105 protein-coding genes and 3 pseudogenes (2 of these 108 cut by a window edge) are annotated in these 112,338 nt (G+C 65.1%); 63 read left to right on the top strand and 45 right to left on the bottom strand.

What is annotated here, in order from left to right; genetic code table 11:
- From ACP7C5_RS14360 to ACP7C5_RS14330, 7 genes are all read left to right on the top strand, one after another.
- Positions 1-793: the 3' portion of an ABC transporter permease gene (locus ACP7C5_RS14360; RefSeq protein WP_426264767.1), read on the top strand. The gene continues 305 nt to the left of window position 1, outside the view; only the last 793 of its 1,098 coding nucleotides appear in the window; the start codon falls outside the window, past its left edge; its stop codon occupies positions 791-793.
- Positions 790-1,626 (top strand): ABC transporter ATP-binding protein, encoded by an 837-nt coding sequence (locus tag ACP7C5_RS14355; RefSeq protein ID WP_133187301.1) that lies wholly within the window; start codon positions 790-792, stop codon positions 1,624-1,626. The genes ACP7C5_RS14360 and ACP7C5_RS14355 overlap by 4 nt, the downstream gene beginning before the upstream one ends.
- Entirely contained in the window at positions 1,626-2,597 is a 972-nt protein-coding gene (locus ACP7C5_RS14350; RefSeq protein ID WP_189676833.1) for an MlaD family protein, read from the top strand. The genes ACP7C5_RS14355 and ACP7C5_RS14350 overlap by 1 nt, the downstream gene beginning before the upstream one ends.
- Positions 2,594-3,190: an ABC-type transport auxiliary lipoprotein family protein gene (locus tag ACP7C5_RS14345; protein WP_189676832.1), complete on the top strand. Its 597-nt coding sequence runs from the start codon at positions 2,594-2,596 to the stop codon at positions 3,188-3,190. Before ACP7C5_RS14350 ends, ACP7C5_RS14345 begins: the two co-directional genes overlap by 4 nt.
- A 51-nt stretch (positions 3,191-3,241) precedes the next feature.
- Complete coding sequence (locus tag ACP7C5_RS14340; RefSeq protein ID WP_140851976.1) at positions 3,242-3,592, top strand: DUF3147 family protein; 351 nt, start codon at positions 3,242-3,244, stop codon at positions 3,590-3,592.
- Positions 3,593-3,687: 95 nt separating this feature from the next.
- Positions 3,688-3,948: a hypothetical protein gene (locus ACP7C5_RS14335; protein ID WP_426264766.1), complete on the top strand. Its 261-nt coding sequence runs from the start codon at positions 3,688-3,690 to the stop codon at positions 3,946-3,948.
- 170 nt (positions 3,949-4,118) lie between these two features.
- Positions 4,119-5,093: a phosphatase PAP2 family protein gene (locus ACP7C5_RS14330; protein WP_426264765.1), complete on the top strand. Its 975-nt coding sequence runs from the start codon at positions 4,119-4,121 to the stop codon at positions 5,091-5,093.
- Here ACP7C5_RS14330 and ACP7C5_RS14325 read toward each other — a convergent pair.
- Positions 5,090-5,398 carry a hypothetical protein gene (locus ACP7C5_RS14325; RefSeq protein WP_133187291.1) on the bottom strand — a complete coding sequence of 103 codons (309 nt, stop codon included), beginning with the start codon at positions 5,396-5,398 and terminating at the stop codon, positions 5,090-5,092. The genes ACP7C5_RS14330 and ACP7C5_RS14325 overlap by 4 nt on opposite strands.
- A 188-nt stretch (positions 5,399-5,586) precedes the next feature.
- On the opposite strand from ACP7C5_RS14325, the gene ACP7C5_RS14320 reads away from it, so the two are divergent.
- Positions 5,587-6,981 carry an MFS transporter gene (locus ACP7C5_RS14320; RefSeq protein ID WP_426264764.1) on the top strand — a complete coding sequence of 465 codons (1,395 nt, stop codon included), beginning with the start codon at positions 5,587-5,589 and terminating at the stop codon, positions 6,979-6,981.
- Between the two features lie 118 nt (positions 6,982-7,099).
- Here the strand turns inward: ACP7C5_RS14320 and ACP7C5_RS14315 are convergent, their stop codons facing one another.
- Positions 7,100-8,836, bottom strand: a complete 1,737-nt coding sequence (locus ACP7C5_RS14315; RefSeq protein ID WP_426264763.1) for a DUF885 domain-containing protein — start codon at positions 8,834-8,836, stop codon at positions 7,100-7,102.
- A 119-nt stretch (positions 8,837-8,955) separates the two neighbouring features.
- On the opposite strand from ACP7C5_RS14315, the gene ACP7C5_RS14310 reads away from it, so the two are divergent.
- A complete protein-coding gene (locus tag ACP7C5_RS14310) occupies positions 8,956-9,780 on the top strand; it encodes an alpha/beta fold hydrolase (protein WP_426264762.1) in 825 nt (274 codons plus the stop codon).
- Between the two features lie 125 nt (positions 9,781-9,905).
- On the opposite strand, the gene ACP7C5_RS14305 is transcribed toward ACP7C5_RS14310, so the two are convergent.
- Both ACP7C5_RS14305 and eno read right to left on the bottom strand, forming a co-directional pair.
- Positions 9,906-10,193 carry an FtsB family cell division protein gene (locus ACP7C5_RS14305; RefSeq protein ID WP_133187283.1) on the bottom strand — a complete coding sequence of 96 codons (288 nt, stop codon included), beginning with the start codon at positions 10,191-10,193 and terminating at the stop codon, positions 9,906-9,908.
- Positions 10,194-10,277: 84 nt separating this feature from the next.
- Positions 10,278-11,555, bottom strand: coding sequence for a phosphopyruvate hydratase (gene eno / locus ACP7C5_RS14300; protein WP_189676826.1), 1,278 nt, complete (start codon positions 11,553-11,555; stop codon positions 10,278-10,280).
- A gap of 148 nt (positions 11,556-11,703) precedes the next feature.
- On the opposite strand from eno, the gene ACP7C5_RS14295 reads away from it, so the two are divergent.
- From ACP7C5_RS14295 to ACP7C5_RS14275, 5 genes are all read left to right on the top strand, one after another.
- Positions 11,704-12,183, top strand: coding sequence for a hypothetical protein (locus ACP7C5_RS14295; protein ID WP_133187279.1), 480 nt, complete (start codon positions 11,704-11,706; stop codon positions 12,181-12,183).
- A gap of 23 nt (positions 12,184-12,206) precedes the next feature.
- Entirely contained in the window at positions 12,207-12,569 is a 363-nt protein-coding gene (locus ACP7C5_RS14290) for a phage holin family protein (RefSeq protein WP_426264761.1), read from the top strand.
- Positions 12,566-12,862 carry a DUF3618 domain-containing protein gene (locus ACP7C5_RS14285; protein ID WP_322159699.1) on the top strand — a complete coding sequence of 99 codons (297 nt, stop codon included), beginning with the start codon at positions 12,566-12,568 and terminating at the stop codon, positions 12,860-12,862. Before ACP7C5_RS14290 ends, ACP7C5_RS14285 begins: the two co-directional genes overlap by 4 nt.
- 35 nt (positions 12,863-12,897) lie before the next feature.
- Entirely contained in the window at positions 12,898-13,359 is a 462-nt protein-coding gene (locus ACP7C5_RS14280; RefSeq protein WP_229839421.1) for a hypothetical protein, read from the top strand.
- A gap of 80 nt (positions 13,360-13,439) precedes the next feature.
- Positions 13,440-13,667 carry a DUF4170 domain-containing protein gene (locus ACP7C5_RS14275; protein WP_133187273.1) on the top strand — a complete coding sequence of 76 codons (228 nt, stop codon included), beginning with the start codon at positions 13,440-13,442 and terminating at the stop codon, positions 13,665-13,667.
- 139 nt (positions 13,668-13,806) lie between these two features.
- On the opposite strand, the gene greA is transcribed toward ACP7C5_RS14275, so the two are convergent.
- The 5 genes from greA to carA all read right to left on the bottom strand — a co-directional run bounded on the left by greA (position 13,807) and on the right by carA (position 20,181).
- Positions 13,807-14,283 carry a transcription elongation factor GreA gene (gene greA / locus ACP7C5_RS14270; RefSeq protein ID WP_133187271.1) on the bottom strand — a complete coding sequence of 159 codons (477 nt, stop codon included), beginning with the start codon at positions 14,281-14,283 and terminating at the stop codon, positions 13,807-13,809.
- An 82-nt stretch (positions 14,284-14,365) separates the two neighbouring features.
- Entirely contained in the window at positions 14,366-17,725 is a 3,360-nt protein-coding gene (gene carB / locus ACP7C5_RS14265) for a carbamoyl-phosphate synthase large subunit (RefSeq protein WP_426264760.1), read from the bottom strand.
- Position 17,726: 1 nt separating this feature from the next.
- Positions 17,727-18,089: a ribonuclease E inhibitor RraB gene (locus ACP7C5_RS14260; RefSeq protein WP_140851961.1), complete on the bottom strand. Its 363-nt coding sequence runs from the start codon at positions 18,087-18,089 to the stop codon at positions 17,727-17,729.
- A gap of 59 nt (positions 18,090-18,148) precedes the next feature.
- Positions 18,149-18,913, bottom strand: a complete 765-nt coding sequence (locus tag ACP7C5_RS14255; protein ID WP_426264759.1) for a hypothetical protein — start codon at positions 18,911-18,913, stop codon at positions 18,149-18,151.
- Positions 18,910-20,181, bottom strand: a complete 1,272-nt coding sequence (carA, locus tag ACP7C5_RS14250; RefSeq protein WP_426264758.1) for a glutamine-hydrolyzing carbamoyl-phosphate synthase small subunit — start codon at positions 20,179-20,181, stop codon at positions 18,910-18,912. The genes ACP7C5_RS14255 and carA overlap by 4 nt, the downstream gene beginning before the upstream one ends.
- Before the next feature lie 139 nt (positions 20,182-20,320).
- Here carA and ACP7C5_RS14245 point away from each other — a divergent pair, with 139 nt between their 5' ends.
- The 10 genes from ACP7C5_RS14245 to ACP7C5_RS14200 all read left to right on the top strand — a co-directional run bounded on the left by ACP7C5_RS14245 (position 20,321) and on the right by ACP7C5_RS14200 (position 31,278).
- Positions 20,321-20,773 carry a GatB/YqeY domain-containing protein gene (locus tag ACP7C5_RS14245; protein WP_133187261.1) on the top strand — a complete coding sequence of 151 codons (453 nt, stop codon included), beginning with the start codon at positions 20,321-20,323 and terminating at the stop codon, positions 20,771-20,773.
- A 103-nt stretch (positions 20,774-20,876) separates the two neighbouring features.
- Positions 20,877-21,302 carry a GIY-YIG nuclease family protein gene (locus ACP7C5_RS14240; RefSeq protein ID WP_426264757.1) on the top strand — a complete coding sequence of 142 codons (426 nt, stop codon included), beginning with the start codon at positions 20,877-20,879 and terminating at the stop codon, positions 21,300-21,302.
- Positions 21,299-23,173, top strand: a complete 1,875-nt coding sequence (gene dnaG, locus ACP7C5_RS14235; RefSeq protein ID WP_426264756.1) for a DNA primase — start codon at positions 21,299-21,301, stop codon at positions 23,171-23,173. Before ACP7C5_RS14240 ends, dnaG begins: the two co-directional genes overlap by 4 nt.
- The gene (rpoD, locus tag ACP7C5_RS14230; protein WP_133187255.1) at positions 23,173-25,200 is read left to right on the top strand and encodes an RNA polymerase sigma factor RpoD; all 2,028 of its coding nucleotides are present in this window, start codon (positions 23,173-23,175) and stop codon (positions 25,198-25,200) included. The genes dnaG and rpoD overlap by 1 nt, the downstream gene beginning before the upstream one ends.
- Positions 25,201-25,378: 178 nt before the next feature.
- Positions 25,379-26,272 carry a hypothetical protein gene (locus ACP7C5_RS14225; protein WP_426264755.1) on the top strand — a complete coding sequence of 298 codons (894 nt, stop codon included), beginning with the start codon at positions 25,379-25,381 and terminating at the stop codon, positions 26,270-26,272.
- A gap of 123 nt (positions 26,273-26,395) precedes the next feature.
- Positions 26,396-27,058, top strand: coding sequence for a DUF6975 family protein (locus tag ACP7C5_RS14220; RefSeq protein ID WP_426264754.1), 663 nt, complete (start codon positions 26,396-26,398; stop codon positions 27,056-27,058).
- Between the two features lie 72 nt (positions 27,059-27,130).
- Complete coding sequence (locus tag ACP7C5_RS14215; protein WP_133187249.1) at positions 27,131-27,985, top strand: AAA family ATPase; 855 nt, start codon at positions 27,131-27,133, stop codon at positions 27,983-27,985.
- Between the two features lie 99 nt (positions 27,986-28,084).
- A complete protein-coding gene (locus ACP7C5_RS14210) occupies positions 28,085-28,648 on the top strand; it encodes a CHAP domain-containing protein (protein WP_426264753.1) in 564 nt (187 codons plus the stop codon).
- Between the two features lie 59 nt (positions 28,649-28,707).
- Positions 28,708-30,090: a hypothetical protein gene (locus ACP7C5_RS14205; RefSeq protein WP_426264752.1), complete on the top strand. Its 1,383-nt coding sequence runs from the start codon at positions 28,708-28,710 to the stop codon at positions 30,088-30,090.
- A gap of 9 nt (positions 30,091-30,099) precedes the next feature.
- Positions 30,100-31,278, top strand: a complete 1,179-nt coding sequence (locus tag ACP7C5_RS14200; RefSeq protein WP_426264751.1) for a vWA domain-containing protein — start codon at positions 30,100-30,102, stop codon at positions 31,276-31,278.
- 6 nt (positions 31,279-31,284) lie between these two features.
- Here ACP7C5_RS14200 and ACP7C5_RS14195 read toward each other — a convergent pair whose 3' ends face one another.
- From ACP7C5_RS14195 to ACP7C5_RS14180, 4 genes are all read right to left on the bottom strand, one after another.
- Entirely contained in the window at positions 31,285-31,428 is a 144-nt protein-coding gene (locus tag ACP7C5_RS14195; protein WP_157134576.1) for a hypothetical protein, read from the bottom strand.
- A 154-nt stretch (positions 31,429-31,582) separates the two neighbouring features.
- Positions 31,583-32,779 (bottom strand): exo-beta-N-acetylmuramidase NamZ family protein, encoded by a 1,197-nt coding sequence (locus tag ACP7C5_RS14190; RefSeq protein ID WP_426264750.1) that lies wholly within the window; start codon positions 32,777-32,779, stop codon positions 31,583-31,585.
- Positions 32,780-32,918: 139 nt separating this feature from the next.
- Positions 32,919-33,494, bottom strand: coding sequence for a DOMON-like domain-containing protein (locus ACP7C5_RS14185; protein ID WP_426264749.1), 576 nt, complete (start codon positions 33,492-33,494; stop codon positions 32,919-32,921).
- Complete coding sequence (locus ACP7C5_RS14180; RefSeq protein ID WP_426264748.1) at positions 33,491-33,955, bottom strand: hypothetical protein; 465 nt, start codon at positions 33,953-33,955, stop codon at positions 33,491-33,493. The genes ACP7C5_RS14185 and ACP7C5_RS14180 overlap by 4 nt, the downstream gene beginning before the upstream one ends.
- A 158-nt stretch (positions 33,956-34,113) precedes the next feature.
- Between ACP7C5_RS14180 and rimO the strand changes: the two genes are divergently transcribed.
- The 3 genes from rimO to ACP7C5_RS14165 are packed head-to-tail and all read left to right on the top strand — an operon-like array spanning position 34,114 to position 37,265.
- Positions 34,114-35,445 carry a 30S ribosomal protein S12 methylthiotransferase RimO gene (rimO, locus tag ACP7C5_RS14175; RefSeq protein WP_426264747.1) on the top strand — a complete coding sequence of 444 codons (1,332 nt, stop codon included), beginning with the start codon at positions 34,114-34,116 and terminating at the stop codon, positions 35,443-35,445.
- Between the two features lie 45 nt (positions 35,446-35,490).
- Positions 35,491-36,882 carry a leucyl aminopeptidase family protein gene (locus ACP7C5_RS14170; RefSeq protein ID WP_426264746.1) on the top strand — a complete coding sequence of 464 codons (1,392 nt, stop codon included), beginning with the start codon at positions 35,491-35,493 and terminating at the stop codon, positions 36,880-36,882.
- On the top strand, positions 36,879-37,265 hold the full coding sequence (locus tag ACP7C5_RS14165; RefSeq protein WP_426264745.1) for a hypothetical protein: 387 nt from the start codon (positions 36,879-36,881) through the stop codon (positions 37,263-37,265). Before ACP7C5_RS14170 ends, ACP7C5_RS14165 begins: the two co-directional genes overlap by 4 nt.
- Before the next feature lie 113 nt (positions 37,266-37,378).
- On the opposite strand, the gene ACP7C5_RS14160 is transcribed toward ACP7C5_RS14165, so the two are convergent.
- Positions 37,379-37,804: a hypothetical protein gene (locus ACP7C5_RS14160; protein WP_322159728.1), complete on the bottom strand. Its 426-nt coding sequence runs from the start codon at positions 37,802-37,804 to the stop codon at positions 37,379-37,381.
- 416 nt (positions 37,805-38,220) lie between these two features.
- Here ACP7C5_RS14160 and ACP7C5_RS14155 point away from each other — a divergent pair, with 416 nt between their 5' ends.
- Complete coding sequence (locus tag ACP7C5_RS14155) at positions 38,221-38,703, top strand: hypothetical protein (RefSeq protein WP_426264744.1); 483 nt, start codon at positions 38,221-38,223, stop codon at positions 38,701-38,703.
- A gap of 189 nt (positions 38,704-38,892) precedes the next feature.
- On the opposite strand, the gene ACP7C5_RS14150 is transcribed toward ACP7C5_RS14155, so the two are convergent.
- Together ACP7C5_RS14150 and tpiA are read right to left on the bottom strand one after the other, a co-directional pair.
- Positions 38,893-39,492: a hypothetical protein gene (locus ACP7C5_RS14150; RefSeq protein WP_426264743.1), complete on the bottom strand. Its 600-nt coding sequence runs from the start codon at positions 39,490-39,492 to the stop codon at positions 38,893-38,895.
- A gap of 13 nt (positions 39,493-39,505) precedes the next feature.
- On the bottom strand, positions 39,506-40,243 hold the full coding sequence (tpiA, locus tag ACP7C5_RS14145; protein WP_426264742.1) for a triose-phosphate isomerase: 738 nt from the start codon (positions 40,241-40,243) through the stop codon (positions 39,506-39,508).
- 145 nt (positions 40,244-40,388) lie between these two features.
- On the opposite strand from tpiA, the gene ACP7C5_RS14140 reads away from it, so the two are divergent.
- Positions 40,389-42,347: a SurA N-terminal domain-containing protein gene (locus tag ACP7C5_RS14140; protein ID WP_426264741.1), complete on the top strand. Its 1,959-nt coding sequence runs from the start codon at positions 40,389-40,391 to the stop codon at positions 42,345-42,347.
- Entirely contained in the window at positions 42,331-43,854 is a 1,524-nt protein-coding gene (trpE, locus tag ACP7C5_RS14135) for an anthranilate synthase component I (protein ID WP_426264740.1), read from the top strand. Before ACP7C5_RS14140 ends, trpE begins: the two co-directional genes overlap by 17 nt.
- A 14-nt stretch (positions 43,855-43,868) precedes the next feature.
- On the opposite strand, the gene ACP7C5_RS14130 is transcribed toward trpE, so the two are convergent.
- Complete coding sequence (locus tag ACP7C5_RS14130; RefSeq protein ID WP_322159739.1) at positions 43,869-44,312, bottom strand: hypothetical protein; 444 nt, start codon at positions 44,310-44,312, stop codon at positions 43,869-43,871.
- Positions 44,313-44,422: 110 nt separating this feature from the next.
- On the opposite strand from ACP7C5_RS14130, the pseudogene ACP7C5_RS14125 reads away from it, so the two are divergent.
- The 3 genes and pseudogenes from ACP7C5_RS14125 to trpC form a co-directional block, all read left to right on the top strand.
- Positions 44,423-45,013: pseudogene (locus tag ACP7C5_RS14125) on the top strand (anthranilate synthase component II); the annotation flags it as partial.
- Between the two features lie 86 nt (positions 45,014-45,099).
- Positions 45,100-46,095, top strand: coding sequence for an anthranilate phosphoribosyltransferase (gene trpD, locus ACP7C5_RS14120; protein ID WP_426264739.1), 996 nt, complete (start codon positions 45,100-45,102; stop codon positions 46,093-46,095).
- Positions 46,092-46,880: an indole-3-glycerol phosphate synthase TrpC gene (trpC, locus tag ACP7C5_RS14115; protein WP_426264738.1), complete on the top strand. Its 789-nt coding sequence runs from the start codon at positions 46,092-46,094 to the stop codon at positions 46,878-46,880. Before trpD ends, trpC begins: the two co-directional genes overlap by 4 nt.
- Before the next feature lie 197 nt (positions 46,881-47,077).
- Here the strand turns inward: trpC and ACP7C5_RS14110 are convergent, their stop codons facing one another.
- Positions 47,078-49,426: a TonB-dependent receptor gene (locus ACP7C5_RS14110; protein WP_426264737.1), complete on the bottom strand. Its 2,349-nt coding sequence runs from the start codon at positions 49,424-49,426 to the stop codon at positions 47,078-47,080.
- Between the two features lie 343 nt (positions 49,427-49,769).
- Here ACP7C5_RS14110 and ACP7C5_RS14105 point away from each other — a divergent pair, with 343 nt between their 5' ends.
- The 3 genes from ACP7C5_RS14105 to lexA all read left to right on the top strand — a co-directional run bounded on the left by ACP7C5_RS14105 (position 49,770) and on the right by lexA (position 51,152).
- A complete protein-coding gene (locus tag ACP7C5_RS14105) occupies positions 49,770-50,105 on the top strand; it encodes a BLUF domain-containing protein (RefSeq protein ID WP_426264736.1) in 336 nt (111 codons plus the stop codon).
- Entirely contained in the window at positions 50,102-50,416 is a 315-nt protein-coding gene (locus ACP7C5_RS14100) for a hypothetical protein (RefSeq protein ID WP_426264735.1), read from the top strand. Before ACP7C5_RS14105 ends, ACP7C5_RS14100 begins: the two co-directional genes overlap by 4 nt.
- Before the next feature lie 70 nt (positions 50,417-50,486).
- Positions 50,487-51,152, top strand: a complete 666-nt coding sequence (gene lexA / locus ACP7C5_RS14095; protein WP_133187207.1) for a transcriptional repressor LexA — start codon at positions 50,487-50,489, stop codon at positions 51,150-51,152.
- A 60-nt stretch (positions 51,153-51,212) separates the two neighbouring features.
- Here lexA and ACP7C5_RS14090 read toward each other — a convergent pair whose 3' ends face one another.
- Together ACP7C5_RS14090 and ACP7C5_RS14085 are read right to left on the bottom strand one after the other, a co-directional pair.
- Positions 51,213-51,425, bottom strand: coding sequence for a DUF4287 domain-containing protein (locus ACP7C5_RS14090; RefSeq protein WP_426264734.1), 213 nt, complete (start codon positions 51,423-51,425; stop codon positions 51,213-51,215).
- A gap of 77 nt (positions 51,426-51,502) precedes the next feature.
- Positions 51,503-53,713: a ComEC/Rec2 family competence protein gene (locus ACP7C5_RS14085; RefSeq protein WP_426264847.1), complete on the bottom strand. Its 2,211-nt coding sequence runs from the start codon at positions 53,711-53,713 to the stop codon at positions 51,503-51,505.
- Between the two features lie 85 nt (positions 53,714-53,798).
- Here ACP7C5_RS14085 and gltX point away from each other — a divergent pair, with 85 nt between their 5' ends.
- From gltX to ACP7C5_RS14070, 3 genes are read left to right on the top strand one after another with little or no spacing between them, the layout of a single operon-like run.
- A complete protein-coding gene (gene gltX, locus ACP7C5_RS14080; RefSeq protein WP_426264733.1) occupies positions 53,799-55,253 on the top strand; it encodes a glutamate--tRNA ligase in 1,455 nt (484 codons plus the stop codon).
- Positions 55,254-55,271: 18 nt separating this feature from the next.
- Positions 55,272-56,558 carry a citrate synthase gene (locus ACP7C5_RS14075; RefSeq protein ID WP_189676791.1) on the top strand — a complete coding sequence of 429 codons (1,287 nt, stop codon included), beginning with the start codon at positions 55,272-55,274 and terminating at the stop codon, positions 56,556-56,558.
- Positions 56,555-56,749, top strand: coding sequence for a hypothetical protein (locus ACP7C5_RS14070; RefSeq protein ID WP_426264732.1), 195 nt, complete (start codon positions 56,555-56,557; stop codon positions 56,747-56,749). The genes ACP7C5_RS14075 and ACP7C5_RS14070 overlap by 4 nt, the downstream gene beginning before the upstream one ends.
- Before the next feature lie 118 nt (positions 56,750-56,867).
- Here ACP7C5_RS14070 and ACP7C5_RS14065 read toward each other — a convergent pair whose 3' ends face one another.
- The 4 genes from ACP7C5_RS14065 to ACP7C5_RS14050 are packed head-to-tail and all read right to left on the bottom strand — an operon-like array spanning position 56,868 to position 60,900.
- On the bottom strand, positions 56,868-58,253 hold the full coding sequence (locus tag ACP7C5_RS14065; protein WP_426264731.1) for a sensor histidine kinase: 1,386 nt from the start codon (positions 58,251-58,253) through the stop codon (positions 56,868-56,870).
- Positions 58,250-59,359, bottom strand: coding sequence for a DUF2336 domain-containing protein (locus tag ACP7C5_RS14060; RefSeq protein WP_426264730.1), 1,110 nt, complete (start codon positions 59,357-59,359; stop codon positions 58,250-58,252). The genes ACP7C5_RS14065 and ACP7C5_RS14060 overlap by 4 nt, the downstream gene beginning before the upstream one ends.
- Positions 59,360-59,395: 36 nt before the next feature.
- Positions 59,396-60,556, bottom strand: coding sequence for a hypothetical protein (locus ACP7C5_RS14055; protein WP_426264729.1), 1,161 nt, complete (start codon positions 60,554-60,556; stop codon positions 59,396-59,398).
- A 50-nt stretch (positions 60,557-60,606) separates the two neighbouring features.
- Positions 60,607-60,900, bottom strand: coding sequence for an Hpt domain-containing protein (locus tag ACP7C5_RS14050; protein WP_133187189.1), 294 nt, complete (start codon positions 60,898-60,900; stop codon positions 60,607-60,609).
- A gap of 82 nt (positions 60,901-60,982) precedes the next feature.
- Here ACP7C5_RS14050 and ACP7C5_RS14045 point away from each other — a divergent pair, with 82 nt between their 5' ends.
- Positions 60,983-63,310: a hypothetical protein gene (locus tag ACP7C5_RS14045; RefSeq protein ID WP_426264728.1), complete on the top strand. Its 2,328-nt coding sequence runs from the start codon at positions 60,983-60,985 to the stop codon at positions 63,308-63,310.
- Positions 63,311-63,319: 9 nt separating this feature from the next.
- On the opposite strand, the gene ACP7C5_RS14040 is transcribed toward ACP7C5_RS14045, so the two are convergent.
- The 7 genes from ACP7C5_RS14040 to ACP7C5_RS14010 form a co-directional block, all read right to left on the bottom strand.
- Positions 63,320-63,727, bottom strand: a complete 408-nt coding sequence (locus ACP7C5_RS14040) for an Hpt domain-containing protein (protein WP_189676784.1) — start codon at positions 63,725-63,727, stop codon at positions 63,320-63,322.
- Positions 63,728-63,872: 145 nt separating this feature from the next.
- Positions 63,873-65,273 (bottom strand): ribosome biogenesis GTPase Der, encoded by a 1,401-nt coding sequence (gene der / locus ACP7C5_RS14035; RefSeq protein ID WP_189676783.1) that lies wholly within the window; start codon positions 65,271-65,273, stop codon positions 63,873-63,875.
- Positions 65,274-65,335: 62 nt separating this feature from the next.
- Positions 65,336-66,703, bottom strand: a complete 1,368-nt coding sequence (locus ACP7C5_RS14030; RefSeq protein WP_189676782.1) for a PQQ-binding-like beta-propeller repeat protein — start codon at positions 66,701-66,703, stop codon at positions 65,336-65,338.
- On the bottom strand, positions 66,700-67,401 hold the full coding sequence (locus ACP7C5_RS14025; RefSeq protein WP_133187183.1) for a tetratricopeptide repeat protein: 702 nt from the start codon (positions 67,399-67,401) through the stop codon (positions 66,700-66,702). The genes ACP7C5_RS14030 and ACP7C5_RS14025 overlap by 4 nt, the downstream gene beginning before the upstream one ends.
- 89 nt (positions 67,402-67,490) lie before the next feature.
- Positions 67,491-68,366, bottom strand: coding sequence for a 3-methyl-2-oxobutanoate hydroxymethyltransferase (panB, locus tag ACP7C5_RS14020; RefSeq protein WP_133187181.1), 876 nt, complete (start codon positions 68,364-68,366; stop codon positions 67,491-67,493).
- 70 nt (positions 68,367-68,436) lie between these two features.
- Positions 68,437-68,718, bottom strand: coding sequence for a DUF427 domain-containing protein (locus tag ACP7C5_RS14015; RefSeq protein WP_426264727.1), 282 nt, complete (start codon positions 68,716-68,718; stop codon positions 68,437-68,439).
- 11 nt (positions 68,719-68,729) lie between these two features.
- On the bottom strand, positions 68,730-69,077 hold the full coding sequence (locus tag ACP7C5_RS14010) for an ArsC family reductase (protein WP_426264726.1): 348 nt from the start codon (positions 69,075-69,077) through the stop codon (positions 68,730-68,732).
- Positions 69,078-69,227: 150 nt separating this feature from the next.
- Between ACP7C5_RS14010 and ACP7C5_RS14005 the strand changes: the two genes are divergently transcribed.
- A complete protein-coding gene (locus tag ACP7C5_RS14005; protein WP_426264725.1) occupies positions 69,228-70,229 on the top strand; it encodes an NAD-dependent epimerase/dehydratase family protein in 1,002 nt (333 codons plus the stop codon).
- 15 nt (positions 70,230-70,244) lie between these two features.
- A pseudogene (locus ACP7C5_RS14000) lies at positions 70,245-70,372 on the top strand (IS3 family transposase); the annotation flags it as partial.
- Positions 70,373-70,518: 146 nt separating this feature from the next.
- On the opposite strand, the gene ACP7C5_RS13995 reads toward ACP7C5_RS14000, so the two are convergent.
- Genes ACP7C5_RS13995 through ACP7C5_RS13985 form a run of 3 tightly spaced genes read right to left on the bottom strand, consistent with a single transcriptional unit; the run spans position 70,519 to position 73,347 of the window.
- Positions 70,519-71,115 carry a LuxR C-terminal-related transcriptional regulator gene (locus ACP7C5_RS13995; protein ID WP_426264724.1) on the bottom strand — a complete coding sequence of 199 codons (597 nt, stop codon included), beginning with the start codon at positions 71,113-71,115 and terminating at the stop codon, positions 70,519-70,521.
- A 14-nt stretch (positions 71,116-71,129) separates the two neighbouring features.
- The gene (locus tag ACP7C5_RS13990; RefSeq protein WP_426264723.1) at positions 71,130-72,785 is read right to left on the bottom strand and encodes an ATP-binding protein; all 1,656 of its coding nucleotides are present in this window, start codon (positions 72,783-72,785) and stop codon (positions 71,130-71,132) included.
- A gap of 10 nt (positions 72,786-72,795) precedes the next feature.
- The gene (locus ACP7C5_RS13985; protein WP_165954446.1) at positions 72,796-73,347 is read right to left on the bottom strand and encodes a heme NO-binding domain-containing protein; all 552 of its coding nucleotides are present in this window, start codon (positions 73,345-73,347) and stop codon (positions 72,796-72,798) included.
- 340 nt (positions 73,348-73,687) lie between these two features.
- Here ACP7C5_RS13985 and ACP7C5_RS13980 point away from each other — a divergent pair, with 340 nt between their 5' ends.
- The 8 genes from ACP7C5_RS13980 to ACP7C5_RS13945 all read left to right on the top strand — a co-directional run bounded on the left by ACP7C5_RS13980 (position 73,688) and on the right by ACP7C5_RS13945 (position 78,898).
- The gene (locus ACP7C5_RS13980; RefSeq protein WP_165954445.1) at positions 73,688-74,005 is read left to right on the top strand and encodes a hypothetical protein; all 318 of its coding nucleotides are present in this window, start codon (positions 73,688-73,690) and stop codon (positions 74,003-74,005) included.
- A complete protein-coding gene (locus ACP7C5_RS13975) occupies positions 73,995-74,891 on the top strand; it encodes a CsgG/HfaB family protein (RefSeq protein ID WP_426264722.1) in 897 nt (298 codons plus the stop codon). The genes ACP7C5_RS13980 and ACP7C5_RS13975 overlap by 11 nt, the downstream gene beginning before the upstream one ends.
- Positions 74,888-75,781, top strand: a complete 894-nt coding sequence (locus ACP7C5_RS13970; protein WP_426264721.1) for a hypothetical protein — start codon at positions 74,888-74,890, stop codon at positions 75,779-75,781. Before ACP7C5_RS13975 ends, ACP7C5_RS13970 begins: the two co-directional genes overlap by 4 nt.
- Positions 75,782-75,793: 12 nt before the next feature.
- Positions 75,794-75,949, top strand: coding sequence for a hypothetical protein (locus ACP7C5_RS13965; RefSeq protein WP_426264720.1), 156 nt, complete (start codon positions 75,794-75,796; stop codon positions 75,947-75,949).
- A gap of 61 nt (positions 75,950-76,010) precedes the next feature.
- Positions 76,011-76,391, top strand: coding sequence for a response regulator (locus tag ACP7C5_RS13960; RefSeq protein WP_133187161.1), 381 nt, complete (start codon positions 76,011-76,013; stop codon positions 76,389-76,391).
- 28 nt (positions 76,392-76,419) lie between these two features.
- Positions 76,420-77,148: a YaiO family outer membrane beta-barrel protein gene (locus tag ACP7C5_RS13955; RefSeq protein WP_426264719.1), complete on the top strand. Its 729-nt coding sequence runs from the start codon at positions 76,420-76,422 to the stop codon at positions 77,146-77,148.
- Between the two features lie 14 nt (positions 77,149-77,162).
- Positions 77,163-77,507 (top strand): hypothetical protein, encoded by a 345-nt coding sequence (locus tag ACP7C5_RS13950; RefSeq protein ID WP_189676773.1) that lies wholly within the window; start codon positions 77,163-77,165, stop codon positions 77,505-77,507.
- Positions 77,504-78,898 (top strand): glycosyltransferase family 2 protein, encoded by a 1,395-nt coding sequence (locus tag ACP7C5_RS13945; RefSeq protein ID WP_426264718.1) that lies wholly within the window; start codon positions 77,504-77,506, stop codon positions 78,896-78,898. Before ACP7C5_RS13950 ends, ACP7C5_RS13945 begins: the two co-directional genes overlap by 4 nt.
- Before the next feature lie 938 nt (positions 78,899-79,836).
- On the opposite strand, the gene ACP7C5_RS13940 is transcribed toward ACP7C5_RS13945, so the two are convergent.
- Both ACP7C5_RS13940 and ACP7C5_RS13935 read right to left on the bottom strand, forming a co-directional pair.
- Positions 79,837-82,152, bottom strand: coding sequence for a putative bifunctional diguanylate cyclase/phosphodiesterase (locus ACP7C5_RS13940; protein ID WP_426264717.1), 2,316 nt, complete (start codon positions 82,150-82,152; stop codon positions 79,837-79,839).
- Positions 82,152-83,807 carry a ShlB/FhaC/HecB family hemolysin secretion/activation protein gene (locus tag ACP7C5_RS13935; protein ID WP_426264716.1) on the bottom strand — a complete coding sequence of 552 codons (1,656 nt, stop codon included), beginning with the start codon at positions 83,805-83,807 and terminating at the stop codon, positions 82,152-82,154. Before ACP7C5_RS13935 ends, ACP7C5_RS13940 begins: the two co-directional genes overlap by 1 nt.
- Before the next feature lie 151 nt (positions 83,808-83,958).
- Here ACP7C5_RS13935 and ACP7C5_RS13930 point away from each other — a divergent pair, with 151 nt between their 5' ends.
- A complete protein-coding gene (locus ACP7C5_RS13930) occupies positions 83,959-86,670 on the top strand; it encodes a FecR domain-containing protein (RefSeq protein WP_426264715.1) in 2,712 nt (903 codons plus the stop codon).
- A 189-nt stretch (positions 86,671-86,859) separates the two neighbouring features.
- On the top strand, positions 86,860-87,081 hold the full coding sequence (locus ACP7C5_RS13925; protein ID WP_426264714.1) for a DUF6894 family protein: 222 nt from the start codon (positions 86,860-86,862) through the stop codon (positions 87,079-87,081).
- A 272-nt stretch (positions 87,082-87,353) separates the two neighbouring features.
- Here ACP7C5_RS13925 and ACP7C5_RS13920 read toward each other — a convergent pair whose 3' ends face one another.
- Together ACP7C5_RS13920 and ACP7C5_RS13915 are read right to left on the bottom strand one after the other, a co-directional pair.
- Entirely contained in the window at positions 87,354-87,653 is a 300-nt protein-coding gene (locus tag ACP7C5_RS13920; protein WP_426264713.1) for a GNAT family N-acetyltransferase, read from the bottom strand.
- A complete protein-coding gene (locus ACP7C5_RS13915) occupies positions 87,650-87,991 on the bottom strand; it encodes a hypothetical protein (RefSeq protein WP_426264712.1) in 342 nt (113 codons plus the stop codon). The genes ACP7C5_RS13920 and ACP7C5_RS13915 overlap by 4 nt, the downstream gene beginning before the upstream one ends.
- 383 nt (positions 87,992-88,374) lie before the next feature.
- On the opposite strand from ACP7C5_RS13915, the gene ACP7C5_RS13910 reads away from it, so the two are divergent.
- Both ACP7C5_RS13910 and ACP7C5_RS13905 read left to right on the top strand, forming a co-directional pair.
- Entirely contained in the window at positions 88,375-89,166 is a 792-nt protein-coding gene (locus ACP7C5_RS13910; protein WP_426264711.1) for an RMD1 family protein, read from the top strand.
- Between the two features lie 317 nt (positions 89,167-89,483).
- Complete coding sequence (locus ACP7C5_RS13905; protein ID WP_426264710.1) at positions 89,484-90,677, top strand: sensor histidine kinase; 1,194 nt, start codon at positions 89,484-89,486, stop codon at positions 90,675-90,677.
- A gap of 452 nt (positions 90,678-91,129) precedes the next feature.
- Here ACP7C5_RS13905 and ACP7C5_RS13900 read toward each other — a convergent pair whose 3' ends face one another.
- Together ACP7C5_RS13900 and ACP7C5_RS13895 are read right to left on the bottom strand one after the other, a co-directional pair.
- Positions 91,130-92,158: an NAD(P)H-binding protein gene (locus ACP7C5_RS13900; RefSeq protein WP_426264846.1), complete on the bottom strand. Its 1,029-nt coding sequence runs from the start codon at positions 92,156-92,158 to the stop codon at positions 91,130-91,132.
- 733 nt (positions 92,159-92,891) lie between these two features.
- The gene (locus ACP7C5_RS13895; RefSeq protein ID WP_133189018.1) at positions 92,892-93,476 is read right to left on the bottom strand and encodes an SOUL family heme-binding protein; all 585 of its coding nucleotides are present in this window, start codon (positions 93,474-93,476) and stop codon (positions 92,892-92,894) included.
- A gap of 108 nt (positions 93,477-93,584) precedes the next feature.
- Here ACP7C5_RS13895 and ACP7C5_RS13890 point away from each other — a divergent pair, with 108 nt between their 5' ends.
- The 4 genes from ACP7C5_RS13890 (at position 93,585) to ACP7C5_RS13875 (ending at position 98,884) form a co-directional block, all read left to right on the top strand.
- The gene (locus ACP7C5_RS13890) at positions 93,585-93,791 is read left to right on the top strand and encodes a transposase (RefSeq protein WP_426264709.1); all 207 of its coding nucleotides are present in this window, start codon (positions 93,585-93,587) and stop codon (positions 93,789-93,791) included.
- Between the two features lie 244 nt (positions 93,792-94,035).
- Positions 94,036-94,446 carry a transposase gene (locus ACP7C5_RS13885; protein WP_426264708.1) on the top strand — a complete coding sequence of 137 codons (411 nt, stop codon included), beginning with the start codon at positions 94,036-94,038 and terminating at the stop codon, positions 94,444-94,446.
- A 327-nt stretch (positions 94,447-94,773) separates the two neighbouring features.
- The gene (locus ACP7C5_RS13880; RefSeq protein WP_426264707.1) at positions 94,774-97,806 is read left to right on the top strand and encodes a TonB-dependent receptor domain-containing protein; all 3,033 of its coding nucleotides are present in this window, start codon (positions 94,774-94,776) and stop codon (positions 97,804-97,806) included.
- 190 nt (positions 97,807-97,996) lie between these two features.
- On the top strand, positions 97,997-98,884 hold the full coding sequence (locus ACP7C5_RS13875; protein WP_426264706.1) for an IS6 family transposase: 888 nt from the start codon (positions 97,997-97,999) through the stop codon (positions 98,882-98,884).
- 75 nt (positions 98,885-98,959) lie between these two features.
- Here the strand turns inward: ACP7C5_RS13875 and ACP7C5_RS13870 are convergent, their stop codons facing one another.
- Positions 98,960-101,158, bottom strand: coding sequence for a glycoside hydrolase family 3 N-terminal domain-containing protein (locus tag ACP7C5_RS13870; protein WP_426264845.1), 2,199 nt, complete (start codon positions 101,156-101,158; stop codon positions 98,960-98,962).
- Positions 101,159-101,539: 381 nt separating this feature from the next.
- Between ACP7C5_RS13870 and ACP7C5_RS13865 the strand changes: the two genes are divergently transcribed.
- Entirely contained in the window at positions 101,540-104,620 is a 3,081-nt protein-coding gene (locus tag ACP7C5_RS13865) for a TonB-dependent receptor plug domain-containing protein (RefSeq protein WP_426264705.1), read from the top strand.
- Positions 104,621-104,656: 36 nt separating this feature from the next.
- Here the strand turns inward: ACP7C5_RS13865 and ACP7C5_RS13860 are convergent, their stop codons facing one another.
- Complete coding sequence (locus tag ACP7C5_RS13860; RefSeq protein ID WP_426264704.1) at positions 104,657-106,102, bottom strand: glucoamylase family protein; 1,446 nt, start codon at positions 106,100-106,102, stop codon at positions 104,657-104,659.
- Here ACP7C5_RS13860 and ACP7C5_RS13855 point away from each other — a divergent pair.
- Together ACP7C5_RS13855 and ACP7C5_RS13850 are read left to right on the top strand one after the other, a co-directional pair.
- A pseudogene (locus ACP7C5_RS13855) lies at positions 105,996-106,832 on the top strand (MFS transporter); the annotation flags it as partial. The gene ACP7C5_RS13860 and the pseudogene ACP7C5_RS13855 sit on opposite strands and share 107 nt — an antisense overlap.
- Before the next feature lie 194 nt (positions 106,833-107,026).
- Positions 107,027-107,158, top strand: coding sequence for a hypothetical protein (locus tag ACP7C5_RS13850; RefSeq protein WP_426264703.1), 132 nt, complete (start codon positions 107,027-107,029; stop codon positions 107,156-107,158).
- Here the strand turns inward: ACP7C5_RS13850 and ACP7C5_RS13845 are convergent.
- Positions 107,142-109,370, bottom strand: a complete 2,229-nt coding sequence (locus ACP7C5_RS13845; protein ID WP_426264844.1) for a glycoside hydrolase family 3 N-terminal domain-containing protein — start codon at positions 109,368-109,370, stop codon at positions 107,142-107,144. The two genes, ACP7C5_RS13850 and ACP7C5_RS13845, sit on opposite strands and share 17 nt — an antisense overlap.
- Positions 109,371-109,549: 179 nt before the next feature.
- Here ACP7C5_RS13845 and ACP7C5_RS13840 point away from each other — a divergent pair, with 179 nt between their 5' ends.
- Positions 109,550-110,575: a LacI family DNA-binding transcriptional regulator gene (locus ACP7C5_RS13840; RefSeq protein WP_322163084.1), complete on the top strand. Its 1,026-nt coding sequence runs from the start codon at positions 109,550-109,552 to the stop codon at positions 110,573-110,575.
- 256 nt (positions 110,576-110,831) lie between these two features.
- Here ACP7C5_RS13840 and ACP7C5_RS13835 read toward each other — a convergent pair whose 3' ends face one another.
- Complete coding sequence (locus ACP7C5_RS13835) at positions 110,832-111,110, bottom strand: hypothetical protein (RefSeq protein WP_426264702.1); 279 nt, start codon at positions 111,108-111,110, stop codon at positions 110,832-110,834.
- A 615-nt stretch (positions 111,111-111,725) separates the two neighbouring features.
- On the opposite strand from ACP7C5_RS13835, the gene ACP7C5_RS13830 reads away from it, so the two are divergent.
- Positions 111,726-112,139 (top strand): hypothetical protein, encoded by a 414-nt coding sequence (locus ACP7C5_RS13830; protein ID WP_426264701.1) that lies wholly within the window; start codon positions 111,726-111,728, stop codon positions 112,137-112,139.
- Between the two features lie 3 nt (positions 112,140-112,142).
- On the opposite strand, the gene ACP7C5_RS13825 is transcribed toward ACP7C5_RS13830, so the two are convergent.
- A protein-coding gene (locus ACP7C5_RS13825) for a hypothetical protein (protein ID WP_426264700.1) crosses the window boundary here: on the bottom strand, positions 112,143-112,338 show its final stretch. 767 nt of this gene lie beyond the right edge of the window; 196 of the gene's 963 nt are visible here — the last part of the coding sequence; its start codon lies off the right edge, out of view; it ends in the stop codon at positions 112,143-112,145.

Here is a 112,338-nt window from a genome sequence, read left to right as displayed (position 1 = left end):
GATGGTCGGCGAGATCGGCGATGCCGTCGTGACGACCGGGCACACGCTGTACGGGTTGCTCGGGTTCCTGGGCGCGACGCTGATCGCCTTCTGGCACGTCGTGACGCATCCCAAGCGCTTCCGCTTCAACGCTGTCGTCCAGCGCTTCGAAGTCGTCGGCGTCAACGCGCTCGCGATTGTCGGGCTGATGAGCTTCCTGATCGGGATCGTCATTGCGCAGCAGGGCGCGGTGCAGCTGCAGCAGTTCGGCGCCGAATTCCTGACGATCAATCTGGTCGGGCGAATCACGCTGCGCGAGCTCGGCGTGCTGATGACCGCGATCATGGTCGCCGGTCGTTCGGGATCGGCGTTCGCCGCGCAGATCGGCACGATGAAGCTGACCGAGGAAGTCGATGCGATGCGCACGATCGGCGTCTCGCCGATGGAAGCGCTGGTCCTGCCGCGCGTGCTCGCGACCGTCATCATGATGCCGCTGCTCGGCATGTACGCGTCGATCGTGACGATCATCGGCGGCGGGCTGCTGTGCTGGATCACGCTCGGCATTCCGCCGGTGACCTTCTTTCAGCGGCTGCGCGAAGTCGTGCCGATCACCGACCTCTATGTCGGGCTGGTCAAGGCGCCGGTGTTCGGGCTGATCATCGCGGTCGCGGGCTGCTTCCAGGGGATGCTCGTCGAAAGCGACGCCGAACAGGTCGGTACGCGGACCACCGCCGCGGTCGTTCAGGCGATCTTCCTAGTGATCGTGATCGATGCGTTCTTCGCGGTCTTCTTCACTTCGATCGGCTGGATATGACGCAGACCGAACGCGACGGCAAAAAGCAGGGCGACGACGTCATCGTCGTGCGCGGCCTCAAGAACGGCTTTGGCGAGCAGATCGTCCATGACGGGCTCGATCTGAGCGTCAGGCGCGGCGAGATTTTCGGCGTGGTCGGCGGGTCGGGCACCGGCAAATCGGTGCTGATGCGTTCGATCATCGGGCTGCAGACCCCGATGGCGGGCGAAATCGAGGTGTTTGGCGAATCGACGATCGAGCGCGAGGAAACCGAGCTCACCAACCTGACCAAGCGCTGGGGCGTGCTGTTCCAGGGCGGTGCGCTGTTCTCGACGCTGACCGTTGCCGAGAACGTACAGGTGCCGCTGCGCGAATTCTATCCCGGGCTCGATCCGGCGCTGCTCGATGAAATCGCCGCCTATAAGGTCGTGATGACGGGCCTGCCCGCCGATGCCGGTCCCAAATTCCCGGCCGAACTGTCGGGCGGGATGCGCAAGCGCGCCGGGCTCGCCCGCGCGCTGGCGATGGACCCCGAACTGCTGTTCCTCGACGAGCCGACCGCGGGGCTCGATCCGATCGGCGCGGCGGCGTTCGACGAGTTGATCGCCTCGCTGCAGAAGACGCTCGGGCTGACGGTGTTTCTGATCACGCACGATCTCGACACGCTGTACGCGATTTGCGACCGCGTCGCGGTGCTTGCCGACAAGAAGGTGATCGCGGTCGGGACGATCGACGAATTGCTCGCACTGGACCATCCGTGGATCCAGGAATATTTCAAGGGACCGCGTGGTCGCGCCGCGACCGCGACGATCCAGCATAACAAAGACGTGGCGAAAGCTGAGGGCACAAGCTGATGGAAACCCGCTCGAACCATGTGCTGGTCGGCAGCGTCGTGCTGATCCTGCTCGCCGTCATGCTGCTGTTCCTCGTCTGGATCGCGCGCTGGGGCACCGCGACCGACAAGGAATATGACATCTTCTTCAAGCAGTCGGTCGACGGCCTGGCGAAGGGCTCGGCGGTCGCCTTCTCGGGCGTGCCGTCGGGGCAGGTCAAGGAAATCACGCTGTGGAAGCCCGATCCCCAGCTCGTCCGCGTGCGCATCAGCGTAAATCCCGACGTGCCGATCCTCGTCGGCACCACCGCCACGCTGCAGGGCAGCTTCACCGGCACGAGCACGGTGCAGCTCGACGGCGCGATCAAGGGTGCGCCGGCGATCGCCTGCCCGGTCGAGAACCCGCTGAGCGATTGCCCCAACGGGGTGCCCACGATTCCGACCAAGCCCGGTGGCCTCGGCGCGTTGCTGAGCTCGGCGCCGCAGCTGCTCGAGCGGATCTCGACGCTGACCGAGCGGCTGTCGGACATGCTGTCGGACAAAAACCAGCAGTCGATCGCGGGCATCCTCGCCAACACCAACAAGCTGACCGCGGCGCTCGCCGATCGCGGGCCCGAAATCGCCGCGACGCTCGCCGAGACGCGCACCGCGATCCAGAAGGCCGGTGCCGCCGCCGATCAGTTCGCAGTGCTCGCGCAGACCACCAATGGGATGCTCAAGGAGGATATCCATCCGATCATGGGCAACCTCAACAAGACGATCGCGTCGGCGCAGCACAGCATGGAAACGCTCGACGCCGCGATCGGCGATGCGCGGCCGGGGCTGCAGGCGTTCTCGAAGCAGACGATCCCCGAGGTCGGCCAGCTGGTCCACGATCTGCGCCAGATGTCGCAGGCGCTGACGTCGGTTGCCGAGAAGCTCGACCGCGGCGGCGCGACCTCGCTGATCGGCCAGCCGAAATTGCCTGATTACAAGCCCGGAAAGGGACAGTGACCATGATCCGCTCCAAGACGCTGCTGGCGCTCCTCGTCGCCGTCCCGCTCGCGGGCTGCATCAGCTTCGGCGCGAAGCCCCCGCCCTCGCTGCTGTCGCTGACCTCGGCAGTGAGCGTTCCCGCCGGGCAGACGCAATCCTCGGCGACCTCGCCGACGATCACGATCCTCGTCCCCGGCGCGGCGCAGGCAATTGCCGGCACGCGCGTGCCCGTCCAGGCGAGCGAGACGTCGATCGCCTATGTCACCAACGCGCAGTGGGTCGAGCCGCCAAACCGCATGTTCGTCCGGCTCCTGATCGATACCGTTCCGGCGCGGACCGGGCGGATCGTGCTCAGCAGCGCACAGTCCTTTTCCGACCCCGGCGCAGTCCTCTCGGGCGAATTGCGCAATTTCGGCGTCGATGCCGCGACCAACCAGGCCGTCGTGACCTTTGACGGGTCGCTGATCCGCACGAGCGGCAAAGTCGTCGAGAAGCGCCGCTTCGAAGCGCGCGTGCCGGTGACGGCGATCGCTGCGGCCCCCGTTGGCCAGGCGCTTAACACCGCGGCCAATCAAGTCGCCGCCGAGATCGCCGACTGGGTGGGCAAGTAACGCGTGCGGCGATCGCTGGCGTAAACCCGTCCAGCGTCGCATAACGCCGCAATGCTGTTTCTCACCCTAAAGGCGCTGATCTCGGGAATCCTGATCGCGCTCGCCTCGACGCTCGCCAAACGCTACCCGGGTTTCGGGGCGCTGATCGCGTCGCTGCCGCTCGTTTCGGTGCTCGGTATGTTGTGGCTGTGGGGGGAGAAGCCCGATGCCGGCAACATGGCGGCGCACGTCCAGGCGACGTTCTGGTTCATCCTGCCCTCGCTGCCGATGTTCCTCGTCATCCCCGCACTGCTGCGCGCCGGGATCGGCTTTTGGCCCGCGCTCGGGCTTGGTTGCGCGCTGACGATCGCGCTGTACTTCGCGATGCTGGCGCTCGCGCCGCGGCTCGGGATCGCGCTTTAACCTGTACCTAGCCAAACGGACGCATTCAGCAACCATCGCTACGGTGGCGCGTACTGTCCTGGTCTCGCCCGATCATCGGGCCGAAAGGACATTCCATGAAAATCACCCACCTCATCGCCGCCGGGCTCATGATCGCCGGTATCGGCGTCTCGACGACCGCTGCCTCGGCGCAGGGCCATCGCGACGACCGCCGCTACGAACAGCGCGGCGACCGCGGCTTCGGCCATCATGGCGACCGTGGCGACCGTGGCGACCGCAACTGGCGCGGTGACCGTGGCCGCCACAACGGCTGGAACACCCATCGTCGTTGCCGCACCGAATGGCGCCATCATCGCCGTATGACGGTCTGCCGCTAAGTTTGGTCGGGGGTGCTGCGTCTGCGGCGCCCCCGGCTCGTTCCGTCGTTCGTGACAGGATGTCATCTGGACGTCACATAGTCTTCACGCCATGGTGGGTATCGGCCCTTTCGTAGGGCCATCCATCAGGCGACGATCGGGAAAATCGTCTTCGCAAGCAGGCGTCTCCCGTGTCGATCCCAACCACTTCTCCCTTTGCAATCGCCGCACCGCTCCGGCTCGATGCGGTCCGCCAGCCTGGTTTGATTCCGGGTCGCTGGATCGCGCTGGGCTTTGCGCTGAGTGTGCTGTGCGTCGCCGCCTTGCTCTACGACGATGCGATGGTGATCGACCCATGGGCACCCAGCACGCTGCTGTTCGGTCTTGCCTTCGCGACGCTCGCCGCGATCCGCTTCCTCACGCGCAATCCGGCCACCAACGCGCACCGTATCGGGCGCGACCTCGCCGAGTCGGTCGGACTGTTCATGGGGGTCGGCCTGCTCGGCGCGGTCGCGACCTATCCGCTTTCCGCCGACACGCACGGCTCGGTCGACGCGGTGCTGCAGCGCATCGACCAGGCGCTCCATTTTGATTGGCTTGCGCTCTACCAACTCGTCGCTTCGCACCGCTCGCTGCAGATCCTCGGCACGGCGGCGTATCAAAGCATCTTCGTCACGCCTGCGCTGATCCTCGGCCATTACGCGGTGAGCGGCAATCGCGCCGCGGCGCGCCGATTCCTCGTCACCTTCTGGCTCGCCGCGGTGATCTCGCTGGTATTGTTTCGCTATATTCCGGCGTTCGGGCCGCTGGCGACGCTGTGGCACGGCCCCGTGCCGTATCTGCCCGAAAGCGGGTTGTACGAGGCCGACCTGCTGCCGGCGCTGCGCAACCACATGCTGCGCGAAGTCGATCTCGGTGCTCTTCGTGGATTGGTGTCGGCGCCGAGCTTCCACACCGTCAGCGCGGTGCTCTACATGGCGGCAGGATGGCGGATCGCGCGGTTGCGCTGGACCGTCGTCGTGCTGAACGGCGCGATGCTGCTATCGACGCCGATCGAGGGAACCCATTATCTTGCCGACATGATCGCCGGCGCCGCGGTCGCGATCACCGCGCTGGTGGCGGTCGGCGTGCTGCGCCGCACGATGGCGGCGCGGGCTCGCGCTTAGGCTTCGACCGCCATCAGCGCGGCGTCGCTATATTTCGGATCATTTGCCGCGAAAAGCGGGTTGGCGTCGAAATTGCGCTCGGTCAGGCCGACCCCGTTGAGGCCGGCAAGCTTGAACGTGCCGAGCTTGAGTTCCTTGGGCGGCTTGCCGTCCCGCTCGAGCACGACGCCGTCGACGAACAGATCGTCATGCCGGGTATAGATGATATGCGGCGCCAGCATGATATCGGTGCGGTTGTACGTTGCACGCAGGCAGCGCTTGCGGACGATCGCTTCAAATACGGTTGGGACGGGACCGTTAGACATGGCAAACTCGCCTGATTGAAGGAACGTGTGACAACGCTGTACCAAAAATGGTGCGCTGCAACAAGCAACGATCACGAAACCGAAAGTTTCCGCCGCCATGCACGATCTGACGCGCGGACGAAGGAACCGCGTCGTCGCGGATCGGTTCGCCTTGCTTCCCCCGGGCGCCAAACGTTAGGCAGAGCATCGTGACCGACGGACTCCCCCTCCCCCGCCGTTATCTGGCGATCGCCGCCATGTCGTTCGGTTCGGCGCTGGTCATCATCGATGGCGGCGTCGCCAATGTCGCGCTGCCGACGATCGCGCGCGACTTGCATGTCGACCAAAGCTCGGTCGTCGCGGTCGTCACGATCTACCAGGTCATGCTGGTGATGCTGATGCTGCCCTTTGCCGGTCTGGGCGAGCGCGTCGGCCTCAAGCGGATCTACCAGGGCGGGCAATTGGTCTTCACCGTCGCGACCTTGCTGTGCTTCTTTGCCAAGAGCCTGCCGTTCCTGCTGCTCGTCCGCGCCGTCCAGGCGATCGGCGCGGCGGGCGTGCTGAGCGTCGCCTCGGCGCTGATCCGGCAAATCTACCCCGCCAATCAACTCGGCCGCGGGCTCGGAATCAACTCGGTCGTCGTAACGAGCTCGGCGGCCGCTGCGCCGACGATCGGGGGGCTGGTGCTATCGGTCGCGCCGTGGCCGTGGGTGTTCGCCAGCGCGATCCCGTTCGCGATCGCCAGCCTAGCGCTCGGCAGCGCGATCCCCGCCCCCAGGCCCCGCGCGACGACCTTCGACGTGATTGGCGCGGTGATGTGCGCGGCGATGTTCGGACTGATCATCGGCGGGCTCGAGACGATGGTGCATGGCGACAGCCCGGTGGTGTCGGGCGCGATCGTGCTGCTCGGCATCGTCATCGGCTATTTCTTCGTGCGGCGCGAGAAAGGCGAGACCGACCCGATCCTGCCGATCGACCTGCTCGCGCGGCCGGTGCTGGCCTTGTCGGCGATCGGCGGGTTCACGGCCTTCACCGCGTCGATGACGCTGCTGATCTCGACGCCGTTCCGGCTGCATGCGCTGGGGTTCAGTGCGGCGGCTATCGGGGCGGCGATCGCGCCGTGGCCGCTGACCAACATGGTCGTCGCGCCGTTGTCGGGCTTCCTGTCGGATCGCATTCCGGCCGGGATCCTCGGCGGGATCGGGATGGTGGTGTCGATCTGCGCGCTGCTGCTGCTCGCGGGTCTGCCCGCCGATCCGAGCTATTTCGACGTGGCGTGGCGGATGGCGCTGTGCGGATCGGGGTTCGGGCTGTTCCTGCCGCCCAATGCACGGCTGGTGGTCGGCTCGGCCCCGCGCGAACGCGCCGCGGCGGCGGGCGGGCTGGTGTCGACGGTGCGGCTTGCCGGGCAGACGACGGGGGCAACCGTCGTCGCGCTGCTGCTCGCGCTCGGTGTCGGCGAAGGGTTCGTGCCGCCCTTGGTGTCGGTCGCACTGGCGGTGATTGCCGGGCTGTGCAGCGTCGCGCGATTGCGCCCGTCGATCCGCAATCCGCAGACGGCCGAAGTTGCCGACGAAGTGCCGACGCTCAAGCAGGCGCGCTGAACCGCGACCGCACCCCGGCGAAGGCCGGGGCCAGTAACGAAGGTGGCAATGGCAGGCGCTTCTCCATCGAGGACGGCCATCGCAATTGGGCCCCGGCCTTCGCCGGGGACCGCAGAGGTCAGAACACCGCCTTCCCGTCGCCCCCGAGCATCGCCTGGCGCACCAAGGGGATCGGCGGCCCGCCATAGCGCAGGAACTCGTCGTGGAACGCCTTCCAGCTTGCGCGGCCGCCATGCTGAGCGGTCCAGTCGGCGCGCAGCTTGCGGATCATCAGCTTGCCCATCGTGTAGTTGAGATAGGCCGGATCATACGTCCCCCGCGCCGACTGCTGCTTGGCATTGCCCGCGTCCTGATAGCATTGCTCCTGGAACATCTTCAGCGAGTCAGCTTGCGTCATCGTTCCGGTGTGCATCCCGATCGACGAGAGATAGCGGCAGTTGCGCAGCAGCGCGTTCGAGAGCTGGCCGATATGGGTTTCCGCATCGCCCTTATGGAGCCCGGCCTCCCACATCATTTCCTCGGAATAATGCGCCCAGCCCTCGGCAAAGGCATAACCGACGAACAACCGCCCGAAGATCGAGGGCGAGGCATTGGCATGGCGGAACTGCAGGAAATGCCCCGGCATCACTTCGTGCACCGTGGTGAACAACAAGTCCATCTTGCCGGGAATGAAGCCGTCCTGCTCGGCCTTGCTCCACGCCGGGTCTGGCGGAGAGATGTAATAGACCGAGGGGATACCCTTCTCGAACGGCCCGGGCGGGTCGATATACGCGCTGTTCTGGCGGTTATAGGGCGGGCTCTCCTCGACCAATGCCTGTTCCTGATCGGGGATCGTCACGATCTGATTGGCCGTCACGAACGCGCGCAGTTCGGGGATCTGCTTGCGCGCTTCGGCGACGGGGTCGTTATTGGCGGGCTTGTTGGCGTTCATCTTCGCCATGCACGCCGGGATCGTCGCGCCGGGAGCGTAGGTCGCACACGCCTCGGCGAGCGCCTTCTGGTTGCGCAGCAGATCGGCCTTGCCCGCCGCCTCGAGCGTGGCGAGCGGCACGTCGACGCCTTCGGTTAGCTTGACCATCCGCGAGAAGCGATCGGGCCCGAGCGCAAAGTCCTGCGTCGCGGTGGCACGCTGGCCTTCGACCCACGCACCGAGATCGTGCATCGCCTTCGACGCGGCGGCGGCGGCCTTGTCGAACTCCTCCTGCAGCGCCGGGCTCTTCACCTCGGCGAACGCCTTCTTGGCGTCGCCGGTGTAATAATCACCGAAGCCGTTGAACGCCGCGACGCCGAAATTGACGTAGCTCAGCGGCATCGGCGTCTTGAGGTTGGCCTTGATCTGCGCGGTCGCGTCGGGAATCTTGCGCAGGAAGGTGACCATCGCCCGCATCCGCGTCGGCGCATCGGTGTAATGGCGCGCGATATAGACGTTGGGGTCGAGCCCGGCGTTGACGTACCAGGCCGGGTTCTTGTGCGGGAAATCGGCATCCTCGAGCCAGAACAGTTTGCCCGAGGCGACCACCACCAGATAGTCGCGCTCGAACGCCTCGTCCTTGGTCAGCTTGGTCGCGTCGAACGCCTTGGCCTTGGCGATCGCCTCGCGGAAGAAATCGCCCTGCCGTTTGAGCCCGCCCGGCGTCCAGTCGCCCAGCCCGCCGTCGAAATCATGCCGTCCCTGATACACCGCATCGGCGGGCGAGATCTTGAACCAATCCTCGATGAAGGTGTCGCGGAAGCTCTTCCAATCGGTCGTCGGCAACGCGGCGAGCGGCGCCATCGTGCCCCGTGGCTCGGCCGACTGCGCCGAACACGACATCAACGCCAAACCCGCAATCCCCGCCAGCAAACCCTTGCGCATACCCATCCTTTGATTCGTTGGTCGCGCGAAGCTGGCAGCTTGTGGCCGATCGCGCCACCCCTGCGGAACGCCGAGCGTCTGCCATCGTTGAGCCTAGCGACATCTCAAGGAGCGCCCCGATGCCGTATATCAAGACTCGCGATGGTACCGATCTCTACGTCAAGGATTGGGGCAGCGGCCGCCCGGTCGTCCTGATCCACGGCTGGCCGCTGAGCTCGGACAGCTGGGACGCACAGGCGATGGCGCTTGCGGACGCCGGTTTCCGCGCGATCGCCTATGACCGCCGCGGCTTCGGGCGGTCGAGCCAGCCGTGGACCGGCTATGATTACGACACGTTGACCGACGATCTCGCCGAAGTGCTCGAGCAGACCGGCGCGACCGAGGATGCGACGCTGGTCGGCTTCTCGATGGGCGGCGGCGAAGTCGCGCGCTACATGACGCGCCACGAGGGCAAGGGCGTCGTCGCTGCGGGCCTGATCGCCTCGGTCGTGCCGTACATGCTCAAGACCGAGGACAATCCCCACGGCGTTCCCGAGGAGCAGCTCGCGAGCATCGGCGAAGGCATCAAGAAGGATCGCTACGGCTTCTTCCAGACTTTCCTTAAGCAGTTCCTCGGCATGGGCTTCATCTCGTCGCCGGTGAGTAGCGAGACCGTCGACTGGGCGTGGAGCCAGACTCACCTTGCCGGGCTCAAGCCGATCCTCGCCTGCGCGGAGTCGTTCGGCCACACCGACTTCCGTGGCGATCTGCCAGCGTTTCGCGTCCCGACGCTGATCGTCCACGGCACGAGCGACCAGACCGTTCCAATCGATGCGACCGGACGGCAGGCGGCCAAGGGTATCTCCGGCTCGCAGCTGGTCGAATATGACGGCGCGCCGCACGGCCTGACGATTACCGAGAGCGATCGCTTCACCAACGACCTGCTGACGTTCTTGGGGAAATAAGCGGCTGCGGTAGAAGAGAGCCCCTCCCCTTTAGGGGAGGGGTTGGGGTGGGGAAGTCGCGGGCGCCGCGGTCCGTGAGACACGGCCCCACCCCCAACCCCTCCCCTGAAGGGGAGGGGCTTAGATCACTTATCCAGGGGCACGATCACTTCGTCCTGATGCGCCACGCCGAGATCCTTGCGCGCAAGCTCATCAACCAGATCGGGATCGGCATGCCGCGGATCGAGCAGCTCGACGCGGTTCTTCAATTCGGTACGGTTGCGGTCGAGCATCGCGAGTTCGCGCTGCTTGACCGCCAACTGCCGCTCGATATCGCCATAGGCCAGCGCGCCGTTCGGCCCGAAGATCGCATACCCCCCGAAGAAGATACCGACGATCAGCAAAGCCGCCGGCGCAATCGCGCGGCGCAGCATCGGGCGGAGGGTTGAACGTTTCTTGACCACGGTCGCGACTCTGACTCATCGCGACTCGTGGATCAAGCCCGTATTTACCTCATGTTAAGCACGCAGGATGGAGCGACCGGCATAGACGCCAGCCCCCTCGAGCTCCTCCTCGATGCGGATCAGCTGGTTGTACTTTGCAAGCCGGTCGGAGCGCGCGAGGCTGCCCGTCTTGATCTGCCCGCAATTGGTCGCAACAGCCAGATCGGCGATTGTCGAGTCCTCGGTCTCGCCCGAGCGGTGCGACATGACGGCGGTATAGCCCGCTCGTTGCGCCATCGATACGGCTTCGAGCGTTTCGGTGAGCGTACCGATTTGGTTCACCTTGACCAGCAGCGAGTTCGCCGTGCGAGTCTCGATGCCCTGCTTCAAGCGCTTCGGATTGGTCACGAAAAGGTCGTCGCCGACCAGCTGGACCTTGTCGCCGACCATGTCGGTAAGTGCTTTCCAGCCCTCCCAATCGTCTTCGCCCATACCGTCCTCGATCGAAAAAATCGGGTAGCGGCGCGTCAGGTCGGCAAGATATTCGGCCATTTCGTGGCTGGAGAGGCTCTTGCCCTCGCCCGAAATCTCATACTTGCCGTTCTTGTAGAACTCGGTCGCGGCGCAATCGAGCGCCAGCATCACGTCGTCGCCCGGCGTGTAGCCCGCGGTTTCGATCGAGCGCAGGATGAATTCGATCGCTTCGTTGGTCGAGGCGATGTTGGGCGCAAAGCCGCCTTCATCGCCGACCGACGTCGCCAGACCCTTGTCGTGCAGCGCCTTCTTGAGCGTGTGGAAGATTTCCGACCCGCAGCGCACCGCCTCGATCATCGAGGTCGCGCCGACCGGCACGATCATGAATTCTTGGAAGTCGATCGGGTTGTCGGCATGCTCGCCGCCGTTGATGATGTTCATCATCGGCACCGGTAGGACATGCGCCGAAACACCACCGACATAACGATAGAGCGGCAGCGTACGCGCATCGGCCGCAGCCTTGGCGACCGCGAGGCTGACGCCGAGGATCGCGTTGGCGCCCAGGCGGCTCTTGTTCTCGGTGCCGTCGAGCTCGATCATCACCTGGTCGATTTCGCGCTGATCCTCGGCCTCGAGGCCCATCACCGCGTCGGCGATCTCGCCATTCACGCCGTCGATCGCGTCCTCGACGCCCTTGCCGCCCCAACGGCTCTTGTCGCCGTCGCGCTTCTCGACCGCTTCGTGTGCGCCGGTCGAGGCGCCCGACGGCACTGCGGCGCGGCCGAAGCTGCCATCCTCGAGCATCACATCGACTTCGACGGTCGGATTGCCGCGACTGTCGAGGATCGTGCGGGCATGAATGTCGATGATTGCGGTCACGGAACGATCCTTCTAACGATATGGACGAGCGGTTCGCGCGTGCCTCTACCGGCTATCACGCGCCGCGGCAATTCGCGTGGATCTGATGGAACCGGCGGATACGCTGACCGGTTATCTTGTTTCGATATTCCAACGAAGGGCGCTTGTCATGGCTACCACCTCCGATTCCACCACTGCACACGACCATCTCGACGCAGCCAAGGACGCCGCGAAGACCGCGACCGACGAGGCCGTCAAGGCGACCTCGACTGCGTCGCAGCTGCTGAAGGACAGCGCGAGCAAGATCGGCAAGGAAGCCGTCGATCGCGCGAAAAGCTATGCCGAGGACGGCAAGGCCCGCGCTGGCGGTGCGCTCGATGAAGTCGTCAAGATGATCAACGATGCCGCGGGCACGGTCGACGAAAAGCTCGGCGAGCAGTACGGCGCCTATGCCCGTACCGCCGCGACCAAGGTCTCGGATTTCTCCGAAGGCCTCAAGGCCAAGCAGCTCGACGATCTGATCGAGGACGCGCGTGACTTCGTCCAGAAGAGCCCGGCGGTCGCGATCGGCACCGCAGCGGCGGTCGGTTTCGTGCTCGTCCGCCTGTTGCAGGCCGGGCTCGCCGCCGATCGTGACGACAAGGCTTGAGCGCAAGCGTTTCGGGGGCACCGATGAAGGACATAGCTAGCTCGGGCGTGGTGGCGGACGAAGGGATCGCCACCCTGCTCTCCCGCGTCGTCGGCGACGCGCAGGACGTCGTGCGCAGTGAGATCGACCTGCAGAAGGCCAAGGTCGGCGCAAAGGTCGGCCAGGCCAAGAGCGGCGTCGTGCTGATCGTGGTCGCGCTGCTGCTCGCGAGCCTTGGCTCGACCGCGCTCGTCGTCGGCTTGCTGATGATCCTGACGCCGCTGATCGGGCCGGTCGCGGCAACCGCGATCGTGGCTGGCATTCCGCTCGCGCTCGCCGGCCTGCTCGGGTTCCTCGCGACCCGCCACTTCAAGCGGATCTTCGGATCTGCGGAGACGATCGCATGACCGGTCTCGATCCCAAAGTCGCGTTGGCCCAGGCCCGCGCGGATGCGGCACGCGCCCGACTGTCGACGACGGTCAGCGCGTTGCAGCACAAGGCCAGCCCGCAAGTGATGGCGCAGGATGTCGCCGACACGATCAAGGAGCGCGGCATGGAAGCGATGGCGGTCGCGGTCGATACCGCCAAGCGCCAGCCGGTGCCGGTCGGCGTCGGGCTCGGGCTGCTCGGCCTGTTCCTCGCGCGTGGACCGATTGCAAAGCTGATCCGTCGCGCAACCGCTTCAAAGACCGAGAGTTAATCGCTCGCCACCCCATGACACAGAGGATCCCAGCGATGAAAGATGCCCACCCCCACGCCACATCCTCGAGCAAGCCGACGAGCGTCGAGTCGGTACGCGCGAGTGCGAGCCATGCGCTCGACACGACGACCGCTTCGGTGCGCGATCTGACCGGCAAGGCCGCAAGCGGGATCGAAGCCAATCCGATGTCGGCGCTCGTCGGCGGGATCGCGCTCGGCGCGATCGTCGCGGCGTTCGTCCCGCGCACCGCGCAGGAGGCTCGCTTGCTCTCAACGGTCGGCCAGCGGCTGAGCAACACCGCATACGGCGCTGTCGATGCGGCGAAGGATACCGCGAAGTCCGAGCTCGGCGTGCTCGGCCTGTCGCGTGATTCAGCGCGCGATCAAGCCTCGCGTATCCTCGAGGGCGTGATCAAGGCGATCTCGACCGCAGCGCTCGCCGCGCTGACCGCCGCCAACGACACGTCGGCGGCCAAAAAGGCGCCAACGGGCGAATAATCCCGCCTCTACGGTTCCCGAAGGCGTGGTTCGCGACTAGGACGTCGCGAACCACGCCTTTTTATTTCGGGAAACCGCACATGAGCAAGCTCCACCTCGTCTTCGGCGGCCGCGTCGCTGATCCGCGCACGCTCGACTTCGACGATCTGTCGTCGATCGATATCGTCGGGGTGTTTCCGGATTATGCCAGCGCCGAAAAGGCCTGGCGCGCGGCCGCGCAGCGGACGGTCGACGACGCCGAGATGAAGTATGTCGTGGTGCATTTGCACCGCCTGCTGCAGCCGGATCTGCTTGCGCCGGGGGCGTGATTAAACTCCCTCTTCCGCTTGCGGGAGAGGGTGCCCGAGCGCAGCGAGGTCGGGTGAGGGCTGTATGCGAACAGCACTGCCCTCACCCCGCGCCGCCTTCGGCGTCTACCCCTCTCCCGCAAGCGGGAGAGGGAGATAATCAGATAAATTCGATCTTCGAGACGACGTAGTAGCGGTCGCCCGACGGCACCGTCACTTCGACCTCGTCCTCGAGCTTGCGCCCGATCAGCGCGCGGCCCAGCGGCGAATTGTACGAGATCCGACCGCCCTTGGCGTCGGCCTCGGTCTGGCCGACGATCTGATATTTGACCGGCTTGTCGTCCTCGTCGAGCAACGTCACGGTCGCGCCGAAGACCACCTTGTCGCCCGACAGATCCTTGGGATCGATGACCTGCGCACGCGCCAGCTTGTCCTCGATGTCGCTGATCGAAGCTTCGATCTGGCCCTGGCGCTCCTTGGCGGCGTGATATTCGGCGTTCTCCGAGAGATCGCCATGCGCACGCGCTTCCTCGATCGCGTCGACGATAGTCGGACGCTCCGCCTTAAGCCGTTTCAGATCCGCATTGAGCCGGTCATGACCCTCTTGCAGCATCGGCATCTTTTCGACGGTAGCCATCCCTCTTCGTCCTTCGTCTTCAAAATTCCCCGGTTGGCCGACCCGCCCTGGGCCCGCCCGCACGATGTTATGATGTGGGGAATTACTTGTGCGAGTGCGAATAATAGGATTGCAGCGGCCGTACTTCAAGGCTGCGTGTCGAAAGCGCGACGATTGCCTGTGCCGCCTCGACGCTTGCCGGCGCCGTGGTGAAGTACGGAATTTTCTGCGCGAGCGCCGAGCCGCGGATCGGCGAGCTGTCCTTGAGGCTCTGCCACCCCTCGGTGGTGTTGAAGATCAGGTCGATCCCGCCATCCTTGATCCGGTCGACGATGTGCGGCCGCCCCTGCGCCACCTTGTTGACGCGCTCGACCGTAACTCCGTTTTCGGTCAGGTAATCAGCGGTCCCGCCGGTCGCGACGATCGTGAAGCCATGCGCGAAGAGCGCGCGCACGCCCGGCAGGATCACCGGCTTGTCGCCGTCCTTGACGCTGACGAACAACGCGCCGCTCTTGGGCAGCACGGTCCCTGCCCCCAATTGCGACTTGGCGAAGGCGAGCGTGAAATCGGGATCGATTCCCATCACTTCGCCCGTGCTTTTCATTTCGGGTGACAGGACAGGATCGACACCGGGGAAGCGGTTGAACGGGAAGACGGCTTCCTTGACCGCGTAATAGTCGATGTGGCGGTCGATCTTGGGCAAGTCGGCGAGCTTCTCGCCCGCCATCACGCGCGCGGCGATCTTGGCGATCGGTGCGCCGATGGCTTTCGCGACGAACGGCACGGTGCGCGAAGCGCGCGGGTTGACCTCGATGAGATAGACGAGGCCGTCCTTGACCGCGAACTGGATGTTCATCAGCCCGACCACCGACAGCGCCTTGGCGAGCGCGACGGTCTGCCGCTCGATCTCGGCGATGATCTCAGGCGAGAGCGAGTAAGGCGGGATCGAGCAGGCGCTGTCCCCCGAATGGACGCCGGCTTCCTCGATATGCTGGAGCACGCCTGCGACGGTCACGTCGGTACCATCGGAGATCGCATCGACATCGACTTCGATCGCGTCGCGCAGATACTGGTCGATCAGCACGGGCGATTCGCCCGACACCTGCACCGCGGTCTGGATATATTCCTCGAGCTGCGGACGACCGTCGACGATCTCCATCGCGCGGCCGCCGAGCACGTAGCTCGGGCGCATCAGCACGGGATAGCCGATCCGCTCGGCAGCAACGATCGCCTCCTCGCGGCTGCGCGCGAGGCCGTTGGCGGGCTGGCGCAGGCCGAGCTTGTTGATGAGGGCGGCGAACCGCTCGCGGTCCTCGGCGAGATCGATCGCGTCGGGGCTGGTGCCGAGGATCGGGATCCCGGCATCCTGCAGCGCCTGTGCGAGGTTGAGCGGGGTCTGCCCGCCGAACTGGACGATCACGCCGTGGAGCGTCCCGTTCGACATCTCGACGTGCAGGATCTCGAGCACGTCTTCGGCGGTCAGCGGCTCGAAGTACAAGCGGTCGGAGGTATCATAGTCGGTCGACACCGTTTCTGGGTTGCAGTTGACCATGATCGTCTCATAGCCAGCGTCACCCAGCGCGAAGCAGGCGTGGCAGCAGCAATAGTCGAACTCGATCCCCTGCCCGATCCGGTTCGGACCGCCGCCGAGGATCACGACCTTCTTGCGGTCGGTCGGCTGGCTCTCGCATTCGGGCTCACCGAAGCTCGGGGCTTCGTAGGTCGAATACATATAGGGCGTCTTGGCGTCGAACTCGGCCGCGCAGGTGTCGATCCGCTTGAACACCGGGCGCACCCCAAGCTTGTGGCGCGCCGCGCGCACCTCGGCCTCGGTCGTGCCGCCAGTCATCATCTGGACGACGTCGTGGATCAGCCCACCGCGCGCGGTGCCGCGCTCGCGCAAATTCGCCGATTGCAGTGCGAGGAACGCCAGACGCTTGTCGCTGAAGCCCATCGCCTTCAGGCGGCGCATCCCCGCCGCATCGCGCGGCAAGCCATCGGTGCAGACCTCATTTTCGGCCGCGACGATCTCGGCGATGCGCTCGAGGAACCACGGGTCGTATTTGGCGAGCGCGTGCACCTCGGCAACCGAGAAACCCTCGCGCAGCGCCTGCGCCGCGACGAGCAGCCGGTCGGGCGTGGCGATCGACAGCGCCGCCTCGATCTCCTCGCGCGGCGCACCGGCGAGGCGGTCGACGATGTTGAAGCCGCTGAGCCCCGTCTCGAGCCCGCGGAGTGCCTTTTGCATCGATTCATGGATGTTGCGGCCGATCGCCATCACTTCGCCGACCGACTTCATCGCGGTCGACAGCACGGCTTCGGCGCCCTTGAACTTCTCGAACGCGAAGCGCGGGATCTTGGTGACGACGTAATCGATCGTCGGCTCGAACGACGCCGGCGTCGCGCCGGTAATGTCGTTGGTGATCTCGTCAAGCGTATAGCCGACCGCCAGCTTGGCGGCGACCTTGGCGATCGGGAAGCCCGTCGCCTTCGACGCCAGCGCCGAGGAGCGCGACACGCGCGGGTTCATCTCGATCACGATCAGGCGCCCGTCCTTGGGGTTGACCGCGAACTGGACGTTCGAGCCCCCGGTCTCGACGCCGATCTCGCGCAGGCACGCGATGCTCGCGTTGCGCATTATCTGATATTCCTTGTCGGTCAGCGTCAGCGCGGGCGCGACGGTGATCGAGTCGCCCGTATGGACGCCCATCGGATCGACATTCTCAATGGAACAAATGATGATGCAATTGTCGGCGCGGTCGCGCACGACTTCCATCTCATATTCCTTCCAGCCGATCAGCGATTCCTCGATCAGCACTTCGGTGGTTGGCGAAAGGTCGAGCCCGCTGCGCACGATGTTGAGGAATTCCTCGCGATTATAGGCGATGCCGCCGCCCGATCCGCCCATCGTGAAGCTCGGCCGGATGATCGCCGGCAGCCCGGTCCGCTCCAACCCGGCGAGCGCTTCCTCGACGGTGTGGGCGATCGCCGAGCGCGCGGATTCGAGACCGATCTTGGTCATCGCATCCTTGAACTTCAGCCGGTCCTCGGCCTTGTCGATCGCCTCGGCATCGGCACCGATCATCTCGACATTGTATTTCGCGAGCGTGCCGTCGTTGAACAAAGCGAGCGCGGTGTTGAGCGCGGTCTGCCCGCCCATCGTCGGCAGCAGCGCCATCACGTCGTTCGGGCGCGCGGCGACTTCCTTGGCGATGATCTTCGCCACGATCTCGGGCGTGATCGGCTCGATATAGGTCGCGCCCTCGGCCTCGCTCCAGCCGACCAGCTCGGGGTCGGTCATGATCGTCGCCGGGTTCGAATTGACCAGGACGATGCGATAGCCCTCCTCGCGCAGCGCCTTGATCGCCTGCGTGCCCGAATAATCGAACTCGCACGCCTGGCCGATGACGATCGGCCCCGCGCCGATGACGAGGATGGTATTGATGTCGGTGCGTTTTGGCATGTCAGCTAATCAGTCCGGTTTCGGCGGTGCAACCCCAGCCGTCATATTCCACGTCGTAGATCAGTTCGATCTGCAGGCAGCGCTTGGTCAGCGCACGGATCGCGGCTTCGTCCGAAGTCTGCTCGCAGCCGAGGAAGAGCGAGATTTCGCCCTCCTCATCCTCTTCGCGCTCGATCACTTCGAAGCCGAGTTCCTCGGCATCCTCCTCGAGCCGGTCGAGCGCGGGCTCGGACCCGCGGAAGCTCACGTCCACGGCGCGGACGATATCCGAGCGGTCGCCATTCTCGGCGAGGCTGGCGAGCACCTCCTTGTCGGCGCTCCATTCTTCTTCGAGCCGGGCGGGATCGACGTCTGGGAGGGTCATATGTATCCTTAAGAAACCCGAGTGAAGCACGAGCGGTACGCCACAAAATACATAGCTAATCAGCTCTTAAATATATGATCTAACAGGAGATCGAATAGCTTCTTTGCGGCTTCCGCAATGGCCTGATCCTTATAGTTGTGGATAATGCTGCTTAACATTCTTAATAACGTTTCTTGTATAAGGTAGACTCTCACGGAACCTGCCCGCAACAACTCTCGTCCAGCGGCGATTTGCGCTATGAACCGATCACGGAGATCCACGTCACCATTAATCGAGTTTTCAGATTTTAGGCGACCATACAGATCCTCAGCAGCATTATCTATTTCCTGCCTGGAGTTATCATTTATCGTAACGACGCGATCCGACGCAGGGATTATCACGCTCTGAAAATCTGCGGACACCACCTCGATTTCATCGAGCTGTGCCATCGAGAGACCAGCCACCACCCTATCAACCCACGATTTTCCGCCGTAACTGTAAGCTTTGATCGGCAAAAAGCTTGAGTTTGCTTCTTCGAAGACTGCGTCGTACTCAAGCGAGGTGCCTGGCCCCGGAAACATAGCGTCATCACCGAAATAACGAAGAGCATTCGCTCTAGATATCTCTATTAAGTCGCCCGCAAATGAACTGGGAAGGCGCTGAATTGCATCAAGAATTTGCAACCGGTCCAAAGCAGAATTCAGCAGAATTTCACTTACTTCCAGGTTGAATTTCTCCCGAATTCTCTCTTTGATATCCTCGATGAACGCGCCATTTGACCTCCCTGCCCCAGCAAAAGATTCCAGGATCAAAGCTGCAATATGATCTGCAAGATCATTATTCACACCAGCATCCCCACGAACTTCTCGAACAGATACAGACTGTCCTGCGGGCCGGGGCTCGCCTCGGGGTGATATTGCACGCTGAAGGCGGGGCGGTCGGTCAGCTCCAGGCCGGCGTTCGAGCCGTCGAACAGCGAGACGTGCGTCTCGCGCACGCTCGCCGGCAGGCTCGCACGCTCGACTGCGAAGCCGTGGTTCATCGAGGTGATCTCGACTGCGCCGTCGCTCAGGCGCTGCACCGGATGGTTGGCGCCGCGATGGCCCTGGAACATCTTGGTGGTGGTCGCGCCGACCGCGAGGCCGAGCAGCTGATGGCCGAGGCAAATGCCGAACAGCGGCTTGCCGGTTTCGAGCAGCTGACGGATCACGGGGACGGCATAGATGCCGGTCGCGGCGGGGTCGCCGGGGCCGTTCGACAGGAAGATGCCGTCGGGCTCGAGCGCCATCACTTCGTCGAAGGTCGCGCCGGCGGGAACGACCGAGACGTCGGCGCCGGCGGCGACGAGGTTGCGGAAAATGTTGCGCTTCGAGCCGTAGTCGATCGCGACGACGTGGGGGCGCTTGGGTGCAGGTTTCTCGACTTCGCTCGAAACGAACGGCTGGAGAGACATGCTCGCGTCCGCGTTGAGCGGCGCACTCTCTTCTCCGTTCGTGTCGAGCGAAGTCGAGACACCGCTCTCCCCGTACCCCGCGCCCAGATTCCACACGCCGCCGGCCCAGCCGTAATCCATCGCGGTCGTCACTTCGATCGCGAGGTCCATCCCCTCCAGCCCAGGCCACGCCTGCGCCATCGCCAGCAATGCCGGCACGTCGAACACGCCGTCCGCCGCATGCGCGATCACCGCGTTCGGCGCGCCGCCGCTACGGATCCGCCGCGTGAGAGCCCGCGTATCGACGCCCGACAGCCCGATCCGCCCGTGCTTGGCCATCCACGCATCGAGCCGCTCGACGCTGCGGAAGTTGCTCGGGCCCGTCACGTCCTCGCGCACGATCATGCCGAGCGCGTGGGGGTTGTCGGCCTCGATATCGTCGGCATTGGCGCCGACATTGCCGATGTGGGGAAAGGTGAAGGTGACCATCTGCCCGGCAAAGCTCGGATCGGTCATGATCTCCTGATAGCCCGTCATCGCGGTGTGGAAGCACACCTCGCCGACGGCCGCGCCTTCCGCGCCGAAGCCACGGCCCCACACGACCTCGCCGCTGGAGAGCACCAGCACGCCGGTGGCGCCTTCAGGAGCCTTGGACGCGGTCGTAGGATAGGCGTCGGCCATTGCGGCGGGCACTCCGTGTTAATTGTCGATGTCGCTAAGGGGCGGGAACTAGAAGTGCTCGGCCCCGAGGTCAATCTGATAAACGGGGCGTCGATCGGATAAACCCGCTAGGGTCTCCGCCACACGAAAAGGACCCGTAATGATTCGCGACGACATCAAGGCTGCCCTCATCACCGCGATGAAGGGCGGCGACAAGGCGACCACCGCCACCCTCCGCCTCGTCCAGAGCGCGATCAAGAATCGCGACATCGAGGCACGTACCGGCAAGGCGCCCGACGATGACGACGCGCTGGTGGTCGAAGTGCTGCAGAAGATGGTCAAGCAACGCCGCGAGTCGATCGAGATGTTCGTCAAGGGCGGGCGCCAGGAGCTCGCCGATGGCGAAGCGGCCGAGGTCGCGGTGATCGAGCGCTTCCTGCCGACGCAGATGGACGAAGCGGCGACTGCGGCGGCGATCGAGGCGATCAAGGCCGAGCTAGGGGCGACCGGCATGAAGGACATGGGCCGCGTGATGGCCGAGCTGAAGGCGCGCCATGCGACGACGCTGGATATGAGCAAGGCGAGTGCGGCGGTGAAGGCGGCGCTTTCGTAATCCTCGACGGGAGGACGCGCTCCTCCACCGTTCGTTTCGAGCGAAGTCGAGAAACCGGCGACGGCGCTCGACACGAACGGCACGATGCGCGCATTATGGGCGCATGGCGTTTTGGGCATACATACTCCGCTGCTCCGACGGCAAATTCTACACGGGTCACACCGACAATCTCGATCGCCGGATTGGCGAGCACCAGACCGGCGCACATTGTGAGTTCACTTCGCGGCGCATGCCGGTGGCATTGGTGTGGAGCGAATATTTCCCAAGCCGGATCGAAGCGCTCGAGGCCGAGCGGATGGTCGGCGGCTGGTCGCGCGCGAAGAAGGAGGCGTTGATCGCGGGAAATTGGTCCTTGGTGTCGCATTTCGCCCGCCCGCCGAAAGAGCGAACCGCCGCCCCAACAGACACCATTTGCTCCCCGTTTGTTTCGAGCGAAGTCGAGAAACCCGGCAGCAGCTCCGGTTTCTCCACTTCGCTCGAAACGAACGGATGGGCGGATGCTCCCTCAGTCGTAGAACCTCGCGTATGACCCTCTCCCCGCAATTCCTCGACGAACTCCGCGCGCGCACCCTGCTGTCGAGCTTGGTCGGCCAGACCACCAAGCTCCAGAAGGCCGGCCGCGAGTGGCGCGCGTGCTGCCCGTTCCACAACGAGAAGACCCCGTCGTTCTACGTTAACGACGACAAGGGCTTCTACCATTGCTTCGGCTGCTCGGCGCATGGCGACGCGATCCGCTGGATGACCGACCAGCGCGGCCTGCCCTTCATGGATGCCGTCAAGGAGCTCGCCCAAAACGCCGGGATGGAACTCCCGGCAATGGACCCGCGCGCCGCAGAGAAGGCCGAGGCCGCCAAGGGCCTACACGAGGCGTGCGCCGACGCCGCCAGCTGGTTCACCGACCAGCTCAACGGCCTCGCCGGCGCCACCGCACGCGACATCCTTACCAAGCGCGGCATCAAGCCCGAGACCGCGCGCGAATTCGGGCTCGGCTTCGCCCCCGATTCTCGTGGCGCCCTCAAGGGCGCGCTGAAGGACTATGGCGACCCGCTGCTGGTCGAGGCGGGCCTGCTCATCAAGGTGGAGGAAAAGACCCCGTACGACCGCTTCCGCGGCCGCCTGATGATCCCGATCCGCGACCCGCGCGGCCGCACCATCGCGTTCGGCGGGCGGATCATCGGCGATGGCGAGCCGAAATATCTCAACTCGCCCGAGACCCCGCTCTTCGACAAGGGCCGCACGCTCTACAATCTCGACAAGGCCGCCCCCGCCACGCGGAAGACCGGCCGCGTGCTGGTGGTCGAGGGCTATATGGACGTCATCGCGCTCGCCCAGGCGGGGTTCCGCGAGGCGGTCGCCCCGCTCGGCACCGCGCTGACCGAAGCGCAGCTCGAGCGGCTGTGGCGGCTCGCCGAGGTCCCGATCCTGTGCTTCGACGGCGACAGCGCGGGGCAGAAGGCCGCGATCCGCGCCGCGCACCGTGCCACTCCCCTGCTCCAGCCCGGCCGCAGCCTCGCCTTCGTCACGCTCCCGCCGGGCGTCGATCCCGACGATCTCGTCCGCACCAAGGGCCCCGGCGCGCTCGAGGCGCTGCTCGCCAAGCCCGAGCCGCTGGTCGACCGGCTGTGGGCGAGCGAATTCGCCGCCGAACCGCTCACCACCCCCGAACAGCGCGCCGGCCTCAAGCAACGCCTCACCGAGATCGCCAACACGATCGCCGATGCCAATGTGAAGTCGGAATATATCGCCGAATTCCGCCGCCGCACCGACGCGCTCAACGCCCGCCCGCCCCGCGCGCCGTTCGTGCCCCGCCCGCAAGGCGGCGGGCGCAAGGGCAATCAGCCGTGGAAACCCGCTCCGGGCCCGGTCGGCGACGGCGCCAAGGGCATCCACGCACGCGGCATGGACGGCGTGCTGACCAAGCCGGTGCTGATCGGCCTGCTCCGCCATCCGACCGAAATCGGGCGCCATATCGGTGAGCTCAGCCGCCTCACCATCACCGATCACCGCCTCTCGCACCTGCTCGATGCGATGATTGATGCAGCCGTTGAAGAACAGACGCTTGATAGTGAGCGCCTTCTTACCATATTGGCCACATCTGGATTTGATATAATCGCGCACGATCTGTTGCGGGCCGACCAACTCATGTGTTCGTTCACCCAAAGAGATGCCGAGCCCGCCAGGGCACGCGAGGAGCTCGATGAGGCGATCGCGATCCTGGTGGCGCGGCCTGAAGTGGACGCGGCTCTGGCCGAAGCGACGGCGATGATGCAGACCGATTATTCGGATGAGGCGTTCGAGCGGCAAGTGTCGCTCGTGAAGGAACAACAGGCTCTGGACGCGCGACTCGCCAATCTGGTGCAGTCGAACGAGGACGCCAGGGCTTTTGCTGAGGGCAGTTGATGGCGAAGACGGATATGGCGGATGTCGGTGAAACCACCGAGGGTAGCGATGCGCCGCTGATCGATTTGAACGATGCGTCGATCAAGAAGGTGATCGCCCGCGCCAAGAAGCGTGGCTACATCACCTACGAGCAGCTGAACGAAGCGCTCCCGCAGGGCGAGATGTCGTCCGACCAGATCGAGGACATCAGCGCCGCGCTGAGCGAAATGGGCATCAACATCGTCGAGAATGACGAGCAGGGCGAAGAAGGCGACGAGCAGCCCAAGCAGGACGACGAGGACGATGCCGAGACGGCCGAGCCGGGCGAAGATGCCGGCCCCGCGCTCGACGTCAAGAAGAAGGAAGTCATCGATCGTACCGACGATCCGGTGCGGATGTACCTGCGCGAGATGGGCGCGGTCGAATTGCTCAGCCGCGAGGGCGAAATCGCGATCGCCAAGCGGATCGAGGCCGGTCGCGACACGATGATCCTGGGTCTGTGCGAATCGCCGATCACCTTCAACGCGATCATCGATTGGTCGACCGCGCTCAACGAGGGCACGATGCAGCTGCGCGAGATCATGGATCTCGACGCAATGCTGTCTAAGGATCCCGCGCCTGAGGCGATGGCCGAAGCCGAAGAGGGCGACGGCGAGATTTCCGAGAAGAACGCCGGCCCGTCGTTCAAGGAAGAGGCCGAGCCCGAAGAGCCGTCGGTCGACGAGGACGAGGATGGCGAGCGCCGCACGCCGCGCGCGTCCGACGACGAGGAAGAGGACAACACGCTCAGCCTCGCGCAGATGGAAGAGCAGCTGAAACCCATCGCGCTCGAACGCTTCGCCAACATCACCGCGCTCTACAAGAAGTTCTCCAAGATCCAGCAGTCGCGGCTCGACGCGATGGCGGGCGGCGGCGAACTGTCGAGCGGCGACGAGAAGAAGTATCACAAGCTGCGCGAGGAGCTCACCGCCGAGGTCGAGAGCGTCCAGTTCCACAACGCCAAGATCGAATATCTGGTCGACCAGCTCTATGCCTTCAACCGGCGCCTGACCGCGCTGGGCGGCCAGATGCTGCGCCTTGCCGAGCGCCACAAGGTGCCGCGCAAGGACTTCCTCGATCGTTACATCGGCCACGAGCTCGACGAGCAGTTCCTCCCGTCGGTCGCCAAGATCGACAAGAAGTGGACCGCTTTTGTCACCAACGAGAGCGACGCCGCCGACCGTATCCGCACCGAGATTTCGGAGATTAGCCAGGCCACCGGCATGGCGCTCACCGAGTTCCGTCGCATCGTCAACATGGTCCAGAAGGGCGAGCGCGAGGCGCGGATCGCCAAGAAGGAGATGGTCGAGGCGAACCTGCGGCTCGTGATCTCGATCGCCAAGAAGTACACCAACCGTGGCCTGCAGTTCCTGGATCTCATCCAGGAGGGCAATATCGGCCTGATGAAGGCGGTCGATAAGTTCGAATATCGCCGCGGCTACAAATTCTCGACCTATGCGACGTGGTGGATCCGTCAGGCGATCACGCGCTCGATCGCCGATCAGGCGCGCACCATCCGCATCCCGGTGCACATGATCGAAACGATCAACAAGCTGGTCCGCACCAGCCGGCAGTTCCTCCACGAGCAGGGCCGCGAACCCACGCCCGAGGAAATGGCCGAGCGTCTGTCGATGCCGCTCGAGAAGGTCCGCAAGGTGATGAAGATCGCCAAGGAGCCGATCAGCCTCGAGACGCCGATCGGCGACGAGGAGGATTCGCATCTCGGCGATTTCATCGAGGACAAGAACGCGATCATCCCGGTCGATGCCGCGATCCAGGCGAACCTCAAGGAAACCGTCACGCGCGTGCTGGCGTCGCTCACCCCGCGCGAGGAGCGCGTGCTGCGCATGCGTTTCGGGATCGGCATGAACACCGACCACACGCTCGAGGAAGTCGGCCAGCAATTCTCGGTCACGCGCGAGCGTATTCGCCAGATCGAGGCGAAGGCGCTGCGCAAGCTCAAGCATCCGAGCCGCAGTCGCAAGATGCGGTCGTTCCTCGACCAGTAAGCCAGACGGCAGCGGTGGCCCGGCGCCACCGCTGCCGCTTTGCCGGGCGACCGCTCCGTCGCAATACCGTCAGATACGCGATTTGCGTACCGCCGACCCTCGCAAATCCGCCGCAAGATGGGTCCATTTCGGCGTGACCGTGTGACGGCGACGGCGACTTTTGCGTACGCCTTGCGCAATGTCGTCGCACCCCGCCCTCGCCGCTGACCAGCTCGTCACCGCCTCGGACCTCGTGCGCCATTTCGGCGCGTGGCAGGAGCGCGCCGCGCGTGCCCCGCTCTATGTCCTCCATCGCGGTCGCCCGCGCTTCGTGCTGACCTCGATCGAGACGATGGATGCGCTGTGCGCGGCGCAACCCTCGCTGCCTGCTCCAACGCCCATCGATGCGATCGCGGTGCTCGATGCGATCGGCGACTCGGTGCTCGTCGCCGATTCGTCTGGCGCGATCCTCGGCTCGAGCCGGGCGGCGCGTGCGTATTTCGGAGTTCTGGCGCGACCGGGCGCGCCCGTCGATGCGATCGTGCCGCCTGGCGTCCGCGCGACGCTTGCCGCGGCAATCCGCCACGTGATCGACCGCGGCATCGGCGAGCGGCTCGAAATCGCATCGGCGGCGCGCGCGCGGCGGAAGCTGTTGCTCGCGATCGAGCCGGCCGGTGGCGGCGTCGCGATCATCGCTCAAGACGCGACACGCGATCGCGACTCGCGCGCAGCGCACGCAACCAGCGCGGCGCTCGCCGTCGCCGGAATCGCGACCGTAACGCTCGATCCCGACGGCATGCTCGGCGAGCCGATCAGCGGGGCGTTCGGCGCGATGCTCGACCTCGCTTCTGCGGTGCCGTTCCAGCAGCGCTTCGCCGCTTTCTTCGCAGCGGACGAACGCCCCGCGTTCGAGGCGGCGCTCGCCGACGCGCTCGGCGGCAAGCCGACCGCCCCGCTCGACAGCGCTCTGCTCCGCGCCGCCCATCCGGCGCTTCGCGTCCGGATTGCGCTCGCGCCGATCCGCCGCGATGGCGCGATCGTCGGCGCGGTCGCGGTGATCATAGCCGCGTGTCAGATCAGCGATCTGGTTTAGGTACCCTTAACTGCCTCTAAACCAGCTCTTTACGCGGTTCGGTATATCCCTTTGTTGCACTCCTCGCAGCGAACAACGCCCGCGCCACTTCCGGCTCGGGGCAAGAGGGACAATACGGAGCTCATGGCGATCGCATCCAATCATTCCACGACAGCGGCAGACGCAGGCTGCATCGCGGCCCTGGCGATCGACGACGGCGTTGCCGGGCACACGCTGTTCCGGCGGTTGTCGACGCCTGGTGCTGCCGGACGCGACCTCGCCGATGCCGTGCACGCCTTGTGCTCGGTCCACGGCCGGCTCAACGATTTGTTCGACGAAGCCGCGCGGCACAGCGTGGCCGAGCTCGACAATCGCTGGATCGCCGCGGCCGCCGCGGGCTTCCAGCTCGAACGCGGCTATCTCGCGCATCTGACGGCCGCGGTCGGGCCACTGCCATCGACACCGGGCCAGGCCGAGAGCGACGCCGCCTTCGCCGCGATGCGCCATACCTTCGACATGCTCGCGCGGTCGGATCGCGCAGGCTGCTCGACCGGCGCGGCGCTCGCGCTGGTGATCGACTGGCACGCCTTCCGCGCAATCCTCGATGCGGCGGCGCGCCGGGCCGGCTCGACGATCGCCGCGACGCAGCTTCCCGACATCGCCGAAACCAAGACGATCGCCGATGGCCACGGCGCCAGCGCCGCAGTGCGCCGCGCGATGGCGTTCGGTGCGCAACAAACCTTCGCGCAGCATCGCGGCCTGTGCGACTTGATCGAGGCGCGCGCGATCGCGCGCGATCGGCTCTAGCCGCGGCTTGCACTGCGCCCCCGTTTCCCTCTATCGCCGTACCCGGTATTCAAATGAAACGGGATTGCAGCGATGAAGCGTTTCGAGGGCACACAGGGCTATGTCGCGACCGATGACCTCAAGGTCGCGGTCAACGCCGCTGTCACGCTGCGCCGTCCGCTGCTCGTCAAGGGCGAGCCCGGCACCGGCAAGACGGTGCTCGCGTATGAGATCGCCAAGGCACTGGGTGCCGAGCTGATCGAGTGGAACATCAAGTCGACCACCAAGGCCCAACAGGGCCTGTACGAATATGACGCCGTCGCGCGGCTACGCGACGGTCAGCTCGGCGACGAACGCGTCCATGACATCGCCAATTACATCCGCCGCGGAAAATTGTGGGAAGCCTTTACCCGCGACACGCCGCCGGTCCTGCTGATCGACGAGATCGACAAGGCCGACATCGAATTCCCCAACGATCTGTTGCAGGAACTCGATCGCATGGAATTCCATGTCTACGAGACCAAGGAGACGGTCCGCGCGGTCGAGCGCCCGATCGTCATCATCACCAGCAACAACGAGAAGGAACTGCCCGACGCATTCCTGCGCCGCTGCTTCTTCCACTATATCAAATTTCCCGACCGTGCGACGATGCAGGCGATCGTCGACGTCCACTTCCCCGGCATCCAGAAGATCCTCGTCAACCGCGCGATGGATATCTTCTACGACGTGCGCGACGTCCCCGGCCTCAAGAAGAAGCCGAGCACGAGCGAATTGCTCGACTGGCTCAAGCTGCTGCTCCACGAGGACATGCCGCTCGACGTCTTGCAGAACCGCGATCCGACCAAGGCGATCCCGCCGCTCCACGGCGCGCTGCTCAAGAACGAGCAGGACGTGATGCTGTTCGAACGCCTCGCCTTCATGGCCAAACGACAGCAGAACAAGGGCTGAGCGGTTGATCGCACGCGATCCGGTCGAACGATGGTAACCTCAGCTTAAACCCTTTCCCGTTACGCGGTCTTTGGGGGGCACCCGGTATCGGATGCCTGTATGCGTAACCTTTTTCCCTTGCTGTTCGCGGCCGCGCTGCTGCCGCTCGGTATGCCCGCAGGTGCGAAGACCTCGCTGCTCGACTATGTCGGCCAGTGCGTACCGTTCGCGCGCGCGGCCTCGGGCATCGCGATCTATGGCGACGCCTGGACCTGGTGGACGCAAGCCGCGGGACGGTATCAGCGCGGCGATATCCCCCGCCCTGGCGCGGTGATCGTGTTCGAACGCACGTCGCGGCTGCCGCTCGGCCATGTCGCGGTGATCAGTCGGGTGGTCGACAGCCATGTCGTGATGGTGACGCACGCCAATTGGTCGCGCCAGAACGGCGAACGCGGCCATGCCGAGCAGGACGTCACGCTCACCGACGTTTCGCCACGCGGCGACTGGAGCGCGGTCAAGGTGTGGTACCGCGACATGGATGGCCTGGGGAGCACGGTCTACCCGACCTACGGCTTCGTTTATGGCAGCACGCTCGATCATGGCAGCCGCGCCCAGCCCGCCCCCGAACTCACCGGACGCGATCCCGATTATGTCGGCGCGCTGATCGACTCGTACGTTCGGTAAAGCGTTAACCATCGCGCAACGTCGCGTCGCTAGACCCGCCGTATCGGGGGGCGTATCGGGTGCAGCGGCAATTTTCCTTCTTCCTTGCGGCGATCATGCTGCTTGGCCTCGGCCTGCGAACCGCCGCGGCGACGGGCGGGCTGTGGCTCGATGAAGCGTGGTCGGCCGAGCTCGCGCACATGGCGGGGACGCCGCTCGGGGTTTTCCTCAAGATCAATCACGACAACAATCACCATCTCAATTCGCTATGGTTGCAGTTCGTCGGCTTCGACGCGCCGCCATTGCTGCAGCGCGCGCTGTCGATCGTCGCTGGCACGCTGGCGATTCCCGTCGCCGCGGAGATCTTTCGTCGACGCAGCCACGGCATCGCGCTGATCGCAGCGCTGCTGTTCGCCGTCTCGCCGATGGTCGTGACGATGGGATCGGAAGCGCGCGGCTATGCGGGCATGTCGCTCGCCTTGCTCCTCGCGATCCTGCTCATCGATCGCTGGCTGGTCGACGAACGCGGCGAGCGTACGCGGATGCGGCTGGCCTTGTGCTTTGCGCTCGGCGCGCTGTCGCAACTGACGATGCTGTTCGGCTGCATTGCCCTGATCGGCTGGGTGTTCTTGACGCTGCACGCGCGACACGGCGTTGTCGTCGCCGCGAGGCGGGCGCTCGTCCTGTTCTTTCCAGCGGTGATCACGCTCGGCGTCGTGCTCGGCGTCCTCGCCGGGGCGGCCTTGGCCAGCCCGCTGGGATTTCAATTCGGCGATTACAAACCGTTCGAGCTTCTGCTCTTCCTCCACGCGATCGTCGAGATGCTCGGCTATACGATTGGCTGGCCGATCGTTTCGCTCTGGCTGATGCCCGCCGCGCTGATCCTGGTGGTTCTGGCGCGGCGTCTCGGCACCGACCGCGCGATTTTCTATACGCTCGCGATAGCGGCGTTTCCGGTGACCCTCGCCATCCTCCACGCCGGCAATCCCGGGCACCCGCGCTATTACCTGGTGGCAGCGCTTGCCTTGCTGTTGCTGATCGCCGAGGCCAGCGGAACGATGATCGCGCGGGGCGGGTGGCACCGCGGACTCGCTTTGCTCGCGCTGGCAGGAATAACCGCCGGCAGCCTGTGGCAGGATGTCGACCTCATCCGCAACCAGCGCGGAGACCCCACCCAAGCGATCATCGCGATGCGCGCGCGCGCGCCGCGCGGTGGCGTGGTGGTCATCGACCGCTGGATGGGACAAGCGATGCTCGAGGTTGCCGCAGCGCATCTGCACTACCCGATCACGGTCCTGGCCCCCGGGTGCAAGCCCGTCCGCTTCCTGTTCGTCGATCGGTTCAAGGGCGAGACCTTCCCGGTCGATCCGGTCCGATGCGGAGTACGCTATCGCGCCTTTGCGTCCGCGCGCGCGCATGGCCTGTCGGGATCCCACTGGACACTGTACGAGCGCCGGCCCTAGCATGGCGCCATGTTCCTAAATTTCCTCGACGAGCTCCGCGCCGCCGGCATCCCCGCCAGCCTCAAGGAGCATCTGCTCCTGCTCGAGGCGCTCGACGCCGAAGTGATCGACCGCACGCCCGAGGATTTCTATTATCTGTCGCGCGCCGTCTACGTGAAGGACGAGGGGCTGCTCGACAAGTTCGACCAGGTCTTCGCCAAGGTGTTCAAGGGCATCGCCACCACCTTCGGCCAGACCAGCGCCGATATCCCCGCCGACTGGCTGAAGGCCGTTGCCGAGAAATATCTCAGCGCTGAGGAAATGGCGAAGATCGAATCGCTCGGGTCGTGGGACGAGATCATGGAGACGCTCAAGAAGCGGCTCGACGAGCAGCACGAGCGCCACCAGGGCGGCAACAAGTGGATCGGCACCGGCGGTACCAGCCCGTACGGCAATAGCGGCTACAATCCCGAGGGCGTCCGTATCGGCGGCGAAAGCGTCCACAAGCGCGCGCTGAAGGTGTGGGACCAGCGCGACTTCAAGAACCTCGACAACACCAAGGAGCTCGGCACCCGCAACATCAAGATCGCGCTGCGCCGCTTGCGCAAGTTCGCGCGCGAGGGCGCGGCGGACGAGCTCGACATCGACGCGACGATCGCTGGCACCGCGCGCCAGGGCTGGCTCGACGTCGTCATGCGCGCCGAGCGGCGCAATGCGGTCAAGCTGCTGCTGTTCCTCGATGTCGGCGGATCGATGGACCCGTGGGTCAAGCTCTGCGAGGAGCTGTTCTCGGCCGCGACGACCGAGTTCAAGAACCTTGAATTCTTCTATTTCCACAATTGCCTGTACGAGGGCGTTTGGAAGGACAACACCCGCCGCTTTTCCGAACGGACGCCGATGTGGGACGTGCTCCACAAGTTCGGCCACGACTATAAGCTCGTGTTCGTCGGCGATGCCTCGATGAGCCCGTACGAAATCACGCATCCCGGCGGCTCGGTCGATCATTTCAACGAGGAATCGGGTGCGGTGTGGATGCATCGGCTGACCAACACCTACCCTGCGGCGGTGTGGCTCAACCCGATCCCCGAACAGCAATGGGGCTATTCGCAGAGCCTGCGCATCATCCGCGAGCTGATGACCGACCGGATGTACCCGCTGACGCTCGCCGGACTCGACGAGGCGATGCGCGAGTTGACGCGCAAGCGGTGAGCCGGGTCAGGCCGGCATCGCCTGGAGTTTCTGCAGATAGGTCTCGACGAGGACGAGGCGGCGCTGGCGGCCCTCCTCGGTAACGGCGCGCGCGGCGGCAAGGCGTTCGGCGACGACACGGCGCATGTAGAAGTGACGATCGGATTCCACGACGTTTCTCCGGCACACGATACGACCCCCCCGGGCCGGCAATCGATAGAATTGTCATGGAATACCGAGGGATGAAGCGCCACCTTTGAATCCCGTCACACCCCCGAGTCGTTGCGCAAGCGCGACGAAACGAGTGTCGTATCCGTCCTATCGCTCAATAGAGCAGGAAACGCGCCCGCGACTCGGCCCAATCGGCCTCGTCAGGCTGTGTCATCGCGTCCAAGTCGCGCGGCGTCGCTGCCGAGTCGTCGGTCCATTCGCGCAAGCCCGGGCCGCCGTTGATCACGTCGATCGGCAATTTCCCAAAGGCATATTCGTACGGAAAATCGCGCCACAGATCGTAATCGGGATACAGCCCACGGATCGCCTTGAACGCCAGCGACTGGACGCGCCACGGACGGAACGCGGCGTGATGATAGCCCGGACCCTCCGCATGGATGTGAACGCCGTTGCACAAGGTCTTCACATGCTTGTGGAAAGTCGGCTCGAACCAGATGTCGCGCAGCTGGCAGCCATCGAGCCATTCGGGCGCCAGCCGACGCATTTCGGCCACGACCGCGCGGGCGTCGATATCGGGGGCGCCGAACAGTTCGAGCGGACGCGTCGTGCCGCGGCCTTCGGACAGCGTCGTGCCCTCGAGCATCACCGTGCCGGGGTAAGCGCGCGCCATCATCGCGTTGGGGGCGTTGGGGCTGGGGTTGATCCACACGCGGTCGCTCGGCCAGCCGAAGCCCGGCGCCGAGTCGGGCTGCCAGCCCTCCATTTCGATGACGCGATAGTCGACGTCGAGTTTCAGCAGGTCGATGAACCAATGGCCGAGCTCGCCCATCGTCAGGCCGTGGCGCATCGGCATCGGCCCGGCGCCGACGAAGCTCTCCCAGCCGGGACGCAGCGTCAGCCCCTCGATCGGCCGGCCGATCGGGTTGGGGCGGTCGAGCACCCACACCGTCTTGCCGTGCTCGGCGGCGGCCTCGAGCACGTAGCGCAGCGTCGTGATGAAGGTGTAGATCCGCGTGCCGAGATCCTGCAGATCGATCAGCATCACGTCGAACGTGCCCATCGACTGCCCGGTCGGCTTGCGCACTTCGCCGTACAGGCTGAACACCGGCATGCCGTAGGTCGGATCGGTGAAGTCGGGCGATTCGATCATGTTGTCCTGCAGGTCGCCGCGCACGCCGTGCTGCGGGCCGAACATCGCGGTGACGTTCAGACCCTCGGCGATCAGCGCATCGACCGAATGCGTCAAATCGGCGGTGACCGAGGCAGGATGCGCGAGCAATGCAACGCGCTTGCCCTCGAGCGGGGCGCACAGCGCAGGGTCGGCGAGGAGGCGATCGATACCGAATTTCATGGGTCAAAGGTCTCGCTGGTTCGTCCGTTCCCCGGCGAAGGCCGGGGCCCAGTCGCGACCGCGATCGTTGGCGAGCGCTGCGTCGGCAAACCGCTGTTCCGCGACTGGGCCCCGGCCTTCGCCGGGGAACGAATTGGGGTCAAGGGTGGTCGGCGGCCGGGAGGGTCGCGATAAAGCAATCCCGGTTGTGGAAATCGGGCGGGCCGTCGGTGTGGGCGAGCGCCCAGAAGGATTTGGTCCCGTCGGTTTCCTCGATCACGGCGGTCAGCGCCATCTCGAGCGGCCCCCTGGGGAGATCGGAGAGCGATTGCTCGACTTCGACGAGATACGCCGAATTGTCGTCGCCACGGTCGACGCGCGGATCGACCGTGAGCGGCAGATCGTGCCCCCCCGCGCGATGCGCCGCAAAGCGGTACGCCGCCCAGCGAGTCGAGGGCGAATAGTTGAACTCGACATAGCCGGCATCGCCCGCCACGCCGAGGAACAGCTCGCAGCACGTCGTCTTCCAGAGATCGTCGGTGCGCGCCGCCGCGACCCAATCGGGCAAGGCGACATGGTCGTTGCCCTCGACCATGAAGGTCAGCAGCAGCGTGTCGCCATCCCTGATGACATCGACATCGACCGCTTCGACCGCGGTGGGCGGCAGATCGGGATGCGCGACCAACCGGTAGCGCGTCGCCTGCGGACGCGGGACCTCGGGGATAAATTCGCTCAACAGCGTCGCTCCTTCGTGTTCCATGCGGGGATCAGCCGCAACCGCCGCTTGCCCCAATAGCTCAGATCCATCGAGACGCGGACCGGCGCGCCCTTGCGCGTGTAGACGATCTGGTCGCCGCGCTCGCCATCGCCGGTGCTGCAGTTCTTCCAGCCCTGTTTCTCGAGCGCGTCGGTGATCTTGTAGACGGCATATTGGTCGTCCGCGTGCCACAGCGTCAGCTGGTCGAAACCGCCGCCGCCATCGTGGCCGACCAGATCGACCGCCGCTTCAAACGGCCCCGCGCTTTCGAACCTCACGTCGTGACGGCGGCAGCGCAGGCGCCCCCAATCGGGCTGGACGCAGTCGGTGAAGCCCGCGCGGCGCGCATCGCCGACGCTGCCGCTGACGGGCAGGCCGGCATAGCGAACCGTCGCCGGGGGCGGTCGGTCGGGGCTACACCCCGCAAGGAGGAGCAGCACGGCCAGCCAGGATGCGCGATGGGTCATGCGGTCGAGGGAATAAATGCGATCGCGCCACCGCGATAGCCAAGAATCGGCCGGCCAGATCACGCGCACGCAGCGCCGCGACGGCTAGCGCTGGAAAATTCGCGCGAACACGCCTATGTGCCGCCGTTCCCATGGCAACAACACTCCCCTCCCCGCCGAAGATCGGCATGGTCTCGCTCGGCTGTCCCAAGAATCTGGTCGATAGCGAGCGGATCCTGACCAAGCTGCGCTCCGATGGCTATGCCATGTCGCCCGATTATGCCGGGGCCGACGTCGTGCTCGTCAACACCTGCGGCTTCCTCGATTCGGCGAAGGAAGAGTCGCTCGAAGCGATCGGCGAAGCGATCGCCGAGAATGGCCGAGTCATCGTCACGGGCTGCATGGGCAAGGAAGCGGAGATGATCCGCGCCAAATTCCCCGGCATCCTCGCCGTCACCGGCGCGCATCAATATGAGGAAGTCGTCGGCGCAGTGCACGAAGCGGCACCGATGCCGCCGAGCGCGTTTCTCAACCTCGTTCCCGACAGCGGCCTCAAGCTCACCCCGCGCCACTACAGCTATCTGAAGATCAGCGAAGGCTGCAACCACCGCTGCAGCTTCTGCATCATCCCGTCCTTGCGCGGCGACCTCGTCAGCCGCCGCCCCGACGCGATCCTGCGCGAAGCCGAGAAGCTGATCGAAGCCGGCACCAAGGAATTGCTGGTCATCAGCCAGGACACCTCGGCCTACGGCGTCGACATCCGTCACCAGCCGCGGATGTGGCACGGCGAGGAAGTCCGCGCGCACATGACCGATCTGTCGCGCGAACTCGGCAAGCTCGGCGCCTGGGTGCGCCTCCACTACGTCTACCCGTACCCGCATGTCGACCAGGTCATCCCGCTGATGGCCGAGGGGCTGATCCTCCCGTATCTCGACATCCCGTTCCAGCACGCCAGCCGCAACGTGCTGAAACTGATGAAGCGCCCGGCGAACGAAACCAAGGTGCTCGAGCGCATCAAGACTTGGCGGACGATCGCGCCCGACATCGCGATCCGCTCGACCTTCGTCGTCGGCTTCCCCGGCGAGACCGAGGACGACTTCGCCTATCTGATGGACTGGCTCGAGGAAGCGCAGCTCGACCGCGTCGGCGCGTTCCGCTTCGAGCCGGTCGAAGGCGCCGCCGCCAACGACCTTCCCAACCACGTCCCCGAGGAAATAAAGGAAGAGCGCTACGCCCGCTTGATGGACCTCACCGCGCGCATCTCGGCCGACAAGCTCCAGGCCAAGGTCGGCCGCACGCTCGACGTCATCATCGACGCGGTCGATGAAGAGGGCGGCGCCACCGGCCGCTCGAAGGCCGACGCGCCCGAGATCGACGGCGAGGTCTTCCTGCGCGACGCCGGCCACCTCAAGCAGGGCGACATCGTGCCGGTCAGCATCGAGGATGCCGACGAACACGACCTATACGGCGTGCCGCTCGCGTAACCACGCGCGGGTTGCGCCCCGGCGCTGCGCTTCCGATAAAGGGGTATGACCTTCGACCCCGCAGCGTTGCTGCAACCCGATCGCGGCCAGCCCGCGCGCCTCATCCATGTCGTTCGCCCCGAGGCGTGGGAGGCGTGGCTCGGCGCGCAACCGCCGCGGATCCGCACCGTGGTCGCCGCCCACCGGCTGACCGGCAAGCCAGGCAACCGCGCCGTCCTGCCTGGCGAGAAGCCCGAGGATTGGGCGATGCTGCTCGTCTGCAACGAAAGCCTCGACTCGCCGTGGCGGATCGCCTCGCTCGGCGAGCAATTGCCCGAGGGGACGTATCGCCTCGCCGATGGCGAGCCCGGCGCGGCGATGCTCGGCTGGTGCCTCGCGCAGCATAAGTTTGATCGCTATCGCAGCGAGGAGACCCTGGTCGGCGCGCGCGTACTGCTCACCGGCGAGCCCGCGCGGATCGAGGAAACCGTTCGCCTCGCCCGCGCCACCGCCAAGGTGCGCGACCTCGTCAACACCGCCGCCGCCGATCTCGGCCCAGCCGAGCTCGAAGCCGAGGCGCAGCAGCTCGCCCAGGCGCACGGCGCGACCGTGGCCGTGACGAAGGGCGACGCACTCGAAAAGGGCTATCCGATGATCCACGCGGTCGGCCAGGCCGCCGCACGCGGGCGCGAGCCGCGGCTGATCGAGCTCGAATGGGGCAACCCCGCGCATCCCCGCATCGCGATCGTCGGCAAAGGCGTGTGCTTCGATTCGGGCGGGCTCGATATCAAGCCGTCGTCGGGCATGCGGCTGATGAAGAAGGACATGGGCGGCGCGGCGCACGCGCTCGCGCTTGCCGGACTGGTGATGGCGGCGCGGCTGCCGGTGCGGCTGCACTTGCTGATCCCCGCGGTCGAGAACAGCATTGCGGGCAACGCCTTCCGCCCGGGTGACGTGCTCCGCACGCGCAAGGGGCTGACGGTCGAGAACACCAACACCGATGCCGAAGGGCGGCTCGTGCTCGGCGACGCGCTGACGCGCGCGGTCGAGGAAAACCCAACGCTGATCCTCGATTTCGCGACGCTCACCGGCGCGGCGCGCGTCGCGCTCGGGCCCGATCTACCCGCGACCTTCGCCAATGACGAAACGCTGGCGGCGGCGTTGCTAGCCGCAGGGAGCGCGGTCGGCGATCCGCTGTGGCGGCTGCCGCTGTGGGACGGGTACGACGACATGCTGTCGTCGGACATCGCGGACCTGGTCAACGCCCCCGACGGCGGTTTCGCCGGATCGGTGACCGCCGCGCTGTTCCTGCGCCGCTTCGTGCCCGAGGGCACGCCCTGGGCGCATTTCGACACCTTCGCGTGGCGCCCGAGTTCGAAGCCCGGTCGCCCCAAGGGCGGCGAGGCGCTCGGCCTGCGCGCGGCCTGGGCGATGCTCAAGGGGCGCTTCCCGGCATGATCTACATCCTGATCAACCTCGTGCCGATCCTCGTCGCGACGCTGATCGGGCTCATGCTGGGGGCCGCCTATCACGTGGCGTTCGGGCGCGGGCGCGTGGCAGTCAGCGCGATCGTCGTGGCCGCACTCGGCCTGTTCTGGTTCGCCGCGATCCTCGCCGGCGCGCTGATCCTCGCGCCCCCCAAGGCGGCACCATGGATCATGGCGGTGGGGAGCGCAGTGGTGATCTGGGCGGGGTTCGTGCTGCCGGTGGTGGCGGTCACGCAGCGCTATCATGGCGTGGCGGCGCGGCGGATCATTGGCGACAGCCTGTTCTGGCTGGTGACGATGGTGGCGCAGGCAGTGGCGATGAAGCTGATCGGGCTGGTCCCGCCGCCGGTTTGATGTCGGCGAGCGGTTGAACGTCGATTATTGGTGGTAAGCGGACATTCCGCTCAAGGTGCTGTTATTAGTCCGGGCCACTCGTCCCGTGGTGGTGGTCAGCGAACATCCCAGCTTTACCGTGCCGGCTGCACGCTAGCGGCCTTCGGTGGTGCACGATCACCCTCGTAATACATGCTCATGCACAGGCATCCGATCGCCATGCCGATCAGGCCCATCGCGATCTGCACGTCCAGCTTGGTGCGGCGTAGGACAGGCCGGCGCTGGGTCAGTCCGTCGATCAGCCGAACGTTGGCACCGACCGACGTAATGGCGGCTAACCCAAAGAGGATCACTGACAGCCACACGACGCGCGACGCGTTCTGGAGCAAACTGCCGATCAACGTCACCGAGAGCCCTGCGCCGGCGATGCCGACCGTCGCCAGCTGATCGAAGATCTTCGATTGAAGCTCGTAAGGAAGGTCCGCCGATACGGACTCGGGCCGCTCCTCGATGAAGTCAGCGCCCGGCTTCAGCCGGAGTCTATAGAAGAAATCTAGCACGTGCCGCTCCCGATCAAGACCCAAAATCTCGCGGGTCGATAGTCGCAGGGTTGTTGCTCAAGGTCGATACCGAGCGTCCGCTGTCGGGATGGCCATCAGGCAAGCTGGACGTCCGGTTCTGGTCGATCTCCGCCTATCCCCTTTTGCGTCAGAACGCGGGCGTCGTCGCGTCGGGAACGGGGGTCGCGCTCGCGGAGCGCGGACGCGACGGATCGCGGCGGACAGCCTATCCCTGCTGGTGACGGTGATCGCGCAGGCACTGGCGAGGAAACTGATCCAACGGGTCCCGCCGGCGGCGGGATCGTCGCTACGGTGGGCGCACGGGTATCGCTGGCGCGCCCCGTCGAAATGGGCGAAGCTCGCGATCGAAAGGACCGTCGGAAAATGACTCGCAGTCGGGATCACGGCCCATGCTGATGGCGGCATCGCTCCTGCTCCAATTCTCGGTCGCGACGATGGGGTTGATCGCGCACCCATATACGACGCTCTCCGTCTATCCGTCGTCGCGACCGCGATCTGGACCGGAAACCGAGCAGGCGCATTGGGCGGTGCAGCCGACGGCGAAACAGATCGCAGCGATGCCAGCAGCGCATTTCACCGGCGGCGCGCGCGCCATGGTGTATTGCAAGGTCGCTGCGCGGGGGACGCTCAACGGCTGCACGATCGAAGCGGTCGAACCCCATCGTCAGGAGGTCCGGTCGTCCGCCCTTGGCGCGACCGCCCTCTACCGTCTGACCGCAGAGGACAGGCTGAAGGTGCGGCAGTCGAAGCAGCCCCCGTACGTTGCCTTGGTCCTGGTGTTTCCCGACAAGCGCGGGCGGCTGCCTACGGACTGCAACCCCGCCTTCGGGTGTGCGCCGTATATCATCGGCCCGCCGCGCGGAAAACCGCGCTCCTGACGTCGGTATCGGGTCACGATTTCCCATGACGCTGTCCTACATGTCGGCGGTTATGATATAGACTGTTCTGCTCTTTGACATCGTCGGACCGGCAGGACTGGATTGGCACGAAAACGGAAACGATCGCGACTGTAAACACCGCGTCTTGGGATCAATCGAGTCAACCGCCCGGCGCCGCGCCCCAAACGATCAGCCAGCGCCCCGCCCCTTCCGCCAGCGCGCCATAGCCGTGTCGTAACGGTCGCGCTCGGCAGCGAGCGCTGCGCTCAGCGCCTTGCCCTCGCGGTCGTGCTGCGCGTCGAGATCGCGCCGCTCGCGGTCGAGCGCGTGTTGGCGGGCGACGAGCTTGGCGTCGGCGGCGCGGTAGCTGCCTTCGAGATCGGCGAGCGCCTGCTCGGCGGCGGCAAGCGCTTCGCTCGAGGGCTTGGGCGGTGGTTCGGGTTTGGGCTCGGCTTTGCGCGGAGCCGACGCCACCCGCTTGGCCCCGCCCCGACGGACGTTGGCGCGCTCGGCCGGCACATCCTCCCCCGCCTTAGCCGCCCGCGCCGGTAGCGCCGGCAACGCCGCGATCTGCTCGGCGCTCGTCCCGCGCGAACGCTTGATCACCTCGCCCGGATGCGCCAGCGGCTCGGCCATCAATGCGGGATCGCTCACTTCCTGCGCGATCCCGCGCGCGAACAGATCGTGCTCGCTCCCCCACGCCGCAAGCGCGGCCTTGCGGCTCGGCGCTGCGACATAGGCGTCATGGAACCCGGCCGGCACGACGAAGACCTTGAGCTTCCGCGCCATGCCGAGGGTCCCGCTACGCCGCTTCGATGATCGGCACGAACTTCGCCGCGGTCAGGCTCGCGCCGCCGACCAGCGCGCCGTCGACATCCTCGGTCTCGAGGATCGCCGTCGCATTCGCCCCCGTCACCGACCCGCCATAGAGGATGCGGATCCCGTCGGCGGCATCGCCGACCAGCGTGCGCAGCTTGGCGCGAGCGATCGCATGGACTTCGCCGATCTCGTCGAGCGTCGGGGTGCGCCCCGTGCCGATCGCCCAGCGCGGTTCGTATGCCAGCGTCAGCCAGTCGCCCGTCGCGAGATCGGGGACCGATTTCTCGATCTGCGCCTGGACGACGCGCGCGGCACGGCCGGCGTCGCGCTCGGCATCGGTTTCGCCGACGCACAGGATCACGCCGAGCCCGTGGCGATGCGCCGCGCTCGCCTTGGCCCAGGCGTCCTGGCTCGTCTCGCCCTGGTCGGCGCGGCGTTCGCTATGCCCGACGATCGTGAAGCTTGCCCCCGCCTCGGCGAGCATCGCGGCGGACAGGCACCCGGTATGCGCGCCGCTTTCGGCGGCATGGACATCCTCGCCACCGAACGCGAAGCCCGGCACCAGCGCCACCGCAGGCGCGATCAGCGTCGCGGGCAGCGCGATCGACACGTCGACCCCGGGCGCCGCGCGCGCCGCCTCGGCGATCAGGACCAGTTCGGCCAAGGCGGCACGGTTGCCGTTCATCTTCCAGTTGCCTGCCACCAGCTTGCGTCGCGCCATCCTGCGTCTCTCCCGTTTTGATCGTTGCGCGACAGCGATACCGAAGCGTGCGCGCGGCACAAGTCCAACCGCCTGGGTTGATGCGACCTCGCCTGCCCCCTAAAGCAGCGGCACCACGCTCCAGACAGATTGGCCGTTTCCGACCATGCTCAGCTTTTTCCGCCGAATGATTGCCCACCGGTTCGGAGGCGCGATTGCGCTCGGCTTCGTCGCGTTGCTCGGCCTGGCATTCGTGCTGGGGGACCGCGCCGGCCTGTCGGGCAGCGCCAATCCTGTCGCCAAGGGCGATATCGTCGCCACCGTCGGCAAGAAGACGATCTCGGTCAGCGAGCTGCAGACTGCCGTTCAGCGCGACATGGACGGCTACCGCCAGCAGAACCCGACGCTCGACATGGCGCAGTTCGTCGCGGGCGGCGGGTTCGACGCGACGCTCGAGCGGCTGATCGATTCGACCGCCTATCGCCAGTATGCGCAGGCGCAGGGCATGGTCGTCGGCAAGCCCGCGGTCGATGCGGTGATCGCCGCGCAGCCTGGGCTTTCGGGGCTCGACGGCAAGTTCAGCCAGGAGAAGTATGAAGGCGTGCTGCGCCAGATCGGCATGACCGACGCCGACGTCCGGCTGCAGACCACCGACCAGATCCTCGTCAAGCAATTGTGGCAGTCGCCGCTCAAGGCCAACCAGGTCCCGCTCCAGCTCGCGCTCCCTTACGCCAGCCTGCTGCTCGAGAAGCGCGCCGGCACGATCGGCTTCATCCCGTCGCAGGCGGTGCCCGCCGGCGCCGTGCCGACCGATGCCGAGCTGAACACCTATTACACGCGCAACGCCTCGCGCTACCGCGTGCCCGAGCGCCGCGTCGTGCGCTATGCGCTCGTCAACACCGCCGCCGTTGCTGCCGCTGCGACGCCGACCGCAGCCGAGATCGCCGCTGCCTACCAGGCACAGTCGGGCAAATATGCCGCCGCCGATCTGCGCACGATCGTCCAGGTCGTCGTCGCCGACCAGACCGCGGCGAACGCGCTCGCCGCCAAGGTCCGCGCCGGTACCCCGATCGCACAGGCGGCAAAGGCCGCCGGGCTCGAGCCGGTGACGCTCACCGATACCACCAAGGCGGATTATGCCGCGCAGACCTCGCCGGCGATCGCGAACGCGGCGTTCGGTAGCAAGGCGGGCGACGTCGCAGGGCCGCTGCGCGCGCCGCTCGGCTTCATCGTGCTCAAGGTCGAGAGCCAGCGCGTTCGTGCCGCGACGACGCTCGCCGCCGCGACGCCAGAGCTGACCAAGACGCTCGCAACCCAGAAGACCGCCAAGCTGCTCACCGACAAGCGCAACGCGTTCGAGGATACGCTGTCGAAGACGAGCTTCGACGGGATCGTCGCGCAACAGAAGCTGGCCGTGCAGACGACGCCGGCGCTCCTCGCGAGCGGCCAGGATATCGCCAACCCAACCGCCAAGCCCGATCCTGCGATCGCGCCGATCCTCACCGCAGCGTTCGCCGCGCATGCCGGCGATTCGCCGCAGACGGTGCCGCTCGGCCAGGACGGCAGCTTCGCGCTGGTCACGCTCGACAAGATCGTGCCGGCCGCACCGCGCCCGCTCGCGCAGATCCGCGATCTCGTGATCCGCGACTTCGAGCTGGCGCGCGCGCAGAAGGCGGTCCGCCAGATCGCCGCGGGCGTCGTCGCCGCGGCCAATAAGGGCATGCCGCTGGCACAAGCCTTCGCCGCGACCAAGCTCAAGCTGCCGCCGCTCCGCCCGATCTCAGGTCCGCGTGCGCAGTTGCTCGCCGATCCGCGCGCGGTCTCGGCGCCGCTGCAGATGCTCTTCGCGATGCCGGCGAAGACGACCAAATTGCTCGAGGCGCCCAACAATGCCGGCTATCTGATCGTCCATCTCGACACGATCACGCCGGGCGACGCGAGCGCCAATCCCAAGGTCATCGCGGGAACGCAGAGCGATATCGGCAGCGTGATCGGCCGCGAATATGTCGCGCAGTTCGGCAAGGCGGTGCAGAACGCCGTCGGCACCAAGCGCAACACCTTGGCGATCGCCAAGCTCAAGGCGCAATTGATGGGCGGCGTGAGCGCAGATGACCAGCAGCCCTGATCGCGCCGACCGGGTCGCAGCCCGCGCCGCGTTGGCGGCGGGCAAGCCCGCACTGCTGTGGCAGCGGCAGGTCGCCGACACCGAGACGCCGGTCGCCGCCGCCCTCAAGCTGATCGAGCCCGGCCGCGGCGACTTCCTGCTCGAATCGGTCGAGGGTGGCGAGACGCGCGGGCGGCACAGCCTGATCGGGCTCGCCCCCGACCTGGTGTTCCGCGCGCACGGCGCAGAGGCCGCGATCAACGCCCACTGGCTGAGCGACCGCGACGCCTTCGCGCCATGCGACGCGCCGACGCTCGACGCTTTGCGCGCGCTCGTCGCGTCGTGCCGGATGGACGTGCCGGCCGAGCTGCCGCGCGCGCTCGCCTGCCTCGTCGGCTATTTCGGCTATGAGACGATCGGGCTGGTCGAGCGGCTCCCACGCCCAGCCAACGACGCGCTCGGCCTGCCCGACATGATGTTCGTGCGTCCGACGGTGATCCTGATCTTCGATCGGCTCGCCGATGCGCTGTTCCTCGTCGCGCCGGTCTGGCCCGATGCCAAGCGCACGCCCGAGGCGATCGTCGCCGAGGGCAGCGAGCGGATCGAGGCGACCGCCGCGCGGCTCGCCACCGCCCAGCTTCCCGCCCCCGTGCGCGCCCCCGCCGCGCAGGAGATCGCGCTGACGCCGACGCTCGCGCCGGGACGTTACGCCGAGATGGTCGCAGCGGCGAAGGACTATATCGTCGCGGGCGACATCTTCCAGGTGGTGCTCGCCCAGCGCTTCACCGCGCCGTTCACGCTGCCGCCGTTCGAGCTCTATCGCGCGCTGCGGCGGATCAACCCGTCGCCGTTCCTCTATCACCTCGACCTGCCCAGCTTCGCGCTGACCGGCTCGAGCCCCGAGATCCTCGTCCGCGTGCGCGACGGCGAAGTGACGATCCGCCCGATCGCGGGCACGCGCCCCCGCGGCAAGACCGCCGCCGAGGACGAAGCCAATCGCGTCGGCCTGCTCGCCGACCCCAAGGAGCGGGCCGAGCATCTGATGCTGCTCGATCTCGGTCGCAACGATGTCGGCCGCGTCGCCGAGTCGGGCAGCGTCACGGTCACCGCAAGCTACACCACCGAATTCTACAGCCATGTGATGCACATCGTGTCGAACGTCGTCGGCCGACTGTCGCCAGAGCATGACGCGATCGATGCGTTGCTCGCCGGCTTCCCCGCAGGCACCGTCAGCGGCGCGCCGAAGGTCCGCGCGTGCGAGATCATCGCCGAACTCGAGGACGCCGTGCGCGGGGCGTATGCCGGCGGCGTCGGCTATTTCTCGCCCGACGGTTCGATGGATTCGTGCATCGTGCTGCGGACCGCAGTGGTCAAGGACGGGATTATGCACGTCCAGGCCGGCGCCGGGATCGTCGCCGACAGCGTCGCCGAATACGAGCAACGCGAATGCGAGGCAAAGGCCGGTGCCTTGCTCGCCGCCGCGCGCGAGGCGATCGCGCGCGCGGCGGAGGTCAGTTTCGGGCAGTAATCAGCCGGCGGCGATCACGGGATCGCTGCCGCCTGGCGCTTGGCTTCGGCCTTTTCGGCGGCATATTGCTGCGCGCGCATCATCGCGCAGCCGGTCTGGCCGCCCGAACCCGTCGGCGAGCATGTGTCAGGCAAGCCTGCCGCACGACGGCCGACCTCATCGGCGACTGCGGCGCGATTGGCCCAGCTCTGGTTCTGCGCCGGGATCGGCTTGTCGTTGCGCAGTTCCTTCGGGATACGATACGGCTCGCCCTGGCGCGCGCACACCACGATCTCGGCATCGGGGTTGGTCGACTTGGGGCACGCCTGGTTCCCCGTCAGCGTGATCGAACGGATGCGCAGCGGGGGCTTGCCAGACTCGGCCTGCTTGGCGGCGGCGTCGTTCTGGTCCGCGGTCTGCGCGAAACTCGACATGGGTAGGACGGCCAGCGTCAAGGCGATGGCAAAGGGGCGCAGCATGGTGAAAAATCTCCTCGAGGATCAACAACGTCTGCCAGGCCAGCTTGATCCAAGCTGAACGCACACATTCGATCATTGTCGCTACACCACAAAAGCGGTAGCGGCGCGCTATGATCCGTGCACAGATCCTCGTCATCGACAATTATGACAGCTTCACCTGGAACCTCGTCCATTATCTGATGGAGCTTGGCGCCGAGGTGAAGGTCGTGCGCAATGACGCGATCACTGCGGCGGATGCGCTCGCGAGCAACGCCACCGGATTTCTCATTTCCCCCGGCCCAAAGACGCCGACCGAGGCGGGCGTGTCGCTCGATCTGGTTGCAGCGTGCGCCGACGCGGGACGGCCGCTGCTCGGCGTATGCCTCGGGCATCAGGCGATCGGCCAGCATTTCGGCGGCAGCGTGGTGCGCGGCGGGCTGATGCACGGCAAGACGTCGCCCGTGACGCATGACGGGTCGGGCGTGTTCGCCGGCCTCCCCTCGCCCTTCACCGCGACGCGCTATCATTCGTTGATCGTCGAGGATCTGCCCGATGCGCTGGTGGTGAATGCGCGCGCGGACGACGGCTCGGTGATGGGCGTACGCCACGTCACGCTGCCGATCCACGGCGTGCAGTTCCATCCCGAGAGCATCGCGACCGAGCATGGTCACGCATTGCTCGGCAATTTCCTGGCGGATGCGGGTATGATCCTCCCCTCCCGCTTGCGGGAGGGGCCGGGGGAGGGCCTGTTCGAGATGCACGGGACGGACTCCCCTCCCCTAACCCCTCCCGCAAGCGGGAGGGGAATTTGACGACCCTCGCCCTCCTCCCCGACCCGTCCTCCCCGCTGAGCCGGGAGTCCGCAGCGCAAGCGTTCGCCGACCTGCTCGACGGCCACGTCCCCGATGCGGCGATCGCGAGCTTCCTGATCGGGCTGACCGAACGCGGCGAGACCAGCATCGAAATCGCCGCGGCCGCACGCGCGCTGCGCGACCGGATGCTGCCGATCGCGGCCCCCGCCGGCGCGCTCGACGTTTGCGGCACCGGCGGAGACGGCCACCACACGCTCAACGTCTCGACCGCGGTGTCGATCGTCGTCGCGAGCACCGGCGTGCCCGTCGCCAAGCACGGCAACCGTGCGGCCTCCTCCAAGTCCGGCGCCGCCGATACGCTCGAGGCTTTGGGGCTCGACATGCACCGCGCCGGTCTCAACGCCGAGGCGAGCCTGAACGATATCGGCATCGCCTTCCTGTTCGCCGCCAACCACCACCCGGCGATGAAGCGCATCACCCCGATCCGCCAGAAGCTCGGTCGCCGCACGATCTTCAACCTGATGGGCCCGCTCGCCAATCCGGCGGGCGTCACACGCCAGCTGATCGGCATCGCCCGCCCCGATTATGCCGCGACCTACGCCGCCGCGCTCGAGCAACTCGGCACCGAAGCCGCGCTCGTCGTGTCGGGCGAGGAAGGCCTCGACGAACTGTCGAGCGCTGGCCCGAGCATCGCGGTCGCGGTCGGTACGATCGACCTCCCGCGCACGATCACGCCCGAGGATGCCGGCCTGCCGCGCCACCCGATCAGCGCGATCCGGGGCGGCGATGCCGTCCACAATGCCGCCGCCTTGCGCCGCCTGCTCACTGGCGAGACCGGTGCGTATCGCGATGCCGTCCTGCTCAACGCCGCCGCGGCGCTGATTGTCGCTGGCACCACGCACACCCTTCCCGAAGGCGTAGCCATCGCTGCCGAAGCGCTCGACAGCGGTTCGGCGAACGCCTTGCTCGATCGTTGGATCGCTTACTCATGACCGATATTCTCAACCGTATCCTCGAAACCAAGCGCGCCGACGTCGCCGCGCGCAAGGCGACCACCGCGCTGAGCGAACTCGACGCGCGGATCGCGGCCCAGTCACCACCGCGCGGCTTCCGCGCCGCGCTCGATGCGCGCGCAGCCGAGGGCGGCTACGCGCTGGTCGCCGAGATCAAGAAAGCGAGCCCGTCAAAGGGCCTGATCCGCGAGGATTTCGATCCGCCGGCGCATGCGCTCGCCTATCAGGCCGGCGGTGCCACGTGCCTGTCGGTGCTGACCGACGAAGCGTGGTTCCAGGGTTCGGACGGCTTCCTGACCGCAGCGCGCGGCGTGTGCGACCTGCCGGTGCTGCGCAAGGATTTCATGGTCGATCCGTGGCAGGTGCCCGAATCGCGTGGGCTCGGTGCCGACGCGATCCTGCTGATCATGTCGGCGCTCGATGACGTGACGCTCGCCGAGATCGAGGCGAGCGCGATCGAATGCGGGATGGACGTGCTCGTCGAAGTCCATTCGCAGGCCGAGATGGAGCGCGCGCTCAAGCTCAAGTCGCGGCTGATCGGCGTCAACAACCGAAACCTGCGCGACTTCACCGTCGATTTCGCGCGGACCTACGAGCTGGTGTCGAAGGCGCCCAAGGAATGCACCTTCGTCGCCGAAAGCGGCCTGACGACGCGCGCCGATCTCGATGCGATGGCCGAGCACGGCATTCGCTGCTTCCTGATCGGCGAGGCGCTGATGCGCCAGCAGGACGTCGAAGCCGCGACGCGCACGCTGGTCGGCTAGGCGGTCGGGCGACACCGCTTCGCCGGGCGGCCCCGGCTTAGACGTCTGACCAAACCTTCGTCATCCCCGCGAAAGCGGGGATCCCGCTGCCTTGCCCGGACACCAGCAGAAGAAGCGGGATCCTCGCCTTCGCGAGGATGACGGGGATGAGTCCGGATCGTAAGGGCGGGCCGCTACAGCGCCCCGCCCTCACCGCATCAGAACTTGCCGCTAAGCGTTACGCCGATGATCCGCGGGTCGTTGAATACCGCGGCATTATAGTTGTCGAGCACGCCCTTGAGGTTCTTCTCATTGGTCAGGTTGCGCACGAACACCGCCAGCTCATACTTGCTGTCGGGACCGGTATAGCCCGCCTTGAGCCCAGCCTCGAACGTGCCCTCCGACGTATATTCAACCGTCTTGTACGGCACGAAGCTGGTGTAGCCCTGCAACGTCACGTCGCCGCCGACGAACAGCTTGCCGCCATTGCCGAGCGGGAAGTCGTAGCGTGCGTTCGCGTCGAGCTGATACTTCGGCGCGTTGGGGAGCGCGTTGCCGTTGATCTGCGCGAGCGTGGCGGTCGTAACCCCTGCGGCGTTGCGGATCGCGATCGTCGGGTTGAGCACGGTGCAGGTCAGCGCCCCGTTGAGGAAGCACGCCGGGGTATAGACGCGCGTGTCGTTGATCTCGGTGTGCAGCACGCTGCCACCCAGACCCAGCGTGAAGTCGCGCACCGGGCGCCACGTCAGCTCGGCCTCGCCGCCCCACGCCTGCGCCTGGTTGGCGTTGAACAGCAGGCCGTTGTTGTTGGCATCGTTGCCGTTCAGCTGGATGTTGTGGACCTTGTAGTAGAAGCCCGTCGCGTTGAAGCGCAGCGTGTTGCCGAACAGGTTCGACTTGAAGCCTGCCTCGTACGACGTGATCGTCTCCGACCCCGCGGTCACGAATGCCGAGCTGAACACCGCGTTGCGGCCCTGGATCGTCGGCCCGCGGAAGCCGTGCGAGACGCGCGCGAACACGTTGACGTCGGGATCGACCGCATAGTTGAGGCTCGCTTCCCAGCTCGGCTGCGTGTCGGCGAGGCGGACGTTGGTCGCCGCGGTCGCCGGGAAGGTCGACACGCCCGCTGCGGTGCGCGGCGGGGTGACGAGGCGCGTCTTCTTCTCGTCATAGGTCACGCGCACGCCGCCGGTCAGCGTCAGCTTGGGGAGGATCTGATAGCTCGCCTGGCCGAAGCCCGCATACGACGTGTTGGTGTTGCGCAGCACGACGAAGTTGTTCGGGTTGGGATTGGTGCCGAACGAATTGTTGAGCAGGAAGAAGCCGCGCTGGTCGAACTCGGTCGTGTCGCGCGATTCGAAATAGATCCCGCCGATCTGCCACTTGAAGCGGCCCGTGCCGTTGCTCGCGAGGCGAACTTCCTCGCTCAGCTGGTCGAGATCGCGCACGCGGCCCTGGCTCTCGCCGTAGAACTTGCCGCCGGCGAAGTTGCTCGCAGCACCGCCATCGGTGTCACCACGGCTATAACCCTTGGTCGTCTCGTACGCGGTGATCGAGGTCAGCGTGACCGCGCCGAAATCGTTCTTCGCGTTGAACGAGCCGCCATAGGTCTTGTACGCCTGACGGTTACCGCCGCCCTCATCGAGCGCGACGCTCGCGCGCGGTGCCGCGCTGACGTCGTTGCTGCCGCGCAGGATCGCGCCGCGATGGAAGATCGTCGAGGTGCCCGAATAATCGCGCGCATGCGCCGAAACCAAGCCGGTGAAGCCGGTCTCGGGCGGGGTCAGCATCAGCTGGACGCGGATGTCCTTCTCTTCGAAGCCGCCGAGCTTGTCCTTGCCGCCGACGGTGCCGTCGTCGCTCGGGCCGGTATAGGTGTTGTCGATCCAGTTGTCGCGGCGCTGGTACAGGCCCGACACGCGGAAGCTCAGCACGTCCTTGACGATCGGACCGCCGACGCCGGCGTCGACGCTGACGGTGTTATACGTGCCATACGACGCGGTCGCGCGGCCGGTGAACTCGTTGGTCGGGCGGTTGGTGTCGAACTTGATGATGCCGGCCGTGGTGTTGCGGCCGAACAGCGTGCCCTGCGGCCCGCGCAGCACTTCGATCTGGTTGACGTCATAGACCGGGTTCGACTTGAGCACGACATGCTCGAGCACGACCTCGTCCTGGATGATCGACACCGGCTGCGATGCGCCGAGGTAGAAATCGATGTTGCCGAGACCGCGGATGTAGAAGCGCGGGAAGATCTTGCCGGTCGTCGTCTCGGCGTAGAGGCCGGGCACGCGGTTGGCGAGTTCGAGCAGCGTGTCGCTGCCGCCCGAGGTGTAGGTCCGCAGATCGGCACCCGACAGTACGCCGACCGACACGGGCACTTTCTGCAGATTTTCGCTGCGACGCTGCGCGGTGACGACGATGTCGCCGAGGCTGTCGCTCTCTGGCGCGGCCTCGACCGCGGCGACGGGCGCAGCGGCTTCCTGGGCGCTGGCCGAACCGATGCTGGCGATCGCGCCGAACGCGGTGCCGAGCAGAAGGAGCGCCTTGGCGGCGTGTGACTTGGACATGATGTTCCCCCGATAGATGAAATAGGCTGCCCACACCGTTCGCCGCAGCGGACTTGTTGTCCTGCGCGGCGACGCGTCCGCGCTCCTGCGTGGTGCGGTGTGACCCCGACCGCGCGGCTAGGTCGGGATTGTGACGCGATTATGACAGGTGTGCCGCCACATCTGCTTTGTCGGCTGGCTGTGGCTTTCGAGTTGCACCGGGGCCTGCACGACGCCGACCACGGCGCGATCGTCAGCGACAGTGCGCACCTGATTCAGGATACGATACCGATACACGATCCACCGCAACGACAGGCTGCCGACACCCCCCTAGCCCCGGCCCTCACGAGAAGGACACAAGGGCATGCGGCGAATCCTTTATGTCAGCGGGAACACCGTTTCGAGCGTCACGGCCGACCTCGCCGGCATCCTCGAACAATCACGGCATAATACCGCGCTCGACAGGATCACCGGGCTGCGATGGTCGGACGGTCGCAGCTTCCTGCAAGTGCTCGAGCGTTCGCGCATGAGCGTCATGGCGACGTTCGCCCGCATCCTCGCCGACCCGCGTCATCATGCGCCGATCGTCCTCCAGCACCGCCATATTCGCCCCCACGAATCCGGCGGCTGGACCATGGCGCACCCCACGTCGGCGCCGCGGCCGACGCGGATGACGCCCAGATCGGGCGGCTGCTCGTGAACGCAACCGAAGCGGTGCGCACGCACTTCCACACGCTGATTTCGGCAGGCCATAGCGCCGCGCTCGCGCTCCCGGTCAGCGCGATCGGCACCCCGCCGCCCGCCCCGACGCCCGATTACGGCACCCCGCCGCCGCGGCGCGTCGATCGCCGGATCGGCGAACCCTTCCATAATGTCGGGCTCGCGCTCGCCAGCGCGTTTCCCGTGGGGCTGCAAGGCACGAACATTCACCATGACGCATGCATCGAACTGCTCCGCGGCATCGCGGGGAGTGCGACCAGCGACTCGCAGGATACCTGCGCCGGACGGTGACAGCATCGCTTGACGGGCGATTTTTCGTTCCGTATAGGTTCGTCGTCTGTTCCGACGAAAGGGCCGCGCGATGCTTACCCGCAAGCAGCATGAGCTGATCTGCTTCATCAACGACCGGCTCGACGAGACCGGGGTATCGCCGTCCTTCGAGGAAATGAAGGAAGCGCTCGACCTCAAGTCGAAGTCGGGCGTCCATCGCTTGATCAGCGCGCTCGAGGAACGCCAGTTCATCCGCCGCCTGCCCAACCGCGCGCGGGCGCTCGAAGTGCTCAAGATGCCCGAGCGTGGAATCAAGACCCCGACCAAGGCGGCCCCCGCCGCCGCTTCGCGTGCAGCACCACAGCCTGCCAACGACGTGATCGAAATCCCGCTGCATGGCCGGATCGCGGCAGGCGTGCCGATCGAGGCGTTCGAGGGCGCATCGATGCTCTCGGTCCCCGCGGCTTTGCTCGGCAATGGCGAGCATTATGCGCTCGAGGTGTCAGGCGATTCGATGGTCGAGGCGGGCATCCTCGATGGCGACTATGCGCTGATCAAGCGCCAGGATGTCGCGCGCGACGGCGAGATTGTCGTGGCTTTGATCGAAGAGAGCGAGGCGACGCTCAAATTCTTCCGTCGCGAAGGTGCAATGGTGCGGCTCGATCCGGCCAACCGCGCCTACGATCCGCAGCGTTATGCCCCCGCCCAGGTGCGCGTGCAGGGCAAGCTCGCCGGGCTGTTACGCCGGTACGACTGAGCCACGGTCGGCGTGATCGACCGTCGCGCTTGATGGTCGCGCGGCGAGCGATCGAGCGGCTCAGTCTTTGTGCTCGGCAAGGGTGTGCGCGACGAGCGCGTTGGCGTGGCCGTGGCCCATGCCATGCTCGGTCTTCAGCATGGTGACGAGCGCCATGTGTTTTTCCGGCAAACGCTCGCGCACCATCGCCTGCCACTCTGCGATCGGACGGCCATAGGTCTTCTCGATCGATGGAAAGTACGATGCGGGCCCTTTGATCGCTTGGTCAGCCACGGCGTGCAGGCTCCGAGATGCGGGAACGTCCCGAGGATCTTCCGGTATTTGGGGGAAAGCCGCAAGGCCACCCCGCCCTATCGTTTCCCGTCCGTTACTGCTGCCCCAGCCCTCCCCGACAATCGAGCGCGCCAACGCATCCGGCCAACCCACCGCCGCCGACCAGCGTCGCCCTCCGGCGCCGCGATCCACGGATGCCGGTCGCCCGGATGGCGAACGGTCCGCACCGAATGCGATGCCAAAGCGATCGCAACGCCGCCGGTTTGCGCCAGCGTCTCGCGGTCGAGCCGCAGCCACTGCGGAACGCAATGGCGCGGCAAGCGCCGCTCGCTGATCACGATGTCGGCGCCGGCACACGCCGCGACGAGGTCGAGCGTCGGGACATGATACGCGCTGCGCGTCGCCAGGATGCGCCACTGTCGCCCTGCGACGGTCCGCGTCATCAGGCAGAGGTCGCGGCTGCAGCGCGCCTCGTGCTGCTCGGACATCAATACCGGGAGCGCAGCGATCCCGCCATTCTCGGCGAGCATGTCGGCGGTATAGTCCCCGGTCCGGTCGCGCAGCAAAGCGACGTCGCCCGCCGAGGTGCGGATCGCGACATGCCGACCGTCTCCGGTGACGATCAGATCGGGCGCCGGGGTCAGCAGCGCCCATGCCAAGCCGATCGCTAGCGGCAGCGCCCCCAGCCGCCGCCAGCGCGTGCGCCACAGGCCGATCCACAATCCGCCCACCACCATCAGCGCGTAAGCGGCGCCCGGCATTGCCGGCAGTGGCGCGACCGAGCCCGGGACCGCCGCAGTCATGTGCGCAATCCACAACAGCAGATCGAGCGAGCGAGCCGTCAGCCACCAGAACGGCAGCCCCGCGCCCACCGTATCGAACAGCAACGCCAACGCCTCGCACGGCATCGTCACGAACGTCGTCAGCGGGATCGCGACGATATTGGCGACCGCGCCGTAAATCCCGGCTTTGTGGAAGTGGAACAGCGCGATCGGCAGCAAAGCGAGCTCGACGACGATCCCGGTCAGCAGCAGCGACGCCAGTTCACGCGCGATCCGCGCCAGCCGCGTCTGCTCGCGCGGCCCGAACCACACGCGCAACCGGGGATGTTCGTTGAGCGAGACGATCGCCGCGACCGCCGCGAATGACAACTGAAAACTCGGCCCGGCGAGCGCCTCGGGGTACAGCAACAGCACCACGATCGCCCCCGCCGCGACCAGCCGCAGCGTCAGCGCCTGCCGGCCCAGCGCCAAAGCGACCAGCACGAGCAACGCCGCGACGCACGAGCGGATCGTCGGCACCTCGGCCCCGGTCAGCAGCGTGTAGCCGATCGCCGCGAGCGCCCCCGCACCCGCCGCGATCAACGGAACGCGCGTCTTCAGCGCGATCCACGGGCTGAGCGCGAGCAAGCGCCCGACCAGCAACATCACCGCGCCGACCGCCGCGGTGATATGCAGACCGCTCACCGACAGCAAATGCGCGAGCCCGGATCGGCGCATCGCCTCATTGTCGGCGAGCGGGATCCCGCCTTGATCCCCCGTCGCGAGCGATGCGGCGATGCCCCCCACCCCGCCCCCGCCAGCGCTCGCTTGGATGTGCTGCGACAGCCGCTGCCGCAGGCCGACGCCGCCTGTCCCACCGCCAGCGAGGATCGTGATCGGCGCAAAGCCACGCCCGGTCGCGCCGATCGCGTCGAACCAGGCGGTCCGCGCATAGTCATAGGCGCCGGGCACGCCGGGCGGCGGCGGCGGCATCAGCCGCGCCGAGAGCCGCAGCGTCGCACCCGGCACCAGTCCCACGGGAACGTCGGCATCGACGAGATTGACGCGGATATGCGCTGGCAGCGTCGGCAACGGCCGAACCGGCTCGCGCGTCGCGGGCACCGCCAGCACGTGCAGCGGGGCCAGCCGCAACCGCACCACATCGCGCGCCGCAAGCGGCTCGACCCGCTCGACTCGTGCGGTGAAGGTTGCGATCGTCGGTTCTGCGAGCACCACGTGCGCCACGCGCTCGGCGCGCCACCAGATCAGCCCAAGCCCGATCGCGACCGCAAACCCGCCAACCGCGACGACCCGCGCCGCACGCCCATGCAGCGCCAGCGCCACCCCGGCGAGCGCCACCGCGATCGCCACTAGACCAGCCGCTTCCCATGCCGCCGGATCGGGCAGCACGAACCACAGCGCGATCCCCGCGCCGAGCGCCACCGGCAACCACAGCGGCAATTGATCGCGCTCGGCCTCGAGCCAGCTCTCGAGTCGATCGCCGACGCCGAACCACCCCCGCGGCACGCCGATTTGAAGCGCAGGAAGGTGCGTGCTAGAGGCGCTCAAGGCTGATCCGGCCATCCAATCTCTAGTCTGGGAGCATGCGCGATTGAGCGCAATATCTGACCCCGCCGCGGCCCCCGCCGCCGGCGCATCCGACACCAAGGTCGTCACGCGGTTCGCGCCGTCGCCGACCGGGTTTCTGCACATTGGCGGGGCGCGCACCGCCTTGTTCAACTGGCTCTACGCGCGGCATCACGGCGGCCAGTTCCTGTTGCGGATCGAGGATACCGATCGCGCGCGCTCGACCCAGCCGGCGATCGACGCGATCCTCACCTCGCTGCGCTGGCTTGAGCTCGATTGGGACGGCACCGAAGTCTATCAATCGCAGCGCGCCGACCGCCATGCGCAGGTCGCGCACACGATGGTCGAGCATGGCCATGCCTATCGCTGCTATCTGACGCAGGACGAACTCGCCGCGATGCGCGCCGAGGCCGATGCCGCGAAGAAGCCGCTGCGCGTGCGCAGCCCGTATCGCGACGCCGACACCAGCGCCGAGACGCGCCCGTTCGTCGTCCGGCTCAAGGCCCCGCTCGATGGCGCGACGACGATCGAGGACAAGGTCCAGGGATCGGTTACGGTGCAGAATGCCGAGCTCGACGATCTCGTCCTGCTCCGCTCGGACGGTACGCCGACCTATATGCTCGCGGTCGTCGTCGACGATCACGACATGGGCGTGACGCACGTGATTCGCGGCGACGATCATCTCAACAACGCTTTCCGCCAATTGCCGATCATCCGCGCGATGCACGCGATCGAAGGCGGCTGGCCCGACCCGGTCTATGCGCACATCCCGCTGATCCACGGCTCGGACGGCGCCAAGCTGTCGAAGCGCCACGGCGCGGTCGGCGTCGAATATTATCGCGATGAACTGGGCGTGCTGCCCGAGGCGCTCGATAACTATCTGCTGCGTCTCGGTTGGGGGCATGGCGATGACGAACTCATCAGCCGCGACCAGGCAATCGAATGGTTCGATCTCGACGGCGTCGGCAAATCACCATCGCGGTTCGATCTCAAGAAGCTCGAGAACCTAAACGGTCAATATATCCGCCAGGCGGATGATGCGCGCCTTGCCGCGCTCATCACGCCGCAGCTCGGCTTCGAACCGACGGACCGTCAGGCAGACATACTTCGTCGCAGCATGGCATCGCTGAAGCCGCGTGCCGCCAACCTCAACGAGCTGGCCGCGGGAACGGCGTTCCTTTTCCACGTTCGACCGGTGGAAATGCACGCCGAAGCGACCGCGCTGTTAAGCCCAGATGCACGCGCTTTACTCGCCCGACTGCACGTCGCGCTTGACGCGACCGAAAGCTGGGATACGGAGACGCTCGAAGCTGCGGTCCGGCAGGTCGCCGAGGATGCAGGGGTCAAGTTGGGTCAAGTCGCGCAGCCGCTGCGCGCCGCACTGACCGGACGCAAGACCTCGCCCGGAATCTTCGACGTGCTCGATCTGCTCGGGCGCGACGAGAGCCTGGGGCGTATCGCCGACCAGATGGCCGCTTAAGATTTCGAAAGGACCACGATGACTGACTCCGTCAAGCTGAACGCCGCAGGCAAGGACCTCGATCTCAAGGTCCTGTCGGGCAGCGTCGGTCCCGATGTGATCGATATCCGCAAGCTCTATGCGCAAACGGGCATGTTCACCTACGACCCGGGCTTCACGTCGACCGCATCGTGCGACTCGGCGATCACTTACATCGATGGCGACGAGGGCGTGCTGCTCCACCGCGGCTATCCGATCGGCCAGCTCGCCGAGAAGTCGACCTTCATGGAGGTCTGCCACCTCCTCCTCAACGGCGAGCTGCCGACCAAGGACGAGCTCGACAAATTCAGCTACACGATCAGCCGCCACACGATGCTCCACGAGCAGCTCGCGACCTTCTATCGCGGCTTCCGTCGCGACGCGCATCCGATGGCGATCATGTGCGGCGTCGTCGGCGCGCTCTCGGCCTTCTACCAGGATTCGGCCGACATCACCGATCCGCAGCAGCGCATGATCGCGAGCCATCGCCTCATCGCCAAGATGCCGACGATCGCCGCGATGGCGTACAAATATTCGATCGGCCAGCCGTTCATGTCGCCGAAGAACAATCTCAGCTACACCGGCAACTTCCTGCAGATGACCTTCGGCGTTCCGGCCGAAGAGTATGTCGTGAACCCCGTCGTCGAAAAGGCGATGGACCGCATCTTCATCCTCCATGCCGATCACGAGCAGAACGCGTCGACCTCGACCGTCCGGCTTGCCGGCTCGTCGGGCGCCAATCCGTTCGCGTGCATCGCGGCCGGCATCGCTTGCCTGTGGGGCCCCGCGCATGGCGGCGCCAATGAAGCCGCGCTCAACATGCTGCGCGAGATCGGCACCGTCGACCGCATCCCCGAGTATATCGCGCGCGCCAAGGACAAGAACGATCCGTTCCGCCTGATGGGCTTCGGTCACCGCGTCTATAAGAACTACGATCCGCGCGCGACCGTGATGCAGCAGACCGTTCGCGAAGTGCTCGGCGAGCTCGGCGTGACCGATCCTGTGTTCGACGTCGCGATCGCGCTCGAGGAGATGGCGCTGAGCGATCCGTACTTCATCGAGAAGAAGCTGTTCCCGAACGTCGATTTCTATTCCGGCGTGATCCTCTCGGCGATCGGCTTCCCGACGACGATGTTCACCGCGCTGTTCGCGCTTGCCCGCACCGTCGGCTGGGTCGCGCAGTGGAACGAGATGATCTCGGATCCCGAGCAGAAGATCGGCCGTCCGCGCCAGCTCTACACCGGTCCCACGCAACGCGACTTCGTGCCGCTGGCTGACCGCACGTGAGCGGGGTCAAGGCGCTCGCCTTGGTGGCGGGCGTCTTGATCCTTGCGTTCGGCCTGCTGTTCGCAGGCCAGGGGGCCGGGCTGATCATGTGGCCGGCCTCGAGCTTCATGCTCAAACAGGGCAGCTGGGTGCTCTACGGCGCGATTGTCGCGCTCGCGGGCGCTGGTTTGATCTGGTGGGCGCGCCGCTGAGGCGCCTCCCCTATCGTCACCCCGGCCTCGTGCCGAGGCCCACTCGGATACGCGTACTGCCCGCGGAGAACGCGCGGCACGGTAGACCCGGGCACAAGGCCGGAGTGGCGTTTCCGCGCTACGCCGCCGGCAGCGTAAACACGAAGCGCGCACCCTGCCCCGGCGCCGAATCGACCGTGACATCGCCCCCCATCGCCCGCGCCAGCCGCCGCGCGATATAGAGGCCGAGCCCGCTGCCCCCGGCTTCGCGCGGATCGACGCGCTCGAACTTCTCGAAAATGCGCGCCTGGTCGTCGAGCGCGATACCCTTGCCCTGGTCGGCAACGATCACCGCGGCGATGCCACCCTCACGCTCGGCGCGGACCCACACCATCCCGTCGGTCGGCGAATAGCGCACCGCATTGCCGATCAGATTGACGAGAATTTGGAGCGCACGGCGGAATTCACCCGTCGCCGCAAGCGTCTCGCCAAACCCGGGCCGATCGACTCGCACACGTGCCTCGCTCGCGCGGACTTGCAGCAAGCCAGCGGCCCGACGCGCAACGTCGGCCAGATCGACAAACTCGTGCAGCACCGCGAAATCGGGTCGCTCGATCGCCTGGAGATCGACCAGATCGTCGACGAGCCCGCGCAGATGCCGCCCCGCACTCGCGATGTCGGCCGCGTAATCGGCATAATCCTGGCGCAGCGGCCCTTCGGACTGGTCGTAAATGCTGTCGGCATTGGCAATGATCCGGTCGAGCGGCAGCCGCAGCGCTTGATCGAGCCGCTCGGCAAACGCGCTGATCGTCGCGTCGGTGCTAGGCGTAGGTTCTGCCACCGGCGCATCGTCGAGCATCTCGACCGCGCCGACGAACCCGGCAAACGCCCCGCTCGCGTCGGTCCGCGGCGTCGCCGACAAGCGCACCGCGCGTGCCGAATCGCGGATCCGCGCGGGTTGATCGTCGAAGCGCTGCTGCAAGGCGAGCCCGCCGAGGATCGGGAACGCACCGCCATCGCTCTCGCCGAGAATGAACAGCCGCGTCAACGGCTGGCCAAGCATCGCGGCCGCATCGAAGCCGTAGCGGGGCCCAGCGGTGATCGACAGGAAGGTCAGCCGCAGCGCGCTGTCGGTTTCCCACAGCCAGTCGGCTTCGCTGCGCAGGAAATCGCTGGCGCGGTCATTGGCGATGTCGCCGGGATACCACGGCGCGCGCACACGCCAGCCGGTGATCGTCAGCCGCACCCCGTCGGGCGCCTTGCTCGGCCCGGTCTCGGGCTGTGCGCGCACCCAGAGTTCGAGGTCTTCGTCGCCGTCCGCCGCGACGATCCCGCGCGAGACGAGGATGCCGAGCCGCTGCGCCAGATGCACGAGCGTCGCGATCTGCGGCACTGCGAGCGGAAGCCCGATCGCCCCGCCCGCGCGTGCGTTCAGATCGTACAGCCGCTGGTCGGCCTCGACCAGCCGCCCATCGCGGTCGATCAGCCCGCGCACCGGCGGCAGCATCGGTTCGTTCACGTTCATCGTCCGCGCCCTAGCGCAACCAGCGCGGCGCGGTAATCGCGGTGGAGCAACAGCGGCGCGAGCGCCTGCCGCGCGAGCACCGGATCGATCGCGGCGATGACGTCGAGCCCGTCGGCGAAGCGATCGATATCGCGCGCCGGATCGGCCTCGCTCAATGCCAGACCGATTCGCGCAATCGATTGGCGGTCGAGCTCGAGTGCGCGCAGCAACAGCCACAAGCGGTCGGCGCCGGGATCGAGCACGATCTCGCGCGCGTCGTCGTAATCGATCCCCATCGCATGCGCGAGCAAGGCGATGAACAGAGCAAGCCGGCGGTCGGCGAGCGCTTCGACCAGCAGCCCGGCGAATTCGTCCGCCTGCGGATCGAGCGCGGCGGCAAGCCGCAGCGCGACCGCTTCGAGCCGCTCGCCCTCGTCATGCGCGGCGATGCTGCGCAACGCAGCCTCGGACAGCGCACGATCGAGCTGCGCCAGCGCATCGGGCGCGCCATCTCCAAAGCGTTCGCGCAGTACCGCCGCGACCCACCAGACCAAGCGGTGATGCAATTCCGCGGGCAATTCGGTCGACAAGGGCTGGCCGGGCGGCAGCGGGATGCGCCGCCGGCTTTCCGCCGAGAGCAACGCCATCGCGCCCGCCGCGACGACGCCATCGGCCGCGCCGACGAGCCGCGGCAACAAGCTTGCACGATCGGGATCCTCGGGCGCTTCGCTCGGCAAAGCGTCGGCGAGCAGATCCTGCCGCACACGCCCGAACAGTTCGCGCATCAGATCGGGATCGCGCATCAGCCCCGAGCCGATCAAGCGATCGCGCGTCGCGGGCGATTCGCGACCGAGCGCATCGGCCAGGTGCGGCACCGCGCGCGCCGCGAGCAGGCGCGCGGCATGGCCCCGCAGCGCGGCTTCCACGCCAAGCGCAAGATCATCGAGCACGCGCCCCATCGCGAGCCGCGTCCGGTCATCGAGCCGGGCATGATCGGAAAGATAGAAATCGTCGATCGCGCCGCGCAGCCGCGAATCGGCACGGCCATCCGCCGCCGCTGCCCGGGCAAGCAGCGCCATGGCACCCGCTTGGGCGCCGTCATCGATGTCGCGACGTTCGATCGACATGCGTCAAGCATCTAGGGGGTTGTCGTTAAAGCCAAGCTAAGGCTTTTGACGAAACCCCTCAATGGCAGCGGCAAGCGTCCCCGCCGCATAAAGCCCCGCCGCAGCCAGCGCGAGCAGCGGTTGCCCAAGCAGCAGGACGACGAACAGCACCGCGGGATAGGCCGCAGGGCTCGCCCACCAGCGCCGCTGCAACGCCGGATCGGCGGCCCGCTCGAGCAACGCCGCCGCAATCACCAACGCGACCGCGAGAATCGGTCCGGCCGGTCGCGCGGCGCCATAGCCGACCAGCAGCGCCGCAAGTGCAGCCATGCCCGGCTTGGCATGGTCGGCGAACTGCGCGAGCCCGCTCTCATCGCGCACCCACGCGATCGCTGAAGCTACCGTCGCTATCACGATCGCGAGGCAGGTGATGCCCATGCCGATCGCCGGATGCCCTGAAAGGATGGTGAAGAACCCGCCAATCGCCGCAACGCCACTCGCCGCGATCAGCCCGAGCGTCGGCACGGTGCGCGCCATCAGCGGCGGGAGCGCGAATCGCACGAGCGGCGCGAGCAGATAGCGGTCCGCCCAGCGCAACGGCTTGGCGACGAGCGCGGCGACCATTCCGTTGCCACGCCGCGCCAGCGCCTGTGCGCTCCGCTCGATGCTATGGTTGACCGCCATATGCGAATCGAGATGGACATGATCGGCACCGCCCTGCGCCGCGACGCGCAACAGCGTCGACTGGAAATCATAGTCGCGCGGCAGGGCGGCTACCTCGGCGACGCGCTTGCCGTCGAGCAACGCCAGGCCGGCCCAGGCGGTGTCCGCGCCGACGCGCTCGTAATGCGGATCGCCTTCGTTGGTGACGAGCAGGGTATCGTGCGGCATCAGCGCGATCGCCTGGACGACGTCGCCCGTCGTCACCACGCCGTCCGCTACGACGAGCACGCGCGCGAGCGGATGGAGCTTCTCGAGCGCCTCGGCCGCGGTGCGGACCGCATCGACCGAGACGCCGCGGCGCCCGATCCGGCTGATCGCACCAAGCAATTCGGGGGTCATGCGCGCAACGATCAGGATGATCTGCGTGGCGCCAGCCTCCGCGAGCAAGCGCGCCTGGAACTCGATCAGCGTCAATCCGCCGAACGGCAGCGTCGCGGCGAGCACACCCATCCGGTCATCGGCATCTTCGGTCGCAAAAATCAGTCCTGCCAGCATCGCAGGGCTGTTAAGGCCTTAGCGCGATTAAGGCAAAGCCCGAGAAATGCTCAGAGGCGCTCGACCGCGCGCCGCAGCCGGCGGAGCAGTGCGGCATCGTGCGCTTCCGCCTCGGCCGCCTCGGTCGCGATTGCCATCAGCCGCACCGCGCCGAAACTCGCGGCCAACCCGCGCAGCCGGAACGCAGCCTCGCGCCACGCCACGTCGCCGCGCGCGGCTTCGAGCACGGCGAGCCCGTGCTGAACGCTGTCGAGAAAGGCTGCGCGCAACTCGGCGATCAGCGCGGGCTCGTCGCCCACGGCTGCCGCCAACGTCGCATCGATTGCACCGGGATCATAGGCCATGCGCCCCGCATAGCGAACGACCGGTTAAGCCAAGGTTTCGCTATTCGCTTTGCGCGCGGCATAATCGTGGTAAACGTCGGGGATGAACGGGGGTTCGCGGATCATCGACTTGCGGCCAAACGGCGCCGCGCTCTCGGCCGAAGCGCGCGACGGCGTCGCTGCGGCTGAACCCCTGGCACGCCCCTATGAGGAACCGATCGAGCTGACCCACGTAATTGATGACGTGATCGAAGACACGATCGAAGACGAATCCGGGCGCCGTCCGTTTCCTTGGCCCGCTTTGCTCGGCACCGCTGCGTCGGTCGGCTGGGTCGGCGGCATGGTCGCCTTGTCGTGGACGAGCTTGCCCACGTTGACGCCCCCGGCGCTTGCCAGCTTCGTCGCCAGCCTGTGCGTGCCACCCGCCTTGATCGGGATCGTCTTCCAGCTCGCGATGCGCTCGAGCCGCGCCGAGGCAAAGCGCTTCGGCATGACCGCACGCGCGATGCGCGCCGAGGCCGCAAGCCTCGAGCGGACCGTCGCAGTGCTCGGCCGCAGCATCGACACGCACCGCGCCAACCTCGCCGAGCAAACCACCGCGCTGTTGGCGCTCGGCGATGGTGCCGCCGCGCGGCTCGCGAGCGTCGGCTCGGGGCTCGCCGCGCAAGTCGCGCACGCCGATGCGCATGCCGCAACGCTCGCGACCGCCGCCGACCAGGCGCATACGCGGCTCGAAGTGCTGCTCGCGCTCCTGCCGCGCGCGCATGGCGAGACCGATGCGCTCGCGCATTTGCTCAAGACCACCGGCGTCACCGCGAGCGAACATGCAGCGGCGCTCGACGCGCAGCTCACCGCGCTCGCCGAGCGCGGGCGCGAGGCCGATGCCGTCGCGAACGGCGCCGCGCAAAAGCTCGCGGCGCATATCACCCGGATGGAGGCCACAAGCGAGACCGCGGGCGCGCGGCTCGAACAGGTCACCGGCGACATGTCGCATGCGGTCGACGCGCTGCTCGGCCGCACCGCCGACGCGGTCGACGAAGCGCGCAAGGGCATTGCCGCCCAAGGCGACGCGATGCTCGCGATGCTCGGTACGAATCAGGCGGCGCTCGATCGCGCGGCGCATGACAGCGCCGAGGGTCTTGCCGCGCGCATTATCGACATCGAGCATTTGATCGAACAAGTCGTCGCGCGGCTCGGCGAGCAGCGCGAGCTCAGCCACGGAATCGTGCGCGATATCGATCAGGGCATTACGCATGTCAGCACGCAGTTCGACCAGCTCAACACGCAAGGCGTAGTCCGCGCGCAAGCGCTGGCAGCCTCGATCAGCGCGCTCGGCGGATCGGCCGATGCGATGACCGAAGCGCTCCGGAGCGGCGACACGATGGCGACCAACGCGATCGCGACGACCGAACGCTTGCTGCTGGCGCTCGATGCCGCCGCGCGCGAGATCGACGAGACGCTGCCCGACGCGCTGACCCGGCTCGACGCGCGCACCGCCGAGAGCCGGCGTATCGTCGCCTTGGCCAAGCCCGAACTGCTGGCGCTCGTCACCGCCGCCGAAAGCACGCACGACGCGATCGAGGCGATCGCCCACGTCATCGCCACGCAGCGCGACACCGTCGAGAAACTGGCTGGGACGCTGCTCGACACGCTCAGCGACAGCAAGCTTCGCGCCGATGCGCTCGGCCAGATGGTCGACGACACGATCGATCGCACACACCGCTTCGCCGAAGAGGCCGCGCCGCGACTGGTCGAGGCGCTGTTGCGCGTTCGCGATTCCGCCAGCGCCGCCGCCGACCGCGCGCGCGATACGCTCGCTAATGTCATACCCGCAGCGGCGGCCGCGCTCGAGGAACAAAGCACCGCGGCGATGGAACGCGCGACCGCCAGCGCGCTCGATCGCAAGATCGCGAGCATCGGCGACGCGGCCAACGTCGCAGCCGACGCGGCCGAACGCGTCGCCGAGCGCCTGACGCACCAGATGGCGGCGATCGCCGCATCGACCGCCATCGTCGAGACCCGGCTGGTCGAGGCGCGGCAGGAGCGCGACAAGGCCGATCAGGATACGCTGACGCGCCGCGTCTCGTTGCTGATCGAATCGCTCAACTCGGCCTCGATCGACATCGCCAAGGCGTTCTCGACCGACGTCTCGGACAGCGCCTGGTCAGCCTATCTCAAGGGCGATCGCGGCGTCTTCACGCGTCGCGCGGTGCGGCTGATCGATGCCGGTGAAGCGCGCGAGATCGCACGGCTGCATGACGAGGACCCGGCCTTCCGCGACCAGGTCAATCGCTACATCCATGATTTCGAAGCGATGCTGCGCGCGATCCTGTCGCAGCGCGACGGCTCGCCGCTCGGCGTGACCCTGCTGTCGTCGGACATGGGCAAATTGTACGTGGCGCTGGCGCAGGCAATCGAACGCCTGCGCTGAGCCGCGCCGTCAGACCGCGCGACGCCCAAAGGCTGGGCGACGTGCCACCAGCGGGTTCGACTCGCGCTCGAGCATCGCCAGCGTCGCATCGAACAGCGGGCGCAGCGCGACGATGTCGCTGAGCGCTTCCTCGGGCGTATCGCGGCTCTCGACGCAATCGCGCGCGATCGTCTCGATCCGCTCTGCCACAGCACCCAGTGGCCCTGCCCCGAACTGCAGCGCCTCGCCTTTAAGCGTATGCGCCGGGATCACCATCCCGGCGGCGCTGCCAGCGCGCATCGCGGCTTCGATCGCGGCGACCGACTTGACGCCGTCTTCGCGAAAATAGCCGAGGATCCGTACGAACCCGGCGCCCAGTTCGGCACGCGCACGCGCGAATGCGGTCCAGTCGACCAAATCCTTCTCTTCGACCGCCACTGCAACCTCCCACGGACCTACCGCTCCACTACCGTAATATTAGGCAGTTGAAGTAAACGAGTGGTTGATATCGAGCAGGAAACACCAAAATTGAGCGCAGAATAATGGTTCAATCAATAGTGTGGATAAAGACTTGACCGTTCGATTAGCGATCGAATGGGTTCTTCGGCGCCCGCAAGGTTAGCCGGACCGGAACGGCCCCAAAGCCCAGGTCGCGCCGGATACCGTTGATCAGATACCGCTGATAGCTCATCGGCAATTGATCGACTCGCGTGCCGAACAGCACGAAGCCTGGCGGCCGCGTCTTGGCCTGCGTCATGTAGCGCAGCTTGATCCGCTTGCCGCCGGGTGCGGGCGGCGGGTTGGCTTCGACCGCTTTCTCGAACCAGCGGTTGAGCTCGCCCGTGCCGACGCGGTGCGACCAGGTGTCGCGCGTCTCGAACGCGACCTTGAGCAACGTGTCGATGCCCTTGCCGGTGGCGCCCGACACGGTCAGCACGGGCATGCCCTTGATCTGGCTGAGCCCTTCCTCGAGCGCGCCGCGAATGCCGTTGAACAGGCTCGAGCCGTTCTCGGCGATATCCCATTTGTTGATCGCGACGATCAGCGCGCGGCCTTCCTGCAGCGCGGCGTCGGCAATGCGCAGATCCTGCGATTCGAGCCCACGCGTCGCGTCGAGCAGCAGCACGACGACTTCGGCGAAGTCGATCGCGTGGAGCGCGTCGGCAACCGACAGCTTCTCGAGCTTGTCTTGAACGTTAGCGCGCTTGCGCATGCCCGCGGTATCGATCAGCCTGACCTTGCGCGCATCCTCGCCATGTTCGCGCTCGGGGTCGTGCCAGATCCAGTCGACCGCGATCGAATCGCGCGTAATGCCCGCCTCGGGGCCAGTGATGAGGCGCTGCTCGCCGAGGATCTGGTTGATCAGCGTCGACTTGCCCGCGTTAGGCCGGCCGATGATCGCCAGCTTGAGCGGCGCGTCGGGGGCATATTCCTCGTCTTCGTCGAGGCCGTGCGGGATGTCTTCGCCAGCGGCGTTCTTCTCGGGCTCGATATAGGGAAGCAATGCGTCGAACAGTTCGACCAGCCCCTCGCCATGCTCGGCCGACAGCTCGACCGGATCGCCGAAGCCGAGCGACAGCGATTCGAGGATGCCGTCGGCCCCCGCCTTGCCCTCGGCCTTGTTGGCGACGAGGATCACCGGGGTCTTCGAGCCGCGCAGCCAGCGCGCAATCTCTTCGTCGAGCGGCACCAGCCCGACGCGCGAATCGAACATGAATAGTGCGACGTCGGCCTGCGCGACGGCGGCCTCGGTCTGCTGGCGCATCCGGCCGGGCAAGGACGCGGCGTCCTCGTCCTCATAGCCGGCGGTGTCGATGATACGGAAATTCAAGCCGACAAGCGTCGCATCGCCCTCACGGCGATCGCGCGTCACGCCGGGGCGATCGTCGACCAGAGCGAGCTTCTTGCCGACAAGGCGATTGAATAGCGTCGATTTGCCGACGTTCGGCCGGCCGATAATCGCGACCACGGGGGTTTTGGACATGCGCGCTCCTTACGGCACGCGCAACGTTTCGTCACCCCCGCCCGGTACTACCGGGTAACAGGTCAGCGATAGGCTGCGACGCGGCCTTTTTGATCGAGCACATAGAGCGTCGAATTCGACACGATCGGCGGCAGCGTGAACGGCGTCTTGTTCTCGATCACCGTACCGACCTTGCCGCTGTCGACCGAGGCCGAGACGATCTGCCCCGCCGAATTGGTCAGCACCAGACGCCCACCCGCCAGCACCGGGCCGAACCACGTCACCGGGTTGGCCTTTTTGCCTTCCTTGAGGGTGCCGTCCTTCTTGGTCTTCTCGCTCATGTAATGGCGCAGCTGGCTGATCCACCGCACCTTGCCCGTCGCACGCGCGAGGCAAACCAGCCGCGCATCGTCGGTGACGATGAACACCCACTCACCCGCGACCCACGGGGTCGAGATACCTGCGAAATTCTGCTCCCACAGCCGCTGGCCCGAATCGATCTCGATCGCGACCATGCGACCGCCCTGCCCGACCGCATAGACGATCCCGCGGTCGATCACCGGATCGGCATCGACATCGGCAAGCGACGAGACCGAGGTCGAGATCGTCGAGCGCGACAGCGCGTCCTGCCACAGCGTGCGGCCGTTTTCGTAGCGATAGGCGTTGAGTTCACCCGAGGAGAAGCCGGCGACGACCGTCCCCTGGCTGACCGCAGGCGCCGCGACGCCGAACACGCCCTGCGTCTCGACCGAACCCGACTGGTTCCACACCACCGTGCCATCGGCCTGCGACAGCGCGAACAGCTGATTGTCCTGGCTCAGCACATAGACCTGGCCGTTGGCGACGGTCGGCGCACCGCGCAGCGGCGAGCCCGGCTTGACGCGCCACAACACTTTGCCCGTCGCCGCCTCGAGCGCGACGACGTCGCCGAGGCCGTCGGTTGCGAACACCTTGCCCTCATCGAAGCTCACGCCGCCACCGAAGCGCGCGCCGCGCGCCTTCTTGTCGGCCTTGGCCTTCTCGGTCTTGGCGATGTCGGTCGCCCAGACCTTCGCGCCCGTGGTCGCGGAGAAAGCGTGGATCGTCGCATCGACGTCGATCGTATAAAGCCGCCCACCGGCGACGACGGGCGCCGCACCGAGCCGCTGGCGGTTGCTGCCGCCGTCGATCGCGGCGGTCCAGACGCGCGAAAGATTGGTGCCGAGGGCAACCTGGCCAAGCGCCTTCGACGGGTTGCCGCCCGGCTGCGCCCAGGATTCGTTCGCCGTGGCGGGCGGAACGAGCACTTCGACGCCAGCGATCGTCTTGTCGGCAACGACGTCGTTCTCGCTGGCGAGGATCGCGATCCGCTGACCAAGCACCGGGGTCTTCTTCTTGCCCTTGAACGCGGCGCAGCTGCTCAGCGCAACGGCGGAGACGGCGATCAGGAGATAGCGGTTGGTCATCTTCATTGCGATTTTTGTTCCTTAGACCCGGCCACAGCGTCGACGCCCAATATACCCGCCATCTGAACCGCACGTTGCCGGATCGTTTCGGGCATATCGGGGTTTTGCGCAATCTGTCCGTAGAGCGTCCCCGCCAGATCGCGCCGGCCCATCCGCAGATACGAGATCGCGACGAGCTCGCCCGCGCTGCCGAACCACGGATTGCCCTTGACCGCGATGCCGCGCAGCCGCGCGACGACGACGTCGGGCTTCACCGTATCGAACTCGGCGGTGGTCTGGCGGACGAGCGCGAGGTCGCGGAACGGCTGGCCGATCGACGTGTCGCTGGCGACCGCGCCGAACTTGGCGGCGGCACCGCGCAAATCCTTCTTCTGCAGCAGCGCGTCGCCCTGGCTCATCAGCGCGAGTGCGCGATAGCCCTCGCCGCGCGATTGGGCGAGCGCGGTCAGTTCGCCCTGCGCCGCATCGGGCTTGGCGGCGTTGAGATCGTCATACGCCTTGGAGAGCGCCGCGCCTTCATCGGCAGCGACACTTTGTTCGTGCGACTGCCACAGCAGCCAGCCGGCAAAACCGACGAGCGCGAGCACGATCACCGCGATCGCCGCGACGCCGTAACGCCGCGCCGCCTTCGCCATCTGATCGCGGCGCAGTTCCTCGTCGACTTCGCGCAGGAATGCGGCATCGGTATTCGGCGGCACGGCCAAGGGGGAACTCCATCGGATCAGGGCAGGAAGGCGCGGACCTTAGCCGCGCCGCCCGCCAAACAAAAGCGTTCAAAAAACGGGTGCGGACGCTAGTCCTTCGGGGCGTAGATCTGCTCCACGCCGGGGAAGGCCCGCGATCGCACGTCGGTGGCGTACTGGTCTACCGCGGCGGAAATACGGCCCGACAGATCGTCGAACTTCTTCACGAAGCGCGCGGTGCGTTCGAACATGCCGAGCATGTCCTCGGTGACGAGCACTTGCCCGTCGCACTGTGCCGAAGCACCGATGCCGATCGTCGGGCAGGCGATGCTGCGCGTGATCTGGATCGCAATCGGCTCGACCACGCCTTCGATCACCACCGCAAAGGCGCCGGCTTCCGCCACCGCCTTGGCATCGGCGACGATCTTGGCGGCCTCGGCAGCACTACGGCCGCGCGCGCCATAGCCGCCGAGCGCGTTGACCGCCTGCGGCGTGAGCCCGACATGCCCCATCACGGGGATCCCGCGCTCGGACAGGAAGGCGACGGTCGGCGCCATCGCCGTGCCGCCTTCCAGCTTCACCGCGGCGGCGCCGGTCTGCTTGAGCAACCACGCCGCGCTCTCGAACGCCTTTTCGGGGCTCGCCTCATAGCTGCCGAACGGCATGTCGATGACGACGACGCTGTGATAGCTCCCACGCACCACCGCCGCGCCGTGCGCGGCCATCATCTCGAGCGTCACGGGAATGGTTGAGGGGAGGCCGTAGATCACTTGGCCGAGACTGTCGCCGACGAGCAGCATATCGCAATGCGGATCGAGCAACTGCGCGGTGCGCACCGTATAGGCAGTGAGCATCACCAGCGGCTCGCCGCCGCCCTGCCCGTCCGCCTTGCGGGCGCGGATCGCCGGAACGGTGAGACGCTTCATCGGCGCCGGGGTTGGATTGGCGCGACTGGTCGCGGTGTCGATCGTGAAGGTCGTGGACATGGCCAAGGCGAATAGCGCCTCGCGCGATGCGACGCCAGCGCCCCGCATCGGGCGCCGGCGCGGCATCGTCTTACTTTACCTCGACGCCCTTCCAGAAGGCGAAGCGGTCCTTGATTTCGGCCGCCTTGGGCTTGGGATCGGGGTAGTACCAGGCGGCATCGGCGTTGCGCTTGCCGTCGACGACGATCGTCTTGTAGCTCGCTTCGCCCTTCCACGGGCAATGCGAATGCGTCGCGCTGTCCTCGAAATATTCGGCGACGATGCTATCGGCGGGGAAATAGTGATTGCCTTCGACGACGACGGTATGGTCGGACTGGGCGATGACGGTGTCGTTCCAGCGTGCAGTCGGCATGGCGGTCTCTCCTAGGCGGTTACAGCCGATAGATAGGTATCGGGCTTGAAGCCTGCCAGCAGCGTCTCGCCCTGCACGAGCACCGGGCGTTTGATCGTCGAGGGGTTGGCAAGCATCAGCGCGATCGCCTTTTCAGCGTCGAGATCGGTCTTGTCGGCGTCGGGCAGCTTGCGAAAGGTCGTCCCCGCCCGGTTGAGCAGTGTTTCCCAGCCGAGCCGATCGACCCACCCCCGCAGCTCGGCCTCGGGGACGCCGGCCATCTTATAATCGTGGAAATCGTACGCGACGTCGTGGTTGGCGAGCCAGATGCGCGCCTTCTTTACCGTGTCGCAATTAGGGATGCCGTACACCGTCGTCATGAAGCGTGCCTTCGTTGAGATTCAGGCACGCCAGAGTGCCGCGGGAGACGCCCGCGCGCAACGGCGATATGCCAGCGGCTGCGTGCAGGGATATCCGCAGTGCGTCGCGCCGTGTAGGGCGGAGCCGCTTGGCGGGGTAAGGGGATCGGCATGACGATAGTGGTGACCGGCGCGGCCGGCTTTATCGGCGCGCACGTCGCACGGCGGCTGTTGCAGGACGGCCGCGACGTGATCGGGATCGACAATTTCGAGCCCTATTACAGCGTCGACCTCAAGCACGATCGTCTCGCCTGGGTGCGCGAGGCCGAGGGCGACGCGCGCTTCGCGTTCCACGACGTCGACATCGCCGACGAAGACGCGCTCGAAGCGGCGCTTGCCGGGCATGAGATTACCGGGATCGTCCACCTCGCGGCGCAGGCCGGGGTGCGCTATTCGCTGACGCATCCGCGCAAATACATCCGCGCCAATGTCGCGGGGCATCTCAACATGCTCGAGATCGCGCGCGCGCAGCCGGGCGTGCACATGGTCTACGCCTCCTCCTCCTCGGTGTACGGCGCCAATACCTCGGTCCCCTTCCGCCTCGGGGACCGCGTCGATCACCCCGTCTCGCTCTACGCCGCCACCAAGCGCGCCGACGAGTTGATGAGCGAGACCTACGCCCATCTCTACCGCATGCCGCAGACGGGCCTGCGCTTCTTCACCGTCTATGGGCCGTGGGGGCGCCCCGACATGGCGGCGTGGCTGTTCACCGACGCGATCCTCAAGCACGAGCCGATCAAGGTGTTCAACGGCGGCGACATGATGCGCGACTTCACCTTCATCGACGATATCGTCCAGGGTGTGGTCGGCACGCTCGATCGCCCGCCGGCCGATGACGGCCTCGAAAAGCCCGGTGGCAGCTTCGTACCGCATGCGCGCTACAATATCGGCAACAGCCAGGCCGAGCGACTCGAGGATCTGATCACGACGATCGAGCAGGCCTGCGGCATCGCGGCGATTCGCGACTATCAGCCGATGCAGCCCGGCGACGTGCCGGCGACCTTCGCCGATATCAGCGCGATCGAACGCGACGTAGGGTTTCGCCCGGCGACCTCGATCAAGGACGGCATCCCGCGCTTCGTCGACTGGTTCCGCGCTTATAACGGCGTATGAGGCAAAGCGGGCGAGCCCGTAGCGCTGCTGCAGCACTGCGACCAGGCTGCTGCTACACCTGCGCGCAGGTCCAGCGACTGACGGTCGACAACGGCTTTACCCGCTCGATGAGGCGATCCGGCAACGTCTGGGACAATGCTGCGACGCCTGGCGAGGATCGCCCCTCGCCACATCCTTCGCAGCGCATCCGAGCCATCGTTCCCGAACAGACGTTTGCGAGTCCGCGCTCGAGCGAGCCATTACACAGAGCTCGAGAGCAAGCGATCGCGAGAGGGCCGTTCTCGAATGATCACAAAACGCCGGACTTCAGAGATTTGATGACGATTTCGGTCCGGTTTCGGGCATCGAGCTTCAGCGCGAGCGAACGCAGATGCAGTTTGACCGTTGTCTCCTGTATCCCGAGCGCCCTGGCGATCTCCTTATTCGATTCACCCTCGTGCAGCCGCCGCAAGACGTCCATCTCGCGATCAGTCAAATTCGTTTCCGCATGCGTCGAAGCGGGCATGTCGGCAGGCGCGAAGCGTTGGCCGGAGAGCATCAACTGGACGGCGGCTATCATCGATTCGGCCGGCATCGCCTTGGGAATGATGCCTGACGCACCATCATTCATCAATTGCACGGCCTCACGCTGGCCGACGAAACCCGACAAGATCGCGTAGCGGCTTGGGTTTCCGTGCATCAACTTCCCAATATCGACGAGGCCATTCACCCCGGGCATGTGCAGATCGAGCAACACCAGGTCGAATGGGCTCTCGCTGACGAGCCTCGTCTTCACGTCGGGCGCGTTCGTCGCACTTACGACCTGCGCTTCGGGCCAATGCGCCTGCAGCATCGATGCAACGGCATCGAGCACCAGTTCATGATCGTCAGCGATCAGAAATCGCATCGCGCCCTCCCCTACTACCGGGTGAGGTTAAGCCTCACCAATATCGCTTGTAAACGTCCGTCACTTGGCGGCTTGGCGAGCGTTGCGTCAATGTCAGCCGAAATAGCCGATCCCAACGCGTTGGAACAGAGCACGATCGGCAGATCCGGGCGGACTGCCTTGACCCGTTGAGCAAGTTGGTCGCCGCTCATGGTTGGCATCGATCGGTCGGTAACGAGCAGCTGCACAAAATTCGGTACTCTTACCAGAAAGTCCAACGCCTCGCCCGGGCTGGAAAAGCTGACGACTCCCCACCCCCGCGCTTGAAACAAGACCTCTAGGCGGCCGAGTGCGATCGGATCGTCATCGACCAGCAGAACATTGCCAACCGTGTCCTCAGCCAGGCGTGTCGCCTCATCACCATCCGCCCGACCATTTTCGACACCGTGCGCGGGCAGATCCAGGACAAAGACGCTACCGACACCCGCCGCGCTGAAGATCGCCACGCGGCCGCCAGTCGTCTCGACCAGGTCTTTGACCGACGTCAGCCCGATCCCGCGCCGTCGCCCGCCACATTTGGTCGACACGAACCGTTCGAGTGCGTGATCGAGCACGGTTTGTGGCATACCTTCGCCCTCGTCATGAACGATGATGCGAGCCATCGTTTCGTCGATATCGCTGCCATAGATAAGTCGGGCAGCGGGATCGAACGGGAGCGTCGGGGGCACATATCCAGACAAGCTCTGCACCTCGATTCGTAAGACCGATCCGCTCACGGTCATCGCCTCGATTGCATTCTTGAAAATGTTGGTCATCGAACGCGCGAAGAGGGTTGGGTCGGCGGCAATGAACAGCGGCGCCTCGGGAACCTTGCAATACGATGTCTGCGCGATATCCAGCAACGGCGTCATGACTTCGCATAGCCGCGGCACCAGATCGGTCACGTCGCAAACCTTTTCGGCGGGCGCGGCATAATTCGGCAGCAGCTGATTGAGCACCGATCGCGCCTGACGCAAGGCATCGAAGACTGACATCAACAAGCGGTGCGGCTCGGGCTGATTGCATTGCTTCTCGAGCAGCGTCGCCGCCGCATCGATCGCGCCCAAGAAATTGGAAAAGTCGTGGGTGACCGTCTCGACCAATTGATCCAAGGCTGCAGCGCGGTCGGCTTCGATGACCCTGCGGCGGAGATCGGCGGTTTCCTTCTCACGGATCCTGCGTTGGCCGATGTCTCGGGTAGAACACAGGATGCCGCCATCCTCCAATTGCGTGAGGATGAGATCCTGAAAGACGAGCGTTCCATCGACGCTTCGACCGGTCACCTCGCCGTTCCATCGACCATCTCGCGCGAATTGCGGCATCACTTCCTGATCGAAGTGAGCCAGGGCATCATTATCATACAAGCACGCCCATGACTGTCCGATCAAATCCTGGGGACGGTCGAATCCGAACATCTGCGCGTGCGCCGTGTTCATATAGGTATAAACGCCGTTGCGATCGGTCATCGCTATACCTTCGCCGGCAGTATCGATCGCTACCGATAGGCGGCTGACTTGCGCGATCTGGGCAAGCAGTTCGTGGTTCGACGCTTCGAGTTCGGTCGATTTTTGTTCGAGCAAATGTTCTGCGATTTTACGCGCGGCAATTTCTCGCTTCAATTGAAGCTTCAGTAAATCAGCACTGTCGGACATGACGGCGGACCTATGTTACGAGATCGACGACAAACTCCGCGAACCGTTCCGTGCGGGGTTCGGCATCAATACGCTCGATTCGGTAAATATCGCCACATCCGAACGTGTCCATCGTAGCTTCCAGCATCCCTCCGCAAAATGCTGCCATCGGGCGCTGCGACTCATAGCGCAGCACGAGCCGTTGCTCGCCTTGGCGTTCGACCACCTGCACGCTCGGAGGATTGGAATCTTTGTAGAGCTTGCGGACGTCCTGGTGAATCACGCCATGGACTTTTTCGAGGAAATCGAACGGATGCATATCCGGCGGGATAGCGTGACCGGCGACGAGCAAGGGTAATGTTCGACACCCGAACCGGCGGCTGAAATCGTCGGCCGTAATCTGCATCGCCTCCGCAAACGCGTGATGCAGCCGTTCGAACTCGGAGAACGGATACATTCCGACCGACGTGTAGGCAGCACCCGATTCCAGGTTGAGCCGGAGCATCTCTCGCTCGACTGTGGTTTCGCCCAGTTCGCGCTGCGCGAATTCGACCATATGGACGAACAAAGCGCCCTTCATCATGTATATATCCATCCGAACAGCATCTCCTACCCGTCGGGTCGATTCAATCTGGCCATCTGGTCAGGTAGGCGAAGCGATCGACCGTGTTATATACAGTTTCAGCGCGCCACTGTCCCCCCTCCCGGCGCGTAGAAGAGAGGCCTCGGAAAGGAGCCAGCAGTATCTGCTGGCTCCTTTTTTCATAATCGAAGCATACCCTCTCCATATGATCAGTATCGCTGACCAAAACGTCACTCCTTACTGATCTTTTGCGTCATCGATCATGACCACCTGGCCAATAGTCCATGGCCCGGCCTTTGCGCATCATGGCCCCAGCAGATCGAAACGATGCGAGGGTGGGATGATTAGTCTGTTGATTTTGCAAGTTGCCGCAGCGGGCGTGGTCAGCGACCGCATGCCCAATACGCCGATGGAGTTCCAACGCGACGCCAATTTCAACCGCGTCGTCATCACGGGCTCGGCGTCCGATCGCGGTCAAGCGTTCAACCTGGCCGCGCGAAACGCCGGCCCCGCCGCAGACCGCGCGACTGCCATCGCCAATATGATCAACGTCACGGTTTACGGCAGCAACAACACCGTCGTCGTCCAGGCGCGACAGCAAAATAGCGGGCGACAGCAGGCAATCGTCGGCGTCAGCCCCTCTGCGCTTGGGCAATGATGTCATGAGCATCGCTGTCAAACGGCTTCAGGCCCTCGCCCTTCTTGCAACCGCCTCCGCGCTTGGCGCGTGCACGACGATGGCGCCCCCGCCCCCGCGGTATGTCACCCCGCTCAGCGGCGCGCAGGTCATCGATGATGACACCGCCTATTCGCCGTTGCTGCGTTGCCTGGCTGCGACCTCCGCCAATTCGGTCCGTCCGCGGATCGCCGTGGGCGAGGTGGCGGATTATACCGGGCGGCTCGACGGGCTGAACGGCACCGTCGCCCCGCAGGGTGCCGCGCTGATGGTCATGTCGGCCATTTCCAAGGCCGGATTCCCGCTCGCCGAGCGTCTCGACCTGCGGATCGCGCGGCAGGAGCTCGATTACGCCAACAGCAAGTTGCTCGGCCCCGATGGCAAGCCGACCGACGCCTATCGCCGGATCTATTCCGGGTCGATCGCCGAAGCGGACATGATCGTCCTCGGCGGGATCACCGAGCTCGATTTCAACATCCAGAGCGATGTGGCCGAAATTTCGATCGGACCGGTCGGTGGCGGCGCACGCTCATACGTCATGTCGGTCGGCGTCGATCTTCGCTTGATCGATGCGCGCAGCCTGCGGGTGATCAAGGTCATCAGCCTGCAAAAGCAGATCCGCGGTCGCGAACTGCGCGCCGGCATTTTTGAATTTATCGGCAACACAACCCTGGATCTCGGCGTCGGAAGGCGCCGCCAGGAGCCGGTGCACGGAGCAATCCGGGCGATCATCGAAAAAGCGGTGATCGACCTGATCGCGGGGCAGCGCGGGGCCAATGCGCCCGAGTGCCCCTCTAACGTCCCGACGGTGTCGTACATCGCCGGGTCTCGCCCACAACAAGGTGCTTCAACAGGAGAGAAGAAATGACGAAGTTCAATTTGCTTGCATCGGCTTGCCTTGCCTTTCTCGCGGCGACGCCGGCAATGGCGCAGATCACCCTGCCGACCCCAACCCCTACCCCTACGCCGAGCCTGCCGGTCCCCACGCCGGGTCTGCTCAACGTCAACGTCGACCTGTCGACCGGCCAGGCGCTCGGCAACCAGTCGGTGCTGAACGCGATTGCCAATGTCGGTGGTCCGTCGCTGGTCGGCGTCTATCTCGACCTGCTCAAGGGCGCGACGTCGGGCGGCAATACCCAGTTGCTCAATCCGTCGATCCTCGACGCCCTGAACACCGTCGGCGGTCCCAGCCTGGTGAGCTCGTTCAAATCGCTGATCGGCTCGACCGCGCGCAACGTCGATTATGTCAACGGGCAGATCAACGCGGCAAACCAGGCCTCGACCGCAAACGTCCTCGCCGCCACGACGACGACGCTCAACGCCACCGCAGCGTCGATCGGCAACAGCTACTCGATGGACGCAGCGGCCCGCGCCGTTGCCGATGTGACCCAGGGCAATACCGGCACCGGCACCAGCACGCTGAACAGCGCGCTGAACACCGTGACCACCGCCACCCAGACTGCAGCCTCGATCGGCAACTCGGCGTCCTTCACGTCGCCCGCATCGGTGCTGGATCTGTCGATCGACCAAAACAATAGCGGTGCGCAGACGGCAACGCTGGTCACCGTGGCGAATGCGGTAACGAGCGCCACGTCGACCGCCGCTGCGCTCGGCAACTCGCTTTCGGTCGAGATGCCCGGCGGCAGCGTCATCGCGGCTGCACAGCGCAACTCCGGCACGGTCATTGCGGATCTGACGGGCACCGTCAGCAACGCGGTCACCTCCACCGGGACCGCTGCGGCGATCGGCAATTCGTAGTCGCTCAACAGCTTGAACAGCGGGCTCGCGGGCAATGTCGGCAGCTCGGCCAACCAGTGGAACAACGCCGGGCAGATCGCAAAGATCGGTGCCTCGCTCGCCACCACGACCTCGGCCGCAGTCACCGCCGCTGCAATCGGCAACAGCGTGAGCATCAACGTCAAATAATGCGGTTCCCCACACCGCGCCAACCCGCGGTGTGGGGAATGCTTTTCAGAGGGGATTTGCCATGAGCCTGATTCATATTTCTGAAAATGACCCGTTGGTGAGCACTGTGCTGTGCCAACGGCTCAGTGCGCACGGGCATACCATCGTCATGACACCCGACGGTGATTCGTGCCTGCGCGCGCTGCAATGGACGCGACCCGATCTGGTCATCGCGGACGCGCGGCTCGCCGACATGACCTCGATGGAGTGGCTGGACGCGCTCAACACACGCGGCTTCGGACAATTGCCCAAGATCATGCTGTTCCAGCCGGGCGCGATCCGCGATCGAGTCAGGATCGCCCGGGCAGGTCTGGCTGCCTGCCTTTCCAAGCCGGTGAACTTGGAGAACCTGCTCAGGCAAGTGTTCCTCAGCCTGGACACGCGTCATGCGGCGGCAGCCTGATCACGGTCTTTTGCTTGCGGCTGTCCTGATGGCCGCGGGCGCGACCCCCGCAGCCGCGCGAGAGCCCGCGTCCTGGCAGGCCGATCTCGACGCGGGCGTATCGATCCTCCCCGGGCGCGACACTCAGTGGTCTGACGTCGCGATCTCGCTCGGGCGGGTCGGCCCCGAAACTGTCACTGCGGCGCAGATTCAGCGCGCGCGCCGCTTCGGCCGGAGCGAATATCTGATCGGCGCGCGCCATGAGCACCGGATCGACGATGCGCTCGACCTGTATGGTGGCTTTGCGATCGGCACCGGTAACCGGTTCTTGCCAGACTGGCGGGTCGATGCCGGGCTCTCGCAACGCGTCAGTCGCACGGCTGCGCATACCGACCTGCTACGGTTCGGCGCGGGGATCGCGCGCTACGGGCAGGGAACGGTCATCACGCTGATGCCCGGCGCGATGCGGTATTTTGCGTCGCGCAATGCCTTTATCGGGATCGACGCGATCGCCGTGGACGCACCCGACGCGCGGTGGCGCTTCGGTGCCCGCGGCCAGGCCGGGTTCGACCTCAACCGCCGCCTGGCCGCCCGCGCGTGGCTCGGCATCGCACCGGAAACCGAACGCGGCCGAACGGAAATCGTACGGAGCGCAGCGCTCGGCCTGATCGTCTCCGGTGCCCGACGCCGCAGTTTCCGACTGACACTCGCCGGTGAGAATCGCGCAATCGGCCCGGACCGAGTGACGGTCTCGATCGGCATCACACAAGCATTTTGATAGGGAGAGATACCATGATCGTGAGCTCGGTGCTCTGGAACTGGGCAGGATTTCTGATTCTGCTCGGCCTCGTGTTCGTTACGGTCTCGATCATCGGCCGCCGCATTGGCGACGCCCGACGCCGAAACGCCGCCGATGTCGCCGCCGTCCGGATAGCCTTGTTGATCGGGGGGCTCACCGACGCGGGCACCCTTCCACCGCGGCCGTCCCAGAAGGAGCGTCTGGGATGGATCAACGCTGCGCGCGACCTGGGTGACGTCATCGACGGACCTGATCGCAAACGCCTCGAACAAATTTTCACGCGCTGGATGGGCGACGCGCAGCGGAACGCCCCGGATCGTCAAGGAGCGCCATCATGACCGAGCCAAGCCTGATCTTTTGGGCGGAGTGCGTCGCCTGGGCCGTTTTGATCAGCGGGATGGTTCACGCCGCGCTGTACGCCTTCCTGCTGCTCGTGGCAGCGACCGGCTTTTTCGAGCGGACCAGCGAGCGCGATTCGACTCGGCTCGCGCGTAAGCAGGATGCCGATCTGCCCACCGTGTCGATCATCGCGCCGGCTTTTAACGAGGTGCAGACCGTGGTTGACTCGGTCCGGGCGCTGCTGCGCCAGCACTATCGCGATTATGAAGTGATCGTCGTCAATGACGGCTCGACCGACGCCACGCTGGAAGTGTTGCTCGACGCGTTCGATCTTCATCGCCGTGTCGACCAAGTGCCGACGCACCCCCTCATCCGGGCTGTCTTCGTCTCCGACGTCTATGGTCTTACCGTCATCGACAAAGCAAACGGCGGCAAAGGGGATGCGCTCAATGCTGGCATCTCTATTGCCACCAGCAAATTATTTTGTGCGATCGATGTCGATTCCGTGCTGGAGCCCGACGCTCTGTTACGCGCGGTCCGTCCGTTTCTGGACGATAGCCGGACCGTAGCCGTGGCGGGAACCGTCCGCGTCGGCAACGGCTGTCCGATGCGCAAGGGACACGTGCTCCATGCCGAATTGCCGAGGCAGCTTCTTCCGCTGATCCAGACGGTCGAATATCTGCGCGCCTTCCTGATCGCGCGCTATGCCTGGAGCAGGCTTGGTGCTCTGATGATCGTTTCGGGAGCGTTCGGGGTGTTCGACCGCGAACGCGTGCTGGCCGCCGGTGGCTACCGCACCGACACCGTCGGCGAGGATGCCGAACTCATCGTCCGGCTTCACCGGATTGGACGTGACGAAAAACGGCCGGCGCTCATTCGCTTCGTGCCGGAGCCGGTGTGCTGGACGCAAGCGCCGACACGGCTTCGGGATCTGAGTACGCAACGGCGTCGGTGGCAACGTGGCGCGCTGGAAACGATCAGCCTGCACCGTCAGATGATCATAAACCCGCGCTATGGAAATGCTGGGTGGCTCGGCCTGGGTTCGATGGCATTGATCGACGTGCTCGGCCCCGCATTGGAGGTCGCCGGTTATCTCGCAGCCTTTGTTCTCGCGGTGCTGGGGGCGATTTCCTGGAGCATCTTCTTCGCGCTGTTCGCCGTCGTATCCGCCTTTGGTTTCCTGCTGAGCGCGGCGGCAATTGCGCTCGAGGAGGTCGAAATTCGGCGCTTCAGCGACCGCTCCGCTTCGCTCCAATTGCTTGGCGCGGCGTTCATCGAGAATTTCGGGTATCGCCAGATCAGTAACCTGTGGCGCCTTCACGGCTGCTGGGATCACCTCCGCCGGCACCGCGGATGGGGCCAGATGACACGGGCGCCATTTGCGACATGACGAAGCGAATGCGATTCAGTCTCGGCGCGAGTAGGAGCGTGGATCCGCGTGGTGCGATCGGGTGGTCGCCAGGTCGATGCACTGGCCTGTGATAGTCCTACGAAGCCGCGCCACGATCGGTTCGTACGATCGGCGGCGAAAGACAGCGGGCGTCAACGTCGCCGACTGCCGTGCTGCGGAACAGCAGCAGTTATCTGAGCGTCAGGAGCGCTGACCCTGGCGTCCGAGGCCACCAAGGGTCGGCACCGCGACGCTAGGCGTTGGTTGGCAACGGCATAGGGGACCTGCAACGGTTCCCTGATACCGCGTCTTGATACAGTGGTGGCCCCGCCGCGCGCTTTGCTGACTGGAACCACGGTTTTCTGCCGTTCCCCGTATCTGCAACAGGTACTTGGCTGGGGCGGCAGGGTGGCCACCTGCTCGCATATGCCAGCTAAGCAATTGAATAAGAGCGATAACATCTGAGGTTCTTGCCGCATTGTACTCATGCACGAGTCACATGCAATGGCCATGCTATCCCGAAACCGTCAAAACACTGGGCCACCCCCTTAAAGGCAGCTTGACGCGAGACCGTCTGCGGATCGCTTCAAGCTCGGTATCAACGGCTGGCGGCATCAACCCATCGCAGCAGGGGAAAGCGGGAATGGTGGATAGCAGTCGGTCTGCTTTCGGGCGGAAGGCGGCGTAAACAGACCATCGTTCACCTTGCTGCGCAGAAGAAGCGCCTGCCGCTGATCGAGATTAGCGGGTCGGCGTCCCGTTCTCGCGAAAGAATTTTAGGCACTCCGGTTTATTTAGGAACGCGGTAGTAAACCGGCCGGCCGGGAAAGGACACGTGGCCAGAAAGGTACTATCCTTTTTTTGAGGAACTGCACCAAGTGGCATAAATACCTTAGAGCGAGCATTTGGCGCCCACGCCCATGGAGTTCGCCTCTCCCTTAAGCTGCGACCTTGAACTCCTCGCCCAGCAAGGTGACGAACTCGCCAAGCGGAAGCGGCCGACTGATAAAATAGCCTTGGATGAGGTCGCACCCGCACGCCGAGAGAAAGTCTAGGCAGGCGCGGTCCTCGACGCCCTCCGCGACGACCTTGAGCCCGAGTTCGTGCGCCAATTCAATCGTCGAGCGCACCAATACGCTGTCGGCACGATTGACATGCGCATGCTGGACGAAGCTGCGGTCAATTTTGAGCTCGTTGAGCGGCAGCTGTTTGAGATAGGTGAGCGTCGACTGACCGGTCCCATAATCGTCCATAGAAACCGCCACGCCGATTTCGCGATAGCGGTTCAGCGCGGCAATAGCACTCGTCGGATCGGACATTGCGGCGGATTCGGTCACTTCGAACACCAGGGCCGTGCTCGGCACGCCCGAGGTCAGCAGTATGTCCTCGACCTGCGCATTGAACGCGGTGTCGGACAGCAAGTTCGCCGAAACGTTAACCGCAGCTGTGACCGACCGATGGAGCACGCGCCAGTCGGCGACATCGCGCACGACGCGTCGCAGCACATGTAGCGTAAGCGGCGCAATGCGATTGGTCTTTTCGGCCAGCGGGATGAAGACGTCGGGCCCGACGAACCCGCGTTCGGGATGTCGCCAGCGCACCAGCGCCTCGGTGCTGGTGATCCGTCGTTTGCGCAGATCGTACTTCGGTTGGTAATAGACATCGATCTGGTCAGCGGCGAGCGCGGCATCAAGCTCGCCCATCAACGAGATCGAGCGCTCGAGATTGCCATCATCGGCGACGCTGCGGTGCCAGAAATTCCCCGCCTGCAGCGCTTCGTCCGCCGCCATTGCCGCGTCGACGAGCAAACGTTCGAGCGTGTCGCCAGCCCCGCTGGCGAGACCGAGGGCAATCACGACGTCGACCCGCCGCCCGGCAACTTCAACCGGCTGCAGCATGATCGCGCGCAATCCGTCGAGCGTGTCCTCGATCACTTGATCCTGCGGCAACACGAACGCAAGGTGCCGGTCGGCGGTGCGATAGACCCTCGCATCCTGCGCCACCAGCGCGAGCCGATCGGCGATGCGCAACACGACATCGGCCCCGCCGCGCGGACCGAGCACCGCAAGCAGGCTGTCGTAATTGTTGAATTGCGTCACCACCAGCGTGCACGTCGCGCCACCCTGCCGCTCCGCCACCAGGGATCGGCCGTTGGGCAAACCGGTCGCCTCGTCGATCGTGCGTTGCAGACGGAACCGTCCGGCGACATCGCGGACCCCGCACGCCAGCCCGGCGACTGCAATCATGCCCAGCCCGGCCGCCAGCGGATAGACGATCAGCAGCGCATGCTGCGCGACCAGCACCAGGCCGGCGAGGACGACGTGAGCGCCCAGCATGGCAGGAAGGATAGCGATGCCTCTGGTCCGCACGATCAGCAGGATCGCGACGAGCGCCAGCACCAAGGGCACGATCGGCTCGCCCGCTACGGGCACGCCGCGGAGCAAGGTCTCGGAACCGAGCGCTTGGATGAACACTCCCGGGATGACGCCCCACAATGGTGTCCCGTAGCGATCGCCCATTTCGATCGCGGTCGCGCCGATCAGGATCGAGCGACCGCGCACCAGTGCCGGATCGAACTTGCCGTTGCGCACGTCGATGAAGCTCAAACGCGGGATCGTCGCGGGGTCGATCGACATGTCGATCGGGAAGCCGGTATCGGCGGTGCCCGAGCGCTGCGCAATATAGGCAGAGATCGAGGGTCGCGGGGTGCCTGCGGTAATCGTGCCGAACGGCATCGAGCGGACCTGCCCGTCCCGATCGGGCCGGATGCTGACCGAGGCGAGCGCGACGTTCGGCCGGAACAGCGGGATCGGCAGCGCATCGATCGTGCGCTGGTCGAGCAGGTCGGCGCTCTGGCCGAAGGTCGGCAAGGTCACCATGCCGTCAGCGCGCGCGAGCGCGGCCGCGAATGCGGCGTCGCCTGCCGGATCCGACGCCGACGAGAAATCGACGTCGAACAGGATCGAGGTGGCGCCCGCATGGCGCAGATGATCGACCACTGCGCTGTAATGCGCGCGAGACCAAGGCCAGCGCTTGATCGCCATCGCGCTCTTGGCATCCATCTCGACGACCAGCAGCTTGCCGCTGGCCGCACGATGGACGACGGCGAAACGGGCGGGCGAAATCGCGCGGTCGAGCGCGTCGCCGATCGGTAGCAACGCGAGCAGCGTCCCAATCAGCACGCTGACGCCGAGGATCGCCCAGTTCGAGGTGCGGCGGGCAAAGGCTTTGCCAAAGGCGATAAGGCGTCGCATCAGATCAGCCGCGATAAGCGGAAGGAGAAGCGCGGATTGCGCTTGCCGGTGTCGAAACGATCGGCGTTGAGGGGCAGCGCAACCTCGATCATCGCGCCCAGTTTGCCGCGGCCAGCCCGTACGCCTGCCGCGGTCGACAGCAGTGCGCCACCGCCGCCGCCGCCGCGCAGATTGGCGACATAACCGCCATCGACCGAGCCATAGAGCTGCAATCGATCGATAAGCCGCGGCACGACCCGCCCGAGATCGAAGCGGATCTCGCCCGATCCGAGGATGCCGTTGTCGCCAGTGCGTTCGGCATAGTCGTAGCCACGGCCGAAGATTGGGCCGCCGACACCGATTTCCATCGTCGCCAGCAGCGGGCGCGACGCGACCTGTCCTTCGGATGCGAGCGCCACGCTGACCCGCCCGGTGAGCGGTGCGGTCCATTCGGCGGCATAGCCGAGGATCACGAAGCGGGCATCGCCATCGCCGCGCGAACTTCGGGGCGCTCCTTCCTGCGTAACGCCCGGCAGCGGCAGACCGTCGATGAGATGGACCTCGCCGCGCACGATGCCGGATCCCGCGCGTGCCGTCCCGTTGAGCGACCCGGTCAACGTCGCGATACGATCATTGCGCAAGGGGAAGCCGAGCAGGCTCTGATTGCTGCGCAGGCCGCGCACCTCGATCGTTCCCCACAAGCTGTCGGCCCGCGTCCGTATGATCGGCTTGGAATAGAAGACGCTGGCGTCATAGCTTTCGCCGGTCACGTCGAGCGGCGCGAGCGATCCGCCGGGCTTGGCGCGCCCATAGGATGCCGATGCCGACAGGATCGCGCCGTTCGCATCGATTGGTGCCGAATAACGGCCACGCACGAACAGGAACTCGGACGGATTGATCGGGGTCTGCGCGACGACAAAACTCGCTTCGTCCCCCGATCGGAACAGGCCGCGCGCATTGGCGATGATCGTCGAGCGCAGTGGCCCGACTTCCTTGCTGCCGCGATTGTCGATCTGCGCATAGGCGCTCAGCCGATCCTCGGCGATGGTGACTAAGAGGATGCCAAAGCCATCCTGCCGGACGAATTTGCTCTCCTTGACGCTGACGCCGGGAATGTCGCCGACGAGTAGGATCGCTCGTTCCAATTGCTCGCGGCGCACGGCTCGCCCGGTAACCAGTGCGGTGGTCAAGATGTGGTCGGCACGCGCGTTGGCATGGCCAATGACGCGAACCGCCGCCAGCGAACCGGCGTCGAGACGCACGCGCAAAACACCGTTCTCCAGCGTTTGCGGTTCGATCCATGCGCTGGCGAAGGGGTAGCCCGCCTGGCGCGCAACATCGGCCACTCCGTGCGACAGCGCCTTGAGATCGGCACCCGTAAGATCGCGGCCGATATAGCCGACGAGCGTCTCGCTGAACCGGCTACGGGCGATTTCGCTGCCGCCCTCGACGATGATCGCGTTGGCGAGACGGGTCTCAGTCTGCGCCTCCGGCCTTGCGACTTTCGAAGCGATCGACACCACGGGATCGGCCGTAGGCGGCGCCTCCACGGCTTGCGGGACGACACGCTCGAGGATCGAAGGGTCGGCGCGGTTCAACTGAATCTGCGCCTGTGCAGCACCCCACGGACTCAAGGCCGCGGCACCCCCTGCCAGCACGCTTCTAACACCACGCATCCATAAATCCCCAACCAATGTGGTGAGGTTAGCGGCCAAGCATTTGCAAAAGGTTAGCCTGGGTTTGACTAACATGAATTTTACCAAATCGTTGAACCTCCCGCACATGCGCTCTCGCTAATCAGGGGTGATGAAATCAAAGGGGTTGGGCATGCGAAAAGCGTTTGTCGCGATGCTGGCGGCGAGCTGCTCTTCAGCGGCAGTTGCGGGCGAACCGGGCTGGATCGTCAGCGAAATCAGTGGGTCGGTGCAAATAGCGCGCGCCGGGACGAGCAAGTTGGCGACTCGCGGGATTGGCATCTCCGCTGGTGACACCGTTTCGACCGGGCCTGGCGGACGTGCCGTTCTGGTTCGTGGCAGCGAATATCTGATGGTCGCCGCCAACTCGCGGCTGCGCCTTCCCGAGGTGCAGCAGGCAAATGGCTTCACGCAGATGTTCGAAGATTTCGGCAACGTCGTCTTCATGATCAAGAAGAAAATGACGCCGCATTTCGAGGTAAAGACGCCGTACCTCGCCGCCGTCGTCAAGGGCACGACCTTCTCGGTCGGGGTGACCGCGGCGGGCGCTTCCGTGCAGGTACTCGAGGGTGCGGTCGACGTCGCGACGGTCGATAACGGCGCGCATGAATTGCTGCGTCCAGGCGCGGTCGCGCAGGTCGGTGCGAACGACCTGTATCGGCTGGCGGTGGAAAGCGATGGGGTCCGCCGCGTGATCGCGTCGCCCGCCGCGCCGACCGCCCCGGTGATGTCGTCCCCGGCCGCTTCGGCAGAAACGCCAGCAGCGTACGCTGCTGCGCCGGCTGCAGTCGCTGCTGCGCCGCCCGCAACCGTGCCAGCCCCCAGCGCGCCGCCAGCCCCGCCGAGTGCCGCCGTCGTCCCGCCGAGTGCCGAAGCGCCGGTGCCCAAGCAGGCGGCGATCGTCGCGGCTGTGTACGAAGCGCCCGTTTCGCTCGCCACCGTCACTGGCGGGCTGGTGACCGGCATGAGTGGTGCCAATATTTCCGACGTTTCGAACGCGACGCGCGTCGCGGCCGAGGCCTCGAATTCGGTCGTCAAGGCCGTCGAGATCGCATCGAATTCGACCGCGGGCGATGCGGTGAAGGACAAAACGACGCAGTCGGTGGTGGCCGTGGTCGAACGCGTTACCGCGACCGCGGCGAAAGCCGATACCGACAAGAGCAAGAGCGGAGCGGATGTTGCGACCGCTACTGCGGCTGCGGACCAGGCTGCCAAGGATGCCGCGGACAAGGCTGCGCAAGACACTGCCAAGGCCGCGTCGGACAAGGCTGCGCAAGACGCCGCCAAGGCCGCGTCGGACAAGGCGGCTAAGGATGCGGCAAAGGCTGCAGACCAGGCCGCCAAGGATGCCGCGGACAAGGCTGCGCAAGACACTGCCAAGGCCGCGTCGGACAAGGCCGCCAAGGATGCGGCACAGGCGGCCGATCAGGCTGCCAAGGACGCTGCCGACAAGGCTGCGCAGGACGCTTCCAAGGCAGCTTCGGGCACGGCGGCCAAGGACGCGGCGAAGGCGGCGGACCAGGCTGCCAAGGATGCCGCGGACAAGGCTGCGCAAGACACTGCCAAGGCCGCGTCGGACAAGGCGGCCAAGGATGCGGCAAAGGCTGCGGACCAGGCTGCCAAGGACGCTGCCGACAAGGCTGCGCAGGACGCTTCCAAGGCAGCTTCGGACACGGCGGCCAAGGACGCGGCGAAGGCGGCGGACCAGGCTGCCAAGGACGCCGCGGACAAGGCTGCACAAGACGCGTCGGACAAGGCGGCCAAGGATGCGGCGAAGGCGGCGGACCAGGCTGCCAAGGACGCTGCGGACAAGGCTGCACAAGACGCAGCCAAAGTTGCGTCGGACAAGGCCGCCAAGGCGGCGGAGGCGGCAGATCAAGCTGACAAGGATGCCGCGGACAAGGCTGCGCAAGATACTGCCAAGGCCGCGTCGGACAAGGCATCCAAGGATGCGGCAAAGACTGCGGACCAGGCCGCCAAGGATGCCGCGGACAAGGCTGCGCAAGACACTGCCAAGGCCGCGTCGGACAAGGCGGCCAAGGATGCGGCAAAGGCTGCGGACCAGGCCGCCAAGGATGCTGCCGACAAGGCTGCGCAGGACGCTTCCAAGGCAGCTTCGGACACGGCGGCCAAGGACGCGGCGAAGGCGGCGGACCAGGCTGCGAAGGATGCCGCGGACAAGGCTGCACAAGACGCTGCTAAAGCCGCGTCGGACAAGGCCGCCAAGGATGCGGCACAGGCGGCCGATCAGGCTGCCAAGGACGCTGCCGACAAGGCGGCGCAAGACGCCGCCAAGGCCGCGTCGAACCAGGCGTCCAAGGATGCGGCAAAGGCTACAGACCAGGCTGCAAAGGATGCCGCCGACAAGGCAGCGCAAGACGCCGCCAAGGCCGCGTCGGACAAGGCGGCCAAGGATGCGGCAAAGGCTGCGGACCAAGCCGCTAAGGATGCTGCGGACAAGGCTGCGCAAGACGCCGCCAAGGCCGCGTCGGACAAGGCGGCCAAGGATGCGGCAAAGGCTGCAGACCAGGCTGCAAAGGATGCCGCGGACAAGGCAGCGCAAGACGCCGCCAAGGCCGCGTCGGACAAGGCGGCTAAGGATGCGGCAAAGGCTGCAGACCAAGCCGCCAAGGATGCCGCGGACAAGGCTGCGCAAGACACTGCCAAGGCCGCGTCGGACAAGGCGGCTAAGGATGCGGCAAAGGCTGCAGACCAAGCCGCTAAGGATGCTGCGGACAAGGCTGCGCAAGACGCCGCCAAGGCCGCGTCGGACAAGGCGGCTAAGGATGCGGCAAAGGCTGCGGACCAGGCCGCGAAGGATGCTGCCAAGGCCGCGTCTGGCTGACCGGCGACCGGCAGTCCAGCGCTGCCTATCGTCTCGCGTTTTCGTATACAGCGGTTTTTGCGGCCATGGTCGCCTGGCTTAAGGCGATGGTGTATTTAGGGCGCGCGGTCCTCATCCGTCTTGCGAAGATTCGCCTGACGGCCTCATCCCAACCGTCGTCCGAACCGTATCAATGGGATGCGCTATCGAATGAACTTGGTTTCTGATGGAAACATTTTTTACGATGACGAAGGCGTCGAGCTTCCCGACTTGGAAACCGCTTGCTTCCGATCGATCCGTATCGCCCGAGATTTGATTAGCGAAGAAGCGAAATTGGGGCGAATTCCGTTGGGTTGGTCGATCGAGATAATGGACGAATTGGGAGAAATCGTTTCCGTCATGGCGTTTGAGAATACCGTAACGCTCCACTGACCGCGGCATTACGGCTTGATCTCCGAGCTACTCATGCAAGCTCCGCCTTCTCGGCAGTTAGAGCCTCCGGCAAGCCCGGCGCGATTCACTTCCACCTCGCGACTTTTTCTCAAGCCTCGCCGTTTTCACAGTGGCTGCCGCAACATGAACGAGCGGCCGAAGTTGGGGGGCAAAAAGATCTTCTGAATGTCTGGGAATGGGGGATCGTCGCTGCAGGGTTGGCCGGCAGGACCGGTTGGAGCTGCGTGCGACACAGCACCAAGCGGCTTGGTTTATCCATTTCGTTGAAGATCACGTGCTCCAAACCATATGACGTCATCCGTGACGGTCGTGCTTGCAGGAACCAGCCTGTCCAGTCCCATCGCCTTGTAGAAGCCGATCGCTGAAGTGTTCCTTGGATCGACGCCAAGGTAAAATCCGGTGGAGCCCATCGCTCGGGATCGCGCATGCCAGGCGATCAATAACCGGCGACCGTGACCCTGGCCTTTGAGGCGCGGCAGAATGTTGATGTGAAAATGGGAAGGGTAGGCATCTAACAGCCAATCGGGCGGACGGGCCGGATGATGGATCATTTCGATGATGCCGCGTCATCGGCCGAACGCCAATCTGAGCCGCTGACGGGTGGCAACGGATAGCGCTGCCGCAACGGTGGCCACCACCGTAGATCTAACAGAGGCTCAAATGCCCGGGTCTGCAGTGCGCCCACGCAGTATCCGGCAACTCCGTGCTCATCCTCGATGACGAACGCGAGTTCGGGTTCGAAGACGGCATAAGGAGCAGCGTAGACATGCCCGAGCAGTTCTGGGGCGTGGAATTCGCGAGAAGCGTCAGAGCCGCTATCGCCGGTTGCGACGGCGATGGCGTACAGCGAGTCGAGGTCGGTCGAAGCATAATTGCGGATGATCGGCACGTGATGTGCGTAGCAGCAATCTCGGACTTTTCGAAACCAGCGCTAAACTGTCGGTGCGCCAGGAAATGGTGCCGGCCAATTATCACAACTTACCCATGGAAGGCAGCCGTTGCACCGACTTGAACGAGCGGCCGAAATTGGGGAGCCTAATAGCCATCGCGACTGGCCGGATTGGATCTGCGCCGCAGAACGGAGCAGACGGGCAATAGGCTCTTCCGCGGTTGCACGCCGACCAGGAATCGTGTGACGCCAGGTAAGCGCCCGAGTCCCGTCGAAGCGGTTCGGGATAGATGTGTCGCAACACTGATAAGGCCGGCCCATGGTTCTGACGCGACATGGTTGAGGGAGGTTCCCTGAGAACGATAAGCGTTGGGATTCGGGAGGTGCTCGGTGCCGCGTTGCCGGGCGAACCAACCCGAGGCGACGTCCGGGCCCTATTGCTTGGTACGCGCGTCGATACCCGCAATTTGCGAGATTTCGCCGAACCCGAAACCCTGAACCTGTCGGGCGTTGGAGCGGCTTTCGTCTTCCGCTATGGCGTCCTAGTCTTGATCGGCGCTTCGGCCGAGACTGAGCGTCGATTTATCGAACACCTTTCCGATCACGTCATCGAACCCCTGGCCACGCCGGAGACCGAAACCGCTTGGATAGAAATCCGTGCAGACCGCGAAGAGACCGTCAGCGCAGACGGGCACATACGGTTGAAAGAGGCGTCGCGCGAACGTCTTTTGCTGACGGCCACAGTGGTGGCGAGAAGCGTCGTCCTGGCGCGGGATGAAGGCCGCATCGCCGAAGCCTTCGATCGCGTAGAGCCGCTGATCAATGAACTACGCGTCCATGGGCGCGCGGTGATGCCGATCCGGCGGGTCATGCGGAGCATCGGCGATGTCCTCGCGGCGCAACATCGGGTCGTCGGTCGCGCGCAGATCATGGAGAAGCCGGACCTGCTTTGGGATCATCCCGAGCTCGACCGGCTTTATGGGCGCCTGGAAGCCGAGTTCGAACTGGGTGACCGTGCACGTGCGATGGAGCGCAAGCTCGAAGTCATCGGCGACGCCGCCGAGTGGTTGCTCGACCTGGTGCAGGATAAGCGCTCATTGCGGCTCGAGCTTGCCGTGATCGGCTTGATCGCCTTCGAGGTCGTGCTCAACATTTATGAGTTGTGGCGGCACTAAAAGCGACATGAACGAATGGCCGCAGTTGGAAGCTGGGAAAAGGCCACGAATGTCGCGTTGTGGGTCGTGACCGCCGAGCAGGTATCGACCAACCTAAGCTGTTCGTAAAGCGAGTTGCGAATGGCGGCTCCCGACGGAACCCGTCATTCGACGAGGCCAGAGGACGAGCATCAGTCGCTCGATCCCTGCCATAGAGCGCGTCCAGTAAATGGTCTTGAACGGCGTCGTTCCCGCGGTCACTCGGCACAAGCATTTAACCAACTAGCGAGGGGCCATTGTAAGCGGGCAGCTATCGGGCGCCTCGGTGCGGATAGCTCATGTACGCAGGCCTTTTCTGCACATTGTTTTCCGAACCGGTTGATGAACATTGGCCCGAGGCCATGGTCGGCTCCGGCCGACCAGTACGCCGATGTTCAGAAAACGGCCGTTTTCTGAACGGTCGACGGTTCAGCAGTTGCTGCGAGGTGGGTTGGGCTTATGCAGGAGCAGAATTCAACGAAGGGAATAACGTGACGACCGAATTCCCAGATGAACACGAGTGGCAACAGGAGCACCTTCGCCTTGCCATAAATGCAGCAGGCGTAGCTTTGTGGGCATGGAACGTCGAAACCGATTTGCTGAAAATGGATGCCCGCAGCTTCGAGCTGTGGGGGGTGCCCTCGAGCGATAAAGTAACGTTCGAGGAACTGTCGGCTCACATTCATCCAGCAGATCGCGATCGTGTCCGAGCAGCGTTTGCAGCGACGCGGGCTGTACTCGGCGACTACGAGTCTGATTTTCGTATCATGATCGGTGACGAGGTGCGCTGGATCGCCGCGCGGGGGAAAGGCGAGGATGTTGGCATCGTCGGCCGCACGATGTTCGGCATTTTCCTGGATGTGACCGCCCGAAAGCAGGCAGAGGAGAGCAATGAACTTTTGGCTGGCGAGATGAGCCACCGGGTGAAGAATCTTCTCGCCATCGCATCAGGACTGACCGCCATCACGTCGCGATCAGCGACCAACTCGGAAGACATGGCTCGCGAGCTGACAGGGCGCCTTACGGCGCTGGGGCGCGCCCACGACTTGGTTCGTCCTACGTCCGCTGGCGAGGGAGCGGCCGCACTCCTCGGTGATCTGCTGTCAATCTTGCTTGCGCCGTATGACGATCTCGGGGCCTTTAAGGGGCGGATACGAGTTGCGGTCGAACGAGCGGCTGTAGGAGAGGCTGCTGCGACAGGGATCGCGCTTGTTATCCACGAGCTTGCTACCAACTCAATGAAGTATGGAGCGCTATCGGCGCCGACAGGCACGCTCGATATCACCAGTACCTCAGAACCCGATCAGATCGTCCTGACCTGGGTAGAGCGGGGCGGCCCGGCCGTCGAAAAACCTGATAGTCCGGCCGGGTTCGGTAGCCAGTTAGTTAAGCGCAGCATGTCCGGTCAGTTGGGCGGCTCGATCGACTACGACTGGTCGGAGGGCGGACTGATTGTGACGCTTCGCCTCAAGCGCACTCGCCTGGCGTCGTAAGGCGGCCAGCAGTTCTGTCAGTGGCTCGGCGCAGCTCGCGCTATCGCAAAGGCTTCCGTCAGCGCCGGGCCTGCGAAAGGCTTTGGCAGGATTGCAATCGCCGGCACGACGGGATCACATTCGGCCTGCGTTCCAGTGATGAAGAACGTCGGGATATGTCCGAGCTTGCTATGGATCAATGCGACCGCACGCGGCCCGGTCCCCTCAATCAGCCGAACATCTGACGTAATCACGGCGGGCGGATGCAGCGCTGCAAGCGCAGCGCAAGACGAGCACCACCGCGCTTCTCGCCGCACGGCTGAAGGCGCGCTTCGGTGTGGATCCAGGCAAGAATCATCCGGACGCAGATTCTTCGTTCGGCCACAAGCGGTACCGCTGGATGTTTAGCCGACGATCGTCTCACGGATCACCGCGCCCCCTATCATGGCAAAGGGTTCTTTCTCAACATCTTTTCAGAACACGGCATGATCGCCACGTTCTGGCGCGGCCTCGCCATCCAATACTGCCCGGTAATAGTCGAACAGGGTCTGGCTGCCGGTCGATGGTGTAGCCGCGGCGTCGTATCGCCCGGTCGCGGAGTCCAGCACCAGCATGGATTCGGTCGCATAATAGCGTCCGATCCGAGCCAACTCGGCCTTGGCAGCGAGCGGCGGGGCAATGCGGCCAACGGCAGATAGGCCTGCGACAATACCGTCGAGCAACCCGACGGGCACCGAGCGAAACTGGGGCCTGCGGTTGAGCAGCGCGAATAGCGCCTCGCCCTGCTGCCTTGGCGTGATCGCCTCGCCCGGGCCACCGATCGGCAGGATCCGGTTCCAGCACTCCTCGACCTCCAGGCACGCAGCGATATACGTGCCCAGATCGTCGTCGCTGATCGGCTTGCAGGCCGTCAGAGTGCCGTCTCCGAAGATCAGAAAGGGCCGCCCCTTGCGCACGCGTTCGATCTGGCCCGACAGGGATTTGAAATAGGCGGTGGGCCGGACGATCGAATAGCGCAGGCCCGATTCGATCAACGCCGCCTCGAATGCCAGCTTGGCATTCTGGAAAGCAAGAAGCGGCTTTTGCACGCAAATGGCGGACAGCAGCACGAAGTGGGTGACGCCGACCTGCTGCGCCGCCACCAGGGCGTTTAGGTGTGCGCGGTGATCGATCGCCCAGGCGTCGTTGGGCTCGCCCGTGCGCGACGCCATGCACGACACCACTGCGTCGAACCGCTCGCCGCCAAACCCGGCGTGAGACAGCGATGCGGGATCGGCTGAGTCCACGATCTTCACCAACACGCCCTCAAACGAGCGGGCGTGGTCTGCTGAAGCAAGACGTCGGTCGCCGCTTTTGGCTCGGACGAACGCGACCACATCGTGCCCTTGCCGCACGAGGGCCGCGGCAGTCGCGCGACCGATCGTACCGGTCGCACCGAGCAAACAGACACGTCGCCGTGTCGTGGACCCGGCTGCACGGGATGTCTGGGTCTCCGTCTCCATTGCCATCCGAGCGCGCCCGTTATCCTCAGCTAGCGTCAGCATCCCACAAAACCGCGGCGAAACCGGGCGCGCCATAGCGCCGACTTCGAAACCAGTAGCTTAAGGTGCCTGCAGCAAGCAGCGAAACAAAGCAGAATCTCTAACGTGAACGAACGGCAGCTATCGGCAAGCGAGCAGGTCCGTCCGAGCGACGGTTTTTGGGTCGTGCCGGGCGCTATTCAATTCGTCGAAGCCATGTGATCTCGGTCGTTTCATCGGCACTATTTGCGCGCGTCGAACGTGGCCGCTTTGACTGCGATGGGTCGTGCAATTGGATAGAATTGAGTCGTTTAATTTTACAACTTGGTCAACGGACGGCAGCTATTCGAAAATTCGCCGACCAGGACCCATCTGTCCGCAACCAGCCCCGTCGCAACCGTTTTGAGATGACTTGGCGATGACCTCTCCGGGCCAATTGCGAGCCGTCTGTTTCGGCCAGAGCAAAGTTTGCAGCTGAGAGCGAGCAGCACTTTATCAGAGGTGCCCTTTGGCCCTTCTGCCGGTTATGCCGGGCGGGTTGGGCGGTCCGGTGGGGTAGCGGCAGGTTAGCGCCTCTTTTTCATTTGTGTAAGGAAGCATAGGAGCCCGATCCCTGCTCCGGCGAACGACCGCTTTTCTGCAAGGCCCGATTACGACGGAAAAGCACAGTTTAAGGCGGGTTACGCCGCAGCGGTTAGCCACACCAACCCGGCCGTTAGCCTACCGCGATCATCACCTCGTTGCGCCGAAACGGCGGCGCTACGAACGGCGAGTTGTAGAAGGCAATCACAACATCGCCGGTCGCTTCGAGGTCCCGCGCTGATAACCACTCTCGCAGGCGCATCTCCTGTTCGGCTAACCTTGTGTCACGGCCGAGGCCGGCGAAGCGGACCACCGCCATCCGGCGCGCGGGAAGTTCTGCAGCGGTGACGCCGTCGGGCATATCGGGCAACGTCGCTGCGGTGAAGCGCGCAGGCATCACGAAGCGCGTGCGCCAGGCATCCATCGCGCGGTCCGATAACACTGGCGCGGTCATTGCGATCTTTTCGCGCTTGTTGCCAAAGATATACTTCGCCAGCCGTTGAAATCCCGCTTTGAGCGCGACGCTCCGCTCGGCGAGGACGGCGGTTTCCACCACGAGGATGGCGGCATAATCGCGCAGCTCGAACGCACCGTCTTTCTCGACGATTGTATAATCAGGCTGTTCGAGATTTCGTTCGTACAAGCCCAACCCTCCGGTCACGAGCGTTGCAAGGCCAAGCCCAAGAGCGCCCCAGCCAAGAATGTTGTGCGTCTTCATGTCACGCTCCAATACTGAGCCGGTTTAGATCAACAGCCTATCCGACTACTACAGCCTCGCAGACCTTGAACCATCGCCAATTTGGGCGAGGTATGCGCGACCGCTTTGATGATCGTCCGAAGCGCCAGCGGGCCCTGGCGACCGCCCGAAGAGAACCGTTCAATCATCACAGGCATCATCTGGCGGCTGCGTTGCGGCACGACGTGGCACGACGTGCCGCCCAGATCCGGCAATTGGAACACGATCTACCGGCGGTTTTGGCGCTGGAGCGCGGCGGGGTGTGGGAAGCCGTATCGGTCACGCTGGCCGAGATGATGGCCGACAGCGGCGATTACCGTATCAATAGCACCACGTTCGTGCCCACGTCTCGGCAGCAGGCGAAAAAGGGAGCTCATCGAAGCGCTCTTGGTCGCTCGCGGGGCGGGTTCACCGGTAAGTTTCACTGTCTGGCAGATGCCCGAGGTCGACCGCTCGCCTTCCACCTGCCGGTCGGCAAGCGGCCGGTTGCAAGGCCTATGAAACGCTGATCGCCCAGCCGGAGAAGGCGACAAAAGCGCTCTTGGCGGACAAGGGATATGACGCCGACACCATCCGAGCCGACCTTGCGCACCGCAACATCCAGCCCGTCATCCCGGGCCGATCAAACCGTCGGATCAAGATCGAACACGACCGGTCGCTCTATAAGAAACGCAATCATATCGAACGATTCTTCGGCCGCCTCAAAATCAACCCAGCCATCGCCATCCGCTACGACCAACTCGCCGAAAGCTTCCTCAGCATTATCCCGTATCGCCGCCGCCAGGAACTGGCTCAAAACAACGCGCGATCTCAGACGTACACCCCGGTCTTTTCGCCGGAGGGCAACATCTATCAAATCCCTCGCTTTGGTCGGCTTGCCGAAATGGAAGCTCTTCTCCTCGCTAATCCGACCGGAATCAGATGTTGCGCGAACGCTTGTCTATTTGCGTAAGTGTATGATGAAAAGACGAAAACAAGGCAATGGTGCCCAAAGTCAAATCTACTCAATGTTCGCGCAGCATCAAGGCCGGGTCCCCGATACAATGAAAAACTAAATTCGAGTTCATATGTGTCAGTGTTGTTGCAAAAGGGCGGATAGGCGCGAGAATGAGACGAGCCCTAAAAAGCGGCCGCACATAAAGTCGAATTGATAAACAAGGGGATTTTTATGTTTCCAGGTGCCTCGCAGGGGCGGACCAAGCTTGCCTTGTCCGCGTCCCTTATCGCTCTATCGTATGTCGGGGCGCCCGCGTTTGCCCAAACTGCGCCGGCCCCGGTGGTGTCGTCCGATACGGCCCCTGATTCTGACACCGACCGAGAGATCGTCGTCACCGGGTCGCGCATAGCGCGGCGCGGCACCGAAACCGCTTCGCCGCTGCAGACCATCACGTCGCAGGACCTCGACGCGCGCGGGTATCAGACCGTGGCGCAGGCGCTCAATGAGCAACCAGCATTCGGCGTGCCGGGTGCATCCCCTGTCGGATTCAACCAATCAGGCTTCGGCGCGGGACAGAGCTTCGTCAATTTTCTCGGGTTGGGATCACAGCGTACGCTCACGCTCGTTAACGGCCGCCGCTTCGTGTCGGGTAATACGTCCTCGATCTTCGGTCCGACCGGCTCCGGTGGAAACCAGGTCGACCTCAACGTTATCCCGACCAAACTCATCGACAAGGTCGAGACGGTCGCTGCGATCGGCGCGCCGATCTACGGCTCGGATGCCATCGCAGGCACGATCAACATCATTCTCAAGCGCAACTACCAAGGCTTCGACATCGACGGGCAAACCGGCATTTCGTCGCGAGGGGACGCGCCCGACAATCGCATTCGTTTCCTGGCCGGCAAGAATTTCGCCGAGGGGCGCGGAAACATCACCGTGTCGGGCGAATATAACGTTTCAAAGGGGTTGCTGTTCACCGACCGCGCGCAGACCGCATCGGACGACCGGTTTGACGTCGCGCCCTCGGGGTCGGGCCCACAGCCCATCTATGCGAACGAGCGCATCCCCTCAATTTCGCCTTATGGCATCCCGCTCGTCACCGATTTCATCAGCACGGCTCCGGGCGCGCAATCGTCTGCCTATATCGGCGCGCCAAACCTCAATGTCGGCATCTCTAACGCTGCGGGCCAGCAGCTGAAGTTTGACCAGCAGGGCAATCTCGTCCCGATCGATTTTGGTACGGTCGTGGGTTCGGGCGGCACCTCGATCTTCAGTTCGGGCGGTAACGGCTTTTCGTTGCGTGACGTCGAGAATCTGGTCACTGATATCAAGCGCTACAGTGCCAACGCGGAGTTTTCGTACGACATCTCGAGCAATCTGCGTTTCTTTGCCGAAGGCTGGTACAGCGTCAGTGAGGGCCGCAACCTTGCCAGCCAGCCCGTCTACAATTCTGCGCTTTTCGCTGGCGGCGGGTCGCGCGACGGGAATCTGATCGTCTCGATCAACAACCCTTACCTCAACCCCGCGGCGCGTACCGCGATCATCAATTCGATCAAGACCAACCCGTTCAGCGACAGTCCGACGCAGAATTATTTCTACCTTGGACGGGCTAACGTCGATCTGTCGTCTGGGGTGTCCACCGGCAAATCGGAAGTCGTTCGCGGTGTTGCGGGTTTCGATGGAGAGGTGACAATCTTGCAGGCGCGGCCTTGGCGCTTCGAGGGGTATATCAATTACGGCCGGTCGCATGTGACGAGCCGCAATCCCGAGCTCAACGAGCAGAACTTCCTCAACGCGATCAACGCGGTATCGTCAGGTGGGCAGATCACGTGCGCGCCGGGCGCTGTCAACTCGCCGATCGCGACCGTCAGCGCGACCTGTGCCCCGATCAATCCGTTTGGCGGCCAGGTCTCGCAGGCCGCGAAGGATTATATCACCACCATTGCAACGCCGGAAAACATCAACAACCAGTATGACGGCGTGGTATCGATCGCGGGCCCGCTGCTCAAGCTCCCGGGCGGGGATTTGGCTTTTGCGCTGGGGTACGAGCATCGCGCGGAAAACTCGCGGTTTAAACCCGGCGCTTTTTATCAGGGCGCCACGACCGACCTTTATCCCGGCGATTTTGACCAGAATGGCGATCCGATCGACCTGTTCTACGGCCGCTCGGTGCCGATCCAGCCGGTCTACGGGGCGTATCACACCAACGAGATTTTTGGCGAACTCAACGCCGATCTGATCTCGCCGTCGAATGCCGTGCCTTTTGTGCATCAACTGTCGATCCAGACCGCCGGTCGCTATATTTGGAATTCGATCGCCGGGAACGATCCGACCTATACCGTCCAAGGTCGATATGCCCCGCTTCCAGATATCGCGTTTCGGGGGGCCTATACCCGCGCGGTCCGTGCGCCCTCGATCACCGAAGCGTTCAATCCAACCTCGAGCGCCTTTGGTTTTGCTACCGACGTGTGCGACCAGTCCTTGCGCAACCAGGGGCCAGCCCCTGCAACGCGTGCGGCGAACTGCGCTGCGGCAGGCGTCCCGGCCAATTTCACCTCGCTTTCGAACCAGCGCTCGTTCTTCACCTACGTGTTCGGTAACCCCAAGCTCCAGAATGAAAAATCGGATAATTTCACGGTCGGCGCGGTAGTGACTCCACGTTTTCTCAAGGGCTTTAGCGCGACGATCGATTATATCGACATCAAGCTGCAGAATGCGATCAGCCAGTATTCCAACTCGCAAGTCGTCGCTGCCTGCTATGACGCCGCAACGTTCCCGGCGAATCAATTCTGCTCGCTCGTAACGCGCGATTTCTCTGCCGCGCCGGCGTCGAGCGGCTATGCTCAACTCAAGCAGGTCGGTTCGTCCTACTTCAACTCCGCGCAACTTCGCTACAAGGGTATTCTGGCCGAGGTGGAATATCGTACCCGCTCGGATTTCCTCGGCGCGGGGAGCCATATCGGCTTCTCGGTCAACTATCAGTATCTCGACACGCTCTCGACCGCGGCGACCGCCGGTTCGGCGCCAACCAACACCGGAAATTCGGTCGGCTATTCGCGGCACAAGGGCATTGCCACGGTTCGTTATGACATTGGCGGTTTCTTCGGGCAGGTGCAGGTCAACTATATCGGGTCGGCGCGGGTCGATCCTGATACCGCTTATAATTTCTACTCGGTGCCGAAGGTTGGTGCTTTCACCTATGTAAACCTCTCGCTGCGCTATGAAGTGAACAAGCAGTTCTCGATCAATGCCGACGTCGACAATCTGTTCAATGCGAAAGCACCCTTTCCCTATCCGGCGTCGGGTGGGACAGCGACCTACTTTCAGGGCATAATTGGGACGTATCTCCGCTTCGGCGCGGCGGTGCATTTTTAACCCGGGACACGACGTTCCCGAGGGCGGTGCTGTGCGGCACCGCCCAAGGGGCCACGCTCGGTTACGATCCTGCTCAAACGATTGAACAAGCGTCCGAAGAGGGAATCCGGATCGCACGGCCCGAACGATCGCAATCGGGTCGTACCGACCGCGAAGCGGTCGGGGGAATTGCAGTTAGATCTACGGTCCGTTGATCGCGCCGCAGCGGATCGACTTGATATTGTTCTTTATTTGTTCTAATGCGGGCATGGCTCGCTTCGATCATCAATCCGAACCGGTCGTCACGCCCGACGACCTTGCCGCAACCGTCCTGACGGCTCTGTCAGACCAACGAGGCGCTCGCTATCGTGGCCCAACGAGCCGCAAATCGAGAGCCCTGCCCCGTAGCCCGTTCCGCCGCTTTAACTCGTCACGCGAAGTGATCCGACTGGTCGTGATGATGTATGTCCGGTTCCCGCTCTCGCTCCGAACCGTAGAGGATCTTCTGTTCGAGCGTGGGATCGACGTTTGTCATGAGACCGTGCGGCAATGGTGGGGGCGGTTCGGCCCGATCTTCGCCGGCGACATCCGGCGGCGGCGGGTCAAATGGATGCGCGGCTTTCGACATTGGCGCTGGCATCTCGACGAGATGTACGTGAAGCTCAACCGTGAGATGGTCTATCTTTGGCGCGCGGTCGATCACGAAGGCGAGGTCCTCGAAAGCTTATTCACCAGGATGCGCGACAAAGCCGCAGCGCTGACCTTCATGAAAAAGACGCTGAAGCGCCATGGGTCGCCGGACGCGATCACGACCGATGGCCTTCGCTCCCACCGCTCAGCGATGAAAGACCTCGGGAATGAAGAAAAGCAGGAGGTCGGTCGCTGGGCCAATAACCGGTTAGAAAACAGCCACCTGCCCTTCCGACGACGAGAACGAGCGATGCTCAGATTCAGACAAATGAAGAGCGTACAAAAATTCGCCAGCGTGCACGCCAACGTCCATAACCACTTCAACCTCGAACGCCATCTCGTTGACCGCAAGACCTACAAGGAACGCCGCTCAGCCGCCCAGGCCGAGTGGCGGTCAGTTATGGGATAAGGCCCGCGCCCAGAAGTCTGACATGCAACGTGGAGAAAGCGGTTCGCGTTAGACTGACAGCACCCGCGCAACCGCTTATACCACTACGATTGAGGCTGGCACGCCCGCGATCGAGGAGGGCGCGACCCAGACATCGAATGCCCCCGGCTCGGCGAAGCGGCGATAGTCGCAATGGACAAAGGCCAAATCCGCCCGCGTAAGCCTGAACGCCACGCGCGCACTTTGCCCGGGGTCGAGGTCGAGATGGCGAATGCCCTTCAGCGCGCGGACCGGCTGGGTAAGGCTTGCGACCTTGTCGTGGATATAGAGCTGCGCCACCTCGTGCAGTCGCCGTTTGCCCGTGTTGGTGATCGTCGCCGAGACGATGATCGCGCCGTCGCCGGCAAGGGTCGTCGCGCTAACCGAGGTGCTGGAATAGCGGGCGGTCGCGTAGCCCAATCCGTGCCCGAACGGGTAGAGCGCTGCGTTCGTCACGTCGCGGTAGCGCGCTTTCCATGTCGGATCCGCGCCGAGTTGCGGGCGGCCGGTGGTGCGATGGTCGTAGAAGAAGGGCTCCTGCCCCGATGCCTGCGGGAAGCTGACCGGCAGGCGGCCCTGCGGCGCGACGGCGCCGAACACGATATCGGCCATCGCATGGCCCGTTTCGGAGCCGAGGAACCAGGTCGCCAGGATCGCCGGCGCCGCGCGCACCGCGCCGCTCAGCGCGAGGGCGCGGCCATGCCGCAGCAGCACGATGACGGGTTTGCCAGTTGCGGCTACCGCTTCTGCCAGCACGCGTTGCGGCTCGGGGATCGTCACCTCGACCCGCGCCTGCGCCTCGCCCGACATGCGCGCACTCTCGCCGATCACTAGCACGACCACGTCCGACGCCTTCGCGGCCGCGACCGCCTCCTCGATCCCGCCCGCGAGCGGCGCCTCGTAATCGGCGCCGCGCGCCACGCGCAGCGTTGCCCCCGGCGCCAGTGCCGCGCGAAACCCCTCTTCCGGTGTGACGCACGACGCGAAATCGGGAAAACTCGCCCAGGGCCCAGGCATGTCGCCCCTGTCGGACACGCAGGGACCGATCAGCGCGATCTTCGCCGATGTCGCCAGCGGTAGCAGATCCCCCTTGTTCTTGAGCAGCACGATCGACTTGCCAGCCGCCTCGCGCGCCAGCACGATCGCCTGCGGCAGGCGCACGTCGCGCTGCTCGCGCGCGAGATCGAGCGATCGATAGGGATTGTCGAACAGCCCGAGCGCCTGCTTGACGCGGAGCACGCGCCGCACCGCGGTATCGACCGTCGCCAGCGTGACCTTTCCCGATCGTACCAGCGCGGGCAGATGTGTGTTGTACAGCCCGCTCTGCATCGAGATGTCGCATCCCGCGTTGATCGCCTTGGCCGCCGCATCGGCGCCATCGGCGGCGAAACCGTGGAGGATCATCTCTTCGTCCGATGTGTAATCGGACACGACCAGCCCCTTATATCCCCATTCGCCGCGCAATATGTCGGTGAGCAGATAGCGGTTGCCGGTCGAAGGCACCCCGGCCACGTCGTTGAAGCTCGCCATCGTCGACAGCGCGCCGGCGTCGAACGCGGCCTTGAACGGTGGCAGATGCGTCTCGCGCAGTGTCGTCTCGGGGATGTCGGCGGTGTTGTAGTCCATGCCGCCCAGCACCGCGCCGTAGCCGGCGAAATGCTTCGGGCAGGCCAGCACGCAATCCTCTGCCGTCAAATCGTCGCCCTGGAATCCGCGCACGCGCGCCGCGGCGAACTGCGCGCCGAGCCAGCTATCCTCGCCCGCGCCCTCGACGACGCGGCCCCAGCGCTGATCGCGCGCGACGTCGACCATCGGCGCGAAGATCCAGTGGATTCCCTTGGCGCTCGCCTCGACCGCCGCCGCGCGCGCGGTGCGCCGGGCGAGCTCGGGATCGAAACTCGCCGCTTCGCCGAGCGGCACGGGAAACGTCGTTTTCATCCCGTGGATCACATCGCCCGCGAAGATCAGCGGGATCTTGTGCGGCCCCTGCTCAACCGCGACACGCTGGAGTTCGCGCCCCGCGGCGACGCCGATGCCGTTGTACAGCCCTGTCATCCGCCCCGCGGCGATCTCGCGCTTCACTGTATCCATGCTCTGCGCGACGAGCCCGGGATTGACCGGCGGCCCGTCGATCCGTGCGGGATCGCTGAAGATGCTGAGCTGTCCGGCCTTCTCCTCGAGGCTCATCGCGGCGATCAGGCGCTCGATCCGCGCATCGCGCATAAGACCGACACGCGCGACCGCGGGCGAAAGCATGATCGAGATCGCCGATACGGACGCGCCCTTGAGCAGCGTGCGGCGCGAAACAAGGCTCGTCACTGGTCATCCTCTCTTGTGCCGTCGCGAATCGCCGTGGCGTCTCGGACGCGACGCATTTTACGCTTGGCGAATGCGCATGAAACCGGTTACTGGGCAAGTCTTGGAACCGGTTACCCGGCCCGTCAGAGGCCGGTTCGGGGTTCCGTCCAGCACCGCGCTGGGGCAGGAAAAGACGGGTGTATCGCACGGGTTTCGGCCCGCAGGGTCGCGCGACATTCCGTCCCGCGCTGCTGCCGACGGCCCCCGCGCACGTGGCCGATCCGCTGACGAACGAGAACATAACGAGGCTGGCATCCGCCTCGAATTAGGGGAGACGACATGAACACGCTGATCAAGGCGAGCCTGAAGGTGGCGCTTGCGACTACCGCCCTCGTCACCGGGACGCTGCTGCTCAGCGCGCCCGCGATGGCGCAGACGACATCGACCGTGCGCGGGCATATCGACGGTGCGACCGCGGGCGCGACCGTCACGCTTACCGATCTCGGCACCGGCCATGTCGAAACGGTCAAGGCCGACGCCAAGGGCGACTATATTCTGGTCGGCCTGCCGCCGAGCACGTATCGCGTGGCCTCGGGCAGTCGCTCGGCCGAAGTCGTCGTGCCGCTTGGCCAGGCGGTCACCGTCGATCTCGCCACACCCGCACCTGCCGCTGCCGGCGGTGGCAACGATATTGTCGTCACCGGATCGCGCGCGCGCGACGTGCGCACCGCGACTGTCGGCGCCAATATCTCGCGCTTCCAGCTCGAGAATTTGCCCAATGGCGACCGCAACTTCCTCAACTTCGCAGCGCTCGCGCCCGGCGTCACCGTCTCGCCGCCGACACTCGGCGGCAAGGCGCGCCAGGTTCAGGCGGGTGGCATCAATTCGGACAATACCAACACATTCATCGACGGCATCAGCATCAAAAATTTGGTGAACCACGGCGGGACGGTTGGGCAGAATCTGTCGTCGGGCAACCCGTTCCCGGCGTCGGCGGTCGATCAGTTCGACGTCCAGACACAGAACTTCAAGGCCGAGTTCGAGCAGGCCGGGTCGGCGGTGATCTCGTCGATCACCAAGACCGGCGGCAACACGTTCCACGGCGAGATCTTCGGCGAATGGCAGCCCAAGGCGTTCATCAGCCGGAACTATGACGACCGCCCGGGCAAGCTCAACAACGCTACCGCGCCGTACGCAGCGAAACCCGATTTCGACACCAAATATTACGGCGCCAACCTCGGCGGCCCGATCATCAAGGACAAGCTCACCTTCTTCGTCGACTTCGAAGGTACCAGCAAGACCTTCGGCGCGAACGACATCAACGTCTATAACGGTACGTTCCTGTCGGCCTTGCCGGCGGCCGCGCAGACCTATGCGCAAAGCGCCAGATCACAGTATAACGGGAGCTTCCCCGCGACCTTCGACGAGAAGCTCTATTTCGGGAAGCTGACGTTCTACGCGACCGCGCGTGATACGGTCAACGTCAGCGCGTTCATCCGCAAGGAATCGAACCTCCAGATCAATGGCGGAGCGACGACGATCGACGCTTCGACCAACAATCGCAACGACGAGCACCGGTATCAGCTGACGTGGAACCATCGTGGCGAAGGCTGGCTCAATGAATTCATTTTCGCGCGCGACGCCGCCGCCAACGGCGCGATCCCCAACGTCACGGGCCCGTCGAGCGTCGTAACCTTCAACAACGGCGCGACGACGGGCGCTGCGGCGCGGGCGCCCAATATCGGCGATACCAGGGTGTTAATCCTCGGCGGCACCAACTTTACGCAGGACGACAACCAATATCAGACGCTGTTTAAGGACAACGTCACCTTCTTCGGCGGGGCGCACACCATCAAGGCCGGCGTGAAGGTCAACTTCACCAAGTTGCAGCGGCTCGAAGATAATAATAGCGCCGGCACCTATTTCTACGATGCCAACACCTTCGTCGGCCTCGGCAATGCAAACACCGGCGCGCCCTATGCCGCGACGATCAACACCGCGGCGGTCAAGCCGGTCACCGCGAACAACACCGAGATTGGCGGCTTCGTCCAGGACGATTGGCGGCCGAACGACCACTGGTTGATCAGCGGCGGCCTGCGCTGGGACTATGAGTCCAACGCGGTTAACAACAACTATGTCACGCCGGCCGCGATCGCTACCGCCCTTCGCGCCTATCCCGGCTGGAAGGCGGCGGGGATCAACGCCGAAGATTACATCTCGACCGGCAACAACCGGAAGCCGTTCCTCGGCGCGTTCCAGCCGCGCTTCGGGATTTCCTATGATGTGAAAGGCGATCGCGATCTCGTTTTCGTGCTCGGCGGCGGACGCTATTATAACCGCTCACTGTTCATCGATTCGGCGATCGAGACCATCAAGAACCAGTATGAATCGGTCGTTACGATCAACACGCCGCCGAATTGCACGCTAGGAACGGCGCGCTGCGTAGCGACGATCCCGACCAACGTCGACCAGTTGCGCACGCTCGCCGCGATGCAGGGCGGCGAGGTCCATGTGCTCAACAACCGGACGCGGATGCCCTATTCGGATCAGGTCAATTTTGCGGTGAAGAAGCGCCTGGGCGTGGTCAACACCTCGATCACTTTCGCCTATATCAAGTCGCACAACATCTATCAGGAAGTGATCGGCAACCGCAATCCGGACGGATCGTACAGCCCGGGCGGCAACCCGGTCTATTCTTATAACGGCGTGCCCTATGCCGCGGGGATCTTCTACGGCACCGCCGCGATCAATACCGCGCCGCTGCCCGGCTATGGCGCGGTCTTCATCGGCAACAGCGACGGTAAGGCGCATTATGCCGCGGTCTATCTCCAGGCCGACAAGCCTTATACCGAGGCGTCGGGCTGGGGCTTCAGCACGACGCTGACGATCTCGAGCTCGCGCTCGAACGACACGCGCAACGGCGCCTCGATCGGCGATCCTTTCAACTTCGACGCGCCAACGATCGGCGCGCAGGGGTATGGCGATTCGAGCGGGCTCGAGCGCTGGCGCTTCGTCGCGACCGGCACCGTCAAGCTGCCGCTCAACATCCGCGCGACGGGCTTTGCAACGATCTCGTCGGGCCCGTCCTATGGCGGTGCGCTTTGCGGCATCCCGACCACCGCGCCCGGCGGCGGCGGCTGCTACACGACCAATTTCGGCATCTATCAGCCGGGTGGAATCGGCTACAAGAACATCGACTTCAACATCGCGAAGACGTTCAAGATGCCCTACGCGCACGGCCATGCGCTGACCGTCTATTTCCAGGCGCTCAACGCGTTCGACTTCGTCAACCGCAACTATTCGACGTTCGGCGGCGGTTTGCAGACGCTCAACGGCGCTGGCCCGACACGCAATCCTGACACTGGCTCGGTCGCGAGCCAGGGGCGCAACTTCAAGATCGGCGCTAAGTACACGTTCTAAGGGCGAGCGCCCCGGGGAAACCCGGGGCGCTGCCTGCTACGCTGCGAGCCAGCCGCCGGTGAAGCCCGCGCGCTGCAGCCCGAGCCGGATCGGCGCCGAGCGGCGCATCAGCCGCCAGATCATGCCGTCGCGCGCATTCGCGATCGCGCCGAGGATCGGTCCTTGGTCGATCCCGAGATAGTTCTCCGACACCCATCCCCGCACCGGATCGACCGCCCCGCGTTGGATCGGCTTTTCAGGGGTGCAAAAGCTCGGGTTGAACGCGTCGTAAAAGCCGTAGCGGCCGTAGAGCCGGTCGCCCTGCTGCTTGTGCAGCGCCAGCGTCGCCGGCACCACAATCTCGGGCGCAAAGGCGAGCGAGCCGATCGCCGCGGTCGGCGCGATCGTGCCGTCGTCGAAACCGTCGGGTTCGTCGACCGGCCCCCGCGCCGAATAGGAGCGGTAATAGGTGATGTGCCCGTTGACGTCATATTGCACGTCGGCCGGGCCGGCGGACGCGGTCAGCCCCCAGATGTCGCGCGAATAGCCCACCCAACCCATCGGGTTGCGGATCGCATAATTCCGTTGCGCCCAGGTCGCGCGGCGGCTGTTCTCGAAATAATCCATCCCCGCTGCGCGCATCGCGGCGTCGCGGATGCCGCGAAAGTCGATCCACATCTGGCTGTATTGGTGGCCGAACATCGGCGCAAAGGCGAGCCGCCGCGTCGCGCCGCTGCCGCGCCAGCACTTCGCGTAGGGCCCACACCACGCCGCCCAGGCATCGGGGCCAACCGCGTGCGTGGGCGATCCCAGCGCGAGCAGATTGACCATCATGCCCTCGTTATAGCCGTCCCAATTGCGCGTGATGAAGCCGGCGCCGGGGTGCCAGCCCATCGACAGCACCGCCTGCCCGCGCCGGAACCACTCCCAATCCGCCCGCGCATAGATCGCTCGGGCAAGCCGGCCGATCTCGCGTTCGTCGGGATGGTCCTGATCATAATATTCGGCGGCGAACAGCATGCCGAGGAACAGTATCGTGCTGTCGACCGTCGACAGTTCAACATCGCGGAAGCGCAGCCCGCTATCCATGTGGAGGAAGTGGTAGAAGAAGCCGCGGAAACCCACGACGCCGGACGTTCCATCGCCCTGCGGCGCCTGATCGAAGAAGCGCAGCGTCGCCAGCGTGCGCTCGCGCGCGGCGGCGCGGCCGATCCAACCACGCTCGACCCCGATCGGATAGGCGGTCAGCGCGAAGCCGACCGCGGCGACGCTGCAGAATTCGGGATTGGGCCAGGCGTCGGGCACCAGCCCGTTCGCCGGATTGCCCGTCTCCCAGAACCAGCGGAAGGTGCGTTGCTCGAGATCGTCGAACAAGGCCGGCAGCTTGGGTGCGCGCATGGAATCGCGGCGGCGATCGCGCGCCTCCGCGGGCGCCGTGACTCCGCCTGCCAACCCTCCCACCGCCATGAAGGTGGAGGCGGCGAAGGTACGGCGATCGATCACAAGGGCTCTCCAGCCCATGCCGGCTAGCGCATCGGGCACCGCGGATGTAACCGGTTACAGAGGTCGGTCAAGCGAAATGCCGAGCGATCAGCCAAGCCGTGCTACCGCGCCCTCGATGACCGATTTTGTAGCCCTTGCACCACAGCTTTCCTGTCCCGCGCGGCTGCGGTTCGCGTCGGGGAATTTCGCGTGCAATCTCTACTGGCAGAGCTCGAGCCTGTTTCTGTTTTTCTATTATACCGACGTACTGCACCTCGCGCCGCAGTTGGCCGGCCTGATCTACATGATCGGTTCGGTGTGGGACGGTATCGCCGATCTGCTGACCGGCATCTGGGCCGAGCGCGGACGGCCCGCTTATGCGCGCGTGATCAGCTATGGCGCGATTCCGCTCGGGCTCGCCTTTCCATTGCTCTATTTCGCGCCGCCGTCCCACGGCATGGCGCTGGTCGTCGGCCTGCTGGTCGCGCAGATCGCGTTCCGGTCGCTCTACGCGCTGGTCAACATCTCCTATGCTGCGTGGAGCGTACGGATCAGCAGCGACAGCCGCGACCGCGCGGCGATCGCGGGCGTGCGGATGCTGTTCGGTACGATCGCCGCGGTGGTGGTCTCGCTGTCCACCGAGCGGATCTCGCTCGCGGTGTCGGGGACGCCGACCGGAACGACGGGGTTCCTCGTCGCGGCGGCGCTATTCGCGGCAATCGCGACGCCGCTTCTGATCCATGTCGCGCGGGTCGCCACACGGCGCGGACGCATCGCCGATCGCGCCGCCGACACCCGTGCTGCGCGGTCTTGCCACGTTGGGCGCCAACCGCGCGTTCGTCACGCTGTGCGCGGCAATGATGTCCATCGCGATCCTATTCCGCGATCGGCTATGCCCCGCAAACCGCGCAGTCGCCCGAAATCATCACCGATATCCGCTGGATCATGGTCGCCGCGCCGATCCTCGGCTGCCTGCTCTCGGCGCTGGCGATGGCCGCCAACCCGCTGCGCCGCGACACGCACCGGCGGATCGTCGCGATGCTGGCCGAGCGCGCCGCGACTACGCCGCCAGCGTAAAGCGGCCCGACACGCCCTCCGCCTCAGCCGATGGCGCGATCCAGACCTGAAACGCGCCGGGCTCGACCGTCGGCTTCATGGCGGTGCCGATAAACGTGAGGTCGGAGCGACGCAGCGTGAAACTCACCTTCTGCGATGCGCCGGGCGCCAGCGTAATCCGCCGATAGGCGACGAGCTGGCGCACCGGGCGCGTGATGCTCGCAGCGACATCGTGCACGTACAGCTGGACGACCTCATCCGCCACGACCTTGCCGGTATTGCTGACCGTCGCCGACACGCTCAGCGTGCCATCTGCCGACACCGTGCCGCCGTTGCTCGTCTCCAAGCCGGCATAGGCGACCTGGCCATAGGTCAGGCCATGCCCGAACGGGAACAGCGCGGTGTTGGGAATGCCGCGATAATGCGCCTTGAACGGCTCAAGCGGACCATCGGGGTTTGGCCGGCCGGTCGCCTTGTGCGCATAGTAATAGGGCGCCTGCCCCGTCGCGCGCGGGAAGCTGACCGGCAGCCGCCCTGACGGGCTGAAGCGCCCGAACAGGATGTCGGCGATCGCCGGCCCGCCTTCCGATCCGAGGAACCACGTCACCAGGATCGCGGGTGCCGCGAGTACCGCCCCGTCGAGCGCCAGCGCGCGACCGTTCTTGAGCAGCACCACGATCGGCTTGCCCGTGGCGGCCAAGGCTTCGGCGAGCACGCGCTGCGCCGCGGGCACGACGATCTCGGTACGCGCCTGCGCCTCGCCCGACATGTCCTGGCTCTCGCCGATCGCGAGCACTACGACATCCGCCGCCTGTGCCGCCGCGACCGCCGCGGCGATTCCGCCGTCGAGCGGCACATCGACGCCCGAGCCCGGCGTCACGCTGATCTCAGCCCGCGGACCGGCTTGCGCCCGCACGCCCGTCGCGAGATCGATCGCATCGGCATCGGATCCATAGACGTTCCACGGGCCGATCAGATCATGCTGTCCCGCCGCGAATGGGCCGACCAGCGCGATCTTGCGGTTCTGCGCCAGAGGCAGCAGCGCGCCATCGTTCTTGAGCAGGACGATCGAGCGCCGAGCCGCGTCGCGCGCCACCGCGCGGTTGGCGGGCGTGCCGATCCGCGCCGCTTCGCGCTTCGCATCGATCCGGCGGAACGGATCGGCGAACAGACCGAGCGCCACCTTCACGCGAAACACGCGCCGCACCGCCTGGTCGAGCCGAGCCATCGGGACGGCGCCCGAACGCACCAAGTCGGGGAGATATTTGATGTACAGCGCGCTCTGCATGCTCATGTCGACACCCGCCAGGAAGGCCAGCCGTGCAGCGTCGCGCTCGTCGGCGGCGAAGCCGTGCGCGATCAATTCCTGATCGCCAGTATAATCCGACACGGTCAGCCCGCCGAAACCCCATTCGTTGCGCAGCACGTCGGTCATCAGCCAATGGCTGGCAGTCGCCGGAATCCCCGCCACTTCGTTGAATGCCGCCATCACCGACCCGGCGCCGGCATCGAGCGCTGCCGCGAACGGCGGAAAATACACGTCGCGCAGGCTTCGCTCGGAAATATCGACCGAATTGTAATCAAGCCCCCCCTCGCCTGCGCCATATGCCGCGAAATGCTTGGCGCAGGCCATCACCGCGTCGTTCGCGGTCAGCGTGCTGCCCTGGAAGCCGCGCACCCGCGCGCGCGCAAAATCGCAGCCGAGCAGCACGTCCTCGCCCGCGCCCTCGACACCGCGCCCCCAACGCGCGTCGCGCGCGATGTCGACCATCGGCGCGAAGGTCCAATCGATCCCCGCCGCCGCCGCCTCCAACGCCGCGACGCGCGCGGTCCGCTCGGCGAGCGCGGGATCGAAGCTCGCCGCCTCACCCAAGGGCACCGGGAACACCGTGCGGAAGCCGTGGATCACGTCGGCAGCGAAGATCAGTGGAATCTTCAACCGGCCGCGCATCGCTGCCTGCTGCATCGCCAGCGCCATTTTCGCGCCATTGCCGTTGAAGACGCCGGTCAGCCGACCAGCCGCGGCGTCCGCCAACTGACTCTCATAGCCACCGGTTGGGGCGATCGGATTGAGCTTGCTTGCGGCGCCGCCCGCCCAGGCCGCAGCCATCAGCGTCAGCTGCCCTGCTTTTTCCTCGAGCGTCATTTGCCCTACTAGCGCCTCGACCGCCAGCGGCAGCGCGCCGGTGCCAAGCGATTCCAGCAGCGCGCTCGCCGGACTGGAGCGCCACATCAGCGCCGCCGCACCGCCGAGCATTAGGCTGCGTCGCGAGACCTGTATCGTGTTCAATCAATCTTCCCCAGTTTTGCGAGGCCTATCGCAAATGTAACCGGTTACAGCAAGAGCCTTGCCGCGGTGCCGCTTTCGTGGTGCAAGCGGGCTTGAGAACAACAGCCGGAAACCTTCGCTTTATGGCGCATGCCACAATCCGTGATGTCGCTCGCGCGGCGAACGTTTCGATCGCCACGGTCTCACGTGCGTTGAACGGCCACGGAAATGTGCGCGCCAATCTGCGCGAGCATGTCCAGTCGGTCGCAGCCGCGCTCGGCTACGTGCCGCACACCGGCGCGCGCAGCCTTAGCTTGGCGCGCACCAACGCGATCGGCGTGATGTTGCCCGATCTTCACGGCGAATTCTATTCGGAGGCGCTGCGCGGCATCGACGCCGAGGCTTCCGCGCGCGGGTTGCAGCTGCTGCTGTCGAACATGCACGGCGATCAGCGCGGCACTGAGACTTTGCGCTTCATGCGCGGGCGTGTCGACGCCCTGATCATCATGGCGCCCGATATCGACCCCGAGCGCCTGCTCGCGCATATCCCGGCGAGTTTGCCGACGGTCCTCATCAGCTGTCCCGACGTCGCGGCGGACCATCCGCAGTTCCGCATCGATAATGTCGCCGCCGCCGATGCGATGGTCGAGCATTTGGTCGCGTCCGGGCGGCGGCGCATCGTCCACCTCTCTGGCCCGCGCGGCAACCGCGATGCCGAGGAGCGCATCGCCGGCTATCGGGCCGCGATGACCCGCCACGGCCTCAACCCGCGCGTCCTGACGGGCGATTTCGACGAGGAATCGGGGACAGCTGCCGCACAGGCGCTGCTCGGAGACGTCGAGGGGCCCGATGCGCTGTTCGCGGCGAACGACATGATGGCGATCGGCGCGCTCGTCGTTTTTCAGCGCGCCGGGCTTAACGTGCCCGACGACATCGCCGTCGCGGGGTTCGACGATATCCCGCTCGCCCGCTTCGTCACTCCGGCCCTCACCACGATGCGTGTGGGGATTGCGGAGATCGGCGCCGAGGCGGTGTCGCGCGCGGCGGCGATTCTCGCCGGGGGGAACGACACCGGGATACGCTGGGTTGCGCCGCAGATCAGGCAGCGTGCGAGCACGATCAGCGGTACTGCCGATACGCCGCCGCCGGCGCCGCACGGCATCTCCTGACGGTCAATAGACCAAGGTCCCGTGGACCAAATTTCGTCGCCGAAAACGCAAATTGGGAGTCTGAACCGTTGGTAAACGGCGTGATTGCTCGTTCAACGGCAACCTAACCTTGGGCGAGCCTATCTCTAAATGGAACGTTAGCTGGATTCATGCTGTTAACGGGCATCGTCCGCTAGCGCACGCCATGAAGCACGTGAATGAACGTCCGGTGTTGGGAATCGTGCGGCGGCCTGAGAACGAGCAGTCATGGGTCAAATCATACCGCGAGTGCACCAAACGCCAGTGACAAGCGGTTTTCAACGATCAGAATAACCACTATATAAGCACCGCGATGCGGCGCGACGATGCGCTCGATCCGTCTGGGCAGGCGGATCATAACGGTCAGGGCGAGTCGGACGCCCGCCCACTGATCGATTCCGCTGCGTGCGGATCGGTAGTCCGGCCTTGAGGTGTCGCCTCTTGGTCGGGGATAATTGGAAAGGGGCCGAACCTTCTCCTTCACCTGCAGCTCAATGGGCTGCCGCTGATGGAGCATTGTTGTGCCCGTTTATCCGTTAGACGACCCCTACTTCGTCACCTGCGTCGGCGCGCCATTGGTTGCGGAACCGCATGTCCAGAAATCGCCCGATCCCATTTACCCCGAAATGGTCAACTTAGGGCGCCTCATACCCGTAAGCGGCTTAGATAAACCGGACAGGTACGCGGAAATACCCATTTTGGGGAAGCGATCGCCGCACCCCGAAGTGGGCAAAGCTGCGTACATTTCTATACTCACTCCGGGGGAAATAATCCGTTTCCCCAAAATGGGCAATCAACGAGCATTTTTTCATAACTACAATGATCTAGGCGAACGCGAGCACGCCGAAAACTCAGTTTCGGGGACACCGTGCCGGGGAACGTGCGTGCAGCATGGAAAAGGACAGCAAGGCGTGTCGTGTCCACCGCGCTTCGCGCCGGCCCGTCTGTCGCTTCGCTCTGTCCGGTCTTCGGTTGAACGACATGCCTTGGCGGGAGGGGGGTCCCCCCTGCCCACACCCTCCCACTACCGCGAGCGGTCAGCCCTGCCCCTTCCGACGCGCGCGCAATGGTCACGCCGCAAGGATGGCGTATACCCGGATCAACCTAGGTTGCTTGACCAGGGAGACTCTCGATGAGCGGTTCTTCGGGGTCTGAACAACGAGCGCGGCGCCACGACGTGCGCATTCGCCTGCGCACCGAGGACGAACTGAGGCAGCTCGACCAGTACGTGAAAGATGCCGGCTTTTATGGACTACATGCACGCGGCGACTGGCTTCGGAGCCATCTGCCAAGCGTCAACATCCAGACCGCACCGCCGCCATCTCCGCCAGCGGTCCACCCGTGGGTCGATACGATTGCCGCCATCGATGGGCTCGCTAACGAGCTTGCGAACGTCAATATGCTGCTCGATCGCATACAGTCCGGGGTGCTGCGCTTTAATGACGCCGACCGGCTCCGCCGTACCTTGCCGGCGACAATCGAAGACCTCCTGATCAAAGCCGGTGCGATCATCGACGTCCTGCACGGACGGATCAAAGACCTATGATCATTAAGGCAAAGCGCGGAAATTCCGCTGAGGGTCTGTTAGTGTATCAACGGCGCCTGAAGGGCGCGCCACGACCACGTCGCGGGTCAGCAGATGCAAGGGCCTCGCGCCCCAACTCTTCTCAAGAAGGCGCGCCGAAGCCTCGAACTGGCTCCGGGTCTTCGCCGTCCACCGGGCTTTCCGCTTCGCGTCCCCCGTG

Source organism: Sphingomonas sp. PWP1-2 (assembly GCF_049898305.1).
Classification (GTDB): domain Bacteria; phylum Pseudomonadota; class Alphaproteobacteria; order Sphingomonadales; family Sphingomonadaceae; genus Sphingomonas; species Sphingomonas glacialis.
This window is presented reverse-complemented; position numbering and strand designations above follow the sequence as displayed.

What these genes read in the sequence shown, in the direction of transcription:
- ACP7C5_RS13905 (WP_426264710.1), top strand. Translation starts at nt 89,484, where the DNA reads ATGTACGCAGGCCTTTTCTGCACATTGTTTTCCGAACCGGTTGATGAA.
- ACP7C5_RS14010 (WP_426264726.1), bottom strand. Translation starts at nt 69,077, where the DNA reads ATGACGACGGTGTACGGCATCCCTAATTGCGACACGGTAAAGAAGGCG.
- ACP7C5_RS13970 (WP_426264721.1), top strand. Translation starts at nt 74,888, where the DNA reads ATGACGAAGTTCAATTTGCTTGCATCGGCTTGCCTTGCCTTTCTCGCG.
- ACP7C5_RS13985 (WP_165954446.1), bottom strand. Translation starts at nt 73,347, where the DNA reads ATGATGAAGGGCGCTTTGTTCGTCCATATGGTCGAATTCGCGCAGCGC.
- ACP7C5_RS14220 (WP_426264754.1), top strand. Translation starts at nt 26,396, where the DNA reads ATGGCGATCGCATCCAATCATTCCACGACAGCGGCAGACGCAGGCTGC.
- ACP7C5_RS14290 (WP_426264761.1), top strand. Translation starts at nt 12,207, where the DNA reads ATGAAGGACATAGCTAGCTCGGGCGTGGTGGCGGACGAAGGGATCGCC.
- ACP7C5_RS14245 (WP_133187261.1), top strand. Translation starts at nt 20,321, where the DNA reads ATGATTCGCGACGACATCAAGGCTGCCCTCATCACCGCGATGAAGGGC.
- ACP7C5_RS13920 (WP_426264713.1), bottom strand. Translation starts at nt 87,653, where the DNA reads ATGATCCATCATCCGGCCCGTCCGCCCGATTGGCTGTTAGATGCCTAC.
- ACP7C5_RS14130 (WP_322159739.1), bottom strand. Translation starts at nt 44,312, where the DNA reads ATGCTGCGCCCCTTTGCCATCGCCTTGACGCTGGCCGTCCTACCCATG.
- ACP7C5_RS13845 (WP_426264844.1), bottom strand. Translation starts at nt 109,370, where the DNA reads ATGTGGCGCTCCAGTCCGGCGAGCGCGCTGCTGGAATCGCTTGGCACC.
- dnaG (WP_426264756.1), top strand. Translation starts at nt 21,299, where the DNA reads ATGACCCTCTCCCCGCAATTCCTCGACGAACTCCGCGCGCGCACCCTG.
- ACP7C5_RS14210 (WP_426264753.1), top strand. Translation starts at nt 28,085, where the DNA reads ATGCGTAACCTTTTTCCCTTGCTGTTCGCGGCCGCGCTGCTGCCGCTC.
- ACP7C5_RS14030 (WP_189676782.1), bottom strand. Translation starts at nt 66,703, where the DNA reads ATGAAGATGACCAACCGCTATCTCCTGATCGCCGTCTCCGCCGTTGCG.
- ACP7C5_RS13995 (WP_426264724.1), bottom strand. Translation starts at nt 71,115, where the DNA reads ATGCGATTTCTGATCGCTGACGATCATGAACTGGTGCTCGATGCCGTT.
- panB (WP_133187181.1), bottom strand. Translation starts at nt 68,366, where the DNA reads ATGTCCACGACCTTCACGATCGACACCGCGACCAGTCGCGCCAATCCA.
- ACP7C5_RS14190 (WP_426264750.1), bottom strand. Translation starts at nt 32,779, where the DNA reads ATGAAATTCGGTATCGATCGCCTCCTCGCCGACCCTGCGCTGTGCGCC.
- ACP7C5_RS14305 (WP_133187283.1), bottom strand. Translation starts at nt 10,193, where the DNA reads ATGCTGCGCCGCGCGATTGCGCCGGCGGCTTTGCTGATCGTCGGTATC.
- ACP7C5_RS13890 (WP_426264709.1), top strand. Translation starts at nt 93,585, where the DNA reads ATGATCGTCCGAAGCGCCAGCGGGCCCTGGCGACCGCCCGAAGAGAAC.
- ACP7C5_RS14060 (WP_426264730.1), bottom strand. Translation starts at nt 59,359, where the DNA reads ATGTCGATCGAACGTCGCGACATCGATGACGGCGCCCAAGCGGGTGCC.
- ACP7C5_RS13870 (WP_426264845.1), bottom strand. Translation starts at nt 101,158, where the DNA reads ATGCTTTCGCCCGCGGTCGCGCGTGTCGGTCTTATGCGCGATGCGCGG.
- ACP7C5_RS14285 (WP_322159699.1), top strand. Translation starts at nt 12,566, where the DNA reads ATGACCGGTCTCGATCCCAAAGTCGCGTTGGCCCAGGCCCGCGCGGAT.
- ACP7C5_RS14005 (WP_426264725.1), top strand. Translation starts at nt 69,228, where the DNA reads ATGACGATAGTGGTGACCGGCGCGGCCGGCTTTATCGGCGCGCACGTC.
- ACP7C5_RS14325 (WP_133187291.1), bottom strand. Translation starts at nt 5,398, where the DNA reads ATGTCTAACGGTCCCGTCCCAACCGTATTTGAAGCGATCGTCCGCAAG.
- ACP7C5_RS14165 (WP_426264745.1), top strand. Translation starts at nt 36,879, where the DNA reads ATGATCTACATCCTGATCAACCTCGTGCCGATCCTCGTCGCGACGCTG.
- ACP7C5_RS14150 (WP_426264743.1), bottom strand. Translation starts at nt 39,492, where the DNA reads ATGGCGCGGAAGCTCAAGGTCTTCGTCGTGCCGGCCGGGTTCCATGAC.
- ACP7C5_RS14275 (WP_133187273.1), top strand. Translation starts at nt 13,440, where the DNA reads ATGAGCAAGCTCCACCTCGTCTTCGGCGGCCGCGTCGCTGATCCGCGC.
- greA (WP_133187271.1), bottom strand. Translation starts at nt 14,283, where the DNA reads ATGGCTACCGTCGAAAAGATGCCGATGCTGCAAGAGGGTCATGACCGG.
- ACP7C5_RS14200 (WP_426264751.1), top strand. Translation starts at nt 30,100, where the DNA reads ATGTTCCTAAATTTCCTCGACGAGCTCCGCGCCGCCGGCATCCCCGCC.
- ACP7C5_RS14155 (WP_426264744.1), top strand. Translation starts at nt 38,221, where the DNA reads ATGGCGGCATCGCTCCTGCTCCAATTCTCGGTCGCGACGATGGGGTTG.
- ACP7C5_RS14280 (WP_229839421.1), top strand. Translation starts at nt 12,898, where the DNA reads ATGAAAGATGCCCACCCCCACGCCACATCCTCGAGCAAGCCGACGAGC.
- carB (WP_426264760.1), bottom strand. Translation starts at nt 17,725, where the DNA reads ATGCCAAAACGCACCGACATCAATACCATCCTCGTCATCGGCGCGGGG.
- ACP7C5_RS13950 (WP_189676773.1), top strand. Translation starts at nt 77,163, where the DNA reads ATGATCGTGAGCTCGGTGCTCTGGAACTGGGCAGGATTTCTGATTCTG.
- ACP7C5_RS13830 (WP_426264701.1), top strand. Translation starts at nt 111,726, where the DNA reads ATGAGCGGTTCTTCGGGGTCTGAACAACGAGCGCGGCGCCACGACGTG.
- ACP7C5_RS13940 (WP_426264717.1), bottom strand. Translation starts at nt 82,152, where the DNA reads ATGCGACGCCTTATCGCCTTTGGCAAAGCCTTTGCCCGCCGCACCTCG.
- trpC (WP_426264738.1), top strand. Translation starts at nt 46,092, where the DNA reads ATGACCGATATTCTCAACCGTATCCTCGAAACCAAGCGCGCCGACGTC.
- ACP7C5_RS14315 (WP_426264763.1), bottom strand. Translation starts at nt 8,836, where the DNA reads ATGCGCAAGGGTTTGCTGGCGGGGATTGCGGGTTTGGCGTTGATGTCG.
- ACP7C5_RS13945 (WP_426264718.1), top strand. Translation starts at nt 77,504, where the DNA reads ATGACCGAGCCAAGCCTGATCTTTTGGGCGGAGTGCGTCGCCTGGGCC.
- tpiA (WP_426264742.1), bottom strand. Translation starts at nt 40,243, where the DNA reads ATGGCGCGACGCAAGCTGGTGGCAGGCAACTGGAAGATGAACGGCAAC.
- ACP7C5_RS14015 (WP_426264727.1), bottom strand. Translation starts at nt 68,718, where the DNA reads ATGCCGACTGCACGCTGGAACGACACCGTCATCGCCCAGTCCGACCAT.
- ACP7C5_RS13850 (WP_426264703.1), top strand. Translation starts at nt 107,027, where the DNA reads ATGGTCGCCGCGCCGATCCTCGGCTGCCTGCTCTCGGCGCTGGCGATG.
- carA (WP_426264758.1), bottom strand. Translation starts at nt 20,181, where the DNA reads ATGGCCGACGCCTATCCTACGACCGCGTCCAAGGCTCCTGAAGGCGCC.
- ACP7C5_RS14225 (WP_426264755.1), top strand. Translation starts at nt 25,379, where the DNA reads ATGTCGTCGCACCCCGCCCTCGCCGCTGACCAGCTCGTCACCGCCTCG.
- ACP7C5_RS14340 (WP_140851976.1), top strand. Translation starts at nt 3,242, where the DNA reads ATGCTGTTTCTCACCCTAAAGGCGCTGATCTCGGGAATCCTGATCGCG.
- ACP7C5_RS14075 (WP_189676791.1), top strand. Translation starts at nt 55,272, where the DNA reads ATGACTGACTCCGTCAAGCTGAACGCCGCAGGCAAGGACCTCGATCTC.
- rpoD (WP_133187255.1), top strand. Translation starts at nt 23,173, where the DNA reads ATGGCGAAGACGGATATGGCGGATGTCGGTGAAACCACCGAGGGTAGC.
- ACP7C5_RS13865 (WP_426264705.1), top strand. Translation starts at nt 101,540, where the DNA reads ATGAACACGCTGATCAAGGCGAGCCTGAAGGTGGCGCTTGCGACTACC.
- ACP7C5_RS13835 (WP_426264702.1), bottom strand. Translation starts at nt 111,110, where the DNA reads ATGCTCCATCAGCGGCAGCCCATTGAGCTGCAGGTGAAGGAGAAGGTT.
- ACP7C5_RS13960 (WP_133187161.1), top strand. Translation starts at nt 76,011, where the DNA reads ATGAGCCTGATTCATATTTCTGAAAATGACCCGTTGGTGAGCACTGTG.
- ACP7C5_RS14050 (WP_133187189.1), bottom strand. Translation starts at nt 60,900, where the DNA reads ATGGCCTATGATCCCGGTGCAATCGATGCGACGTTGGCGGCAGCCGTG.
- ACP7C5_RS13980 (WP_165954445.1), top strand. Translation starts at nt 73,688, where the DNA reads ATGATTAGTCTGTTGATTTTGCAAGTTGCCGCAGCGGGCGTGGTCAGC.
- lexA (WP_133187207.1), top strand. Translation starts at nt 50,487, where the DNA reads ATGCTTACCCGCAAGCAGCATGAGCTGATCTGCTTCATCAACGACCGG.
- ACP7C5_RS13900 (WP_426264846.1), bottom strand. Translation starts at nt 92,158, where the DNA reads ATGGAGACGGAGACCCAGACATCCCGTGCAGCCGGGTCCACGACACGG.
- ACP7C5_RS14355 (WP_133187301.1), top strand. Translation starts at nt 790, where the DNA reads ATGACGCAGACCGAACGCGACGGCAAAAAGCAGGGCGACGACGTCATC.
- ACP7C5_RS14110 (WP_426264737.1), bottom strand. Translation starts at nt 49,426, where the DNA reads ATGTCCAAGTCACACGCCGCCAAGGCGCTCCTTCTGCTCGGCACCGCG.
- ACP7C5_RS14065 (WP_426264731.1), bottom strand. Translation starts at nt 58,253, where the DNA reads ATGAACGTGAACGAACCGATGCTGCCGCCGGTGCGCGGGCTGATCGAC.
- ACP7C5_RS14140 (WP_426264741.1), top strand. Translation starts at nt 40,389, where the DNA reads ATGCTCAGCTTTTTCCGCCGAATGATTGCCCACCGGTTCGGAGGCGCG.
- ACP7C5_RS14335 (WP_426264766.1), top strand. Translation starts at nt 3,688, where the DNA reads ATGAAAATCACCCACCTCATCGCCGCCGGGCTCATGATCGCCGGTATC.
- rimO (WP_426264747.1), top strand. Translation starts at nt 34,114, where the DNA reads ATGGCAACAACACTCCCCTCCCCGCCGAAGATCGGCATGGTCTCGCTC.
- ACP7C5_RS14055 (WP_426264729.1), bottom strand. Translation starts at nt 60,556, where the DNA reads ATGCTGGCAGGACTGATTTTTGCGACCGAAGATGCCGATGACCGGATG.
- ACP7C5_RS14295 (WP_133187279.1), top strand. Translation starts at nt 11,704, where the DNA reads ATGGCTACCACCTCCGATTCCACCACTGCACACGACCATCTCGACGCA.
- der (WP_189676783.1), bottom strand. Translation starts at nt 65,273, where the DNA reads ATGTCCAAAACCCCCGTGGTCGCGATTATCGGCCGGCCGAACGTCGGC.
- trpE (WP_426264740.1), top strand. Translation starts at nt 42,331, where the DNA reads ATGACCAGCAGCCCTGATCGCGCCGACCGGGTCGCAGCCCGCGCCGCG.
- ACP7C5_RS14045 (WP_426264728.1), top strand. Translation starts at nt 60,983, where the DNA reads ATGAACGGGGGTTCGCGGATCATCGACTTGCGGCCAAACGGCGCCGCG.
- ACP7C5_RS13895 (WP_133189018.1), bottom strand. Translation starts at nt 93,476, where the DNA reads ATGAAGACGCACAACATTCTTGGCTGGGGCGCTCTTGGGCTTGGCCTT.
- ACP7C5_RS13955 (WP_426264719.1), top strand. Translation starts at nt 76,420, where the DNA reads ATGGCCGCGGGCGCGACCCCCGCAGCCGCGCGAGAGCCCGCGTCCTGG.
- ACP7C5_RS13930 (WP_426264715.1), top strand. Translation starts at nt 83,959, where the DNA reads ATGCGAAAAGCGTTTGTCGCGATGCTGGCGGCGAGCTGCTCTTCAGCG.
- ACP7C5_RS14170 (WP_426264746.1), top strand. Translation starts at nt 35,491, where the DNA reads ATGACCTTCGACCCCGCAGCGTTGCTGCAACCCGATCGCGGCCAGCCC.
- ACP7C5_RS14260 (WP_140851961.1), bottom strand. Translation starts at nt 18,089, where the DNA reads ATGACCCTCCCAGACGTCGATCCCGCCCGGCTCGAAGAAGAATGGAGC.
- ACP7C5_RS14215 (WP_133187249.1), top strand. Translation starts at nt 27,131, where the DNA reads ATGAAGCGTTTCGAGGGCACACAGGGCTATGTCGCGACCGATGACCTC.
- ACP7C5_RS14105 (WP_426264736.1), top strand. Translation starts at nt 49,770, where the DNA reads ATGCGGCGAATCCTTTATGTCAGCGGGAACACCGTTTCGAGCGTCACG.
- ACP7C5_RS13840 (WP_322163084.1), top strand. Translation starts at nt 109,550, where the DNA reads ATGGCGCATGCCACAATCCGTGATGTCGCTCGCGCGGCGAACGTTTCG.
- ACP7C5_RS13990 (WP_426264723.1), bottom strand. Translation starts at nt 72,785, where the DNA reads ATGTCCGACAGTGCTGATTTACTGAAGCTTCAATTGAAGCGAGAAATT.
- ACP7C5_RS13935 (WP_426264716.1), bottom strand. Translation starts at nt 83,807, where the DNA reads ATGCGTGGTGTTAGAAGCGTGCTGGCAGGGGGTGCCGCGGCCTTGAGT.
- ACP7C5_RS13925 (WP_426264714.1), top strand. Translation starts at nt 86,860, where the DNA reads ATGAACTTGGTTTCTGATGGAAACATTTTTTACGATGACGAAGGCGTC.
- ACP7C5_RS14350 (WP_189676833.1), top strand. Translation starts at nt 1,626, where the DNA reads ATGGAAACCCGCTCGAACCATGTGCTGGTCGGCAGCGTCGTGCTGATC.
- ACP7C5_RS14310 (WP_426264762.1), top strand. Translation starts at nt 8,956, where the DNA reads ATGCCGTATATCAAGACTCGCGATGGTACCGATCTCTACGTCAAGGAT.
- ACP7C5_RS14240 (WP_426264757.1), top strand. Translation starts at nt 20,877, where the DNA reads ATGGCGTTTTGGGCATACATACTCCGCTGCTCCGACGGCAAATTCTAC.